The 115,343-nt window shown below is 61.1% G+C and carries 102 protein-coding genes and 2 pseudogenes (1 of these 104 running past the window's edge); 41 read left to right on the top strand and 63 right to left on the bottom strand.

Annotated elements, in window-relative coordinates:
* Window positions 1-756, top strand: the end of a protein-coding gene (locus tag PQQ52_RS13990; protein WP_408211897.1) for a SulP family inorganic anion transporter. Its footprint begins 768 nt before the window's first position; 756 of the gene's 1,524 nt are visible here — the last part of the coding sequence; the start codon falls outside the window, past its left edge; the stop codon is at window positions 754-756.
* Between the two features lie 31 nt (window positions 757-787).
* Here PQQ52_RS13990 and PQQ52_RS13985 read toward each other — a convergent pair whose 3' ends face one another.
* Complete coding sequence (locus PQQ52_RS13985) at window positions 788-1,327, bottom strand: YbaK/EbsC family protein (RefSeq protein ID WP_408211894.1); 540 nt, start codon at window positions 1,325-1,327, stop codon at window positions 788-790.
* 201 nt (window positions 1,328-1,528) lie between these two features.
* On the opposite strand from PQQ52_RS13985, the gene PQQ52_RS13980 reads away from it, so the two are divergent.
* Both PQQ52_RS13980 and PQQ52_RS13975 read left to right on the top strand, forming a co-directional pair.
* Window positions 1,529-2,854, top strand: a complete 1,326-nt coding sequence (locus PQQ52_RS13980; protein WP_408211892.1) for a YihY/virulence factor BrkB family protein — start codon at window positions 1,529-1,531, stop codon at window positions 2,852-2,854.
* A 483-nt stretch (window positions 2,855-3,337) separates the two neighbouring features.
* Window positions 3,338-4,519 (top strand): porin, encoded by a 1,182-nt coding sequence (locus tag PQQ52_RS13975; RefSeq protein ID WP_408211889.1) that lies wholly within the window; start codon window positions 3,338-3,340, stop codon window positions 4,517-4,519.
* A gap of 171 nt (window positions 4,520-4,690) precedes the next feature.
* Here PQQ52_RS13975 and PQQ52_RS13970 read toward each other — a convergent pair whose 3' ends face one another.
* From PQQ52_RS13970 to pdxR, 8 genes are all read right to left on the bottom strand, one after another.
* The gene (locus tag PQQ52_RS13970; protein ID WP_408211887.1) at window positions 4,691-5,563 is read right to left on the bottom strand and encodes a proteasome-type protease; all 873 of its coding nucleotides are present in this window, start codon (window positions 5,561-5,563) and stop codon (window positions 4,691-4,693) included.
* A gap of 246 nt (window positions 5,564-5,809) precedes the next feature.
* Window positions 5,810-6,610 (bottom strand): transglutaminase family protein, encoded by an 801-nt coding sequence (locus tag PQQ52_RS13965; RefSeq protein ID WP_408211884.1) that lies wholly within the window; start codon window positions 6,608-6,610, stop codon window positions 5,810-5,812.
* Window positions 6,611-6,621: 11 nt separating this feature from the next.
* Window positions 6,622-7,572, bottom strand: a complete 951-nt coding sequence (locus PQQ52_RS13960; protein ID WP_408211881.1) for an alpha-E domain-containing protein — start codon at window positions 7,570-7,572, stop codon at window positions 6,622-6,624.
* A 194-nt stretch (window positions 7,573-7,766) separates the two neighbouring features.
* Complete coding sequence (locus tag PQQ52_RS13955) at window positions 7,767-9,176, bottom strand: circularly permuted type 2 ATP-grasp protein (protein ID WP_120344999.1); 1,410 nt, start codon at window positions 9,174-9,176, stop codon at window positions 7,767-7,769.
* A 399-nt stretch (window positions 9,177-9,575) separates the two neighbouring features.
* The gene (locus tag PQQ52_RS13950; RefSeq protein ID WP_028198339.1) at window positions 9,576-10,028 is read right to left on the bottom strand and encodes an HU family DNA-binding protein; all 453 of its coding nucleotides are present in this window, start codon (window positions 10,026-10,028) and stop codon (window positions 9,576-9,578) included.
* Between the two features lie 441 nt (window positions 10,029-10,469).
* Entirely contained in the window at window positions 10,470-11,240 is a 771-nt protein-coding gene (locus PQQ52_RS13945) for a tetratricopeptide repeat protein (RefSeq protein WP_408211878.1), read from the bottom strand.
* Window positions 11,237-13,285, bottom strand: a complete 2,049-nt coding sequence (locus PQQ52_RS13940) for a bifunctional 2',3'-cyclic-nucleotide 2'-phosphodiesterase/3'-nucleotidase (protein ID WP_408211876.1) — start codon at window positions 13,283-13,285, stop codon at window positions 11,237-11,239. Before PQQ52_RS13940 ends, PQQ52_RS13945 begins: the two co-directional genes overlap by 4 nt.
* A gap of 188 nt (window positions 13,286-13,473) precedes the next feature.
* Window positions 13,474-14,952, bottom strand: a complete 1,479-nt coding sequence (gene pdxR / locus PQQ52_RS13935) for a MocR-like pyridoxine biosynthesis transcription factor PdxR (RefSeq protein ID WP_408211873.1) — start codon at window positions 14,950-14,952, stop codon at window positions 13,474-13,476.
* A 113-nt stretch (window positions 14,953-15,065) separates the two neighbouring features.
* On the opposite strand from pdxR, the gene PQQ52_RS13930 reads away from it, so the two are divergent.
* Entirely contained in the window at window positions 15,066-15,503 is a 438-nt protein-coding gene (locus PQQ52_RS13930; protein WP_408211870.1) for a carboxymuconolactone decarboxylase family protein, read from the top strand.
* A 62-nt stretch (window positions 15,504-15,565) separates the two neighbouring features.
* Here PQQ52_RS13930 and PQQ52_RS13925 read toward each other — a convergent pair whose 3' ends face one another.
* Window positions 15,566-17,107: a peptide MFS transporter gene (locus tag PQQ52_RS13925; RefSeq protein ID WP_408212259.1), complete on the bottom strand. Its 1,542-nt coding sequence runs from the start codon at window positions 17,105-17,107 to the stop codon at window positions 15,566-15,568.
* Window positions 17,108-18,157: 1,050 nt separating this feature from the next.
* Between PQQ52_RS13925 and PQQ52_RS13920 the strand changes: the two genes are divergently transcribed.
* The 8 genes from PQQ52_RS13920 to PQQ52_RS13885 all read left to right on the top strand — a co-directional run bounded on the left by PQQ52_RS13920 (window position 18,158) and on the right by PQQ52_RS13885 (window position 26,861).
* Complete coding sequence (locus PQQ52_RS13920; RefSeq protein WP_408211868.1) at window positions 18,158-18,730, top strand: helix-turn-helix domain-containing protein; 573 nt, start codon at window positions 18,158-18,160, stop codon at window positions 18,728-18,730.
* 172 nt (window positions 18,731-18,902) lie between these two features.
* Window positions 18,903-20,519, top strand: a complete 1,617-nt coding sequence (locus PQQ52_RS13915) for a peptide ABC transporter substrate-binding protein (RefSeq protein ID WP_408211865.1) — start codon at window positions 18,903-18,905, stop codon at window positions 20,517-20,519.
* Window positions 20,520-20,535: 16 nt separating this feature from the next.
* Entirely contained in the window at window positions 20,536-21,474 is a 939-nt protein-coding gene (locus PQQ52_RS13910) for an ABC transporter permease subunit (protein WP_408211862.1), read from the top strand.
* A gap of 3 nt (window positions 21,475-21,477) precedes the next feature.
* Window positions 21,478-22,392, top strand: a complete 915-nt coding sequence (locus tag PQQ52_RS13905) for an ABC transporter permease (protein ID WP_408211859.1) — start codon at window positions 21,478-21,480, stop codon at window positions 22,390-22,392.
* A gap of 1 nt (window position 22,393) precedes the next feature.
* The gene (locus PQQ52_RS13900; RefSeq protein ID WP_408211856.1) at window positions 22,394-23,389 is read left to right on the top strand and encodes an ABC transporter ATP-binding protein; all 996 of its coding nucleotides are present in this window, start codon (window positions 22,394-22,396) and stop codon (window positions 23,387-23,389) included.
* Window positions 23,386-24,450 carry an ABC transporter ATP-binding protein gene (locus PQQ52_RS13895; protein ID WP_408211854.1) on the top strand — a complete coding sequence of 355 codons (1,065 nt, stop codon included), beginning with the start codon at window positions 23,386-23,388 and terminating at the stop codon, window positions 24,448-24,450. The genes PQQ52_RS13900 and PQQ52_RS13895 overlap by 4 nt, the downstream gene beginning before the upstream one ends.
* 155 nt (window positions 24,451-24,605) lie before the next feature.
* A complete protein-coding gene (locus tag PQQ52_RS13890; protein ID WP_408211851.1) occupies window positions 24,606-26,195 on the top strand; it encodes an OprD family outer membrane porin in 1,590 nt (529 codons plus the stop codon).
* Window positions 26,196-26,351: 156 nt separating this feature from the next.
* Entirely contained in the window at window positions 26,352-26,861 is a 510-nt protein-coding gene (locus PQQ52_RS13885; RefSeq protein WP_408211848.1) for a hypothetical protein, read from the top strand.
* 92 nt (window positions 26,862-26,953) lie between these two features.
* Here PQQ52_RS13885 and PQQ52_RS13880 read toward each other — a convergent pair whose 3' ends face one another.
* Window positions 26,954-27,832 (bottom strand): IclR family transcriptional regulator, encoded by an 879-nt coding sequence (locus PQQ52_RS13880; protein ID WP_408211846.1) that lies wholly within the window; start codon window positions 27,830-27,832, stop codon window positions 26,954-26,956.
* A gap of 303 nt (window positions 27,833-28,135) precedes the next feature.
* Here PQQ52_RS13880 and PQQ52_RS13875 point away from each other — a divergent pair, with 303 nt between their 5' ends.
* The 7 genes from PQQ52_RS13875 (at window position 28,136) to PQQ52_RS13845 (ending at window position 35,078) form a co-directional block, all read left to right on the top strand.
* Complete coding sequence (locus PQQ52_RS13875) at window positions 28,136-29,227, top strand: ABC transporter ATP-binding protein (RefSeq protein ID WP_408211843.1); 1,092 nt, start codon at window positions 28,136-28,138, stop codon at window positions 29,225-29,227.
* Window positions 29,220-30,134: an ABC transporter permease gene (locus tag PQQ52_RS13870; protein ID WP_408211840.1), complete on the top strand. Its 915-nt coding sequence runs from the start codon at window positions 29,220-29,222 to the stop codon at window positions 30,132-30,134. The genes PQQ52_RS13875 and PQQ52_RS13870 overlap by 8 nt, the downstream gene beginning before the upstream one ends.
* A 40-nt stretch (window positions 30,135-30,174) precedes the next feature.
* On the top strand, window positions 30,175-30,969 hold the full coding sequence (locus tag PQQ52_RS13865) for an ABC transporter permease (RefSeq protein ID WP_408211838.1): 795 nt from the start codon (window positions 30,175-30,177) through the stop codon (window positions 30,967-30,969).
* Window positions 30,970-30,992: 23 nt separating this feature from the next.
* Window positions 30,993-31,406: a (2Fe-2S)-binding protein gene (locus tag PQQ52_RS13860; protein WP_408212256.1), complete on the top strand. Its 414-nt coding sequence runs from the start codon at window positions 30,993-30,995 to the stop codon at window positions 31,404-31,406.
* Window positions 31,403-32,836, top strand: coding sequence for an FAD/NAD(P)-dependent oxidoreductase (locus tag PQQ52_RS13855; RefSeq protein ID WP_408211835.1), 1,434 nt, complete (start codon window positions 31,403-31,405; stop codon window positions 32,834-32,836). The genes PQQ52_RS13860 and PQQ52_RS13855 overlap by 4 nt, the downstream gene beginning before the upstream one ends.
* Window positions 32,829-33,956 (top strand): NAD(P)/FAD-dependent oxidoreductase, encoded by a 1,128-nt coding sequence (locus tag PQQ52_RS13850; protein WP_408211832.1) that lies wholly within the window; start codon window positions 32,829-32,831, stop codon window positions 33,954-33,956. The genes PQQ52_RS13855 and PQQ52_RS13850 overlap by 8 nt, the downstream gene beginning before the upstream one ends.
* A gap of 75 nt (window positions 33,957-34,031) precedes the next feature.
* Window positions 34,032-35,078 (top strand): ABC transporter substrate-binding protein, encoded by a 1,047-nt coding sequence (locus tag PQQ52_RS13845; RefSeq protein ID WP_408211829.1) that lies wholly within the window; start codon window positions 34,032-34,034, stop codon window positions 35,076-35,078.
* 113 nt (window positions 35,079-35,191) lie between these two features.
* On the opposite strand, the gene PQQ52_RS13840 is transcribed toward PQQ52_RS13845, so the two are convergent.
* The 5 genes from PQQ52_RS13840 to PQQ52_RS13820 all read right to left on the bottom strand — a co-directional run bounded on the left by PQQ52_RS13840 (window position 35,192) and on the right by PQQ52_RS13820 (window position 39,431).
* Window positions 35,192-35,491: a hypothetical protein gene (locus tag PQQ52_RS13840; protein WP_408211826.1), complete on the bottom strand. Its 300-nt coding sequence runs from the start codon at window positions 35,489-35,491 to the stop codon at window positions 35,192-35,194.
* 58 nt (window positions 35,492-35,549) lie between these two features.
* Entirely contained in the window at window positions 35,550-36,485 is a 936-nt protein-coding gene (panE, locus tag PQQ52_RS13835; RefSeq protein WP_408211823.1) for a 2-dehydropantoate 2-reductase, read from the bottom strand.
* Between the two features lie 289 nt (window positions 36,486-36,774).
* Window positions 36,775-37,752: a nucleoside hydrolase gene (locus PQQ52_RS13830; RefSeq protein WP_408211821.1), complete on the bottom strand. Its 978-nt coding sequence runs from the start codon at window positions 37,750-37,752 to the stop codon at window positions 36,775-36,777.
* Window positions 37,749-38,138 (bottom strand): cytidine deaminase, encoded by a 390-nt coding sequence (locus tag PQQ52_RS13825; RefSeq protein WP_408211818.1) that lies wholly within the window; start codon window positions 38,136-38,138, stop codon window positions 37,749-37,751. The genes PQQ52_RS13830 and PQQ52_RS13825 overlap by 4 nt, the downstream gene beginning before the upstream one ends.
* A gap of 15 nt (window positions 38,139-38,153) precedes the next feature.
* Window positions 38,154-39,431, bottom strand: coding sequence for a NupC/NupG family nucleoside CNT transporter (locus PQQ52_RS13820; RefSeq protein WP_408211815.1), 1,278 nt, complete (start codon window positions 39,429-39,431; stop codon window positions 38,154-38,156).
* 256 nt (window positions 39,432-39,687) lie between these two features.
* Here PQQ52_RS13820 and gltS point away from each other — a divergent pair, with 256 nt between their 5' ends.
* Entirely contained in the window at window positions 39,688-40,926 is a 1,239-nt protein-coding gene (gltS, locus tag PQQ52_RS13815) for a sodium/glutamate symporter (RefSeq protein ID WP_408211812.1), read from the top strand.
* On the opposite strand, the gene PQQ52_RS13810 is transcribed toward gltS, so the two are convergent.
* From PQQ52_RS13810 to PQQ52_RS13790, 5 genes are all read right to left on the bottom strand, one after another.
* Window positions 40,892-42,349 carry an efflux transporter outer membrane subunit gene (locus PQQ52_RS13810; RefSeq protein ID WP_408211809.1) on the bottom strand — a complete coding sequence of 486 codons (1,458 nt, stop codon included), beginning with the start codon at window positions 42,347-42,349 and terminating at the stop codon, window positions 40,892-40,894. The genes gltS and PQQ52_RS13810 overlap by 35 nt on opposite strands.
* A 10-nt stretch (window positions 42,350-42,359) precedes the next feature.
* A complete protein-coding gene (locus PQQ52_RS13805; protein WP_408211806.1) occupies window positions 42,360-43,940 on the bottom strand; it encodes a DHA2 family efflux MFS transporter permease subunit in 1,581 nt (526 codons plus the stop codon).
* Between the two features lie 7 nt (window positions 43,941-43,947).
* Window positions 43,948-45,048 (bottom strand): HlyD family secretion protein, encoded by a 1,101-nt coding sequence (locus PQQ52_RS13800; RefSeq protein ID WP_408211803.1) that lies wholly within the window; start codon window positions 45,046-45,048, stop codon window positions 43,948-43,950.
* 86 nt (window positions 45,049-45,134) lie between these two features.
* Window positions 45,135-45,557, bottom strand: a complete 423-nt coding sequence (locus PQQ52_RS13795) for a MarR family winged helix-turn-helix transcriptional regulator (RefSeq protein ID WP_408211800.1) — start codon at window positions 45,555-45,557, stop codon at window positions 45,135-45,137.
* Between the two features lie 81 nt (window positions 45,558-45,638).
* Window positions 45,639-46,061 (bottom strand): MarR family winged helix-turn-helix transcriptional regulator, encoded by a 423-nt coding sequence (locus PQQ52_RS13790; protein WP_408211797.1) that lies wholly within the window; start codon window positions 46,059-46,061, stop codon window positions 45,639-45,641.
* 662 nt (window positions 46,062-46,723) lie between these two features.
* On the opposite strand from PQQ52_RS13790, the gene PQQ52_RS13785 reads away from it, so the two are divergent.
* Window positions 46,724-48,340 (top strand): DUF2957 domain-containing protein, encoded by a 1,617-nt coding sequence (locus PQQ52_RS13785; protein WP_408211794.1) that lies wholly within the window; start codon window positions 46,724-46,726, stop codon window positions 48,338-48,340.
* A gap of 460 nt (window positions 48,341-48,800) precedes the next feature.
* Here the strand turns inward: PQQ52_RS13785 and PQQ52_RS13780 are convergent, their stop codons facing one another.
* The 8 genes and pseudogenes from PQQ52_RS13780 to PQQ52_RS13745 form a co-directional block, all read right to left on the bottom strand.
* Entirely contained in the window at window positions 48,801-49,253 is a 453-nt protein-coding gene (locus PQQ52_RS13780) for a T6SS effector amidase Tae4 family protein (protein ID WP_408211791.1), read from the bottom strand.
* Window positions 49,254-49,414: 161 nt separating this feature from the next.
* Entirely contained in the window at window positions 49,415-49,972 is a 558-nt protein-coding gene (locus tag PQQ52_RS13775; RefSeq protein ID WP_408211788.1) for a PAAR domain-containing protein, read from the bottom strand.
* Window positions 49,973-50,337: 365 nt separating this feature from the next.
* Window positions 50,338-51,324: a formimidoylglutamase gene (gene hutG / locus PQQ52_RS13770; RefSeq protein ID WP_408211785.1), complete on the bottom strand. Its 987-nt coding sequence runs from the start codon at window positions 51,322-51,324 to the stop codon at window positions 50,338-50,340.
* Window positions 51,321-52,097 (bottom strand): amino acid ABC transporter ATP-binding protein, encoded by a 777-nt coding sequence (locus PQQ52_RS13765; RefSeq protein ID WP_408211782.1) that lies wholly within the window; start codon window positions 52,095-52,097, stop codon window positions 51,321-51,323. Before PQQ52_RS13765 ends, hutG begins: the two co-directional genes overlap by 4 nt.
* Window positions 52,094-52,762, bottom strand: coding sequence for an amino acid ABC transporter permease (locus PQQ52_RS13760; RefSeq protein WP_325044041.1), 669 nt, complete (start codon window positions 52,760-52,762; stop codon window positions 52,094-52,096). Before PQQ52_RS13760 ends, PQQ52_RS13765 begins: the two co-directional genes overlap by 4 nt.
* Before the next feature lie 17 nt (window positions 52,763-52,779).
* Window positions 52,780-53,535, bottom strand: a complete 756-nt coding sequence (locus tag PQQ52_RS13755; protein WP_408211779.1) for a transporter substrate-binding domain-containing protein — start codon at window positions 53,533-53,535, stop codon at window positions 52,780-52,782.
* 83 nt (window positions 53,536-53,618) lie between these two features.
* Window positions 53,619-54,368 (bottom strand): IclR family transcriptional regulator, encoded by a 750-nt coding sequence (locus PQQ52_RS13750; protein ID WP_408211776.1) that lies wholly within the window; start codon window positions 54,366-54,368, stop codon window positions 53,619-53,621.
* Between the two features lie 238 nt (window positions 54,369-54,606).
* Window positions 54,607-54,770, bottom strand: a pseudogene (locus PQQ52_RS13745) (transglutaminase family protein); the annotation flags it as partial.
* Window positions 54,771-54,992: 222 nt separating this feature from the next.
* Between PQQ52_RS13745 and PQQ52_RS13740 the strand changes: the two are divergent.
* The 5 genes from PQQ52_RS13740 to PQQ52_RS13720 all read left to right on the top strand — a co-directional run bounded on the left by PQQ52_RS13740 (window position 54,993) and on the right by PQQ52_RS13720 (window position 62,819).
* Entirely contained in the window at window positions 54,993-55,727 is a 735-nt protein-coding gene (locus tag PQQ52_RS13740; protein WP_408211773.1) for a hypothetical protein, read from the top strand.
* 19 nt (window positions 55,728-55,746) lie between these two features.
* Window positions 55,747-57,540 (top strand): hypothetical protein, encoded by a 1,794-nt coding sequence (locus PQQ52_RS13735; RefSeq protein ID WP_408211770.1) that lies wholly within the window; start codon window positions 55,747-55,749, stop codon window positions 57,538-57,540.
* A 197-nt stretch (window positions 57,541-57,737) separates the two neighbouring features.
* Window positions 57,738-59,864, top strand: a complete 2,127-nt coding sequence (locus tag PQQ52_RS13730) for a type I secretion system permease/ATPase (protein WP_408211767.1) — start codon at window positions 57,738-57,740, stop codon at window positions 59,862-59,864.
* Window positions 59,864-61,297 carry an HlyD family type I secretion periplasmic adaptor subunit gene (locus PQQ52_RS13725; protein ID WP_408211764.1) on the top strand — a complete coding sequence of 478 codons (1,434 nt, stop codon included), beginning with the start codon at window positions 59,864-59,866 and terminating at the stop codon, window positions 61,295-61,297. Before PQQ52_RS13730 ends, PQQ52_RS13725 begins: the two co-directional genes overlap by 1 nt.
* 136 nt (window positions 61,298-61,433) lie before the next feature.
* The gene (locus tag PQQ52_RS13720) at window positions 61,434-62,819 is read left to right on the top strand and encodes a TolC family protein (protein WP_408211761.1); all 1,386 of its coding nucleotides are present in this window, start codon (window positions 61,434-61,436) and stop codon (window positions 62,817-62,819) included.
* Window positions 62,820-62,886: 67 nt separating this feature from the next.
* Here the strand turns inward: PQQ52_RS13720 and PQQ52_RS13715 are convergent, their stop codons facing one another.
* The 3 genes from PQQ52_RS13715 to PQQ52_RS13705 are packed head-to-tail and all read right to left on the bottom strand — an operon-like array spanning window position 62,887 to window position 69,967.
* The gene (locus tag PQQ52_RS13715; RefSeq protein WP_408211758.1) at window positions 62,887-63,777 is read right to left on the bottom strand and encodes a transglutaminase family protein; all 891 of its coding nucleotides are present in this window, start codon (window positions 63,775-63,777) and stop codon (window positions 62,887-62,889) included.
* Entirely contained in the window at window positions 63,774-66,446 is a 2,673-nt protein-coding gene (locus PQQ52_RS13710; protein ID WP_408211756.1) for a circularly permuted type 2 ATP-grasp protein, read from the bottom strand. Before PQQ52_RS13710 ends, PQQ52_RS13715 begins: the two co-directional genes overlap by 4 nt.
* A 47-nt stretch (window positions 66,447-66,493) precedes the next feature.
* The gene (locus tag PQQ52_RS13705; RefSeq protein WP_408211753.1) at window positions 66,494-69,967 is read right to left on the bottom strand and encodes a transglutaminase family protein; all 3,474 of its coding nucleotides are present in this window, start codon (window positions 69,965-69,967) and stop codon (window positions 66,494-66,496) included.
* Between the two features lie 383 nt (window positions 69,968-70,350).
* Between PQQ52_RS13705 and PQQ52_RS13700 the strand changes: the two are divergent.
* Window positions 70,351-71,412, top strand: a pseudogene (locus PQQ52_RS13700) (zinc-binding metallopeptidase family protein); the annotation flags it as partial.
* 406 nt (window positions 71,413-71,818) lie between these two features.
* Here PQQ52_RS13700 and PQQ52_RS13695 read toward each other — a convergent pair.
* From PQQ52_RS13695 to phaP, 3 genes are all read right to left on the bottom strand, one after another.
* Window positions 71,819-73,093 (bottom strand): DUF3443 domain-containing protein, encoded by a 1,275-nt coding sequence (locus PQQ52_RS13695; RefSeq protein WP_408211751.1) that lies wholly within the window; start codon window positions 73,091-73,093, stop codon window positions 71,819-71,821.
* Between the two features lie 11 nt (window positions 73,094-73,104).
* A complete protein-coding gene (locus PQQ52_RS13690; RefSeq protein ID WP_408212253.1) occupies window positions 73,105-73,554 on the bottom strand; it encodes a DUF2844 domain-containing protein in 450 nt (149 codons plus the stop codon).
* A 627-nt stretch (window positions 73,555-74,181) separates the two neighbouring features.
* Window positions 74,182-74,607 (bottom strand): TIGR01841 family phasin, encoded by a 426-nt coding sequence (phaP, locus tag PQQ52_RS13685; protein WP_408211748.1) that lies wholly within the window; start codon window positions 74,605-74,607, stop codon window positions 74,182-74,184.
* Between the two features lie 352 nt (window positions 74,608-74,959).
* On the opposite strand from phaP, the gene PQQ52_RS13680 reads away from it, so the two are divergent.
* Together PQQ52_RS13680 and PQQ52_RS13675 are read left to right on the top strand one after the other, a co-directional pair.
* A complete protein-coding gene (locus tag PQQ52_RS13680; RefSeq protein ID WP_408211746.1) occupies window positions 74,960-75,406 on the top strand; it encodes a hypothetical protein in 447 nt (148 codons plus the stop codon).
* A gap of 604 nt (window positions 75,407-76,010) precedes the next feature.
* Window positions 76,011-76,781: a DUF4410 domain-containing protein gene (locus PQQ52_RS13675; RefSeq protein WP_408211743.1), complete on the top strand. Its 771-nt coding sequence runs from the start codon at window positions 76,011-76,013 to the stop codon at window positions 76,779-76,781.
* 118 nt (window positions 76,782-76,899) lie between these two features.
* Here PQQ52_RS13675 and PQQ52_RS13670 read toward each other — a convergent pair whose 3' ends face one another.
* Complete coding sequence (locus tag PQQ52_RS13670) at window positions 76,900-77,997, bottom strand: NADH:flavin oxidoreductase/NADH oxidase (protein ID WP_408211740.1); 1,098 nt, start codon at window positions 77,995-77,997, stop codon at window positions 76,900-76,902.
* An 87-nt stretch (window positions 77,998-78,084) separates the two neighbouring features.
* Between PQQ52_RS13670 and PQQ52_RS13665 the strand changes: the two genes are divergently transcribed.
* Complete coding sequence (locus PQQ52_RS13665) at window positions 78,085-78,414, top strand: ArsR/SmtB family transcription factor (protein WP_408212250.1); 330 nt, start codon at window positions 78,085-78,087, stop codon at window positions 78,412-78,414.
* A 169-nt stretch (window positions 78,415-78,583) separates the two neighbouring features.
* On the opposite strand, the gene PQQ52_RS13660 is transcribed toward PQQ52_RS13665, so the two are convergent.
* From PQQ52_RS13660 to PQQ52_RS13645, 4 genes are all read right to left on the bottom strand, one after another.
* Entirely contained in the window at window positions 78,584-79,195 is a 612-nt protein-coding gene (locus PQQ52_RS13660) for a glutathione S-transferase family protein (RefSeq protein ID WP_408211737.1), read from the bottom strand.
* A gap of 178 nt (window positions 79,196-79,373) precedes the next feature.
* Window positions 79,374-80,351 (bottom strand): zinc-binding dehydrogenase, encoded by a 978-nt coding sequence (locus PQQ52_RS13655; RefSeq protein ID WP_408211735.1) that lies wholly within the window; start codon window positions 80,349-80,351, stop codon window positions 79,374-79,376.
* A 217-nt stretch (window positions 80,352-80,568) separates the two neighbouring features.
* Complete coding sequence (locus PQQ52_RS13650; protein ID WP_408211732.1) at window positions 80,569-81,159, bottom strand: TetR/AcrR family transcriptional regulator; 591 nt, start codon at window positions 81,157-81,159, stop codon at window positions 80,569-80,571.
* Between the two features lie 320 nt (window positions 81,160-81,479).
* Window positions 81,480-82,736 carry a flavin-dependent oxidoreductase gene (locus PQQ52_RS13645; protein ID WP_408211729.1) on the bottom strand — a complete coding sequence of 419 codons (1,257 nt, stop codon included), beginning with the start codon at window positions 82,734-82,736 and terminating at the stop codon, window positions 81,480-81,482.
* A 298-nt stretch (window positions 82,737-83,034) separates the two neighbouring features.
* Between PQQ52_RS13645 and gtdA the strand changes: the two genes are divergently transcribed.
* The 4 genes from gtdA to PQQ52_RS13625 all read left to right on the top strand — a co-directional run bounded on the left by gtdA (window position 83,035) and on the right by PQQ52_RS13625 (window position 86,160).
* Entirely contained in the window at window positions 83,035-84,087 is a 1,053-nt protein-coding gene (gene gtdA, locus PQQ52_RS13640; RefSeq protein ID WP_408211727.1) for a gentisate 1,2-dioxygenase, read from the top strand.
* Window positions 84,088-84,147: 60 nt separating this feature from the next.
* Window positions 84,148-84,846: a fumarylacetoacetate hydrolase family protein gene (locus PQQ52_RS13635; protein WP_408211724.1), complete on the top strand. Its 699-nt coding sequence runs from the start codon at window positions 84,148-84,150 to the stop codon at window positions 84,844-84,846.
* Window positions 84,847-84,905: 59 nt separating this feature from the next.
* Complete coding sequence (gene maiA, locus PQQ52_RS13630) at window positions 84,906-85,550, top strand: maleylacetoacetate isomerase (RefSeq protein WP_408211721.1); 645 nt, start codon at window positions 84,906-84,908, stop codon at window positions 85,548-85,550.
* A 121-nt stretch (window positions 85,551-85,671) separates the two neighbouring features.
* Window positions 85,672-86,160: a MarR family winged helix-turn-helix transcriptional regulator gene (locus PQQ52_RS13625; protein WP_408211719.1), complete on the top strand. Its 489-nt coding sequence runs from the start codon at window positions 85,672-85,674 to the stop codon at window positions 86,158-86,160.
* A gap of 80 nt (window positions 86,161-86,240) precedes the next feature.
* On the opposite strand, the gene PQQ52_RS13620 is transcribed toward PQQ52_RS13625, so the two are convergent.
* Window positions 86,241-87,830 (bottom strand): ABC transporter substrate-binding protein, encoded by a 1,590-nt coding sequence (locus PQQ52_RS13620; protein WP_408211716.1) that lies wholly within the window; start codon window positions 87,828-87,830, stop codon window positions 86,241-86,243.
* 390 nt (window positions 87,831-88,220) lie between these two features.
* Here PQQ52_RS13620 and PQQ52_RS13615 point away from each other — a divergent pair, with 390 nt between their 5' ends.
* On the top strand, window positions 88,221-89,297 hold the full coding sequence (locus PQQ52_RS13615; RefSeq protein WP_408211713.1) for a porin: 1,077 nt from the start codon (window positions 88,221-88,223) through the stop codon (window positions 89,295-89,297).
* Between the two features lie 211 nt (window positions 89,298-89,508).
* On the opposite strand, the gene PQQ52_RS13610 is transcribed toward PQQ52_RS13615, so the two are convergent.
* The 14 genes from PQQ52_RS13610 to PQQ52_RS13545 form a co-directional block, all read right to left on the bottom strand.
* Window positions 89,509-90,498 (bottom strand): ABC transporter ATP-binding protein, encoded by a 990-nt coding sequence (locus PQQ52_RS13610; protein WP_408211710.1) that lies wholly within the window; start codon window positions 90,496-90,498, stop codon window positions 89,509-89,511.
* Complete coding sequence (locus PQQ52_RS13605; RefSeq protein ID WP_408211707.1) at window positions 90,495-91,481, bottom strand: ABC transporter ATP-binding protein; 987 nt, start codon at window positions 91,479-91,481, stop codon at window positions 90,495-90,497. The genes PQQ52_RS13610 and PQQ52_RS13605 overlap by 4 nt, the downstream gene beginning before the upstream one ends.
* Window positions 91,478-92,467 carry an ABC transporter permease gene (locus tag PQQ52_RS13600; RefSeq protein ID WP_408211704.1) on the bottom strand — a complete coding sequence of 330 codons (990 nt, stop codon included), beginning with the start codon at window positions 92,465-92,467 and terminating at the stop codon, window positions 91,478-91,480. The genes PQQ52_RS13605 and PQQ52_RS13600 overlap by 4 nt, the downstream gene beginning before the upstream one ends.
* A gap of 1 nt (window position 92,468) precedes the next feature.
* Entirely contained in the window at window positions 92,469-93,446 is a 978-nt protein-coding gene (locus tag PQQ52_RS13595) for an ABC transporter permease (RefSeq protein WP_408211702.1), read from the bottom strand.
* 142 nt (window positions 93,447-93,588) lie between these two features.
* Entirely contained in the window at window positions 93,589-94,716 is a 1,128-nt protein-coding gene (hisC, locus tag PQQ52_RS13590) for a histidinol-phosphate transaminase (protein WP_408211699.1), read from the bottom strand.
* Between the two features lie 80 nt (window positions 94,717-94,796).
* Window positions 94,797-95,561, bottom strand: a complete 765-nt coding sequence (locus PQQ52_RS13585; RefSeq protein WP_408211696.1) for an HD domain-containing protein — start codon at window positions 95,559-95,561, stop codon at window positions 94,797-94,799.
* Between the two features lie 49 nt (window positions 95,562-95,610).
* Window positions 95,611-96,279: a 4-carboxy-4-hydroxy-2-oxoadipate aldolase/oxaloacetate decarboxylase gene (locus PQQ52_RS13580; RefSeq protein WP_408211693.1), complete on the bottom strand. Its 669-nt coding sequence runs from the start codon at window positions 96,277-96,279 to the stop codon at window positions 95,611-95,613.
* Between the two features lie 64 nt (window positions 96,280-96,343).
* A complete protein-coding gene (locus PQQ52_RS13575) occupies window positions 96,344-97,018 on the bottom strand; it encodes an RraA family protein (protein ID WP_408211690.1) in 675 nt (224 codons plus the stop codon).
* Window positions 97,019-97,020: 2 nt separating this feature from the next.
* Window positions 97,021-97,704, bottom strand: a complete 684-nt coding sequence (locus PQQ52_RS13570; RefSeq protein WP_408211688.1) for an RraA family protein — start codon at window positions 97,702-97,704, stop codon at window positions 97,021-97,023.
* A gap of 65 nt (window positions 97,705-97,769) precedes the next feature.
* Window positions 97,770-98,777, bottom strand: a complete 1,008-nt coding sequence (locus tag PQQ52_RS13565) for a DODA-type extradiol aromatic ring-opening family dioxygenase (protein ID WP_408211686.1) — start codon at window positions 98,775-98,777, stop codon at window positions 97,770-97,772.
* Window positions 98,778-98,817: 40 nt separating this feature from the next.
* The gene (locus tag PQQ52_RS13560; protein ID WP_408211683.1) at window positions 98,818-99,855 is read right to left on the bottom strand and encodes an amidohydrolase family protein; all 1,038 of its coding nucleotides are present in this window, start codon (window positions 99,853-99,855) and stop codon (window positions 98,818-98,820) included.
* A gap of 26 nt (window positions 99,856-99,881) precedes the next feature.
* The gene (locus PQQ52_RS13555) at window positions 99,882-100,577 is read right to left on the bottom strand and encodes a FadR/GntR family transcriptional regulator (protein ID WP_408211681.1); all 696 of its coding nucleotides are present in this window, start codon (window positions 100,575-100,577) and stop codon (window positions 99,882-99,884) included.
* Window positions 100,578-100,821: 244 nt separating this feature from the next.
* On the bottom strand, window positions 100,822-102,270 hold the full coding sequence (locus tag PQQ52_RS13550) for an NAD-dependent succinate-semialdehyde dehydrogenase (protein ID WP_408211679.1): 1,449 nt from the start codon (window positions 102,268-102,270) through the stop codon (window positions 100,822-100,824).
* An 80-nt stretch (window positions 102,271-102,350) separates the two neighbouring features.
* Entirely contained in the window at window positions 102,351-103,610 is a 1,260-nt protein-coding gene (locus PQQ52_RS13545) for a Rieske 2Fe-2S domain-containing protein (RefSeq protein ID WP_408211676.1), read from the bottom strand.
* A 257-nt stretch (window positions 103,611-103,867) separates the two neighbouring features.
* Here PQQ52_RS13545 and PQQ52_RS13540 point away from each other — a divergent pair, with 257 nt between their 5' ends.
* Together PQQ52_RS13540 and PQQ52_RS13535 are read left to right on the top strand one after the other, a co-directional pair.
* A complete protein-coding gene (locus tag PQQ52_RS13540; protein ID WP_408211673.1) occupies window positions 103,868-104,827 on the top strand; it encodes a PDR/VanB family oxidoreductase in 960 nt (319 codons plus the stop codon).
* Between the two features lie 155 nt (window positions 104,828-104,982).
* Window positions 104,983-105,732: a FadR/GntR family transcriptional regulator gene (locus PQQ52_RS13535; protein WP_408211670.1), complete on the top strand. Its 750-nt coding sequence runs from the start codon at window positions 104,983-104,985 to the stop codon at window positions 105,730-105,732.
* Window positions 105,733-105,889: 157 nt separating this feature from the next.
* On the opposite strand, the gene PQQ52_RS13530 is transcribed toward PQQ52_RS13535, so the two are convergent.
* The 3 genes from PQQ52_RS13530 to PQQ52_RS13520 all read right to left on the bottom strand — a co-directional run bounded on the left by PQQ52_RS13530 (window position 105,890) and on the right by PQQ52_RS13520 (window position 107,886).
* Window positions 105,890-106,501, bottom strand: a complete 612-nt coding sequence (locus PQQ52_RS13530) for a hypothetical protein (protein ID WP_408211667.1) — start codon at window positions 106,499-106,501, stop codon at window positions 105,890-105,892.
* An 82-nt stretch (window positions 106,502-106,583) separates the two neighbouring features.
* Complete coding sequence (locus PQQ52_RS13525) at window positions 106,584-106,961, bottom strand: cupin domain-containing protein (protein WP_408211664.1); 378 nt, start codon at window positions 106,959-106,961, stop codon at window positions 106,584-106,586.
* Window positions 106,962-107,043: 82 nt separating this feature from the next.
* Entirely contained in the window at window positions 107,044-107,886 is an 843-nt protein-coding gene (locus tag PQQ52_RS13520) for a helix-turn-helix domain-containing protein (protein ID WP_408211662.1), read from the bottom strand.
* Between PQQ52_RS13520 and PQQ52_RS13515 the strand changes: the two genes are divergently transcribed.
* The gene (locus tag PQQ52_RS13515; RefSeq protein ID WP_408211659.1) at window positions 107,885-108,511 is read left to right on the top strand and encodes a DUF5990 family protein; all 627 of its coding nucleotides are present in this window, start codon (window positions 107,885-107,887) and stop codon (window positions 108,509-108,511) included. The genes PQQ52_RS13520 and PQQ52_RS13515 overlap by 2 nt on opposite strands.
* Window positions 108,512-108,567: 56 nt before the next feature.
* On the opposite strand, the gene PQQ52_RS13510 is transcribed toward PQQ52_RS13515, so the two are convergent.
* From PQQ52_RS13510 to PQQ52_RS13500, 3 genes are all read right to left on the bottom strand, one after another.
* The gene (locus PQQ52_RS13510) at window positions 108,568-109,452 is read right to left on the bottom strand and encodes a S41 family peptidase (RefSeq protein WP_408211656.1); all 885 of its coding nucleotides are present in this window, start codon (window positions 109,450-109,452) and stop codon (window positions 108,568-108,570) included.
* 74 nt (window positions 109,453-109,526) lie between these two features.
* Window positions 109,527-110,042 carry a pyridoxal-phosphate dependent enzyme gene (locus PQQ52_RS13505; RefSeq protein ID WP_408211653.1) on the bottom strand — a complete coding sequence of 172 codons (516 nt, stop codon included), beginning with the start codon at window positions 110,040-110,042 and terminating at the stop codon, window positions 109,527-109,529.
* Window positions 109,967-110,197, bottom strand: coding sequence for a pyridoxal-phosphate dependent enzyme (locus PQQ52_RS13500; RefSeq protein WP_408211650.1), 231 nt, complete (start codon window positions 110,195-110,197; stop codon window positions 109,967-109,969). The genes PQQ52_RS13505 and PQQ52_RS13500 overlap by 76 nt, the downstream gene beginning before the upstream one ends.
* A 183-nt stretch (window positions 110,198-110,380) precedes the next feature.
* On the opposite strand from PQQ52_RS13500, the gene PQQ52_RS13495 reads away from it, so the two are divergent.
* A complete protein-coding gene (locus PQQ52_RS13495; protein WP_408211647.1) occupies window positions 110,381-111,004 on the top strand; it encodes a LysE family translocator in 624 nt (207 codons plus the stop codon).
* A 15-nt stretch (window positions 111,005-111,019) separates the two neighbouring features.
* Here the strand turns inward: PQQ52_RS13495 and PQQ52_RS13490 are convergent, their stop codons facing one another.
* Window positions 111,020-112,435, bottom strand: a complete 1,416-nt coding sequence (locus PQQ52_RS13490; protein ID WP_408211644.1) for an aminotransferase-like domain-containing protein — start codon at window positions 112,433-112,435, stop codon at window positions 111,020-111,022.
* Window positions 112,436-112,679: 244 nt separating this feature from the next.
* Here PQQ52_RS13490 and aptA point away from each other — a divergent pair, with 244 nt between their 5' ends.
* The gene (aptA, locus tag PQQ52_RS13485; RefSeq protein ID WP_408211641.1) at window positions 112,680-114,008 is read left to right on the top strand and encodes an omega-aminotransferase AptA; all 1,329 of its coding nucleotides are present in this window, start codon (window positions 112,680-112,682) and stop codon (window positions 114,006-114,008) included.
* Between the two features lie 72 nt (window positions 114,009-114,080).
* On the opposite strand, the gene PQQ52_RS13480 is transcribed toward aptA, so the two are convergent.
* Window positions 114,081-114,605: a DUF6496 domain-containing protein gene (locus PQQ52_RS13480; protein ID WP_408211639.1), complete on the bottom strand. Its 525-nt coding sequence runs from the start codon at window positions 114,603-114,605 to the stop codon at window positions 114,081-114,083.
* A 294-nt stretch (window positions 114,606-114,899) separates the two neighbouring features.
* On the opposite strand from PQQ52_RS13480, the gene PQQ52_RS13475 reads away from it, so the two are divergent.
* Window positions 114,900-115,151, top strand: a complete 252-nt coding sequence (locus tag PQQ52_RS13475; protein ID WP_115776711.1) for a hypothetical protein — start codon at window positions 114,900-114,902, stop codon at window positions 115,149-115,151.
* Window positions 115,152-115,343: the final 192 nt, after the last annotated feature.

Raw genomic sequence — 115,343 nt, 5'->3', positions numbered from 1 at the left:
ACCGACGAGATCACCGAAACCCGCGGTCAGCCGAATCGCGAATGCCTGGCGCTGGGCGCGGCGAATATCGTCTCGGGCCTTTTCGGCGGCATGGGCGGCTGCGCGATGATCGGCCAGACCATGATCAATCTGAATTCGGGTGGCCGCTCGCGGCTCTCGGGCATCGTCAGCGGCATGATGATTCTGATGTTCATCCTGTTTCTGTCGCCGCTGATCGAACGCATTCCGTTAGCGGCGCTGGTCGGCGTGATGTTCGTGGTGGCGCAGCAGACCTTCGCATGGGGTTCGCTGCGCGTACTGGGCAAGGTGCCACGCAACGACGCGCTGGTCATCGTTGCAGTCACCGTCATCACCGTGTTCTCCGATCTCGCGATCGCCGTGTTGTGCGGCATCGTGATCGCCGCGCTCAATTTCGCCTGGCAGCATGCCCGCGAAATTCACGCGCATATCGAAGACCACGGCGGCGACAAAATCTACGTTCCGCGCGGCACGCTGTTTTTTGCATCGACCACCCGCTTTCACGAGCTGTTCGACCCGGTCAAAGATCCGGGCGATATCACGGTCGATTGCAGCCATCTGATGCTCGCGGACCATTCCGCATTGGCGGCATTGCAGGGACTGGTCGAACGCTACCGGAAAGCCGGCAAGCAATTACGCGTGAAAAATCTGTCGGAGCGCAGCCTGTGCCTGCTGACTCAGGCAGGCGTTGAGATATCGGGAAGCGGCGACCTTCTTCATCGGCACGCGTCGCTTTAACGGCCGTGCTCAAGGCCGCGTCAACGACAACTCACTCGGCCGGCAGCGCAAGCGGGGCAACTTCACAACGCGGCCACTGCTGCAGCACCTCGGGCGCCAACAAAAGCTTGGCCGCCCGCACCCCTGCCCCCATCACGATCTGCGCACGCTCCATGACCGCGGCGTCGACGAGAATGCGCCAGTCGTCCGGCAAGCCGAAGGCAGTAATTCCGCCGAACTCCATCCCACTATGCTCCACGGCGGCCTCCCGCTTGGCGAACGAAAGACGCTGCGCGCCTAGCGCCGCCTTCACCGCGCCATTGATGTCAAGGCGCAGCGAACCCAGCGAGACCAGCGCCGCGTAGTGCTCGGCGCCCTCCTTCCTGTAGCGGATCACGATCGTATTGGCGCAGTCCTCAAGGCCGAAGCCGTAGCGCGCGCTGAATTCAGCGGTGTCAGAAGCGTCATCGCTAACGGCAAATACGGTCACGCCCTGAGCCGGCAAATTTTCGACGACATGCGCCGGCAAATGCGCGCTCAATTGTTCCGCGGGAATAACGTCGAGTTGCTTTACGGATTCGTGCGAGTGCATAGCGTGATCAAAGTGTGAAGGTCCATCGGTATTCTAACGGCACACCTGCTCGCGGCACATCACGCCCATGCGCATGCAGCGCTTGTTATAGTGACAGGCACAAGGTTTGCGAAAGGTATCGATGCGAAGACTGCGTCGATGCCACCTCAACGGCACGCACACGGCGCATCCGGCGCCAGTATCCCATTGAGAAAAACGACCATGGACATCGACACGCTTTCTGCCGAGAACCTTCAACTGGTGGCGCGCAAGCAGGCCAACTGGGCAATCGGCGCATTCAAACAGTTTGCCGACGACCGTTGCGCGGCCATGGCCGCCAGCATTGCTTTCTATGCGGCATTCTCGCTCGCGCCCACGCTGGTCATGGTGATCGCCGTGGCCGGCTGGTTCTTCGGCGCCGAAGCCGCGCGTGGCGAACTTTTCAACCACATTCATGGCCTGCTCGGCGACCAGGCCGCCGCGGGCGTGCAGACTATCGTCGAGAACGCCCATCACAGCGGCAGCGCAGGTGGCATTGCGGCCATCATTTCATTCACGATGCTGGCAATCGGCGCCTCGGCGACCTTCTCATCGCTCAATAGCGCACTCAATATGGTGTGGCCGTACACGGGGCCGCGCTCGTCGAGTGTGATTGCGCTCGTGCGCGTGCGTCTGATTTCGTTTGGCCTCGTGCTCGGTGTCGCGTTCCTGCTGATCGTCTCGCTGGTACTCGATACGGTCATCACATTCATCGGCAAATGGCTCTGGGGGAACTCGCCGTATGTGGTGATCGGCAACCTGTTGCAACTCGGGGTCGGCCTCCTCGTGCTGGCGTTCGCCTTTGCCGGCCTACTGAAGTTTTTGCCGGACGCCAAGGTGCGGTGGCGCGATGCGTTTGTCGGCGGCATCGTCGCGGCCGTGCTGTTCTCGGCGGGCAAGAAACTGTTCGCGCTGTATATCGCGCACGCCGGGATGGCGAGTTCGTTCGGTGCGGCCGGCTCGCTGGCCGTGCTGCTGATGTGGCTGTACTTCTCGGCCGCCGTGCTCCTGCTCGGCGCGGAGTTTTCGGCGGCGCGCGGGCGCATGCACGATCCGCGCGGCGGATGGGGCATGCAGGAAGACGCGCCGCCCGGCAGCCGCGCCAAGCTTGCTTCGGTATTGGCGGCATCGACGGTTTCGGCCGATGCGGTTCCGCGCGTGCAGGGCCGTGAATCAGGCGCCGCGGGCGCCGCGCCGGCAACGGGCCGGGTAGGCACCGCGGCGCTTGCCGCCACCGCGCCGGCGTCGGCCTTGCCGCGAGCGGAATCGCAAAAGAAGGCGTCGGCGCGCGCAACCGCGGTCAAGGTCGGCCGCACCGTCGTTCGTGCCGAAGCGCAGGCGACACGCGTCGCCGCCGTCGCGCTGGTCGAAGCCTGTCGCACGGCCGTCGCGGCCGATCGCTATGTCAAACGATATCCGTGGACCTCGGTGCTGCTTGCCGCGGCGGCCGGGCTGGCAGCCGCGGCCGTGGCGCGCCGCAACGGGAACGATAGCGGCCGACGCGGGTAACCACCCCGCACCGCGCGGGCGCGCCTCGCGCTAATACCGCCGGATCGGACTGCGTCGAGACGAAGACCATCACGTCGGACCGCAACGACAAGTCTCCCCCCAAGGGTGCAACTGCAGCGGTTGCACCTGCTCACAGCCCACAAAATCTGTCCAGCGCGCACGTCAAGCGAAAACGTGCCTCATTTTTATATGGGCGCTACAAAGCGGCCGGACCAGTTAGACGACTAGATTACAAAGGCCATTCAAACAAGCGTCTAAATTGAGGGTACTGATCCCTTCACTATCAACGAAACAACAATAATGAGCAGTCAATGAATCAATATTGCGAAAACAGCAATAATCGTTAACGGGCTTTAAATACAAGGCTTTGCGTCGTTTGTCACTTTTTAGAGACAGTCTTTTTTTTCCTGTTCTTACCGGTTGAGGCAGTGAGCTATTCTCCTTTCCGCAACAAAGAAACTAATCATCTGCGTGGAGAAATGGATGAAACGAATCGCACTGTCTACCCTCTCGCTGGCGCTTCTGGGCGTCACCGGCGTGGCACATGCTCAAAGCAGCGTTACGCTCTACGGCCTGATCGATGAATCGATCCAGTTCGCGCACAACACGGTTGATGCTGCTGGCAAGAACTCGAATCAAACCGGCCTGGTCGGCGGCAACCTGCAAGGTGACCGTTTTGGCCTGAAGGGCACGGAAGACCTCGGCGGTGGCCTGAAGGCAATCTTCCAGTTGGAAAACGGCTTCGACGTCAACACCGGTAAGCTGGGTCAAGGCGGCAAGATGTTCGGTCGTCAAGCCTTCGTCGGCCTGTCGGGCGATCAGTGGGGCACGGTCACGCTGGGTCGTCAATACGATCCGGTGGTCGACCTGGTTCAACCGCTGACGGGTGACAACTACTTCGGTTCGACCTTCGCAACGCCGGGTGACGTTGACAACAACGACAACAGCTCGCGTACGAGTAGCGCCGTCAAGTACACCTCGCCGGTGTGGGGCGGCTTCCAGTTCGAAGGCATGTACGCATTCGGCGGTGTGGCTGGCGCGACGGGTTCGGGTCAAACGTGGTCGGGCGCAGCAACGTACTCGACGGGTCCGTTCAGCGTGGCAGCAGGTTACTTCCGCGCCGACAACCCGAGCTCGACGGCTCTGCGTTCCACTTGGGGCGGCACGTCGGACGGCACGTTCGACAACCAGGTCAGCACCATCTACACCACGGCGAAGTCGATCGGCATCGCTCAGGTGGCAGTGCAGTACGTGGCAGGCCCGTTCACGGCCAACCTGCGTTACAGCAACGCTCAGTACAAGCCGGACGCACAATCGGGCTTCGGCTCGGCTGAGAAGTTCAATGTCGGTGGCGCTTACCTGGGTTACCAGGCAACGCCGGCAATGCTGGTGGGCGTAGGCTACGTCTACACGAAGGCTAGCGGCGACACGAGCGCAACGTATCACCAGGTTTCCCTGGGCGGCGACTACAACCTGTCGAAGCGCACGGACATCTACCTGGTCGGCGCATATCAGCACGCAAGCGGCAACCAACGCGTTTCGCTCCCGGGCAGCACCACGGGCACGGCGATCGTCGACGCTGGCGCAGCTATCGGTTCGTACGGCTACAACTCGGCTACCAGCTCGCAAGAACTGGTCAGCCTGGGCATCCGCCACAAGTTCTAATCGGGCTTGACGGACTGCTGAAGCAACACGCAGTTGAAAACCAGCCACGGGCGCAAGCCTGTGGCTGGTTTTTTTTCGTCTGCTGGTTTGCGGGTCCGGTGCACGCGTCGAACCCTGGCACGCGCGAATCACGCCGCGAATGGATGGCTAGCCACCCACGCACCGCCTGGCCTAGCGTCGCTGGGCCTTTCCCTTCTCTGCCTGCGCCAACGTCTGTGCCGGCTTCGCATCGAGCTCATGCTCCACGCCGTCCACACCCACCGGCGCACGATGCAGCACGAGCGCCCGCTCGCGCTGCAGCAGCGGCACATTGGGCGAATCCTGCCAGTCCGGATCGGGAATTTCACCGAACACCTGACGCAGCCGTTCGCCCCACGTGCGATGAATCATCTCGAAGTACGCATTGTCGTGATCGATCGAGACGAAGCGCGTGACGTGCAGCGCGTCCTTCTCGTAGACCAGCAGATCGAGCGGCAATCCGACCGACAGATTCGAGCGCAGCGTCGAATCCATCGAAATCAGCGCGCACTTGGCGGCTTCGTCGAGCGGCGTGGAGGGGGTGAGCACGCGGTCGATGATCGGCTTGCCGTACTTGGCCTCGCCGATCTGGAAATACGGGTTCACGGCCGACGCTTCGATGAAATTTCCCGCCGCGTAGATCATGAACAAACGCGGCCGGTTGCCCGCGATCTGGCCGCCGAGAATGAAGCTGCAATTGAACTCGACACCGAATTCCTGCAACGCCTCGGCTTCGCGTTGATGCACGCTACGCACCGCACGGCCGATCACGCGGGCCGCGTCAGCCATAGTGGGCGCGTTCCAGAGCGTGGGCAACGAGGGATCGGCAGGCTCGGACAGTTCGTGGAGCACGGCTTGGGTGAGCGACAGATTGCCGGCGCCCAGCAGCACGAGCATGCGTTCGCCCGGCTGCTCGAACACCGACATCTTGCGTGCGGTGCTGATGTGATCGACGCCCGCATTGGTGCGCGTGTCCGACAGGAACACGAGCCCGTCGTCGACGGACATCGCTACACAGTAAGTCATAAGGAAAGGTACCCGCGAAAAACGACAGAACGGCGCTATTGTAATGCGGCGCGCATGCACCTTACCCCTATTACGGCGCGCGTGGGCCTAATCTGAAGTGCTATGCGGGCTGACGCTCATCCAGGCCCCTCGCCAGATCACGCCGGCAAGTGCCGCCCTGCGATGACCGCCAGGGCCGCCCTCTGGGCCTGTCAGGGGACTGCCAGCGGCCTGGCGTCCCGTTGGCCCCATCAACCCCTTGGCACGCTATTGCGACAGCTGCGTGCTGACCGTGACGGACACCTTCAGCTGCTCCTCCAGCCCGCCGATACGCCGGCCGCGCACCGGCGCGGCGGCTTCGTAGTCGCGCGCCACGGCGAGCCGGCAATAGATCTCGCTGGCAAATGCGGCGTGCGTGACGTCGATGGAAATCCAGCCCTTGCCATCCAGCCACACGTCGACCCATGCGTGACTCGCGCCGTGCTCGACCTCACCGGGTTCGATGTAGCCACTCACGTAACGCGCCGGAATGCCGCGCGCGCGACAGCAGGCCAGCATCAGATGCGCATGGTCCTGGCATACGCCGTTGCCGAGCGCGAGCGCCTGGGCGGCCGTGCTGGTGACTTCGGTGATGCCCGGGTTGTACTTCACGCGCTGCAGAATCTGTTCGGACAACGCGATCAGATTGCTCGAGCTCGCAAGGCTCGGCACCGATTCGGCCAGCTCGCGGATCGCCGCGTCGGCCTCCGTGAGACGCGTCGAGCAGGTGAAATGCTCGAGCGGAATCGGGCCGACTGCGTCGGGCAACTGCCCGTCGATCAGCGGGATCGTGTCCACTTCGCCCGCTACATGCAGACGAATTTCGCCGTGCGGCTTGTTGATGACGAGCGTATGCAGCACGTTGCCATAAGCATCGAAGGTGGCGTCGAGCTTGCCGGGCGCATCGATGCTCCAGCGCCGCACCACTTGCGAGGCGCCGCTCGACGGCGTCAGCCGCAGTTGCTGGATCGAATAATGGACAGTCGCTTCGTAACGATAGGACGTGTCGTGGCGGATCGTCAGGTACATATAAAACTCCGTCAGGCGACTGGCAGCATCAGATAGGTACGCGCAACCAGATTACCGAGCTCGAACACGCGAGCAAGGAACTGCGTCAGATAGGCGTGCAGGCCGGCTTCGAAAATCTGCCGGATGTCGGAGTACACCAGCTCGGCGCGCAGCTTGCCGGCAAAGCGCTCGCACTGGTTCGAGCCCGGTGTGCGCAGCATCGCCAGATTCGCGCAGACGCCTTCGAGCGAAGCGAGCAGCGAGCGCGGCATCTGCTGGTTCAGGATCATCAGTTCGACCACCCGCGCCGGCGTGACGACATCGCGATATACCTTGCGATAAATCTCCAGCGCCGACACCGAACTGAGAATCGAGGTCCAGTAGTAGAAGTCTTCGAGCTGGCGCGCGGCATCGCGTGAATTCGGCTCGACGTCGGCAAAGCGCACGTCGAGAATCCGTGCGGTGTTGTCGGCGCGTTCGAGGAAGGTACCGAGCTGCGTGAAGAAGAATGCGTCGTCCTGCAACGCCGTGCCGATCGTCACGCCGCGTGACAGATGCGAGCGGAACTTCACCCACTCGAATAGCGCGCCCGGATTGCTCGACGCCTGGCCGGACGAGGCGCGTTCGTTGAACTCGAGCCAGGTGTCGTTGATGGTTTCCCACCATTCCGTCGTCAAGGTGCCACGCACGGCGCGAGCGTTTTCGCGCGCGGCCTGCAAACACGAGTGAATGCTCGACGGATTGGTCGCATCGGCCACCATGAAATCGAGCACATGTTCGCGGGTCGGTTCGTCGTAGCGTTGCGCGAAAGCAGATTCGAGTTCGGAGATGCGCAGCACCGAGCGTTGCGCGCGCGCCTCCTGTTCAGGTGTTTGCGGCAACAGCAACGCCTTCAGGTTGATGTCGAGCATGCGAGCGGTGTTCTCCGCGCGCTCCATGTAGCGGGCCATCCAGAAGAGGTGATCGGCGGTTCGGCTTAGCATGACGGCGTTCCGTATCTGATGACGCGAGACCTTTGCACACGTAAAAAGGTCCGCGCTGGTTATCCGTGTGCGCCGGCGACAGTTTGATTCGTCTGCCGGTGCGTTAGGTTGCGGGCACGGTTGCCTGCATCGCTACAGGCATTGCTCAATGAGCTGTTACCTGAGCAAGCGCACCAACCGCATTGGCAACCGCGTCAGTCGACCATCCACGTATCTTTGGTCCCGCCTCCCTGCGACGAATTGACGACGAGCGAGCCCTCCTGCAAGGCCACGCGCGTGAGCCCCCCCGCGCACATCGTCACGCCCTTGCCGGACAGCACGAAGGGGCGCAAGTCGATATGGCGCGGCGCGATGCCTGCTTCGACAAAGGTCGGACACGCTGAGAGCGCCAGCGTGGGCTGCGCGATATAACCGGCGGGCCGCGCAATCAGACGTTCGCGGAACGATTCGATTTCGGCTTTCGTCGACGCAGGTCCCACCAGCATCCCGTAACCGCCCGCGCCGTGCACTTCCTTCACGACCAGCTCGGGCAGATGCGCGAGCGTGTAGGCGAGGTCGTCGGGCTTGCGGCACTGGAACGTGGGCACGTTGTTGAGAATCGGCTTCTCGCCAAGGTAAAACTCGATCATTTCCGGCACGTACGGATAGATCGATTTGTCGTCGGCGATGCCGGTGCCCATGGCGTTCGCGAGCGCGACACGTCCGGCGCGATATGCGGTCAACAGCCCGGGCACGCCCAGCGCCGAATCGTTGCGGAAGGCGAGCGGATCGAGAAAATCGTCGTCGACCCGGCGGTAGATCACGTCGACGCGCTTCGGCCCCTGCGTGGTGCGCATGAACACATAGTTGTCGTCGACGAACAGATCCTTGCCTTCCACCAGCTCGACGCCCATTTGCTGCGCGAGGAAGGTGTGCTCGAAATAGGCGGAGTTGTACATGCCCGGCGTGAGCACCACCACGACCGGATCGTCGACGCCTTCGGGCGCAACCGAGCGCAATGTGTCGAGCAGCAGATCGGGATAATGCGCGACCGGCGCAATGCGGTTCTGCACGAACAGTTCGGGGAAAAGCCGCATCATCATCTTGCGGTTTTCCAACATGTAAGACACGCCCGACGGTACCCGCAGGTTGTCTTCGAGCACGTAGAACTCGCCCTCGTCGCCCGCGCGCACCACGTCGACCCCGGCGATATGCGCGTAAACACCGAGCGGCACATTGACGCCCTGCATTTCAGGCCGGTATTGCGCGTTGGTATAGACCTGTTCGGCGGGCACGATACCGGCGCGCACGATGTTGCGATCGTGATAGACGTCGTGGATAAACAGATTGAGCGCCTGCACCCGCTGGCGCAAACCAGCTTCCAGCGTCTGCCATTCGCTGCGCGGAATGATGCGCGGAATCAGATCGAAGGGAATCAGCCGCTCGGTGCCGGACAAATCGCCGTTCACCGCGAAGGTGATGCCGACCCGGCGGAACAGCAGGTCGGCTTCCGCACGTTTGCGTGCGATCGCCTCATTGCCCTGCTTCACCAGCCACCGTTCAAAGCGCGCGTAGTGTGGCCGCACGGCATCGTCATGATGACGCATCTCGTCATAGCATCGCATGTCACGCCCCGCTCTTGTTGTCGGATAGAAGGCGAATGCGCTGCGCATTCGGTGTTCGACAATCGTTGAAGCAAGCGCTATGCCATTGAGCTTTTTACGTGCTAAACACGGTGCATGCACGCTAACAGCGCATCCCGGCCGGCATGGCTTCGTTGCCATCGTACTGCGGCGGCCCATGATGCGCTAGTACGGTGCATAGGGAGCACCGTGGCGGGCGGCGGCGAGTGCGCGGTACCACAGCGGACGCGCATAAAAAAATCCCCGGGGATTTGCATCCACGGGGATTCGGACAACTCGCACTGCGGGTCGGCTCAAACGTTAACCTGGGTTAAAAGCGCACGGCTAAAAACGCACCGTTAAAAAACCACGCTCAAAACCGCGGTAACGCATGAAGCACGATCAGCCTGCTGCTGCGTCTTTCAGCTTCTTCAGCGGACGTGCCTTGATGCGCACGCTAGCCGGCTTGGCCGGGAACCAACGCTCTTCGCCCGAGAACGGGTCTTTGCCGAAGCGCTTCTTCTTCGCCGGCACAGCTTGCACGACGATCTTCAGAAGACCCGACAGCGTGAATTCGCCAGCGCCCTTCTTGTGCACTGCGCCGAGGATCGTGTCTTCGAGCGCGGCCAGCACAGCCTTGGCAGCCTTCGGTTCAACAGCAGCGCGTTCAGCGACGTGAGCAGCCAGCGAGGCCTTCGTGAAGGTGTCCTTGATCGGCGACGGAGCGCTGGACGCCTTCACGGCGACCTTCTTAGCTGCGACGGCTTTCTTCGCAGGAACTTTCTTTGCAGCAACCTTCTTGGTCGGTACCGGGGCAGCAGCCTTCTTGGCCACCTTTTTTGCGGAAGTCGGCATGTTTCTCCTACCTGTAGTGGTCAGTGAATTGCACGAAGCGCATACGGTATGTGCGCGCTTCAACGCCGGATTCTACAAGCGCTAATACGATTTGCGCGACTCTTTTGTGTATAACAGCGAAGGTTTGTTGCGCGGCGCAGACTGCGCAACACATTTTGATCCTTGTTTTAGCGGGTAAACGTGCGTCGACGAGGTCCGCAACACGAACACGTAACGCGCGTTACAAGTCGTTTCGATGCATGAATAGAGGCACTTTCGGCGCCGGGCGATGCCCGGCGGATCGCGATTCGAAGCGACTCGATCGCCAGACTGCAGCTCTGCGGCTCGCTCGCGACGTCGATTCATACGGCGGAAAAAACACGCCCCCTGCAGCGAAAGTCTCTGCAGGGGGCGGCTAACGTTGCTCTGCGACAGAAAATCGCAGGCCGTTTCAACGCGCGATCAGGGCCGGCTGACGTGCTTCAGATCGTGCTCGCTCTCTTTCACGTGGGCCCAGTAGGCGTCTTCGTCGCGCGCCATGCCGAGTTCGCCGTTGCGATACGCGATCGCCAGCGCCAGATTGGCCTCGGGTAACTCCGCATTGGCCGCGCGCGTCAGCCATTGCAACGCCAGGGCGTCGTCGTGCGGCAGCGTCGTGCCGAAACGGTACGCGTTGGCGAGCTGGAATTGCGCGAGGGGCACGCCCCCTTGCGCCGCCTGTTCCAGCCAGCGAATCGCGAGCCGCGGATCACGCGCGACACCGTAGCCGTTGCGATAAAGCGTCGACAGATCGTAAGCAGCTTGCGGATCGCGCGACGCGGCTCCGCTCAACCAGCGGCGGCTTTCCACGTAATCCGGCGTAATGCCTGGCAGTCCGCGCAACAACAGATGCCCGAGCGTGGCTCGCGCGCCCGGCACGCTGTCGAGCGCAAGTTGACGATACAACTCGACGCCGTCGCGCCGTTCGTCGAGTTGCACCGAGCTCACCAGCACGTCGGCGAGCGCCTCACGCGCCGCCGCGTTACCGAACGCCGCGGCGAGGCGCAGCCGCCACACCGGCCACGCCGCGTGCGTGGCCGTGCCCTGCATCCGCCAATCGTCGATCTGCACATTGGAAACGAGCGTCGTCACACGCGTGCCCGCGACCGTGGCGACCGTACCGGCGGCAATCGCGACGGCCACCGCGAGGGTCGCCACCACGGCCGCCGGCGGCAAGGAAAAGCGCGCGGTCATTGGTTGAGGTTCACGGAATAGACCGCGAGACCCTTGCCGGTGCCGTCGTCGGTCTGGAGCTGGGTGACGTTGGTAATGCCGTAGGTCTGCGCGAGCGCCGCCAGGTTCGGCGCCGCCTTGAAGGTCACCTGCCCGGCCGTCGCCACCTTCGTGAAGCGCCAGCTACGGTCGCTGCCGTTGCTCGCCGCCTTGATGGCTCGCACTTTCTTGATGTAGGCGATCAGGACGTCGCGGCTCGCATCCGGCGAGGCGTAAATCGTCTTGCTGCCATCCAGACCCGGGAAATTGCCGCCGCCGCTCGCGCGATAGTTGTTGGTCGCGACAATAAACGACTGCGACTCCAAGATCGCCGCGCCCTGATATTTCAGGTTGCGGATCCGGCTGCCGACTGCCTGCGTGACGTCGATTTCGTAGCTGAAATCCTTCGATGTGATCATGTCGAAGTTATAGCCCGGATAGGTGCTGACCAGCGCCTGCGCCGCCGTATTGGCCGGATCGATCTTGTTGAAGCGCTTCGCCGCGGTTTCGAGCCACGCTTTCAGATCGGCGCCCGTTACCTTCACCGCGTAGATCGTGTTCGGGTAGAGGTAAAGGTCGGCGGCGTTGTTGATCGCGACGTTGCCTTGCGAGACGTCGGTGAAATCGTTGCCGCCGCCAAACCCGCTCTTGAACGGCGCGCTCACCGACAGCACCGGAATACCCGCATATTGCGGCAGATTCGCGGAAATGTAGTCCTGCACGTATGCGGCCTGTGCCTGATTGACGATCTCGATGGCCGACACGTCGCCCACATCCGCGAAATACGTGCTCATGCGGAAATCGGTCGTGCCGATCGGTGTTTTCACATAGTTGATGGTGGCGCTGTGTTCGGCTGCGATCGCCTGCGAGATCGCCGGATCGACCGCCACGTAGCTGTTATCCGCGTTCTGGATCGAGCGCGCTTCGGCCGTGCTCGAATTGCGGTCCACCGTCCACGTACCGTTCGTGTAGTTCAGCGCGAGTTTGATCACACCGAGGTGCTTGCCCCAGAAATTTGCCATCACGGTCGGCACGCCGTTGACGGTGCCCTTCACCTTGTCGACGCCTGGCAGGTTGAATTGCGTGACCGTGCTGTTCTTGTCGGGGAATACCTGATGCGAGTGGCCGATTAGCATCGCGTCGATGCCGGGCACCTTCGAAAGATAGTAGCTGCCGTTTTCCATCGACGGCGAATAGGTCGAATTGTCGAGCCCGCCATGCGACATCGCGACGATGATCTGCGCGCCCTTCGCCTTCATTTCCGGCACGTACTTCGACGCACTTTCCACCAGCCCCTGCGTGTAGACGTTACCGTCGAGCCAGCGTTTATCCCACGCCATGATCGCGGGCGGCGTAAAGCCGATCACACCTATTTTCACCGGTGCGCTGATGGTCTTGCCGTCGGGCGTCGTGGCCGTCAACGTACGCTCAAGGATGGTGTACGGCTTGAAAATCGGCTGCTGCGATTTCGCGCCGAGCACGTTCGAGAGCACCAGCGGAAAGTTTGGCCCCGCGCACGCCGGTTGCGACGCGACCGGGCTCATGTTCGGCACGTCGAACGCGCTACCGGTCACCTGTGCGAGGAACGGCAGGCCGTAATTGAATTCGTGATTGCCGATGGTGCCCGCGTCGTACTTCAGCAGGTTCATCACCTTGTAGACGCTAAGCGTCGTCTTGCAATCGATCGGCGCGACCTGCGCCTGGTAGTCGGCGAGCGCCGTGCCCTGGATCGTGTCGCCGTCGTCGAGCAACATCGTGTTCGGGAATTCCTTGCGCGCCGCCGCGATCAGCGTCGCCGTGCGCTCCAGACCGAGCGATTTGTCTTCCGCCAGCTTGTAGTAATCGTAGCTGAGGAGATTGGTGTGGATGTCGGTGGTTTCCAGCAACGCGAGCGTCGCCTTCGTACCGTTCGCCACCTGCGGCTGCGACTGCGGCGTGTCGATGTCGCTGCTGCTGCATGCCGTGATGCCAATCGCGCTCAGTGCGCCTAGCGCACCGAGCGCGCCGGCCGCGCGAAGCGTGCGCATCCTCGTTCCTGCCATAAACGTTACTCGCATCCCTACCATCCTCCGGTTTGTTGTGTTGTCGCGCCGGTCCGTCCGGGCCGGCACTGCCTTACAAACAATTACAGAGGCGCAAGGTTACGGTTGCTTTGTGACAATGATTTGTATGGCGACAGATAGGCTTAAGTAATGTTAGTGCGCGTTCCAGGCCGTCAGCGCGTGAGGCCCGGCAGGATACCGGCGAGCTTCGTGAGCGCCGCATCGATATGTTCGACGGCGATGCTGCCGTAGCCGAACATCAAGCTGGGCTGCGGCTTCACGCGCTGATGAAACGGTGCGAGTCCATACAAACCGATCGACGCTTCACGCGCGGCGCTCACCAGCGCCTCCTCGGTCAGCGGCGCCTTCACCCGCGTGGCCATATGAATGCCGGCGACCGGCACGATCGGTTCGAACCACGGCGCGAGATCGCCCCGCAGATGCTTCAGCAGCATCGCACGACGGCCCGCATAAATCTTATGCATGCGCCGCAGATGCTTGGCGAAGTCGCCGTTGAGCATGAAGGTCGCGAGCGCGGTTTGCGTGAGCGTGCAGCCGTGCCAGTCGGCGATCTGCCGGGCCGTGAAGAGCGGACCATAGAGGGAAGCCGGCGGCACGACGTAGCCGACCCGCAGCTCCGGGAAAATCGTCTTCGAAAACGTGCCCACGTACGCGACGAGACCGGCGCGGTCGAGACTTTTCAGCGGCTCCATCGGCCGGCCTTCGAAGCGGTACTCGCAGTCGTAATCGTCTTCAATGATCACGGCACCGCGTTTCTGCGCCCATTCGAGCAACTCGACGCGCCGCTCCAGACTCATCGGCATACCGAGCGGAAATTGATGCGAGGGCGTCACGTAGACGAGCCGTGCCTTGTCCGGGAGCTTGCTCACGATCAGGCCTTCAGCGTCCACTGGCACGGGCACCACGCGTGCGCCCGTGGCCATGAAGCATGCCCGCGCCGGCGGATAGCCGGGATCTTCGATCGCCGCGATTTCGCCGGGTCGCAACGTGATGCGCGCGATCAGGTCGAGCGCGTGCTGCGCGCCTTGTGTGACGATCACCTCCTCCCAGTTGCTCACGACCGCGCGATTGAACGCCAGGTAGCGCGAAATCGCGAGGCGCAACTCCTGCTCGCCGGCCGCGTCTCGATAAGTGCCCCGGCCGCGCGCTTGCACACGCAATGCGTGGTTCACGCAGCGGCGCCAGACGTCGAAGGGAAACAGCGATTTGTCGGTCGCGCCGCCGATGAAATCGTGCGGCGAGGCCACCGTGGGCAGGGGCAACGGCAGGGGCTCGGACATCTGCTCCCACAGCGGCTGGGCGCGTGCCGCGGATTTCGGTTTCGCCTTCGCCCGTTCGCGCGCCGTCTCGGCGGCCCGGGCATGCGGCGAGCGCTCCACCGGCAGACGCTCCAGACCGTCAGCCACGAAGGTGCCCGAACCGGCGCGAGCACTCAGATAGCCCTCAGAAAGCAGCCGTTCGAATGCCTCGAGCGTGGTCTTGCGCGACACGCCCAGTTGCGTGGCGAGATCGCGCGTGGACGGCAAGCGCGTACCGCCGCCGAGGCGCCCTTCGACTATGCCGGCACGCAACTGCCGATAGATCTGCCCCGACAGATCGTGACGCCCTTCTACCGCGATATGGATCTCCATCCGAGTGGTTACCTCAAATATCCGAGAAATGGTTATTCCGAAAGACCAATACCAATCGTAAGCTTACCTCCATCGCCGCCATCGGCGCGGAAACTTACGATAAGGATCAGTTCATGCAAGCCCGTCTCGACTTCTACAAAGCCAGCCCAAACGGCACCCGCGCGATGCTCGCGCTCGAAGAAACCATCGGCAAAAGCACGATCGACAAACCGCTCGCGGAATTGGTGCGGATTCGCGCGTCGCAGCTGAACGGCTGCGCGTTCTGCCTCGATATGCACGTGACGGACGCGCGCAAGCACGGCGAAACCGAGCGGCGTCTGGCAACAGTGGCAGCGTGGCGCGAAGCGCCGTTCTTCACCGATCGCGAACGCGCGGCACTCGAATGGACCGAATCGGTCACCCTGGTCGCGCAAACTCGCGTACCGGATGCAGTGTGGGAAGCGGTGAAGCCGCATTTCACCGAGCAGGAGATTAGCGACCTGACCTTGCTGATCATTGCGATCAACGGCTGGAACCGGATTGCGGTTTCGTTCCGGAAAATGCCGGAGTAAATGGGCAGACCAGGCGTGCGGCGCAAACCAGCGCCCTGCCGCCCTTTACCAGTCGCAGTAGATTACTCCGCCACCGCTCCATTCAATGAAGCGGTTTGCCGCGCATTCTCACGCGCTTCGTCGCTGCAACGCTGATGTTCACGCGACAGCTTGCGCATCAGCGGCAACAGCAGCACGGCAACCAGTGCGCCCACTGCCGCGAGCCAGCCCAGGCCCGTAAACAGCTTGACGTACAACGGCAACGATTCGAGCGGGTCCATATCGCCCGCCGGCATCTGCGCGAAGTTCGCGACCACGCTGCCCAGATACTGCGACACGCCGGTTGCCACGAAGTAAGCACCCATCATGAAGCCGCTCATCCGCGCCGGCACGTAGCGTGCGATCATTGCAAGACCCAGCCCGCTCACCAGCAGTTCGCCGAGCGAATACAAGCCGTAGCCGCCTACCATGAACCATGAGGACACGCGCCCGTTTACCGCGTAGTTGCCGCTCGCCGCATAGACGAAGAAGCCGGCTGCCACCACCGCGAAGCCGAATGCATATTTGACCGCCACCGGCACGTCCTTGCCGCTCTTCGCGAGCTTCGTATAGAGCAGCGCGAGCACCGGGCTCAGCAACATGATCCAGATCGGATTGAGCGCCTGGAACTGCGCGGCGCTCCACGTGAACAGCGTCTCGCCGAAAAGTGTGAAACGCGGATCGACGTTGCGCAGCGCGAACAGCGTGAGCGACGTCGACATCTGCACGTAGAACACGAAGAACAGGATCACCTGCGCGGTCAGGATCAGCGCGGCAACCAGACCCGAGCGCTCCGAGCGTTCGCATTTCATCAGCATGTAGCCGAAGATCGCCAGAATCGCGACACCCGCCGCGTACACGCAAGCCACTGCAATCGCCTTGTGCTGCAGAACGAACATGGTTGCCGTGCCGAGCACGATACCGCCCAGCGCGACCGCGCCAACGCGCTTCCAGCGGATCGGTTCAGCGTCTGGAGCGGAGCCGATGTGCGCGAGCGTGCGGAACATGATGGAGTAGTTCAGCACCGACAGCAGCATGCCCGCGCAACAGACCGCGAATGCCGTGTGCCAGCCCCAATGGTCCTTGATCCACGGCGTCGCGAGCATCGACGCTGTCGAGCCGATATTGACCGCCATGTAATAGATTGTGAATGCGCTGTCGATGCGCGCGTCGTCGCCTTCATAGATGCGGCGCACGAGGTTCGCGGCATTCGCCTTGAAAAGCCCGTTGCCCACCACGATCACGCCGAGCGACGCGTACATGTAGCTCAATTGGTCGTTGGGCAGCGCCAGCATGAAATAGCCGGCCGCCAGCACGCCGGCGCCGAAGATCATCGTGCGGCGCGCGCCGAGAATCTTGTCGCCGATCCAGCCGCCGATCGACGGCGATGCGTACACCAGCGCCGTGAACGCGCCCCACGTGAGGGTGGCGTGGCTGTCGGTGAAGTTCAGCTTGTCGATCATGAACAGGACCAGCAGCGCGGCCATCCCGTAGTAACCAAAGCGCTCCCACATCTCGATCAGAAAGACCGTCGAGAACGAACGGGTCTGCGAGACGCGTGCGCCTGGGGGATTGGACGAATTCATCATGTACCTCGTGTTCTTACGGTTACGGCGGCGCGTGGGCTGGCCACGCGCCGCGAAAAACTGGATCTGGAAAAACGGTCGATGGACCATGCGCGACGCGGCGCACACATGTGCCTATGCGTGTGCGTAGTCGGTGGCGCGCTCATCTACGTATTCATCTGGGAACTGAGCTGCGCGCGCATTTGAAAACTGAACTGCAAACTGACGCGCCGATACCAGCAGAAAAACCAGGGGATGGGATAGAGGCCCGCCACGCGGCGCGTCCCAAAGGAAATTTCCTTGGGGAGCGCCCCGAAGGAAATCTCCTCAGGGGCCGCAACGCCACATCGGGCTCGGGCTCCGGCAAGCGGAACGGGCTCAATGATAAAGCATCGCGGGAAACGGGATCTGGCGGCCGGCGATCCGGGGGCCGGCGGCCGGCGATCTGGAGGCCGGGTAGCGAACCGGCGGCAGATGGCGGCCGCGCCGGGCGGCGGACGTCAAGCCCGCGGCGGGAAAAATCGGCAGTGATAGTCATGTCCTCATGCCGGCCAGCGTTCGGATGGAACGTGCCGGACAACGCTCCGCCGTGCAGGATCGCTGCGCGCGGAATGAAAAACAGCGGCCGGCGCGGCGTCTGATACAAACACGTGCGCCCAACCGCCAAGCGGGGCTGATTCTCCAAATAGAAGCACGGTTCGTCACTCAGGGAATTCACTGATGTCACGGCAATTACCTGTTATTACACGTGATAGGCGCTTCGCTGAAAAAACGCATGTGACCGAAAATAGTCTTTGATGTCATGGCTTTAACCTCTTCGGATAGTCAATCCGCATAAATGCCGACACCCTTATATATGCAGCATTCTTTACCGCATCCGCCTTCAGCTTCTGGTCGAGCCCGGTCAAAACGGCGGGGGCGAATTTCGGTTCTGGCAACATAGAGCGTTGTCTCGAAAATGCGGCCCCTTGCACGACCGGGCGCTGAACGGCCCGCCACCCCGGCCTGGACCGCAATCAAACCATATTTACTTATATCAAACAAATTTTGACGGGCTAATTTCCTCCTGCTATGGTCACGACAATTCAAAAGAAGAATCCGGCACTCGAACTCGGCAGCAAGATCCGCGCGCTGCGCCAACGTCTCAAGCGCACGCTGGATGACACGGCAACAGCGGCGGGTATTTCCAAACCGTTTTTGTCGCAAGTCGAACGCGGGCTGGCATCGCCGTCCATCACTTCGTTGGCCGGGATTGCCCACGCACTCGGGGTGACGGTGCAGTATTTCGTCGACACGCCAAGCGAAGAACGCTCGATGTGCCGCGGCGATCAGTTGAAGTTTTTCGGTTTTGCGGACTCGGCCAATCTGTTTGCACGGCTGACCAATCTGACGGGCGGCCGTCAGCTCGAAGCGATCCTCGTGAGGATGCCGCCCGGGCAAAATCGCTCGGAAGTCACTACGCACGCAGGTGAAGAGTTTATGTATGTGATCAACGGCGAAGTGTCGTTGACGCTGGAAGGCAAGACGTTCGTGTTGCACGCGGGAGACAGCGCGCATTACGAATCGACGGTGCCGCATAGCTGGGCGAATACCGCTCGTATCGAGTCGGTGGTCGTCTGGGTGGGCACACCGAGACTGTTCTAGAAAGCAGGCACCTTTTCCGGTTGATCCGGCCAGGGTTTGCCTGCATTACGTAATGTAAGGAATCCTGCATGTCGGGCAAGCAACAAGGGCCTCCCCGGCCCGAGCACCGCAGATAACCGGGCGCCCTGGCGCCAGCGCGTTCTTCTCTCGACCTTTCCTGCGATCTCAACCGATGAAAACCCCGTTCGTCTACGCGACGGCGCTGACCGCGCTCGTCCTTACGTTTCAGCCCTCCGCCTTCGCCGTCACGGTGCCCGCGGGTGTCACGCTCGCTGCCAGCCAGGAGATGACCCGCCAGGTGCCGGCCGAAACCGAATCGCTCGACCCCGCGCATATCGAATCCTGGACGGGCGACACGATCGCGCTCGACATGTTCGAAGGTCTGACGCGCATCGACGCCGCCGGCGCGATCGTGCCAGGCGTCGCGCAATCATGGACTCGCACCGGGCCGACTACGTGGGTTTTCAAGCTGCGCCACGACGCGCGCTGGAGCAATGGCCAGCCGGTCGCGGCCGCCGACTTCATCTATGCATGGCAACGCGTGCTCGATCCGAAGACGGGTTCGAAATACACGGTGCTGGTCGAATTCGTGAAGAACGCCAAGGCGATTCTCGCCGGCAAGGCGCCGCTCTCGAGTCTCGCCGCGCGCGCCGTCGATCCGTACACGCTCGAAGTCACCACCGAAGTGCCCGCCGCCTTCTTCCCGCAGCTGACCGCCATGCCGGCCATGGCCCCGGTCAATCGCGCGACCGTCGCCAAATTCGGCGGCGACTGGACCCGGCCGGGCAACTTCGTCGGTAACGGCCCGTATGTGCTGACCGACTGGCAGCCGAGCAACCGGCTGGTGGCGTCCAAAAGCAGCACGTACTGGAACGCCAGCAAGGTCGTGATCACGAAAGTGACCTATCTGCCGATCGAAAACGACGAAACGGCGATGCGCATGTATCAGGCCGGCCAGTTCGACTACACGTATTCGATTCCGTCGGGCATCTACACGCAGGTCAGCAAGCAGTTCGGCCCCGAACTCAAAACCGGCCTGCAGATCGCGACCTACTATTACAGCCTGAACAACGAGGACCCGGCGTTCAAGGACAAGCGCGTGCGCCAGGCGCTAGCGATGGTGCTGGACCGCGACCTGCTGACCAAGCGTCTAACGGCTGACGGCGAGGTGCCGATGTACGGTCTGATCGCCAAGGGCACGGAAGGCGCGAACGTCTTCACGCCTGACTGGGCAAGCTGGCCGATGGCCAAGCGTGTCGACTACGCGCGCAACCTGCTGAAGGCCGCAGGCTATTCGGACGCGAAGCCGCTGACGTTCACCCTCACCTACAACACCAACGACCTGCACAAGAAGGTCGCCCTGTTTGCCACGTCGGAATGGCGCACCAAGCTCGGCGTGACCGCCAAGCTCGAAAACGTCGAATACAAGGTGCTGCTCAAGCAACGCCACGACGGCAAGGTGCAGGCCTCGCGCGACGGCTGGTTTGTCGACTACAACGACGCCAACTCGTTTTTCGATCTGATACGCTGCAACAGCGTGCAGAACGATCAGCACTACTGCAACCCGCAAGTCGACAAGCTGGTCGATGAAGGCAACCAGCAGCTCGACGACGCGAAGCGCACCGCCCTGCTCACGCAGGCGCACGATCTGGCGATGAACGACTATCCGCTGGTATCGCTCTTTCAGTACTCGGCGGACCGACTGGTCAAGTCGTATGTGGGCGGCTACACGTCGACCAATTACGTCGACCAGCGCGCCACGCAAGACATGTATCTGATCAAGCACTAACTGCGGGAGCACCGTCATGCTGGCCTATACGCTGCGCCGCACGCTCTGGGCGATCCCGACGATTCTCGCCGTGATCACCGCGTGCTATCTGCTGCTGCACCTCACCCCCGGCGGCCCGTTCGACACGGAGAAACACCTGTCGGCGGCCGTGCTCGCGAATCTCAATGCCAAGTATCACCTCGACGAGCCGCTGCGGCTGCAGTACCTCCACTACCTCGGCTCGCTGCTGCACGGCGATCTCGGTCCTTCATTCCGCTACGCCGACTGGTCGGTCAACGATCTGGTGTGGAAGGCTTTGCCGGTGAGTCTCGGCGTAGGCGGCGTATCGGTGCCGATCGCGCTCGTGATCGGCGTCACGCTCGGCACGCTGGCCGCCGTGCGGCGCGACCGTTTTGTCGATCACCTGGTGATGGTGCTCGGCAATATCGGCAACGTCGTGCCGCCGTTCGTGCTCGGTCCGGTGCTGGTGTGGATCTTCGCGATCCTGCTCAAGACGTCCGCAGGCAATGGCTGGCTGCCGGCCGGCGGCTGGGGCGATGGCGAGTGGCGCTATCGTGTGCTGCCGATCGTGCTGCTCACGATCATCAACGTCGCCGGCATTGCCCGCGTGATGCGCGGCAGCATGATCGAGGTGCTGTCGGGCAACTTCATCCGCACCGCACGCGCCAAGGGTCTGCCGGGCCGCACGATCGTATTGCGCCACGCGATGAAGCCGGCGCTGATGCCGGTGGTGTCGCTGCTCGGCTCGATCTGCATCTCGTCGATCACCGCCGCGGTGGTCACCGAGTCGGTGTTCGCCCTGCCCGGTCTCGGTCAACTGGTCGTCAATGGCGCGATCAACCGCGACTACACCCTCGTGCTCGGCCTCGTCGTGCTGACCACCGCGGTCGCCGTCCTGTTCAATCTGCTGGTCGATCTGGCGTACGCCTGGCTCGATCCGCGCATCCGGTACTGATCCATGCCCCGCTCAATTCAATCGACCGTCGCGGCGCTCGATCCGCTCGCGGCCATCGCGAAGGCGCCGCGTTCGCGCGGACCGCTCGCCACCGCCGCGATGCGCTTCGTGCGCAATCGCGCGGCGTTCGCCAGCTTCGTCGTCTTGCTGCTGATCGTGATTGCCTGCGTGGCCGGTCCGTGGTTCCTGCCGAACAACCCGATCGACAGCGACTGGAGCGCGATCAGCCTCGCGCCGACGCTCTCGAACATGCACTGGTTCGGCACCGACGAGCTCGGCCGCGATCTGCTCGCGCGCACGCTGCAGGGCGGCCGCGTGTCGCTGGAAGTCGGTCTGCTCGGCACGCTGGTGTCCGGCCTGATCGGCGTGGCGTATGGTGCCACGGCAGGCTATCTGGGCGGCCGCGTCGACGCGGTGATGATGCGCATCGTCGACATGATGTACGCGATCCCCTACATGCTGATCGCGATCCTGATGATGACGATGTTCGGCCGCGCGTTCTATCTCGTCGTGCTGACAATCAGCGCATTCTCGTGGCTCGACATGGCGCGCGTAGTGCGCGGCCAGACGCTGTCGCTGCGCTCGCGTGAATTTATCGACGCCGCGCGCGCAATCGGCGTGAATTCGCGTTCGATCATCGCGCGTCACATCGTGCCGAATCTGCTCGGCGTGGTGGTGGTGTACGCCAGCGTGACCGTGCCCAACATCGTGCTGACCGAATCCGTGCTGTCGTTCCTCGGCCTCGGCGTGCAGGAACCCATGACAAGCTGGGGCGTCCTGATTCAGGACGGTGCGCAGAAGCTCGAATCGATGCCGTGGTTGCTGCTGTGCCCCGCGGTGATGCTGTGCGTCACCTTGTATTGCGTGAATTTCGTCGGCGACGGTCTGCGCGACGCATTCGATCCGAAGGACCGCTGACATGCCGCTACTCGAAGTTAAAGACCTGAGCGTGCGCTTTACGCGCCGCGAAGGCGCACCCGTCGACGCGGTGCAGCGCGTGTCGTTTTCGCTCGAAGCGGGCCGCACGCTCGGCATCGTCGGCGAATCGGGCTCGGGGAAAAGTCAGACCGTGATGGCGCTGCTCGGCCTGCTGGCCGGCAATGGCAAGGTATCCGGTGAAGCAAAGTATCGCGGCGAGAACCTGCTGACGATGAACGAAGCCGAGCTGAACAGGATTCGCGGCGACCGCATCGGCATGATCTTTCAGGACCCGATGACCTCGCTCAATCCGTTCCTGACGATCGAACGGCAGATGACCGAGACGCTGCAACTGCATCGCAAGCTGTCGCGCCGTGAAGCCCGCCGCCGCGCAATCGAAACACTGGAAACGGTGCGCATTCCCGATGCCGCGCGCCGCATCAACATGTATCCGCACGAGTTCTCCGGCGGCATGCGGCAACGCGTAATGATCGCGATGGCGCTGCTCTCCGAGCCGGAAATCCTGATCGCCGACGAACCGACTACCGCCCTCGACGTGACCGTGCAGGCGCAGATCATCGAGTTGCTGCGCGAACTGAACCGCGAACGCGGCACCGCAATCATTCTGATCACGCACGACATGGGCGTCGTGGCCGGCCTGTGCGACGACGTGATGGTGATGTATGCCGGCCAGACCGTCGAGCAAGCGAACGCCGCCACGCTTTTTGCCGCGCCGACGCACCCGTACACGATCGGCCTCCTGAACGCGCTGCCGCGCCTGACCGACGACGATGACCGTCCGCTGCAAACCATTCCGGGCAACCCGCCGTTGCCCGGCGAAGTCGGTGAGGGCTGCGCATTCGCGCCGCGCTGCGCGTATTGCTCCGATCGGTGCCGCGAGTCGCGGCCTGCGCTCACGGTGTCGCCGACGGCTGCCGACGCGTTGCGCGCATGCCATCGGCCAGTGCGGGAAATCATGGAGGTACAACACGTATGAACACCGCTTCCATTGCAAGTCAGAGCCAAGACCATCACCAGGATCCGGCAACGCTTCTGTCGGTCGACAATCTCAAGGTGCAATTCGACGTGCCGCGCGGCGGCTTTCCATGGTCCGGCAAAGCGACACTGCGCGCCGTCGACGGCGTGTCGTTCAGCGTGCGGCGCGGCGAAACCGTTGGCCTCGTCGGCGAATCGGGTTGCGGCAAGTCCACCCTGGCACGCGCGATCATCGGCCTTGCGCCGGTGGCAAGCGGCGGCGTGCGCTGGCTCGACAAGGAAACCGTACTGACGGGCGCGCGCCGCGATACCTCGCGCTTGCGCCGCGACGTGCAGATGATCTTCCAGGACCCGCTCGCCTCACTCGATCCGCGCATGACGATCGAACAGATCGTCGCCGAGCCCTTAACCACTTACGGCCAGGACATTGCCCGCACCGACGTGCAACGGCGCGTTCTGACGATGCTCGAACGCGTCGGTCTCAATGCGCAGCATCTGCGCCGTTATCCGCACGAGTTTTCCGGTGGCCAGTGTCAGCGCGTCGGGATTGCGCGCGCGTTGATCGGCGAACCGCAACTGGTGATCTGCGACGAGCCGGTGTCGGCACTCGACGTGTCGATCCAGGCGCAGATCGTCAACCTGTTGCGCGATCTGCAACGCGAGTTGTCGTTGTCGCTGCTGTTCGTCGCGCATGATCTCGCGGTCGTCAAGGCGATCAGCCACCGCGTGCTGGTGATGTATCTGGGACGTGTGATGGAATTCGGCGACAAGCGCGACGTGTATGGCACGCCGCGTCATCCGTACACGCGTGCGTTGCTGTCTGCCGTGCCGGTGCCCGACCCGGTGGTTGAACGCGCACGCCGTCATCTGCTGTTGCGCGGCGAGATTGCATCGCCGCTCAGTCCGCCCTCCGGCTGCGCGTTTCGCACGCGCTGCCCGGATGCGATCGAGGCCTGCGCGAACGAGATTCCGCAGGCCGTCACGCATGGTGCGAGCGCGACACGCATCGCATGCATTCGCGTGAGCGACGCCCCGAAGGAAGTGCCCTTGGCGGGTCGCTAGAGAAACCCGGCTGAAAATTTAAAACCGTATTCCCCCGGCGCGACGGACCGTCGCGCCGTTGGATTCGTTCGTCCTGTCATCACGCAGGATGAACGATAAGCGCGGACTGGCTAACCGCCAGCCAAAGATTCACCAAAATAACAGAGACGTACACCATGAAAGATAGCCGAACAAAAAACCGGTCAAAAAAAACTAGTGCAGCCACCTTCTTTTACTGCGCATTCACCCTGCCCGCGCTGACCATCGCCGCGAGTGCCTATGCCGACGACGCCGTATTGGAGCCCACCTCCGATACGACGAAAACTCAAACGCTCGCGCAAACGTTTTCTTCTTCTACGCAACGCTCGCAAGCGACGCCCACCTCGCAAACTTCGCAAGCCAACACGTCCGGAAAGCGCAGAGCGGACCAGGGCGGCCAGGTGCGCAACGATCAGCCCGACACCACCAACGCTGTTGTCAACGCAGAAGCCAACCAGACCATCACGCCGCCCGCGCCGCTGTCGAGCCAGGCGGCAAGCAAGGGCTTTATCGCCGATAGCCATCTGAACCTGCAGTTCCGCAACTACTCCGACTACTTCCAGGCCCCCACTTCGATTTATCGGCACGCGTGGATTCAGGGCGCGCAAGCCAACTATGAATCAGGCTTCACGCAAGGCCCGGTCGGTTTCGGCGTCGACGCGTCATTGTTCGCCGCGCTCAAACTCGACGGTGGCAACGGCGCGAGCAATATGGTGCACGTAGGCAAGGGCGGCGGCGGCTCGCAACAGCTCGCTTGGGCGTACCCCGGCATGTACGACATCAAGGGACGCATTTCGGAAACGGTCGTGAAATACGGTTTGCAGATCGTCACCAACCCCTTCCTCGAACCGCACGACAATCGCGCGCTGCCGCCGACTTTCCTCGGTGTCTCGATGGTCAGCAACGATCTGGTTCATACGACGCTTGAGGCCGGCAGTTTCACCAAAGTCGACGCACGTGGTCACACGAATCTGAGCAATTTGACCACCTCGTACGGCGGCACGCGTATCGATCGCCTGACCTACATGGGCGGTACGTGGCACTACGCGAAGAACGGCGAAATGGCGCTGTATGTCGATCAGGCGGACGACGTCTGGCGTCAGTACTACGGCTCGGTGGCGCAGTCGTTCGGCGATCCGACCACGATCAAGTGGAGCGGTCTCGCGAACATCTATTCGACGCACGATACCGGCGCATCGCGCCAGGGGCATATCAACAGCAACGCGTACAGTTTGTCGGTCTCAGCACAGCACGGCCCGCACGCGCTGCTGCTCGGTTATCAGCAAGTGCTTGGCGACCAGTTCTTCGACTACGTCAACGAGACCAACGGTATCTATCTGACCAACTCGATGGACGTCGACTACAACGCACCGCATGAGCAGTCGCTGCAATTGCGCTACACGTTCGACGGCAAATACGCCGGCGTGCCGGGGCTCAAGGCGATGTTCTGGGGCGAGTATGGCTGGGGCGCGGACGCGTCGGCCGGTGCCGCGGACAACGCTTCGGCGTCGGCGCCACTGCATAACCTGTACTGGAAGAACGGTGAACCGGTGCACGGCCACCATCACGAGTTCGGCTTCATTCCGAGCTATACGCTGCAAAGCGGCCGCTTCAAGGATACGAAGGTCACGTTCATTGCGATGTGGCACAACGCGTCGCGCTATTACTCCGATGGCAACAATATGGAGTACAGGTTGGTGGTGAATGTGCCGGTGAAGGTGTTCTAGGCTGGGCGGGGCTTCCGCTGCCAGGATGCCTTTCCAGGTAGTTTCTGAAGATCCCGCAGAGCCTGGCTTTACATGGCTTCGCGGGCGTGTTGCCGACTTTGTCGTCTATTCGGATTGTCGTTTCGTGCCGAATTACCCACCCATGACGGTCTGCCTATGATGGGAATGCAAGGATATAGCGAAGGCATGCTGATGTTTTGCACCTTCGCCATAGTCGCCACAGTCGCCACAGTCGCGTCGGTCGGCTTTGTTCGGTCACTCATGTTCATCTTTTCGAGCCGTGACGGCAGGACAATGCGGACTCGCCAGATTGCCCTGCTCACAGCCAAGCGCTTCGCTATTCTGGTCGCGTTGGGCTATACGGGCAATTACTTGTTGGATGTGCGACAGCGGTCGCACGCTGCGACTTGGCACAACGTGCCACCCGGTGCGGATGCCCGCTACACGGCCAGCTACAGTTATCTGTGGAATGACAAGATTCTTCTACGCCTATACGACGCACAGTCCAGAAAGCTGTTAGCGGAAAGGACTTATTTCAATCTTGATACAGCGAACCTTGTTTGGACAGACCACTCGCTTATCTACGATACGTCAGCGAACGGCGATGCCGGTGAAATCAGTCTGCCGCCGTCACTCCTGGACAATCTACGCGCCAAGCTGCCCTAGCGCTGTGGCTTCCACTTAGCATTGCTCTCCGCCTTGGAAAACGAAGAGCGTCACGTTGTTCACCACGACGCGACGCCTCACTCCGATCACACCTACCCCGCGATCCGCTCAGTCGTCATCGCCCGCGACAAACCATGCATCGGCCGCCGCAACGCGACGTCAAAGGGATTGGTTTGCGGGCCGATTGCATCCGCCTGGCGCCGCAGCAATTCGACCACCATTAGCAAACGATCGTCGCCGAGTCGCGCCGCCAGCGTGCCGACGCTCAATGCCGCCACCGCGACGCCGGTGCGATCCAGAATCGGCACCGCCACGCCCGCCATGCCGTCGAGCACGCCACTATTGCGGCCCGCGTAACCGAGTTGGCGCACGCGTTCGATCTCGGTGCGCAAATACACTTCGTCGAGCACGCCATAGCCGCGAATTCGCGGCACATTAAAACGGATGATCTCCTCACGCTCCGCTTCCGGCAGAAACGCGAGAATCGCCAGGCTCCCCTGACCGACACCCAAGGCCACACGCCCGCCGATATCGCCGGTGAACGAACGAATCGGAAACGGCCCTTCGCAGATGTCGAGACACACCGCGTCGAAGCTGCTTTTCACCAGCAGGAAAATCGTATCGCCAAGACTCGCGCACAAGCGCAGCAGCGCGGGACGACACAGCGTGCGCATGCCGCTCGGGTTGCCGGCCTGCGCGGCAAGCGCAAAGAAATCCACGCTCAGCCGATACAGCTTCGAGCTCTCGTCCTGTTCGACGATACCTTCCGCAATCAGCGCGTGAAGAATGCGGTGCACCGTGCCTTGCGTCAGACCCACCGCTTTCGCAAGACGCGTGACGCGGCCGCCGTCGGGCTGCGCCTCGGATAGCGCGCGGATCACAGCGAAGGCGCGCTCCAGCATCCCAGGGCCGGGCGCACCGCGCGTTTCGACCAGCGCGGAATCGGCATCTCGTTTGGCGGCAGCATTCATCTCTGGCGTTCCGAATTATTTCGTTGATCGGAACACTATAGAGTGTTTTATCCGTGAATGGAATATTACCCGCACACCCGTTTCATTTGCATCTGATTCTGCCTCATAGGGATTTTCCGGACTTCATGCAACGGAACAGTTCGCATCCATTCCATTCAACATCTTCCACCCGATGGAATTTTTTTAAATCTTATACCGCCAAACGGAATTTGAAATTGACGCGATGTAATTTGGCTGGATAGAGTCGGCTTCATCGAGGCAGTAGCCGATTGACCCGGTGTCGAACCATCCAAAGGCCAGCTCATGTCGTTCCTCACACTCACGGACGTAGCGAAATCGTTCGGCGATCTGCAGGCAGTCGCCGACGTGAACCTGTCGGTTGAAAAAGGCGAGTTCGTTTCGCTGCTTGGCCCGTCCGGCTGCGGCAAGACCACCACGTTGCAGATGATCGCGGGCTTCGTGGAAACGACACGCGGGCGCATCACGCTCGACGGCCACGACATCACGCACATGAAGCCGAACAAGCGCGGCCTCGGCATCGTATTCCAGAGCTACGCGCTATTTCCGCATATGAGCGTCGCGGACAACGTCGGCTTCGGGCTCGAGATGCGCAACATCGACAAGGCCGAGCGCAAGGAGCGTGTGCGCGAAGCACTGGCGCTGGTGCGGCTCGATACGCTCGCGCACCGCTTTCCGCGCGAGTTGTCCGGCGGTCAGCGGCAGCGCGTGGCACTTGCCCGCGCGATCGTGATCGCGCCGCCCGTGTTGCTGCTCGACGAACCCATGTCGAACCTCGACGCCAAGCTGCGCGAAGACATGCAATTCGAACTGCGCACCATTCAACGCAAGATCGGCACGACCACCATCATGGTCACGCACGACCAGTCGGAGGCGCTGTCGATCAGCGATCGCGTGGTGGTGATGGAAGCGGGCCGTATTACCCAGATCGATACGCCGTACGAAGCTTACGAGCGGCCTGAAAACAGATTCGTCTCCCAGTTCATCGGCAAGGCGAACATGCTGGCCGGCACGGTGATAGCACGCGACGGCGACGCGATCCGCATCGACCTCGGACACGATCTCGCCGAGACCGGCCACACTGCGCAATTGCCGATGCGCGAACGTGTGATCGGCGTCGGCGATGCGGTGACGTTGTGCATTCGCCCGGAGAAACTGCGCCTGTGCGCGCCGAATACGGGACGTCTCGCGGCCACGGTGACAAGCCGCTTCTTTCTCGGCAGCCAATGGCTGTACCGCATGGACAGCCGGCTCGGCGAAGTGCTGGTGTGCTGCCAGAACGAAGGCACCGCGCCACTGCCGGAAGGCGCGGCAGTCGGCGTCGACTGGAACAGCGAGGCGGTCCGCTTCATTCAACGGGATGCGTATCATGGCTAGTACGCTGCCCGCTTCGGACAACAACAGCATGAAGACCGGCGATGCGCGCCGCGCGCCGTGGCAGGCGTTTTTGCCCTTGTGGCTGATGTGCGCACCGGCTTTTCTGCTGTTTGCCACGCTCGTGCTGGTGCCGCTCGTGATGACGCTGGTACTGACCTTCTATCGCTTCGATCCGTCGAGTGGACCGCTCGCCGCATTCCAGTTCGGCAACTATGCGGAAGTGCTGAAATCGTCGTATTTCCATACGATCTTCCTGCGCACCTTCGGCATCGCCTTTCTCACCACGCTGCTGTGCATCGTGATCGGCACGCCCGAAGCCTACGTGCTGTCGCGCATGCGCGATCCGTATCGCTCGATGTTCCTGCTGATCATTCTCGCGCCGCTGCTGGTCTCGGTGGTAGTGCGCGCATTCGGCTGGAGCATGCTGCTTAACAGCAACGGTCTCGTGAATCAGGCGTTCGGCCTCGTCGGGCTCGGGCCGTACAAGCTCGAGTACACCACCTTCGCCATTGTCATTGCGCTGGTGCACGTGATGCTGCCGTTCATGGTGATTCCGGTGTGGACCGCGTTGCAGAAGCTCGACCCGCAAACGGAAAACGCCGCGCTTTCACTGATGGCATCGCCGGCCACGACCTTGCGCCGCATCGTGTTGCCGCAACTCACGCCGGGCATTCTGTCGGGCAGCCTGATGGTGTTCGGCCTGTCGGCGAGCGCGTTTGCGATTCCCGGCCTGCTCGGCGGACGGCGCCTGAAAGTTGCCGCCACCGCTGTCTACGACGAATTCCTCGGCTCGCTGAACTGGCCGCTCGGCGCGACCATCGCGCTCCTCCTGCTGGCCGCGAATCTGATCGTGATGCTCACTTATTACGGGGTTCTGGAACGCAGATACACCAGAATCCTCGGGTAATGCATCGGCTCATTCGTCGGCTTCATTGAGTAAGATCATCATGAGAAAAAACGGCCCTATTGCGCTGATTTTCCACACACTCGTCATTGCGTTCGTGCTCGCGCCGCTCGTGATCGTGGTGCTGGTCGCTTTCACGCCCGACGAAACGCTCACACTGCCCACGCACGGCGTATCGCTGCGCTGGTTCCGCGCGATCCTCGACTACCCGGACTTCATCTCGGCGTTCTTCAACAGCCTGAAGCTGGCGTTCGCCTCTGCAACGCTGTCTTTGGTCGTCGCTTTGCCTGCCGCTCTGGCCATCGGTCGTGCGCGCTTTCCGGGCCGTGGCTTCCTCAACGGCCTACTGCTGTCCCCGTTGGTGATTCCCGGCCTCGTGCTCGGCATCGCATTGCTGCGCTTCTTCGCGCTGATCGGCGCAACCGGCTCGTTCGCGTGGCTCGTGCTCGCGCACATGATCATCATCACGCCGTTCGTCATGCGGCTCGTGCTGGCCTCGGTCAGCGGGCTCGATCGCAGCGTTGAACATGCGGCGCACTCGCTCGGTGCGGATGCGTGGACGACGTTTCGCCGCATCACCTTCCCGATGATTCTGCCGGGTATCACCGGCGGCTGGCTGCTCGCGTTTATCAACAGCTTCGACGAGCTGACGATGTCGGTCTTCATCACCTCGCCGCAAACCGTCACGCTGCCGGTGCGCATGTACATGTATGCGACTGAATCGATCGATCCGATGATGGCGTCCGTGTCCGCGCTGGTGATCTTCATTACCGCAGGCGCGATGCTGCTGCTCGATCGCGTATATGGGCTCAACCGGATTCTGATCGGCCAGCACTGATGTCTTCTACTGCCCTCTCTCACATGCCGTCGAATTTGCCGTCTTCCGAACCCGTCACGCCGAAGCGTGATGCGCAATTCGTTCGCGTCGCGGAAACGCAGCGTGAGCCGCTCAGCTTTTTTATCGACGGTCAGGAAGTCTCTGCCTTGCAAGGCGATACGTTACTGACCGCCGTGTTGATGCAGCAACGGCGCGTGCGCGAAAGCGAATTCAGCGGCGCGCCGCGTGCCGGCTTCTGCCTGATCGGTGCCTGCCAGGACTGCTGGATGCGTACCGAAGGCGGGTTGCGTTTGCGCGCATGCTCAACGCTGGTCACGCAGGGTATGCGCGTGATCACGCGGCTCGTCAAAGTGACTCCGGTCGCTGTCGCCGTGGTTGCCTCTGACTCTGACTCTGCTGCGGCCTCAACTTCGGCTGCAAACAGAGACACACAATGAGCAACGAACACCGCGTGGTGATCGTCGGCGCGGGGCCGGCAGGCGTGCGCGCCGCCGAGACACTCGTTGCGGCAGGCGTCAGGCCGATCGTGCTGGATGAAAACGCCCGCTGGGGCGGACAGATTTATCGTCAACCGCCCGCGAGCGGCGCATTCCAGCGCTCGAAGAAAACGCTCTACGGTTTCGAAGCGCGCAAAGCCGACGCCTTGCATACGACGATGGCCGCGCTTCTTCCGCATCTCGACTATCGCCCCGACACGCTGGCCTGGGCGTGCGAACCGGGACGGCTCGATACGCTGCACGCGGGACGCGAAATCAGCGTGCCGTTTTCGCATCTGATCATCGCGAGCGGCGCCACCGATCGCGTGTTGCCGGTGCCGGGCTGGACGCTGCCCGGCGTCTACACGCTGGGCGGCGCGCAGGTCGCTTTGAAGGCACAGGGCTGTGCAATCGGTCAGCGCGTGGTACTGGCGGGCACAGGGCCGCTGCTCTATCTCGTGGCCTATCAGTACGTGAAAGCCGGTGCCCAGGTGGCGGCCGTGCTGGACACGAGTCCGCTATCGCAGCAGATTGCCGCAGCGCCGAAACTCGCGCGCCAACCGGCTACGTTCGCCAAAGGGCTCTATTACGTCGGCTGGCTGACATTGCGTGGCGTGCGGATCGAACGCGATGTGAGCCTGATCGGCATTCGTGGCGAACAAGGCGTCAGTGCCATTGAATGGCGCTCTTCAGCAGACGGCTCAAAGACCGCAACCATCGCGTGCGACGCTGTCGGCATCAGTTTCGGCCTGAAGCCTGAAACCCAACTCGCCGATCTCGCCGGGTGCCGTTTCCGTTTCGATACGCACAATCGTTGCTGGCTACCCGAACTCGACGCCGCGGGCCGCAGCTCGGTGCGCGGCATCTACCTGGCCGGCGACGGTGCAGGCGTAGCCGGCGCCGACGCCGCCGAACTCGCCGGCCGTCGCACGGCGTTGGCGCTGCTCGACGACCTCGGTATCGCGCATCCACATGGCCCCGGCATGCGCGATGCGGCCTCCCTCGACCGCAGCCTGCAGCGTATTGCCGTATTTCGCCAGGGTATCGAAGCAGCATTCGCGCCGCCAGCAAAATGCGCGGCGCAATGGCCCGACGACATGACCGTGTGCCGCTGTGAAGAGATCGACGCAGGCACCTTGCGACGCTGCATCCGCGGTGGCGAAGCGAACGAGATCAACCGCCTGAAAGCGCTGACTCGCGTCGGCATGGGACGTTGCCAAGGCCGCATGTGTGGCGAGGCAGCATTGACGCTGCTTGCGGAGGAAACCGGCAAACGCCTCGACGCCGTAGGGCGCTTGCGCAGTCAGCCGCCTGTCAAACCGATTCCGCTCTCGCCGGCGATGTATGCCGATGGCGTCGCCGACATTCCCGCGGAGGCGCGCGATGAGTGACACCCTGCACTACGACGTCGCGATTGCGGGCGGTGGGTTGGTCGGCTCGTCGGCGGCGCTGGCATTGGCCCGGCGCGGCTTGCGCGTAAGCCTGTTCGAGCGGCGCTATTGCGGTGCGCAGGCAAGCGGCGTGAATTACGGCGGCGTGCGTGTCCAGGGACGGCCGGCCGAGCAGATGCCGCTCGCCATGCGTGCCCGGCGCATCTGGGATAGTTTGCCGGCGCTGATCGGCATCGACGGCGAATTTATCGTGTCGGGACATTTGCGGCTCGCTCGCAGCGAAGCCGATATTGCTGCGCTCGAAGCATGGGCGGACATGGCGCGCGGCCACGGACTGCAAGCGCAGGTGATCAGCGGTGCGACGTTCCGGCAACGCTATCCGTGGCTGGGCGCCGCAGCGGTCGGCGGCTCACTGAGTGCGACCGACGGTCATGCGAATCCCCGTCTGGTCTCACCCGCATTCGCGCGTGCCGCGCGAGCCGCAGGCGCGGACGTCCACGAGCAAACCGAACTGACCGAAATCCATCACGACGGCACGCACTTCCAGCTACGAGCGGGTGAGATGCGCATCAGCGCGGACTGGTTGATCAATTCCGCGGGCGCATGGGCGAATACGATTGCCGGTTACTTCGGCGAAACCGCGCCGATGAAACCGATCTACCCGAACATGTGGGTCACCGAGCCGCTGCCGCCTTTCATCACGCACAACCTCGGCGTGTACGGCGGTGGCATCTACGCACGGCAAGTGGCGCGCGGCAATTGCGTGATCGGCGGCGGACGCGGGCACGGCGACGGTGAATACGGTCAACCATCGACCGAAACCACCCGCACTGTGATGCGCGATGCGTGCGCCCTGCTGCCCGCATTGCGCGAGGCATTGCTGATCCGCACGTGGAGCGGCGTGGAAGGCGAAACCCCGGACAGCAATCCGATCATCGGTGCGAGCCGCACGACGCCGCGTCTGCTGCATGCGTTTGGCTTTTCGGGCGGCGGCTTTCTGCTCGCGCCAGGTGTCGGCGAAATACTCGCGGATCTTGTGATCGACGGCGCGACGGCCACACCGCTCGATGCTTTTTCGATCAATCGCTTCGCTGCCGTTGCTGCCCCGTCCGTCGCCTAATTATCAGCTCGTCATCGCTTGGTCATCACTTAGTCATCGCCTCGTTATCGTTTAGTGAAACTCAGGAGCCTCTCAATGAAACTGTTCAAAACGATCGCGGCGCTGGCCGCATTGTGCGCATTCAGTGCCGCCGCACCGGCATGGTCGGAGACCAAAACCATCTACATCGGCATGAACGGCGGTCCGATGGAAAAGGCCTATACGAGCCAGGTCTTGCCCGATTTCGAAAAAGCCAACAATGTAAAAGTAGTCGTGGTGCCCGGCACCTCGTCGGACATTCTCGCCAAGCTACTCGCCAACAAGGCCAATCCGCAAATTCACGTGGTGTTTCTCGACGACGGCGTGATGGCGCGCGCGGTCAGCATGGGCGTATGCAAGAAGCTCGACGACTCGCCGGTGCTCAAGGAGCTCTACCCGTTCGCGCGCATGAAGGACGATATGGGCGCGGGCGTGCAACTCGGCATGACCGGCATCGCGTACAACAAGAAACTGTTCGCTGAAAAAGGCTGGGCGCCGCCGACCTCGTGGATGGACTTTGCCGATCCGAAGTACAAGGGCAAGGTGGTGTTCCAGTCTGCTTCGAGCAGCACCTTCGGCCTGCACGGCTTTCTGGCGATCAACCGTTTGATGGGCGGCAGCGAGCAGAACGTCGAACCGGGCTTCACGAAATGGGCGAGCACGGTCGGGCCGAACGTGGTGGAGTACGTGCCAAATTCGGCGAAAATTTCCGAAATGGTCCAAACCGGCGAAGCGGGCCTGTTCCCGTTGACGCCGACTGCTGTGAGCGATCTGCAGGACAAGGGCATTCCGGTCGGCTATGTGAACCCGAAGGAAGGGCCGGTATTGCTGCTGGTCGATCTGTGCGTGATCAACAACAACCCCGATCCGCAATTGGCGCAGAAACTCGCGCAGTTCCTGCTCTCGGCACCGGCTCAGACAAAAGCCGCCGAGGCCGGCAAGCAGATTCCGACCAATCGTCTCGCGAAGATGACGCCGCCGATGCAGCAGAGCCTCGGCAACGTCGACGATCTGGTGAAGAAGGTCACCGTGGTGGACTGGGACACAATCAATGCGCACCGCGCGCAGTGGGATACGCGCTGGAACAGGCAGATCGAGCGTTAAGCCCGCTTGCGCATTTCGGCGCGTCGGAACTCGGCACAACCGCGCTGCGCTACTCCGCATCAATAAAAACGCGCCCCTTGTTCGAGGCGCGTATTTTTATTTGGCGCAGTGCCTCAGAAGATCACCGAAATCGCCACCCCAAGCCAGATCGACAGGACGCCGACAAGAAACATATGCCGCGCAATACGGACGCGGCTGTCGTTGGTTTCCGGCTCGACCGGGCTGGTCGCCATCCACGGCACGAGGCCGAGGCAACCGAAGCCGATCATTGCAAACACGAAGACAAAGACGTCAGAGACGCGCCATTTCGTCTGATCGTACAAGCCCCAGTAACCGAGAAAGACGATACCAATCGAGAAGATGGTTGCCGAGGCCGCGCTGAGCGCGGGTACGGATCCGGTTGGACTCGGCATACTGCACCTCCGATCTTTGGACTGCTATGGTCATCCGCGTCGCCGGACGCTCCGTCATTCAGGACGTACGGGTCTGCCTCGCTTCATACGTCTTCAGATGACTATAGGCGATACGCAGTAGCGACAAGCCGTGCTCGCCCTTCTGCGCATCGCCGCCACGCGAAATCAGATCGCCGAGAATGTGATCCGCCTCGGTATGCGAGTGATTTTCGACGTCGCGCAGCATCGAAGCCGTAAGCGGCGAAGGCGTAAATAAAGTTTGGGTAGCGCGAGCGTCGAAGTCCGGGCCCATGGTGAAGCCGTTGTGCTCAGCGACCCCACGGCACTCGCCGAGCAGGTTTTCGATGATGCGTTTGCCATCCGGCGCAGCCAGAATATCGCCGACCGAACCGCGCATCAAGCACGTACCGGCCGCCAATGTGGCCAGGAACACCCATTTTTCCCACATGCGCAGCAGGATGTTGTCGCTGATCACCGCATCGAAATTGGCGTCTGCCATCGCGTCCGCGATTGCCTGAACGCGCTCCGACGTACCGCCGTCCAGTTCACCGAAAGTGATCGCATGCGTTTCGTTCAGATGCATGATGTGCTGCTCGGGGCTGAGCGTCGCGGCAATCACGCATTGACCGCCCAGTACGCGTGACGCACCGAACTTTTCCTTCAGCACGTCGATATGGCGCATGCCGTTGAGCATCGGCAGAATCAGCGTCGATTCGCCGACCAGCGGTGCGAATGAATCGATCGCGTCGTCGAGACTGTAGGCTTTGCAACTCAGCAACACCAGATCAAACGGCTCCGCGCCGACCCCGGCGAGAATCGTCTTGACGTCGCGCAACGTGAGATTGCCGCGTGCGCTGTTGATGATGAGACCGTCGCGTGCGAGTTTTTCCGCACGGCCGGCGCGCACCAGGAAGGTCACGTCCTGGCCCGCCGCTGCGAGACGTCCACCGAAATAGCCGCCCACGGCGCCCGCCCCCACTACTAGAATTCGCATCTTTGGCCTCTTGATAGATTTGGGTCACATACGCCGGGTCGATAAGCCTGGGCTTCGAGGACCGCGTACGCAGCACGTCTGCAGAAATGTAGCAAAGATTGACGATGCGCATCGGCCACAATGCCGGGCCGGTTTGCTGCAACGCACCGCGAGCGTATTGTTTCCGCGTTGTTCTTACATCAGATCAATCCGCGCGCCGCCCGCCGTCCACTACGCGCCTAAGCCTGCATAGCAGGCGACGCGGCGCCGAGGATGGTTGAACAAGCCGCGGTGACGTTGCAAGATCGCCCTACAGCGTGCCGCAGATTGTGTGCTCATAGAGCGCGAGCATGCCGGGCACATCCACGTCGATGCAGACTTGGCACGCGGGCCGGTTGTCCCAGTCCGGCGCGGGCACCGGCATGGCAGAAGGCTTCTGGATGGCCTGGCCCACCGCGATACCGTCCGTCAGCACACGCACGGGGCCACTGCGAGTCGTATAAAGATGCGGCGCCAACACATACGTGACCGCCGATGAGTCGTGCACGTAAATGCCCTTGAGTTGCGCGCTTTGCTCGTGAAAGGCTTCGTAGTGGCGCGACACGTCCCACACGAACTGCCCTGCTGCACCGCCGCGATCGCGAAGCGACGCCAGATAATCCCGGCTCATGATGGTGCGCTGCGTGACGTCGAGCCCGACGATCGCAACCGGCCACGGCGCGCCGAGCACGATGTCGGCGGCGTCGGGGTCGCCGAGAATATTCGCCTCCGCGGCAGGGGTCACGTTGCCGAGCACGCCGGCCGTACCGAACGCGCCACCCATGATGACCACCTGCTTGACGAGCGAGGCGATCTGCGGATCGTCGGCGAGCGCCAATGCCAGGTTCGTGAGCGGGCCCACGGCGATCAGCGTCACTTCGCCCGGATGCGCACGCACTGTGTCGATGATGAAACGGTGCGCGGGACGCGCGTCGAGCGCTGCCTCAAGACCGGCTTCAGGCCCGGCTTCTATCGCGATGTTGCCAAGCCCGTTGTCGCCGTGAATCCAGGCGAGCGGCTCAGGCGCTGCGCGCTTGAGCGGTGCGGCGGCGCCCTGCGCGACCGGCACGCCCGGCGCGAACCGCCCCGCCAGAAAACGCGCATTGCGCGTGGTGGTTCCGATCGTGGCATTACCGAATACGCTCGTCAAACCGAGCAATTCAATATCCGGATGCAGCGCCTGAAAAACGAGCGCCATTGCATCGTCCACACCGGGATCGGTGTCGTAGATAACCTTGTGCTTGCTCATAGATAGAACGCGTCCGGCAATTGTTCCCCCGCAGTGGTGTCGCGCGTAGCGCCATGCAGATTGCCGAGGCGGATCGGCAATTCCGGGCCGCCCAGTTCGATGATCACCTGACGACACGCGCCGCACGGTGCGATCGGTCCATCCGTGTCGCCGATCACGGCAAGCGCGGCGAACTGGTCGCGCTGATAGCCCGCGGCAATCGCGCTGAAAAACGCAGTGCGCTCAGCGCAATTGCACAATCCATACGATGCATTCTCGACATTGCAGCCGTCGAATACTGTGCCGTCTTTGGTCAGCAGCGCGGCGCCAACCTTGAACTTCGAATAAGGCGCATAAGCCTTTTCTCGCGCGACACCCGCGCGTTCCAGCAGTTGTTCCAAGTTCATGCAACGATCCTCAATTCAATTCAGCGTCAGGAAGATGCCCGCAATCGTGGCGCTCATCAGGTTCGAGAGCGTCGCGGCGAGCACGACACGCAGGCCGTAGCGCGCGACTTCGGCGCGGCGTTCCGGCGCGACCGCGCTAAAGCCGCCCGTCAGCACCGCGATCGACGCGAAGTTCGCAAAGCCGCACAACGCAAACGACAGAATAGCAATGGTACGCGGATCGAGTGCCTGCAGGCCGGCCGCGCTCACGCTTGCGGCGTCTTTCAGATACGGCGACAGCGACGCATAAGCGACGAACTCGTTGAGAATGATCTTCTGCCCGAGAAAATTGCCGGCGATGGCGGCCTCGTTCCACGGCACACCGATCAGATAGGCGAGCGGTGCGAAGACCGTGCCGAGCACCGATTGCATCGACAGTTGCGGATGGCCGAACCAACCGCCTATGCCGCCCACAATGCCGTTGAGCAACGCGATCAGGCCGACGAACGCGATCAGCATCGCGCCGACCATCACGGCGATTTTCAGACCTACTGTCGCGCCGGAACTCGCGGCTTCAATCACATTCGCGGGACGCTTTTCGTCGAAGCTGAGATTCTCGAGATGCACACGGCTCGGTTCGGTACTTGGGTGAATGATCTTGGCGAACAGCAAGCCGCCTGGCACCGCCATAAACGACGCGGCCAGCAGATAGTCAACCCGCACGCCGAGGCCCGCATAACCGGCCAGCACCGAACCGGCAATCGCCGCCATGCCGCTCGACATCACCGCAAACAGCTCGGCGCCGGTCATGTCGCGCACAAACGGCTTGACCACGGCCGGCATTTCGCTTTGGCCGAGGAAAATCGTGGTGACGGCCGAGAAAGATTCCAGCTTCGAAACACCGAGCAGTTTCTGGAACAGCGTGCCGAGCACGATCACAATCCAGCGCATCACGCCGATGTAGTACATCACTGAAATCAGCGCGGTAACGAAGATGATGGCCGGCAGCACCCGCACGGCGAAAACGAAACCACCGTCACCGAAGATCTGGAACATCTTCGATTGCACGAGGCCACCGAACAGGAACTCGATGCCCGCGTTGCCATAGCCGAGTACGTGATTGACGCCGGACGCAGCGGCCGAGAGAACCGTCTTGCCGAACGGCACGAAGAGAATGAACGCCCCGATACCGATCTGCGCAAGGAGTGCCGCAATTACAGTCCGTAAGCGGATGGCGCGCCGGTTGGTCGAAAAAATGAAAGCGATAAGCAGCAGTACGGCAATACCGAGGAAGTTTCGTGCGATCAGTGCCATGTCTCTTGGTGTTCTTGTGAAAGTGGCAATGATGCTAATCGAAACCGATGCTGGAGAAAACTTTAAATATGGCCTTGCTCCGATACTGACAGCCAAACGTTCCGCGACAATCTCGCCTTGCGGCGGTCGTTGTTGGATCAACTCCGTTCAGGTACCCTCACGCCATAGGCGTTTCTCGCTCGCTCCCTAGCCGCTCCACACGCCGTCAGACGCCTCGTAACGCTGTGACCATCACTCATGCTCAACGAGGTGGCCTATGAACGTCGGTATCTATGGAACACTCGTCACGGCTTCACTGGTTCTGCTGCTGGGGAACAGGCTGGTCGGGTGGATCCCTCTGCTGCGCGGCTATACGATTCCCGAACCCGTTGCCGGCGGACTCCTGGTGGCAATCGTCCTGTTGATCCTGCGCATGACGAGCCAGATCGAATTACGCTTCGACACAGCGCTGCAAACGCCGCTGATGCTCGCGTTCTTCGCGACCATCGGCCTCAACGCCAACCTCGCCAGCCTCAAGTCAGGCGGGCCGCTCCTGCTGCGTTTTCTCGGCCTCGTGATCGGCCTGCTGATACTGCAAAATGCAGTAGGCATCGCCCTCACTTATGTACTGGGCATCGATCCGCTATACGGTTTGCTGGTCGGTTCGATCACATTGTCCGGCGGTCATGGCACCGGTGCCGCATGGAGCAAGGTGTTCGCCGAACACCACGGGCTTCAGTCCGCCACGGAGGCAGCGATCGCCTGCGCGACGTTCGGCCTCGTGATGGGCGGCATTCTCGGCGGCCCGGTAGCGCGCGTGCTGATGCGGCAAGTCGCCAGGAAAGACGTCGCACCGGCCGGGCGCCCCGCAGGGAGCAACGGCGAAAGCCACGACAAAAGCCCCGCCGAACCGCCGCTCGCCTTCGAAGAACCGAAGGCGGAGCAAGCCACCACACCCGCCGCCTTCATCGAGACGCTGGCGCTGATTGCGATCAGCCTCGCGGCCGGCGACGCGCTCTCAAAGGTATTGGCCGGCACGGCGATCGAGTTGCCGACTTTTGTCTGCGTGCTATTCGTCGGCGTGGTGCTAAGCAATGCACTCGGGCTCGCGGGCAAGCCCGTTATCGATCACGCGGTCGCGCTGCTCGGCAACGTGAGCCTTGCGCTGTTCCTTGCCATGGCGCTGATGACGCTCAAACTCTGGGACCTCGCCTCGCTCGCATTGCCCGTCGTTTCGATTCTCGTCGCGCAGACCATTTTGATGGCGCTCTATGCGATCTTCGTCACGTTCCGCGTAATGGGCCGCAACTACGACGCTGTCGTGCTCGCCTCCGGTCATTGCGGCTTCGGACTCGGCGCCACGCCCACCGCGATTGCGAATATGCAAGCTGTCACGGCACGTTTCGGGCATTCTCATCTTGCCTTTCTGGTGGTGCCGATGGTGGGCGCGTTCTTTATCGACATTGCCAATGCGATCGTCATCAAGGGGTTTCTGGCTTTGCCGATCTTTCATTAGCCGAAACTGTCGCGACCGTTTCGGGAACATCCCAGCCGCCGCCGAGCGCGCGGTACAGCGCGACCGCTGCGAGCGCATGCTCGCGTTTGGCCTGATTCAACGATTCCGCGTCACGCAGGTACGCCTCCTGCGCGGCGAGCACATCGAGAAAATCCGTCGCACCGCCTTTGTAGAGCTCACTCGACAGATGCAGCGCATGGTTCGACGCATCGAGTGCGCCGCCCAGACGTCGCACCTGCACCGCGCCATTCACCAGATCGCTGCGGTTATCCTCGATTTCTTTGAGCGCTTGCAGCATGGTCTGCTGCAGGCCGAGTTGCGATTCGCGCATCCGGCTTTCGCTCGCGTCGATGTTCGCGGTGATGCGGCCGGCATTGAAGATCGGACTCGTTGCATTTAATGCGGCGCTGAAGAGGTTATCGGTCAGCGTCGGCAAGCCGAGATAGGACGAGGCCAGCAAGCCGTCCGCGAGATTGAGCCTGAATTGCGGATAACGCTGCGCCTTTGACACGCCCACTTCTGCCGCGCGCTGTTCGACCGTCGCGTAAGCATTGCGCACGTCGGGCCGCTGCAACAGCGCATCGGACGGCAGTGTCTGCGGCACGCTTTGCGCGGGCACCGGAATGTCGCGTGCCTTGATCAACAGCAAGCTGTCGACGCTCTCCGGCGTGCGTCCCGAATACACCGCGATCAGACTCAATTGATGCTGTACTGCCGACTGCATGCGCGGGATCTGCGCCTGCAAATCCTCTAACTGGTTCTGCGCACGCGCCACGTCGAGTTGCGTCGACAGCCCGTAATGCAAACGTTCCTGCGTAAGTTTCAGGGCGCGGGCGCGGATCTGTTCGTTGTCGCTGAGAATCTGCAATTGCGATTGCGCCCAGCGCAGGTCGATATACGCCGCAGCCGTGTTCGCCGCGAGTGCCAGACGCAGTTGATTCAAGGCCGCCCGCCGACCCGACACTTGTGCTTGCGCTGCCAGAACAGCGAGACGTTCACCGCCGAAAACGTCCGGCGTCCAGCTCGCCGTCACGCCGACGCCGGCCTGACGCACATAGCCGAGTGGCGGCGGTGTGTTCTGCCGGGAATCGGATGCGGTCGCGCTGGCGTTCAACTCCGGCAGCAATGCCGCGCGATCTTGCGTGGCGAGATCCTGCGCCTGCTTGACGCGTTCCGCCGCGGCCTGCACGTCGAGGTTGCCAGTCAGCACCGACTCGACCAATTGATGCATGACGGGATCGCCGAATTGTGCCCACCATATGTCGGCACTCACGCTGTCTTGAGGGGCATCGACACTCCATGCGCTCGGCGCGACTGTCTGAACCGACTGCTGCAGATCCGCATGCGTTTCAGGTTGCACGGCGCATGCCGCGAGCGTCAGCAGCGCCGCGCTCGCCAGTACGTTGATAACGATTGGTTTCATGCTGAATTCCTCAATGAGCATCGGGCGGCGGCGCGGTATTGCCGAATGGGCGCGAGAACAGCACGCTCAGCAAGCCGACGACAAAACAGAGCGACAACACAAAGAACGTGTCGGAGAACGTGAGCACGAGCGCTTCACGCAACAGCAGCGCATGCAATTCGCCGAGGCCCGCATTGGCCGCATTCAGCGCATCGCCGCCCACCGCGGCGAAGTGCGCGCTTTGCTGCTGCAAAATCGATTCAACCACCGGGCGCCCTGCACTCAGGTGTTCATCGAGCCGCTCGTAATGGAGGTTCAAACGATCGTTGAGCATCGTACTGCTCACCGCAATACCGATGGCGCCGCCGAGATTGCGCATCAGATTGAACAGGCCACTCGCCGAGCGGAGCCTCGAAGGTGGCAAGGAGCCGAGCGCCATGGTGACGATTGGCGGAATGCAGAATTGCTGGCCGATGCCGCGCAACGCCTGCGGTATCAGGAGTTCTTTCCAGCCCCACTGACTGGTCAACGGCACGTAGAGGTAGCACCCGACACCGAATAGAACGAGTCCGAACACCATCAGCCAGCGCATATCGATGATTCGAGCCAGCGTCGAGTACGCCGCCAGCGCGAGCAACTGGAAGCAGCCGACCGACAGCAACGCCAAACCGATCTGCAGCGAATCGAAGCCCCGCACGCGCGACAGAAACACCGGCGTCAAAAACACCGTGCAGAAAATCCCAATCCCTGTGACGAACGACAGCAAACTGCCGATGCCGAAGTTGCGAATCGCCAGCGCGCGCAAATCGACGATCGGCTCTTTCGCCGTGAATGCATGCACGAAGAACAGGAAACCGCAGATCGCCGATACCCACGTGCACAGCACGATCACGTCGTCGCCGAACCAGTTCTTGCGCGGGCCCTCTTCCAGTACATATTCGAGGCAGCCGAGAAAACCGGACATCAGCAGAATGCCGAGGTAGTCGCCTTTTTTCAGCAAGGAAAGATCGGCTTTGTCGATGTGGACGTATTTCGGCACCATCAGCGTAACGGCGATGCCCGGCACGAGGTTCAGATAAAACAACCAATGCCACGACCATTGCGAGGTGATCCAGCCGCCTATCACCGGCCCGATGGTCGGCGCCAGCGTGGCCAGCGCGCCGATGGTGGTGGACGCAATCAACCGTTGTTTGCCGGGGAACAGCACGAACGCCGTGGTGAAAACGGTCGGAATCATCGCCGCGCCGAGCGCACCCTGCAAACCGCGAAACAGGATCATCGAGTTGATGTCCCATGCAAGGCCGCACAGCATGCTCGTGATCGTGAAGCCGAGCGCGGAGAACGCGAACAGCCAGCGCGTGGAAAACACACGCGTGAGCCAGCCTGACATCGGAATCACAAGAATTTCGGCGATCAGATAGGAAGTCTGTACCCACGAGAGTTCGTCCTGGCTCGCTGACAAACCACCGCCGATGTCTCTGAGTGATGACGCAACGATCTGGATATCGAGCGTCGCCATGAAAAAACCGAGGCACATCAGTGCGAACGCGAGGAATTTGGTGCGCGTCGGCTGATCGGCGGGATTAGCGAAGTGGGCAGGAGCTTGAGTCATGATCGGTTTATCCGTTGACCGGCGCATTGGCGGTGTCGACATGCACTTTCACCGTCGCCGAGAGCCCAGGACGCAGCACGCCTTGCATGTCCTTCGGCACATCGAGGCGCACACGCACCGGCACGCGCTGCACGATCTTCGTGAAGTTGCCGGTGGCATTCTCAGCCGGCAGCACGCTGAAGGTCGCGCCGGTCGCGGGTGCGAGACTCTCAACCACACCGTGAATCCGTTTGCTCGATGCATCGAGATCGACGTCGACACCGTCGCCGATGTGCATCTTCTTCAACTGATCTTCCTTGAAGTTGGCGTCGATCCACAATCCGCTCGACGGCACCACAGTCAGCAGCGACCCACCTGTGTTCGCCAGCAAGCCGACCCGCGCGGTGCGATTGCCGACGTAACCGTCGATCGGCGAGCGGATCGTGGTGTACTCCACGTTCAGTGCCGCGACACGTTGCGCCGCCTGCGCGGTAGCGATGCGTGCCTCGGCATCGCCGATTTGCGCGTCGAGTACGGCAACCTGCCGTTGCGCGGCAATCAACGCCGCGCCGCTGCGGTCGACCGCGGCATGCGCCTTGGTCAGATCGGCGTCCGCACGTTCGACGACCTGGCTCGATACCGCATCGTCCTTGACCAGTTCGCGATACCGCGTCTGATCAGCGGCGCTGCGCGTCAGCTCGGCGCCGGACGCGCGCACCTCGGCGGCCTGCTCGTTGATGGTGGCAAGCTGCAAGGACTTCTTCGCCTGCAACTCGGTGACGGCGGCTTGTGCGCTCTGCACTTCCGCGCTGGCTTGCGCGAGGCGCGCGTCGTAATCGCGCGCGTCGAGCCGGATCAGCACCTGATTCGCGTGGACGAACTGGTTGTCGCGCACCAGCACGTCCGTGACGAAACCGTTCACCTTCGGCGACATCACGGTCACATCGCCGCCCACGTAGGCATCATCCGTCGATTCGACAAAGCGGCCGACAAAGAACCAGTACGACGCCGCTAGCGCCAATACGGCGAGCACCGTGATGATCGCGAGCAGCATCCACGGAATGCGCCGGGCCGATTTGGCCGCGTTTGGCACGCTGGGCGGTGCAATAGTCGAGGGTGTAGTGGACATGATGGTCGAATGTGCGTATGCACTTTTTGAGCTTGAAAAAACGGCGCGTTACGCTGCGCCGGCCATGTCTCGCATGATGCGAGGCCTCAAAGGGAATCTCGCGTGATTGCAAACAACTCGCTGCGTAACGCTGCCGCACGCTGCTCGCCAAAACGATGCTCGAATTCGGCCTGTGCGGCATGCCAGCGCTCACGCCCGGCTTCCAGACGGCCCTCACCCGCGGCCGTCAACGCAATCGACAGTGCTCGTGCATCCGAGCCAGGCGCTGCACTCGACACCAGCCCGTTGCGCCGCAGCGGCTGGATCGTGCGGACCAGCGTGGTGCGCTGCATGCGCATGGCTTCGGCCAATTGCTTCATGGTCATTGGACCCATGCGCTTCAGACACCCCATCAGCGAAAACTGCGTGATGGTGAGCCCAACGTTCTCCAGGTGGCGGTCGTAAAGTTGTGACACGTAGCGTGCGGCCTGGCGGATTGCAAAGCAGTCGTCGTCGAAGAGCCCTTCCATCGTTGCGCTTCCTTTTTCGTGAGTGCGTATGCACATAATCGGGCGTACCAATGCTCGTCGAAGCGAGCTCATACGCCTTGTCTATCCCGTGATGCTGAAGAGTTCCGAGCGCAGTGACCTGGCACGTGCATGGCCAAACTTTTCCTCGAACTCATCTTGTGCGGCGCGCCAGGCGATGGCCGCCTGATCGAAGATCGCTTCGCCCTTCCCGGTGAGACTGAACAGAAACGTGCGGCCGTCATGCTCCGCCGATTCGGCGACCACCAGCCCGTCCCGCTGCAACGGCTTCATGGCGCGAACCAGCGTGGTGCGCTCCATGACCATGGTCTCCGCGAGTTCCACCATCGGCAGGTTCGGCGTGCGTGCGAGCTTGGCGAGAATCGTGAACTGCGCAGCCGTCAGCCCTACCTGGCCAAGATGGCGCTCGTAGATCTGCGTGACGTGCCGGGCCGCCTGGCGCAGCGCGAAACAGTTGCATTCGTCGTAAGAGAGAGGGCGGTTCATATTCGGCAGTCTATATGTGCATACGCACAGAGTCAAGCTTACGCCCGCTCAAGATGAGGCAGGCAGAAGCCGCAATCCTTCCTGTCGAAGCGAACATCCATACATACGTCTGTTTGAAATGTCGATGTAAGCCCCATGGCACGGCGAGAAAACGCATGGATCGAGTTTGGATTAATGCCACTATATACAAGTCCGCAGTAGCGGCTTAATGTTCAGCCGCAAACATTAAATCTAATAACAGGCCAAGGAGACGTTAATGTCATCCAAAACAACTCAGGCGAAATCCGCAATCCGGAATGCATACGCCACATCGATTATTTTCATTAACGCCGTTTCCGCTGTACATCATCCGCGCTGTTTTACTTAATAAACCGGCTGCCCGTCGCGCTTACTGGCGCATGCCGCCGTCAGGAATGCTCCGAGAGCCTGTTTAAGCCTGTCTGAATCGATCTGAGGCGGCTATCCCGCTTTGGCATCCGATATTGAGCGGGCCTGCTTCGGCTGCTTACAGCACTCAGTTCGCCGATAACCGCGCGCCAATACGGACACGGCCTTTCTGGCAACAGGCAGAGAAAGGATCAGCGACGCTGCGCGGAGTCCGCGTGGTCGGTCGATTAATCGTGCCAATTAATAACGAACAACAAATCATGAGGAGACAAACAATGGCATTCAAACTGCCCGGTGGCACATCCGCCGCGACACTCATAGGCGCACTTGCGCTGCCTGTACTGCTTGCCGCCTGCGGTGGCGGCAAAGCCGACGATCCGGCTGCCGTAGGCGTACCGCAATGCTCAGGAAGCACCTGTCCCGCACAGGGTCAGCCGACCGGCACACCGGTTACCGCGGCCAAACTGTGCCCCGACACCCTCGACTATTCGACCACCTACACCGGCGGTTCGGGTAGCGGCGAATACGTCAAAATGAAATTCGATTCGACGAAGAAGCAATACCAGATGACCTTCATCGAATCGTCCGTACCGACCTCGGCGGGCCAGGTGAACAACACGCGTGCCGGCATGACGATCACCGGCGACTACGACAACCCGAGCGGCGCGCTTGCATTGCCGACCGCCGAACAGAACCGCTGCGCGATCATGCTGAAGAACGGCACGACTGCCGATGGCAGCTACAGCGTCACGATCAATCCGCAGGATCCGCCGATGCTGTTCGTCGGTCAGGGGATCATCGGCGGCGGGATTCCAGGGGCGACGATCCAGTTCGACGGACTCGAACCCTTCCCCGGATTTCTGATTGGTGTCGTGCCATCGCGCACGTTCGACTCGTATCCGTTCCTCGGCTTCAGCGAGACCGTCAGCGACTTCACGCAGGTGGCCGGCACATATAACGAACTGGGATTCCGCGTGAACCCGGAAGGCAGCTTCGCACAGAGCGCCGACGGCCAATCGATGACCGGCTGGTCGCCGACCGCGATTCAGGCCAGCGAGACACTCAACGCAGACGGTTCCTGTACACCCGATTCGTCGCTGTACTCGTGCGCGATGACCGGCACGCCGTGGACTCTGCGCACCAATGCCGATGGCACGGCGGACAACGTATTCGTCAGCTCGAGTTCGGCGAGCACCCTGAGTTATCCCGCAGTCGGCGTAAGCGTGCTGCAACTGCTCTTCTCGCAGAGCCAGGCGCACGGCATCATGATCGTCGGCAAGGTGAACAACCAGCTCGTGCCGGTTGTGATTCGCGTCGGTTATGCCCATACCGATGCGAACCCGCTCAATATCACGAACAACGCCCTCGACGATCAGCTCGGCATCTCGCTGCTGGCGCCCGCCACGAAGATCGCCCAAACGGCCTTGAGCGGCGGATACATCGGCGCCAACAGCGCTTCGGCGTGCGGCGTGGTGACCAGCATCGGTCAAGGTCCCACTGCGATCTACTTCAACGGGCAGTTGGTCTATGCCGCCGTGGGCACGTGCGGAGACGGCAGCGCCTCGTTCAATGCAGGCGTGAACTACGGCGCAACCTTGTTCCAGAGCCCGTCGGCCGCGTTGCTGAATCCGTTCACCTCGTCGTTGTCGAGCAACTTCTCGCTCGACTTCACGCAGACACAGCCCGGCCTCGTCAATGTGACCGCAACCAAGGACCTGATGTCCGGTAGCTCGGCCATCTACAAAGCGGGCGATACGGGTGTGATGGTCAGGGTGGGTCCGGTGTATGGTCTGCTGATGAACGGAGTCAATCAACCCAGCTTGACCTACGATCCGGCGAACTATGCCGGCAAGGTGAATCCGTTCCTGTCGATTGGGGCGTTTGTGCAGTAAGTAGTGCTGCGCTGGAGATGAAAAACGGCTCGCCGGAGCAATCCGGTGAGCCGTTTTGTTTTGTGACCGGCGTCGTGCGGTTGGTGTGAGTTCGAGGCGACAAGGGGAGAACGCTGCACTCAATAGCGCCGCCCCATTCAGAGACGGACAAGCAATTCCATCACGGGCACAACGATATCGCCTGCAAGGTAACGAAACTTAACCTTCTGACCTGGAAAACAAAGCACCGAACAACAGAACTAACGTGTCCGGCTGAGAAGACGAGCTTTCACCATGATTCGGCCAGCGACAGCAAGCGCGACACCACCAGCGAATGCACAGCGAAGGGAAAAAGCTAAAGCTCTCACGCCGCATTCGTCGCCACATTCAACCGCCGAAGGCGGCAGAGCGAAGAACAGCCCGATCAAGCCACCGACGATAGCGCCGCCGACAAATAGTGCGAGTAAGAGCATCGCTGTCTTCATGCTACTTCCCAAAATAGGCTCTGATTCGCGTCCGCGAGGTTGGAGAACAGATTCTCTGGACCCACGCCGATAAGGGACAAGGGATTCCAGAGCTTTGGAATGCCGACATCGAACCTTAAGGTAGTTTGGGTACTCGGCGTCAACCGTTCGCCATTCCATAAGTCGATATGATCGCCCGACGGGTCTTTCTCTTTGAGCGAGCGACGCCAGTAGCTTCCAAAGAAGATAATACCGGTCCTGCCCTCCACATGCGTCTGCCAGTCTTTTCCTGTTACCGTCTCCGGCGGAGGACAGCCAGCAAACGGGCGTCGGCGAAACCATTCTGCCACTTCCTTCGTCCGAAGCATGTGACAGGACGGATGCCCATGGAACCAGCACTTTTCGCCTTTGAACGACCTATTGGTGATTCCCACGTTCGCGAGGGGCAAGTGCCAAGACGGATCGCGCATTCGTCTTCGAATGCCGGCCTATCCGTCGACGGGTCAATGCATGGCTCGTTCTTAGGATAGGCTGCCCATAGCTCGGAAAACGTGACCACTTTCAACTCCACGACCTTGACGGAGCCCGGCGTTGAGTTCGTTCTAACTATTGTTTTCTTGTTGGGCATTCCTTATACCCCCTCCTGTCTTGCAAGGGCGTCATCGCCCCAAAATATGGTGTAGTTGTCAGGGGTCGCGGTATAAACGCGCTGTAGGCGGTGGCCGGATTCGAGCCGCCCCGAGAACACGCGCCCATCTTGGGTTTCGATGAAGTAGGGGTACCCTTCAATCAGCGTTCCGCGGCTCGGTTCGACCTGTTCGTCATAGGCGCTCGTCACCATAGACGTCACACCGCCGCTCACAGTCCTGGCAGACGCCACCACACCCATCGTCTCGGCAAGGTCATCGAACCTGGCATTGCGTTGCATTGATGCAATCATGCGAGGCGGTTGTGCACAGCCACACAGCAAGATATCGCCGTCGAGCACGATTTCGCTGCCGTGGTGTTTGCGGCGGCGCGGCCCGCCCGCCTTGGCGATAACGCCAGTACTTTTGCAGGCGTTACAGTAAACGCCTGCGCCAATCATCGCCGCCTGATGTCCGTAAAACGTTGTGCGCGGCCCCACGTATGGCTCGATCTGGCCCCCCGTCTCTGGCTGATCGCCGATGCAGATATATAAACGGAGCATGTGCAATCACTCCGATTTTGCCGAACCGGCGGTTGTGAGGCCGCCCGTAGCAGTCGAGACGCGTCCGCCTCTTTCGGCCATTGATCCCATTGTGGCAAACGGATAGGTCGTTTCTTTGCGTGCGTTATATTTCATGCGCCAGTCTCCTACGGGGTTGAAAAAATCTTATTCCGAGAGACTGGCGCTTCCTGTCTGCGAGCGGTACTGGACAATGCTGCAAAATGCACACGAAAATTCCGACCGTGTGTAAGGGAAAATAAAAAAACCGCTCACCGGAGGAATCCGGTGAGCGGTTTTGTTTTGTGACCGGCGTCGCCCCGCGCTTTGCTGCACGGTGCTGTGTTGCGCGCTGCAGTTAGCGTGCGTTAAAGCAACCGATACGCCAACCGCACTGCTGCCCTCGCCGTGCGCTTATCCTGATCGAGAGACGGGTTGTACTCCGCAATATCCGCCGCGCGCAGCTTGCCGGATGCACGCACGCGCTGCACCAACGCTTCGACCACCGACAACGGCACGCCCAACGCGGCAGGCGCCGACACGCCTGGCGCAGTGGCGGCCGGGAGCACATCGAGATCGATGGTCAGGTACACGTCGTCCGCTGCATCGAGCAACTGCTGGAGATCGTCCAGACGCTGCGGCAATTGCGGCTCCTGCATGTCGATGTCGAGCACGTAGCGCACACCGAGTCGCTCTGCATGCGCGAACAGCGAAGCGGTGTTGCCCAGATCGCTAATGCCGAAACAGGCGTAGTTGAACGGCACGCCTCGTTCGGCGCAGTCGCTCGCAATCTGATCGAACGGCGTGCCCGAATTAGCGGGCCGCTTCTGACGCAGATCGAAGTGGGCGTCGAAGTTGATGATGAGTAGCTTGCGCGCCGCCTCATCCGCATGATCCTGATGCAAGCGCAATCCGCTATACGTCCCCCACGCAACCTCATGACCGCCGCCAAACACCAATGGCCGGCCGCCGCTCGCCAACACGTCGCTCACCACGTTCGCGAGTTCCGCCTGCGCGCCTTCGAGGTCACCGTCGTCGCACACCACATCGCCTGCGTCGGCGAGCGCCACCATCGATGTCTTCGCCGGCAAGCCCGCCAGCGCCCGACGCAACTCCTTCGGCGCATGTGCCGCGCCGATGCGCCCCTGATTGCGGCGCACACCTTCATCGGAACCAAAGCCGACGATCACCGGTGCATCGCTGTCAATGCGGGGCGCCGCGCGGAAAGCATCCTCATGCGGAAAAGCACGGTCGAACGCAAACGGCACCACCTGATTGAAAATACGCCGGGTGTCGCCGGGCTCATCGTCGTCGGAACGGCCGCTCCACACCTTGTCATCGAATGGGACTCTCATGCGCGCGACAACACCGCCTGCAGGAAGGCCCGCGTGCGCGGTTGTGAAGGCGCCGAGAAAATCTCGGCAGGCGGCCCCGCCTCGACGATCACACCGCCGTCCATCACCACCACGACATCGGCGACTTCCTTCGCGAAACCCATTTCGTGCGTGACAACGACCATCGTCATGCCTTCGCTCGCGAGCAGCTTCATCACTTGCAGCACTTCGCCAACCAGTTCGGGATCGAGCGCGGAGGTGGGTTCGTCGAACAACATCACGCGCGGCTGCATCGCCAACGCGCGAGCAATCGCAACGCGCTGCTTCTGACCACCCGACAAACTCGCCGGCATCACATGTGCCTTGTGGGCAAGGCCCACTTTTTCCAGCAACGCGGTTGCAGTCGCTTCGGCTTCAGCCTTGCTGGCGCCACGCAACATTCGCGGACCGACGGTGATGTTATGCAGCACCGACAGATGCGGAAACAGATTGAACGACTGAAACACCATACCCACTTCGGTGCGAAGCACATTCAGCGAACGCTCCTTGAGCATCGCGCCGTGATCCACCAACCGATGCCCGCAGATATCGATGGTGCCGCCTTCAGCCTGTTCAAGCCCGTTGCAGCAACGCAGGAATGTACTTTTGCCGGAGCCGCTCGGCCCGATTACGACCACCACTTGCTGCGGCTGAATATCGAAGTCGATACCGTTGAGCACGGTATGCGAGCCGAACGATTTGGTCAGTCCGCGAATGCTGACGATAGGTTCATCCACTTTGGCTACGGTATTCATTGCACCATCCCTCCTGCACGCAAGCGGCGCTCCACACGATGCAGCGCGTAATTGGTCACCTGCGTCAACACCAGATACACCAGCGCGATGGCCAGATAGACTTCAAGCGAACGGTACGACACGCTGATGATCTTCTGCCCTTCGTGCATCAGATCGTCGATCGTCAGCAGCGACACCAGCGCCGAGTTCTTGATCAACGCGATGAATTCGTTGCCGAGCGGCGGAATCATGCGCACGATCGCCTGCGGCAGAATGATCGCGCGCATCGATTGTCCCGACGACATGCCGATCGAACGCGCCGCTTCCATCTGCCCGCGATCCACCGATTGAATCGCACCGCGCACGATCTCCGACACATAGGCCGCCGAATACAGGCCGAGCCCCAGCATCCCGCATACGAACGCCGGCAACAGAATGCCAAATTGCGGCAAGCCGAAGAACAGCAGGAAAAGTTGTACGAGCAACGGCGTGCCGCGGAAAAACGTGAGGTACGCCGTACACAAGCCGTACACGATGCGCCGCTTCGGCGTAAGCCGGCCGATACCGATCAGCAGGCCCAGCACACAGCTCAGCGCAAGCGCGGCGGCGGTCACTTCGACCGTCACCAACGCGCCATGCATGATGTCCGGCAAGCCGGCAATCACCGGCGAAAAATCGAGTTCCATTTTGTCTGCTCAGCCGGTTATTGCGCGGTGGCGCCGAACCACTTCTTGACGATCGCTGCGTACGTGCCGTCGGCCTTGATCTTCGCCAGCGCCGTGTTGAATGCCGCCTTCAGTTGCGGTTCGTCCTTGCGCACAGCGATGCCGTAGGCTTCAGTGGTCAGCGGTTTGTCGAGCACGCGGAAACCGCTGCGCGTCTTCACGAATTGATAGGCAGCCGGCTTGCCGGTCACGGCAGCATCGGCACGGCCGATGCCGACCAGGTCGAACATTTCCTGATTCTTCTCGACTTCGACGCGGGTGATCTGCGGGAAGTTGTCGCGCAGGAAGTTGACCGACTTCGTGCCGACCTGGACCGAGACTTTTTTGCCGTTCAGGTCGGCCACCGATTTGACCGGCGAGCCGTCTTTAACCAGTGCGACGAGGCCGCCCGCGTAGTACGAATCGGTGAAGTCGACGACTTTCGCGCGCTCGTCGGTGATATAGATGCCGGAAATCGCCGCGTCGAAACGATGCGCGATCAGGCCCGGAACCAGGCCCTTGAAGTCGATGTCGGTCCATTGCACGCGTTTGCCCATCGCTTTCGCGAGCGCATTCATCATGTCGACGTCGAAGCCGGTGCGCGCGCCGTTCTCGGTGAATTCCATCGGCGGGAAGGTCGCGTCGGTGGCGACGTTCAGCACGTCCGGCGTTTGTGCGGAGGCGGCGCCGGAAAATCCGGCGAACGTCACCGCAAACGTGACGCATGCGAGGGACAGCAGTCGATTCAGTTTCATGGGAGGGCTCCTTGTGGTTCGCTCAGTTCGTTCAGTTCGTTCGGTATCCAGATCGAATTCTGGCCGAAAACGGCCTTGCCCGATCAATCGGTTTGCATATGCTCGGAAATGGCGCGGGCCGTGCGTAGCGTCCCGTCGATGAATTGGCTTTCGCGGCCGATGGCGCGGGTGGACGGCGCCATCAGCGTGATCGACGCGCTGCTGCCTGCGCTGCGTCCGCTGCGATGAAATATCGGGGCACTCACGCCCCACACACCCGGGTCGACTTCGCTGTCGCTGACGGCATAGCCTTGGGCCCGAATCTGTTCGAGTTCGGCTTCCATCGCAGCGCGGCCAGCAGGGTCGCTGTCGAACACGCTATCGAGGACTTCAGTGCGCGCCTTGTCGGCCATGAACGCCAGTAGCGATTTCGCGGAGGCGCCTGCTTTCAGCGGCACGGCGCGGCCTTTTTCGAACGAGCAGCGCAACGAGTGCTGGCTGTCGACCATTTCCAGGCACATCACCTGATGCTTGACCGCGACCACCAGCCCGATGCTTTCCTGCGACGCGCGCGCCAGTTGCTGCATCTCCGCACGGCTCGCTTCGACGAGCAGCGAATTCACATCGAAACCCAGTGCGAGTTGCAGGCTGATCGGACCCGGCGCGTAATAGCCCGCGTTTTCGGCGACGAAACCCCAACGCTTGAGCAAGGCGATCTGGCGATACAGCGTGCTTTGCGCGAGACCGGTGACAGCGAGCAGATCTTTGACCGACATGGCCTTGCCATGACTGGCGAGTGCCGCCAGCACCAGCAATACTCGTTCAGCCCCTGTTACACCCTGTTCCGCGTTCACGATGAATCTATCCACAATGAATAATGGAATCAGAATGCCAGAGTATTCTCAGGTTTCAAAAATCGAATTCCCGTTGAATGGGAATGCATGGAGAGGGTTTTCCCCAAAAACGGGATAAAAGAGCGTGTCGTGGCGGATACGCGGCACGTTGATGGAAATCGTCTGACCACGAAGTGGCTTGTTGAAGGGTGACAGTGGCAGAAAGCGGCGGGTTAAAGCTGGGGGCAAAAGCGACGGCTCAAAGCGCGAGCACCGTCACCCCCACCTCCGCCCGATGCGCCCCCCCCAGGATCATCCCGCGCAGCAGAGACACTTCGCTGTAATCCCGCCCGATCGCGAGCGTCACATGGTCCGTATCGGCGAGCACGTCATTGGTGGGTCGAGATCGATCCAGCCACTGCCGGACCGATAGTCTTAACTCTTTCGTAAGACGCGTTCCTGCTGCGCGCAAACAGAAGGATGAATCCACCAGAGCCTTAGTCCTGCTCAATTTGATTGGGAGAAATCTTAGAAATTAATCTTCCACGTAAGATTTTATCGGAATTCTGGAAGCCATCCCGAAATCTTTGCAAAAAATGACACTGCGATTCTGATTTTTATAATATTTTATTCATAAAACTACGGTTGATTGAGAAAGACAGGCACGCGGCATCGACTCGCGGAGCTGCATTTCACGATCATGCTTCACATGACATGATTCGAATATTTATTCTCGCTTCTACGTTTAAGTTTTTTGTATATTTGATCGCCATTTTTTCAAACTTAAATAAATATATGCCCACCGTGAGTTTACCCAAGGCTTTCTTGATTCTGCTAAACGGAACAGACTATCAGATTGGAGAGGGTCATAGATGGAAAAGAGGTATCCTGAGTGTGGCTGTCGCTCTAGCGGTGACATTCCCGCTCTTTAATTTATTACATAGTCAATTTTACACGGGGGCGGTCCCACCGGAAGCGCCTGTTGTTCGAAGCGTCGGAAATTTTACAAGTGGAATTTATAATCGACGATCGATTAATAGACAATATTCCATCGATTTTCATTCTAACGATGGGAAAATTTACAATTTAATAGATAGTGATTTGGATGTTGAGAGAATTGGACAGGCTAATTCAGGACTAAATTTTTACGTGGAAGGTTTTCTACTCCAAGACGGTCGCGGTTTTTTTTGGCCCACGCTCATAAGTGAACGAGACGGACATGTACTGCTTAGCCGGGATAAGTCCAATCAAAGCCTTAATAAAAACAGGGATCCATTCGGTAAAATATTGCTGTGGGAATATGGATTGATTCTCCCCTTATTGCTTATCTCCCTTTCGAACGCAATCAAGATCAGAAATAAACTTTCTAGAGGTAGTTAAATGAAAACGCAAAGCTTTATTGAATCCATTGGCGATTGAATCCATTGGCGATGTCGTCGCCTATATTACCGGCTCGTCTGTCAGCGCGGCCGATGCGACTAATTCCGCTCAGCAAGCGGTCGCCGAGCAGGCTACGTCAAAAAAAGTCATCGCTACCGCTGGAGCCGCGAATGATCTGCTCGGTGTAGTCGCGGGAGGAATGGAGCAAACCTTGCAGCAGTTCTCGCCGACCTCCGAGGAGGCCGCCAAATTGTTAGGTAAAGCCGGGGCCACAACCTCGGTGTTCGGCCTCAGCCTGGCAGCGCTTCCCATTGTCAATAAGGTGTTGGGCGGTGAGGGTGGGAAAATTACTTCCGGTGAGTTAGATGCGCTTTCTGGCGCCGCTCTATTGGCGGGTGCAGTGATGTTGCCGGAAGTAGCCGTGACTCTTACAGTCATCGGGTCGCTCATGGTCGCGGCATCGATATTTGATACAAACCCGAACAATACGTTGTCGAACGCTATAACCCAGATAAAGAACCTAATTCAGCCTTACTACAGTCAACTCGCCCCATCCGATCAGGCCGCTTTCACAAGTGCAATGTCGGATGCAATGCAGTCCACGCTATCCGGCGGCATGCTTGTGCCACAAGTGAACGACGCAGGCTGGATCACCGGATACACGGCTGAAAAACCAACGAGCGTCAACTCGGATGGCAACGGGACCCAATACACGTTCGCGTCTGGCGTTACTTATATCGCAGGAACAGTAACAGACGACGATCCGTTGACGAACTCGTCGAGCGGCGCGACCAAGGACGTTTGGACGATTCCTGAAACGGGCAAGAATAGCCCGCTGACGCTCGACATCCATCAGGACGGCAGTTACTCAAATAGCTTTACAGATTCTGACGGAAATCGCGTCACCGAAATCTACATCACCGGTTCCTCTACAACCTACTCGGTAGCCGCGATGACTGGCGACTATCAGTTCATCTATGTTGGCGGAACCGACGATCAGGTCACCATCCACGGCGATAACAACCTGGTGTCTCTCGCCGACGGTAACCACGCCATCTTCGATGGCGCTAACAACATTGTCCACGCTGGCGCTGGTACCACTGTTCAGTTCGGCTCAGCCGACGGCAACACAATTTACAACGACGTCACCGGCGAAACGCTCACCGTTTCCGGCGGAAGTATCAACGTCACCGGCGCTCTAAACGGTGGCTGCGGTGGCGAGGAAGTCACGCTTGGTACATCCAATCACATTGCGATCAACACCGACGGCTCGAAGACGCTAACGCTGAGATATGATGGAAATGACCGCGTCTACCACCGAACCTATAACGCCGCCGGCGTGCAAACGGAGGTGCTCGTCATCAGCCCGGACGGTTCATATGCAGACAATCTTTACGATCCGGTAACAGGTCTCCAGACAAGGATGACGACAGCAGCTAGCGACGGGACCGGTCTGGTCATGAAATTTAACGCCGCCCAGCAACTCATCGAGCAGGACTACATTCGATCAGGCGGCGTGGGTACCCAATTTATAAAAGACCCAGCTACGGGGCAAACCACGGCAATCAATTCGCTCAGTGGTGCTCTGCTAGACGCGCTGCATTACGATCCAGCCACAGACGCTGTCACCTGGACTTCGCGCACCTTCGCTTCGGTGCGCTCGACAGCCCCTGCTTATGCCGAGGCTGATCATCAGGCGGTGCAACTGGTTCAGGCGATGGCCGCATACGCGCCGGAGCCGTCGGCGTCGACAAGCCTTACTGCCGTCCCGCCCGAGAATTCGCAGCTCTTGCTGGCTGCTTCTACGCACTAACTATCCGACATAACGATTCAGGCGCTGCTGCTTCCGAAAGCCATGAGGAAGCGGCGGCCTTGGGCATGCATCGATCGGCCATGAGGCAGGAGCATTCGAAAGCGGAACGAGAGATCGGTTAGCCGCCGGCCGCGTTCACACGTTTCAGATAGCCACCGCATCACTGCACGTTCATCCGCGCTTTATAAAGTTAAACGATGGGATTCGAAGAGCAATCTGCTCACCTGGAAGACGCCGGTCTGGCGGCACTGGTCGTCATTGCACGCCTTCACGGTATTGCCACCGACGCTTCGCAACTAAAGCATGCAGCCGCGACGGACGGACGCGCATTTTCCGAAGCGCAGTTGGTGCTGTCCGCACGCGCAATCGGTTTGAAAGCCAGCGCCGTGAAGCTTGCAGCGGAACGGCTGGCAAAAACACCGTTTCCCGCGCTCGCGTTGGACCGCACTGGCCGCCACTTCATTCTCGCGGGCTCAGACGGAGAGACGGCGCTGGTGTTGGAACCCGGCATGCAGGCGCCGCGCACAAAGCCTGTGAGCGAAGTCATGGAGCGCGCCACGGGCCGCATGCTGCTGTTCACTTCCCGTGCATCTCTTGCCGGCAACCTGGCCCGCTTCGACTTCTCGTGGTTCATTCCTGCCGTTGTAAAGTACCGCCGACTGCTTCTCGAAGTCTTACTTGTTTCGGTGGTACTACAGATATTCGGGTTGGTCTCGCCGCTGATGTTCCAGGTGGTGATGGACAAAGTACTCGTCAACAGAGCGTACAGCACGCTAAATGTGGTTTGCGTGGCGCTGCTTGTCAGCTCTGTATTCGAAGTGCTGCTCACGGGCTCACGAAACTACGTCTTCTCGCACACGACCAATCGAATCGATGTTGAACTCGGCGCACGACTCTTCCGCCATCTGCTGGCATTGCCACTTGCGTACTTCGAAGCGAGGCGCGTGGGTGACACCGTCGCACGCGTGCGCGAGCTTGAAAGCATCCGCAGCTTTCTCACGGGCCAGGCATTAACGGCTTTCATCGACCTGATCTTCTCGGTGATCTTCCTCGGCGTGATGTGTATCTACAGCGTCTGGCTGACACTGATTGTCGCGATCTCGCTCCCCGTTTATGCCGCTATCTCCATGACACTGAATCCGCTTCTACGGGAGCGGCTGAATCACAAATTTGCGCGTGGCGCCGACAACCAGTCGTTTCTGGTCGAAGCCGTGTCCGGTGTGCAGACGGTCAAGGCAATGGCGATCGAGCCGCAGTTCACCCGCCGCTGGGACAATCAGCTCGCGACCTATGTCACAGCGAGCTTTCGAGTCAATTCTCTCGGCAACATAGGACAGCAACTCATCCAATTGGTGGGAAAGCTCGTCACGCTAGCGACGTTGTTCTTTGGTGCGAAGCTAGTAATCGACGGCAAGCTGACCGTTGGCCAATTGATCGCCTTCAACATGATGTCCCAACGCGTCAGTGCGCCGGTATTGAGGCTGGCCCAAGTCTGGCAGGATTTTCAACAGATCGGCATTTCGATGCAACGCCTGGGCGACATCCTCAACACGCGCACGGAACTGCCGCAAAACCGTCAGGCGCTGCTTGCAGTGAAAGGAGACGTTAGCTTCGAGAACGTGCGCTTCCGTTACCGAGCGGACAGTCAGCCGGCTCTCAATGGAGTCGGCCTGACGATTCCGGCGGGAGAAATTGTCGGCATCGTCGGCCGGTCTGGATCGGGGAAAAGCACGCTGACCAAACTGCTACAGCGTCTGTATGTTCCCGAGAGCGGACGCGTGCGCATCGACGGAATCGATCTCGCGCTGGCCGATCCGGCGTGGTTACGGCGGCAGATCGGTGTGGTGCTGCAGGAGAACCTGCTTTTCAATCGCTCGATTCGCGAGAACATCGCCGTGACCGATCCGGGCGCATCGTTCGACGTGGTGATCCATGCCGCAACGCTAGCTGGCGCGCACGACTTCATTTCGGAGCTGCCTGAGGGCTACGACACGGTAGTAGGCGAACATGGCTCCTCGCTGTCGGGCGGACAGCGACAGCGTATCGCTATCGCGCGTGCGCTCGTGACGAACCCGCGCATCCTGATTTTTGACGAAGCAACCAGCGCGCTCGACTTCGAGACCGAACGGGTGATCCAGAACAACATGCGTGCGATGTGTCACGGTCGCACGGTCATCATCATTGCGCACCGATTGAGCGCAGTGCGTCATGCTCACCAGATCATCGCGATGGACAAAGGCGGGATTGTCGAGCGCGGCAGCCACGGCCAGTTGCTGGAGAAGAACGGCTACTACGCGCACCTCGTCTCTTTGCAAAACACCTGATGACCACGCATTTCCTGAAATTGCGCGCCATTGCTGATCTATGCAGGCGCTACGGCGCGACGTTCCGTTCGGTATGGGCGATCCGCGATCAACTCGATACGCCGGAGCGTACGGCACAGGAACTGCAATTCCTGCCCGCGAATCTCGAACTGATCGAAACGCCATCGCACCCTGCGCCACGGTGGACGATGCGTGTCATTGTCGCCCTTGGCGTCCTTATCTTGCTGATTGTTGTATTCGGCAAGCTGGATATTGTTGCAACCGCAAAAGGCAAACTGATTCCTGGCGAACGCGTGAAAACTGTTCAGCCGGCTATCACGGGAGTCGTGCGACAGATTCTGATTCGTGACGGTGGGCGTGTGACGCAAGGACAGGCGCTGCTGGTTCTCGACACGACCCAGGCCGCTGCCGATGCACATAAGGCGCGCTCAGCACGAATTGACGCCGCTCTGTCAGCCGAACGTGCGCGGGCGCTTCTGGCGGCGCTAAAAACGGGGCGAGCCCCGGCGCTCTCGATAGTGGATGACGCTTCGCATACGCAGCAGGATGAAGCACAACGCTTTGCTGAAGGACTGTATCGGGAATACGCCGACAGGATCACCGTATCGCGGGCGGAGCTTCTGAAGCGCGAAGCCGAGCTGGCAACCACCCAGCAGCAAGTGGCAAAGTTGCGCGCAACCGCACCGCTTGCACGTAGTGAAGCCAACGACTACAAGACACTTGCGCGTGACAAGTACGTGGCACAACACGATTATTTTGGCAAGGAGCAGACCGCGCTTGAGCAGGAGCATGAACTCGCCGCCCAGCAAAGCCATGTACGCGAACTCACTGCGGGCATAGCCGAACAACGTGCGACGATCGAACAGACAACCTCTCAATTCTCGCGCGAACAACTCGACGCACTGAATAAGTCGACCGAGCAATTCGCGCAGAACAGCGACGACGAGACCAAGGCGACGACGCGTCAAGGTTTGCTGACACTCTACGCACCCGTCGCCGGTACGGTCCAGCAGTTGTCCGTCCATACGCTTGGCGGAGTAGTCACCACGGCTCAGGTGCTGATGGAAGTGGTGCCCGACGACGCGGTGGAGGTCGAAGCCAACGTCGAGAACAAGGATGTGGGTTTCGTCAACGTCGGGCAGGACGCCATCGTCAAGATCGACGCTTTCCCGTACACCCGTTACGGCTATCTGACAGGCAAAGTGATTTCCGTCTCGAACAATGCTGCGCCGGCAAAAGACAGAAAGCAGGGGTTGACCTTTACGACGAGAGTAAGCCTTCCGACCAACCAGATACGAGTCAACGACAAGTCGATCAATCTGACACCCGGCATGGAAGTGACCGCCGAAATCAGAACCGGTCGACGCAGTGTCGCCAGCTATTTTCTCGATCCGCTGATGGAGACCGTCGGGGAGAGCATGCGTGAGCGTTGATCGCCGGGTTGGTAAACCTTTCCGAATGCAACTGCGGCCGCGCTGGCTTCCGGGTTTCGTGAATAGTGGCACATCACACCTCGTTCGTGCCGTACGGCTGTTGCCATTGCTGTTGGTGGGAGCGCCGAGCGTAGCGATGGCTCTGGATGTGTTCAGAACTGGCAATGCCGTTTCCGATACGCCAGCCGCAGCGTTTGTCGCTTCGAATGCCGGTTCACCCTGTGCGTTCGGTGCGCCGGGAGAGCCACTGCGCCTTGACGAGGCTGTGAATCGCGCGTTGTGCAATAACCCTAAAACACGCGAAGCGTGGGCGAATGTCAAGGTACAGGCCGCTGGCGTCGGCGCGGCAAAGGCCGCGTATTTGCCCAACGTTTCCGCCACATGGCAGGAAGTGCGCGACGACTCGGCCACCGATGTTACGGGTTACCCGCGCCTCAGTTCAGCGAACCGCTCAACGGTTCACTCCGGGTCGATCTCACTCAACTGGGTGTTGTACGATTTCGGTGGCAGAAAGGCTGCGCTACGTAATGCGCAGGCGCTGTTTGTCGCCGCTCGCGCTAGCCAGGATGCTACGCTGCAAGCCGCGTTTTCCACGGTGGCGTCAGATTACTATTCGGCACAAGCAGCCGCAGGCAAGCTGACGGCAGCGCAGGAAACGGAACGCATTGCGCGCGACAGCTTTGTGGCCGCGTCCGCGCGCGTAGGTCATGGCGTCGCGGCAATTTCCGACCAGTTGCAGGCTCAGACCTCATACGCGCAGGCAACTTTCAACAGGGCAAAGGCCGCGGGCGATCTGCAAACAGCGCTCGGCACACTCGCGTCCGATATGGGCATGAATCCCGCTCAATCCATTGTCGTGCCTACGGTAGACGATGGCGTTGTACCTGACAGGGATTTCACCGAATCGGTCGCAGAGATGATCGTCAATGCGCAACGCTCGCATCCAGAGGTCGCGGCTGCAAAGGCCAAACTGGAAGCAGCGATGGCGAAGGAACAGCAGACGCGATCTCAAGGTCTGCCGAACTTCAGCTTTGTTACGAAGTACAGCCAGAACAACCAGCCGGCCAGCCTGGGCCTCGGTGAGCCGCAATTTCCCGCGACCGGACATGACTGGTACTTCGGTGTTCAGGTGCAGATTCCATTGTTCGAAGGTTTCGGCAGGACGTATCAGGTCCGGCAGGCGCATGCTCAGGTCGAGGTGCAGCAATACGTGCTCGACGAAGCGCGGCAGCAGGTTGGGCTCGATGTCTGGAAAAGCTATCAGGCGCTGCAAACTGACGTCGAGAACGTGGGGAATACTGCGGCGCTGCTGCAGATCGCCCAGCGTTCCTTCGATGCCGCGAAGCACCGATATGCTGCTGGCGTCGGTAATATTCTCGAATTGCTCAACGCCCAGTCGTCGTTGTCGGACGCCACCCGTCAGCGTATCCAGGCCTTGACGGATTGGCGGGCGGCGAGGCTCGATCTCGCCGCGAAGTTGGGACGTCTGAACACCGGGAAAATCCAAATGGGAAGCCGCTAAATTGCAGATAGTCGCGAGGAAATCTGCAACTTTCCGAGGGCAGTTCAGAGCAGAACAGGCCAAAAACTCAAAGCGCCAACACCGTCACGCCCACCTCCACCCGATGCGCCCCGCCCCCGAGGATCATTCCGCGCAGCAAGGACACATCGCTGTAATCACGCCCGATCGCGAGCGTCACGTGGTCCATATCGGCGAGCACGTCATTGGTGGGATCGAGATCGATCCAGCCAGTGCCCGGGCAATACACCGACACCCACGCATGCGAGGCGTCCGCACCGATCAAACGCGGCTGCCCAGGTGGCGGGTCGTTGCGCAGATAACCGCTCACGTAGCGCGCCGGCAAACCCAGCGAACGCAAACAGCCGATCATCACCTGCGCGAAGTCCTGGCATACCCCGCTCTTCAGTTCGAAAGCGCGCTCGGCGGGGGTGTCGAACATGGTCGCCGAGGGTTTATATGCGAAGTCTTCGTGAATCCGGTGCATCAGATCGATCGCTCCCGCCACGATCGGCGTGCCAGGAGGAAAGCTCGGTAGCGCATAAGCGCGCAATGAAGGCCGCGGCACGATGTTCGGCGACGCAAAGCAGAATTCCACCTCAGGCCGGAACTCGCCGCCGACCCAGAAACGCAGCGCGTCCGCCACCTCTTCCCATTCGGGCGTTTCATCGGGGTCGAGGTCGGTCCAGCGCGGCGTCAACGCCACCGTGGTTTCGCTGACGAGTTGCAGGCGCTCGTGCGGGGTGTCGAGAGCGAAGTACAGGACGTCGTTGCCGAATGCATCGATACGGCTATTCAGATACGAAGGCTTCGGTTCGATCTTTTCGCTGTGCGAGACCACACGCTGCCACGAACAGGCGATCGGCCGGATCGTCGCGAGATGCTGCGCGGTCTCCACATACGTGGAGTAGTGGTAGGTCGTTCGATGCGAGACGGACAACACGGTCGGCATGGTCTTCATGACCACACCTGCGATGCCACCGTACTGGCATGACTGAAATAGCGCGCGCTGATCTCATGTGCCGCCGCGCCGACATAACCGCCAATCTGATCGCACACCGCAATCAGGTCGGCGTAGGAATCGTTTTCGTCGATTGCGCACAACGATTCGAGCGCCGGCAACGCATCGGCCGGCGGCATCAATTCCGCAAACGGACGATGTCGCATGCTGCCCGCGGCTGCGGAGATCTCGTCGATCTTTTTGCGCAGGCGCTCATAGACACCATAGACGCCGCGCGGATTAGTAGGCTCGATCACCAGCAGGTCGAGCAAAGCCGGCACTTCGAAACGGCCCGGATACAGTGAGCGATACGTCAGCGTGCTGTCGAACAATTGCAGCAGCAGATCGAACCCGGCCGGCGTCGCGAGCTGGCCTTTATCGGCGACCACGCGCAGGAGCGACGTCATCGCCGACACCCGCTCGATGTGCCGCCCGACGAATAGCAGACGCCATGCTTCGTCGCGCGTCATGCGGTCGCCCTGTGCGCCGCTGATAGCCGACAACTGCACCGACAGACGTTCGAGCGCGGTCGTCAGCGTCACACGGTCATAACGGTCGTAGCGTTCACTGCGCCCGGCGCGGCCGTTGCCATTCGCGCCGCCCTGCGATGAACCGCTACCACTACCATTGCCACCGCCATTACCGTTAGGACTCGCAGCCGGCATCAACGTCTGCAAAGCATCGCGGAAGTCGTTGCGCGCCGCGAGAATCGTGCGCCAGTGATCGTTTGACAGACGCCCACGCACTTCACCGTTCGCACGCGCCTGATAGTTGAGATTCTGGCCGATGCTCGCGGCGCCGGTGCTCTCGCTCAGATTCGCGACCAGCGCGCGCTCGAATGCTTGCGGCGAATGGGGCGAGAACATATCGCCGGATTGTACGAGACCACAATGCATGGCGAGCTCGACCAGCGTGGGGAACATCACGTCGGCGTCGTTGCCTTCGAGCGAGCCGAGAATCAGGCGCAACAGCCGCACGTTGTTTTCGGCGCGTTCGCCGTAACGTCCGGCCCAGAACAGATTTTCCGCCGCCCGGCTCGACACGGTGCGATGCTTGCGCGCGAGGTCGGCGGGTTGCATCGGCGAAGGCAGCAGCGTAAAGGTCGACGTCGGCTGACTCGACAGCACCCACGTATCGACGCTGCTGCCGCCGTATTGCATCGACACTGTCGCCTGACGCTCGGCGGCCATCCGCGTGAAGCCGCCGGGCATCACATGCCAGCCGCCGTTGAAGTCGGCAATCGCGTAGACACGCAGTACCGACGGACGGCGGCCAATCGTGCCGTCTTCGTAACGCGGCGTGCAGGAAAAGCGCTGCGGCTGCTGGATCGTATAGGTGTCGGGCATCGCTTCGATGCGTTCGCGCCATGTCGACAACCGCTGTCTGCCCTGTTCGATCCCGGGCGGCGCATCGCGTGGCGCGACCGGCCAGGTCGGCACGATGAACGCTTCGTCCAGACGCCCGAACGCGTGGACGCGCGCCGCCTTTTCGCCGCACCACCAGGTCGCCACGCTCGGCAGCACGAGGTCTTCGTCGAGCAGAACTTCGGCGATACCCGGCAGGAAGCCATGCAAGGCCGGCGATTCGACAAAGCCCGAACCCGGCACGTTCGACACGATCACATTGCCCGCGCGCATCACCTGCAATAGGCCCGGCACGCCGATGCTCGAATCCGCGCGCAGTTCGACCGGATCGCAGAAGGCATCATCCAGACGGCGCAGCACGACGTGTACGCGCTCGAGACCGGCGAGCGTCTTCAGATAGAGCATGTCGTCACGCACGGTCAGGTCCTTGCCTTCGACCAGCGTGACGCCGAGATAGCGCGCGAGAAACACGTGCTCGAAGTAAGTCTCGCTAAACGGCCCGGGCGTGAGCAACGCGATATGCGGCGAACCGTCGGCCCCCGAACTGTCGTGCTGCATCGTGGCCTGTGCGGCCTGCACGAGCGTCGCGATGAGTTGCGAATAAGTCGGCGCGAGGCGGCTCACGCGCATTGCGCGAAACGGTTCGGCGAATAGCGTCGACACAATCAGCCGGTTTTCCAGTGCATAACCCAGCCCGGATGGCGCCTCGGTGCGGTGCGCCATGACGGTCCAGTTGCCACTGGGCGTACGCGCCAGATCGACGGCAACCACCTGCAGATATTGCCCGCCAGGCGGCGTGAAGCCCTTCACGGAGCGCAGATAACCCGGATGCCCGAACACCAGCGCAGGCGGCAACTGCCCGCGCTCGAGCAAGGTTTGCGGTCCATAAATATCGGCGACGATCGCATTGAGCAGATGCGCGCGCTGCGTCACGCCACGCTCGATATGCGCCCACTCGGCCTCGCTGATCAGGAACGGCAGCAGGTCGAGTGCCCACGGCCGCGGCTCGCCGTTATCCGCGTAGACGTTGTAGCTGATGTCGTTGTCGCGGATCTGCTGCGCGATCGACGCGTAGTGATCCTCCAATCGCGCGATGCCGTCTTCGCCGAGCCGCTCGAAGAATTGCCGCCACGGCTCGCGTAACGCGCCTGAGGCGTCGCGTAACTCGTCCCAATGTCCTTCGTAGGCCGGCAACAGCCGCAATAAGGACGAAGCGTCCGCGCGCGCGGCGGACGTTTCGAAGGGAAAAGTCGATTGAAAGGCCAAGGTCGTGTCGTTCTTAAAAGTGTGCCGCCGCTTTTCAGTCTACCAGGTTACCAGTAGCGCAGGTCCAACGTAAACGGAAACTCGAGGCTGCGCCGCGGCATGTCGACCGTGAGCGGCCCCGGCGTATGACCGGATGCGAAGAAGCGTGCGCGCCGCCGGCTTTCTGCCTCGTAGGCGTTGACCGGGAAGGTCTGATAGTTGCGCCCGCCCGGATGTGCGACATGATACTGGCATCCGCCGACCGAGCGGCCCGTCCACGTGTCCACCAGGTCGAAGGTGAGCGGCGCATCCACGCCGATGGTCGGGTGCAGTGCCGATGGTTGCGACCACGCGCGAAAGCGCACGCCGGCCACATATTCGCTGACGCGGCCAGTCGGTTGCAACGGCACCGGCACGCCATTCACGGTCAGCACATGACGGTTGTCGTTCAAACCGAGCGCGCGCACTTCAAGCCTTTCCACCGACGAATCCACATACCGCACCGTGCCGCCCGGCGAGCCCTCCTCGCCCATCACGTGCCAGGGTTCGAGCGCGCTGCGAATGGTCAGCGAGACGCCGTTCACCGTGGTCTCGCCGACCAGCGGGAAGCGGAATTCGAAGTGCGGCGCGAACCAGCTACTCTCGAAGGCGAAGCCCGCCTGATTGAGTTCGCCGAGCACGTCGTCGAAATCCATTTTCGCGAAGGTGCCGAGCAGGAAGCGGTCATGCAGTTCCGTGCCCCAACGCGTGAGCCGCTGCGTGTACGGCGTATGCCAGAAGCGCGCCACCAGCGCGCGCAGCAACAACTGCTGCACGAGGCTCATGCGCGCATGCGGCGGCATTTCGAAGCCGCGCAATTCGAGCAGGCCGAGGCGGCCCGTCGGACCATCCGGCGAATAGAGTTTGTCGATGCAAAATTCGGCGCGGTGCGTGTTGCCCGTCACATCGATCAGGATGTTGCGTAACGAGCGGTCGATCATCCACGCCGGCAGATTCGCGCTTTCGCGGCCGCCGAGCAGATCGATCTGCCGCTGCAATTCGCGGAACGCCACTTCGAGTTCATACACCTGGTCGTTGCGTGCTTCATCGACACGCGGCGCCTGGCTCGTCGGCCCGATAAACAGCCCGGAAAACAGATACGACAGCGACGGATGGTTGTGCCAATACGCGATCAGACTCGCCAGCAGATCGGGACGGCGCAGGAAAGGACTATCGGCAGGCGTCGCGCCGCCGAGCACGAAGTGATTGCCGCCGCCGGTCCCCGTATGCCGGCCGTCGGTCATGAACTTCTCGCTGCTCAGATAGCTTTCCGCCGCGGACCGATACAGATACTCCGTGTTGTCGACCAGTTGCTCCCAGCTCGAAGCCGGATGAATGTTCACCTCGATCACACCCGGGTCCGGCGTCACCTGCAGGATTTTCAGGCGGGCATCGCGCGGCGGCGGATAGCCTTCGAGCACCACCTTCATCTGCAACTCGGCCGCCGTCGCTTCGATCGCCGCGAGCAGATCGAGGTAGTCGTCGAGTTCGGTGAGCGGCGGCATGAACACATGCAGCAGCGAGCGGCCACTGCCGAACGCTTCGGTTTCCGCCTTCGGACCGGCGGCACGTTTCGGGTCGCGCGCTTCGACGCAGATTGCCGTACGCAACGTCTCTTTCGACGACTGCCCGCGCGCCGGCGCCTGCTGATCGCCCGGCTGAAGCGCCAGATCCAGCACTCCGCTGCCCGGCATGCCGCTCAACAAATCCGCCGCTGACGACGACAACGCTGCCGCACGCCGCGCGTCGGCGGCGGTCAAGGTGCGCTGTTCGCCGTCGTATTGCATGCGCAATTGCGCGGCCGTGCGCAACGCCACCGGCGGCGCAAACGGATCGTGCGCGTGCTGATACGGATAGTCGGTCTTCGACACCCACGGCAGCGAATCGAGCGGCAAGCGATAACCCATCGGCGAGTCGCCGGGAATCAGGAACATGCGTTCGTCACGGAAGAACCAGCGGCCGCTGACCCACTTCGGCGCCTCGTTCGGCACGTCGCGTTCTCGCGCGAGCGGCAAGACAAAACCGGTCGCGCCGCCCAGGCCCGCATCGAACACGCGCCGCAGACGCACGCGCTCCAGCTCGTCGTCCAGACGCGCATCGAGCGGATCGACGTTGACCGGCAGACGGCGCTCGCGCCACAGGTAGTACCAGACATCCTCGAAGCCGGGCTGGATGCAGTCGGTATCGAGCGCCAGCCTGGTCGCCAGATGCGAGAGGAAACGTTGGGCGTCGTCGGCCGTGTAGGTGCCCGGCTCGCGCTCGTCGGCGAAGAGCGTGGGGTCTTGCCAGCACGGCTCGCCATCGGCGCGCCAGTAGAGCGACATGGCCCAGCGGGGCAACTGTTCGCCCGGATACCACTTGCCCTGGCCGATGTGCAGAAAGCCGTTTGCGCCGTAGCGCGAGCGCAGCTTGTCCATCAGCGCGACCGCATAGCCGCGTTTGGTGGGGCCGAGCGCGTCGGTGTTCCATTCGGCGGCGTCGCGATCGCGCACCGACACGAAGGTCGGCTCGCCGCCCATCGTCAGGCGCACGTCCATCTCGGTGAGGCGCTGGTCCACCTGCTCGCCCATTTTAACGACGTCGTTCCACACTTCTTCGGTGAAGGGCTTGGTGACGCGCGGCGTCTCCAGTACCCGCTCGATCGACATGGTGTGCTCGAACTCGACTTCGGATTCGTCGACTGCACCGGAGATCGGGGCCGCACTGCCGGGTTCCGGCGTGCAGGCAACCGGGATGTGACCCTCCCCGGCGAGCAGGCCGGAGGTCGGATCGAAGCCGATCCAGCCCGCGCCCGGCAGGTACACCTCACACCAGGCATGCAGGTCGGTGAAGTCGACCTCAGTGCCGCTCGGGCCGTCGATCGATTTGACGTCGGGCGCGAGTTGCAGCAGGTAGCCGGACACAAAGCGCGCCGCCAGCCCCAGTTGCCGGAGCGTCTCGACCAGCAGCCAGCCCGAATCGCGGCACGAGCCCGCGGCGCTCACCAGCGTTTCCTCGGGCGTCTGCACGCCGGGCTCCATGCGGATCAGGTAGCGGATCTCGCGTTGCAGCCGCTGATTCAATGCGACGAGGAAGTCGGCGGTGACCATCGGCGTGCGGTCGATACTCGCGACGAACTCGGCAAAGCGCGGCGTCATCGCCCGCTTGACGAGGTACGGCGCGAGTTCGAGCGCGAGGCCAGGCGCATAGTCGAACGGAAACTTCTCCGCAGACGGTTCGAGAAAGAAGTCGAACGGGTTGTAGACCGCCATCTCGGCGACCAGATCCACGGTCACCTTGAATTCGCGTGTCTTCTCGGGGAATACGAGACGCGCCTGATAGTTGGCAAACGCGTCCTGCTGCCAGTTGATGAAGTGTTCGACCGGTTCGACCCGCATCGAATAAGACAGAATGGGGGTCCGGCAATGCGGCGCAGGCCTGAGACGCACGACCTGGGGCGACAGCGCAACCAGCCTGTCGTAGCGGTAATGTGTGACATGATTCAACGCGACGCGTATGGACACACCGGACTCCTGGACAAAGGATGGCAGCCCGCCAAAAAGCAAGCTTCATGCCGTTAATCGAAAAACCGCGGGAACTGCCCGCCCCGCCCGGATTGCCGCCTGCTGCGAAGTTTGCCGCGTCTGCCGACCGTCCGGTCGATCGAACCGCGCGCCGTTCCACTGCCTTTTCGGATGCCGCGCACCAAAGCGGCGCAGCGCCGATGCACGATCATGCACGTAATGTGCGTTAAACCAGTGACGTCTGGCAAATGCGGCATGAAGATTGCGCGTGGTCTCCTTCTTTCCTGCGGGCGCTTGAGGATGCCCGGCGGCCGGCCACGGCCTGCTGACAACGTGCCCCGCCTGTTGCTCCATGACCGCCACCCACTACCCGGGCCCGATCGATGAAAACCTTCCACTGCAATCGCTGCTCGCACCTTGTGTTCTATGAAAACGTTCGTTGCGAACGGTGCGAGGCATTGCTCGGATATGTGCCTGAACTGGCCGAAATCAGTGCCTTCGAAGCAGCCGAAGAAGGACGCTGGCGCAGTCTGCATCCGCGCGCCGAGGGCGCGCTGTTCCGGCAGTGCCACAATTACGCGGTCGAAAATGTCTGCAACTGGATGATCCCCGCTGACTCGCCCGACACGCTGTGCCGCGCCTGCCAGCTCACCCGCACGATTCCGAATCTGAGCGCGCCGGACAACCGGCTCTACTGGTACCGGCTTGAGATGGCGAAGCGGCGCCTGCTTTACACACTCGCCGCGCTCGGCGTCGACGTACCGTCGCGACAGGCCGATCCCGAACAAGGTCTGGCATTCGAATTCCTCGAGGACGGCGACGATGGGGAGCGGGTCATGACCGGCCACGACAACGGTCTCATCACGCTGAACATCGCCGAAGCCGACGACGCCTACCGCGAAAAAGTACGCAGCGCGATGGGCGAGCCCTACCGCACGCTGCTCGGTCACTTCCGCCACGAGACAGGTCACTACTACTTCAGCCAGCTGGTCGCGAACGATCCGCATTGGCTCGAGCCCTACCGAAAGCTGTTCGGCGACGAGCGCGCCGACTACGGAGAGGCACTGACGTCGTATTACCGCGACGGTGCGCCGGCAGACTGGCAGGCCTCGTACATCAGCGCCTATGCGACGATGCATCCCTGGGAAGATTGGGCCGAGACGTGGGCTCATTACATGCTCATCGTCGACGTGCTGGATACGTCGACCTCGTACGGTCTCGCCTTGCTGCCCGACGACCCGAGCGAGCCGACGCTGACCGACCGCACGCCCGTGGAAGATGCGAGCTTCGAGAATCTGATGAAGCGCTGGTTTCCGCTCACATACGCGTTGAACAGTCTGAACCGCAGCCTCGGCATGCCCGACGGTTATCCGTTCACGCTGGCCTCGCCGGTGGTGGATAAGTTGCGGTTCGTGCATCGGGTGATTGCGGCAGCCGGTGACAAAATGAAAACTCGCGAAGCGGCGAAGCCGGCGAGCGAAGCCGGGGCAGTGCAAACGCCGTTGCATACGACACATACGGCGCATACGGCGCGGGCGCGCGCGTTACGCGCGCTACAGGCGGTGGCGGCACAACCAGCCGCACAACCCGTCGTGCCGCAAGAACCCGCGCAGGCGCCCGTCATGGAGGCAGCCGCGCCGTTAGCACCGTCAACGCCGTCAGTGCCGTCAGTGCCGCCCTTGCAAGCCGGGCCCAACGCCGCCAAAGCAGCCCCCGCCAAGCGGGCCGCACGCCGACGCTAGTCCTGTGTCACGCCCGCCCATGGCGCGCTTCCAGCCCCCAACAAAAAAGCCCGCTGCCGGTTCATTCTGCAGCGGGCCTTATCCCATCAGAGCCAAACCTCGCTATCGGTCAATACGCGACATAAGGCCCCGTACCACCAGGCGTCGTCTGTTGCTCGACAGCGGCATACACGTTACGACCGTAGAAGAACGGCAGGCCCCAGTCGAAAATCGACGACGTCACAAAGGCCGGTCCCGCCAGCAACGGCAACGCCGAATCGCCGCTGTACGTCTGCGAAATCGTATTGGCATTGCCGACGCTGAAGTTCACCGTGCTCGTCGTGCCGTTCGCCCCCTGGATCATCGCACTCAACGACTGGGTCGACACCGGGCAGTAGTACGCGCTATTGGGGCTCGCGCATGCCGGCAAAGTACTGGTCTGGAAGAACAGGCCCGTCGAGCCGCTATCCAGGATACTGCTCGAATACGTTGAGCCGTTCTGCACCGTTGTAAACGTGCCGTTCGATGGACTCACACCAATCACCTGCGCGCTGCCCAGTGCATTGTTGCTCTGCGTGCCGATGCCGAACACCAGTTGCCCGGTGACGGACTGCGCTCCGCCCGACACCATCGGCAGGCTCAGCATGGAACCGTTGTTGTCCGTCGCGAAGTACGGAACCGGATTGGCGACCTGCAGCGCTTCAGCAAGCGGAATCGATTTGCACGCCGTGCCGTTGCAGCCGTAATACGTGCCGGTCACGGCCTGCTGCTCACAGTTCGCGCCGCAGTCGTGCTTGAACACACCGATGCCCAGAATGCCATTGGCCTGCAACGCACCCGGCGTGTTGCGCGACGCGCCGAAGCTCGCGCAATCAGACGGCAGCGAAGCGTAGTTCGGGTCGATCACCTGAATCGGCAGCGAGGCCGCTTTTTCACCGGCGATCTGCAGGTCGGCGAGCTTCACCGAACCCCACGTGTAGCCGTCGAAGAACTGCATGCATTCGGCGATCAGATTGCCCGAACCATCTTTCTCTTGCGGCAGCGTCATCGAAGCGGGCAACTGCGAGGCGAACACGCGCACGCCCCACGAACCGGTATCCACCAGGATGTGATCAATGGTTTGGCACTGGCTGGTCCCAGGCGCGCAAATCGTGATACTCACGAACGGCATGTTCGGCACGTTGCTCACGCCCGAATCGACCGTCACGCGCACCGCGTTGGCGGCCACCACTTGCGGCGAAGGCGAGGTATTGGTGACGGTGGGACCGGCCGCGCTCGTCGTGCTGCTGGAATTCGCCGAGGAGCCGGAACCGCTGGAGCCACCGCCCCCGCCGCCGCAGGCACTGACGAGCAAGGCGAGCAACGCCGCGCAAAACAAGGTAAGCAACGAAGACTGATGACGCATGATCCGCTCCGTTATTGAATGACGCCGACATCGACGCCCGCAGGCACCGCTTGCGGCAGATAGGCATAACCGGCAAACGCGCGCAGATGGCCGCCGGAGTAGACAACCAGATCGCTGTTGGACACCGCGAGCGGCGTACCACGGCGCGTCGCGGTCGCGGCGACGTATTGCTCGAACGAGGTGCCCAGCATGGATCTCAGGTCCGGCAGTGTCGGACCTTGCCACGCGACACCGAAGACGATGCCGTTGGACGCCACGTACTCGCGCACCAGCGTGCCGGACGGCATCGTCATCAGGTGCACCGAATACGCGCTTTGCGTAGTGGCCGTATGAGCCACTGCGTGCAAGCGTGTCTGATCGCTGTCGACAGTGCTGACGTTCTGGCCGAGCGTGGCGTGCGCGGCAAACGACAGCGCGCAGCTTGCCCCGAGCATTGCGCGAGCAATGCTTGTAGAAAGCATCGGTTTCAAGAGATTTCCTTCGAGGTGAAACGTTCGTGGCCAGCGAGCGGGCCGATCACGAACGGGAATTCAGGGGCGCACTCCTGACCGGCGGTGCCGGTATTGCATTCAGACCGGTTGGGTTGCGTGAATGCGTCTACGGAGTGGCAGCGCGAAACTTTAGGCATCGCGAGGGGGTGAAGCAATCGTTTGCGAGACGATTTAAACCTTCGGCAAGCACTGCGCCGTTCGATACCGTTTGATGTTTGCGGATCGGATCACCGAGGGACGGTGCTTAAGCGCACATTTTTCCGATTCGTTCCGTTTAAAGCGAACATACGCATCAAATAACGGGGCCGCAGCAGAAAAATATCGATGCGTGCGGCATGCGTCGAGCGATGTAAGCGAACACTGAATAATCCGGGAGAATTAGCTCATTCATCTGACGATTGCCGCGTGTGCAGGCCGCTTTAGGGTGAAGATAAAAATCGCGGAGCAAGCGCGCGATTCGAGGCAAAAAAAATGCCGCGGATAACTTGATCGTACTCCGCGGCACCGGGTACCTCATTACGTCTTTCCTACTCATTCATTGCGACTTCCGCGAGCCGCGCCGGATCTGGGTCACACAATTCGACGCGGCCGCCTTCGTTACTTTTTCTGCTGCTGCAAGAGCGACTTGAGCTCCTGCACATTTTCTTCGACGCGTTTTGCGATCACCGCATATGACTCAGCCTGCGTCTGATAGGCGGCTTGCGCCAGCTGCTGCATATCGGCGAGCGACTTATGCAGGCTTTGCTGGATCAGTTCGGCGGCTTTCGCCGGAGGCGCGGCGGCGCCGGCCGACAACTGCCCTGTGAGCGACTGCAATTCGCCCAGCGTGGTACGCAGCATCTCGGTCTGTTTCTGCGCGAGCGACTGCATGCCCTGGAATGCTGTCTGATTCGCTTGAACCAGTGCTTCCATGTCCTTGCGTCGCGCTTCCATGATGGCGGGTACGTCGAAGCCGGGAAGCTTGAACTGCTCCAGCATTTTGGTGAAATCGCCAAACGGATTGGCGGCGTCAGGTTGGCTCATGCGAAATCCTCCTTAACGATTGAATACTCGCCCGCGGTGCATCGCCGCGATGCTTCTCCGGCCTATGCACCCGTGGCGTCGCGTGCGCCGCGCCTCCCGCAGCGGCTTGCTGCATCTGGGGTCGGACGGCACATTGCTGCAATCATGCGCTATCCGGCAACATTGCGCCAGCGGGCACACCCTGGCGTCGGCTGTCTTCCTGCCGGACTGTTTTACCGGTTCGGCTACGAAGAATGCAAGGCTTGGTAAGTTACAAAAGAGCTTCAGTAACCCGATAAAACGGCATGTCGACTATCGTTGCCTATGTGCTGGCGTACTGTTGCGCCGGCGCTGTCTCAATGGGAGCGACATCATGAAAAAAGGATTGCTGAGCGCGGCACTGGCCGCCGTTTTAACCGTGGCCGCGGCTGGCGTGCTGGCACAGGAAGCGGCACCACCGCCGCCCGCCGACACTCACGCGCATGACGAGCCGCATCACGGCGACAGGCCGTTTGGGCCACACGGACCGATGGGCCCGGGATTCGCGGTGGTCAACGATCTGGAACAGTTGCGCCGCCTGTATGCAATGAGCGGGCGTGAAGGCGAGATCGTCGCGGTGTATCACGAGGTGTTGAACAAGACACAAGATCCGATGCTGCGCCACTACGTGTACGACTCGCTGGCCCGCGAACAGTTGAAGCCAGCCAATACTGACCAGGCCATTGCCACGCTGCGCACCAGCCTGTCGGAAGACCTCGGCGCGGCGAACAAGTCGCCGCACGGCATGCCGGCGGGGATGCAGCCGCCTGTGCCGCAATAAAGCGCGGCCGACTACGCCACTGGGTCACCCCACGTTCGAACGTCGCACGGGAGAGCGGACATGCCGCGACCCGTGCAATTCATTCCGACGCAAGATCAATTGGAAGCGCTCCCGCCAGCGGGCAGCGCAGCCGTTCGGCGCGCTACGTTAGCTTTCGCACATAGCCGCCTCTCTGCCTACTTTTCATCTTCCCTCAGGTGATTAGGATAAGAGCACTGCAACGCTAGTGCCTGGTGAACAATGCGCTACCCGCTGAATATGGCCGTCGCCGCCGCCCTTCTCGTCTTCGTTCTTTGCTGCATCATCAAGCTCGCCTTGAATTGATGCCCCGTCGCCGTGCTTTCACCCTAAGTCAAACCCGCCTCGCCACTGCATGTTTCGCCGTGACATAGCGCGAAATAATTGCCGAATGGAGTTTGGGAAGTGACTCACCCATACTTCGTTTCGCTGCCGGTGCGTACGAAAAAAGACGCATGAGATCAAGGGTGTTTTTTGTGCAAATGCGCGTGCGAATGCGTTCCCGATGATTAACGATCCACGGTTGCCCGATCATCGGAAGATGCGTTCGAACCTAATGGCACCGCGTGCCGACGACAGGATGAACATGTTCACTTCAGTGAGTTTCCTCAAAAAGAATGCCGCCCGTTTTGCATGCATCGCCATGGTCTGTGGCAGCGCGCTCCTGACCGGCTGCGCCGGCGGCAGCATCAACAACGCGACCCAGACCAGCGCACAACCGCAAGTGCGTCCGGACACCATTTATGTCTACACCTTCGACAGCAATCCGGATCAAGTAAAACTGGACAACGGCGGCATGCTGCAGAAATTGAAGTCGCAACTCGACGGCTCATCGGCCGCAGAAAAACAATCCGCCGACGCAGTCGCCGTGCGTGAGCAGGTCGCCAACGAAATCGTGCATCAATTGCAGTCGATGGGGCTGCGCGCGATTCGCTCGGACATCCCCGCCCCCGCCGAGCAGAACGTTCTGCTCGTGCAAGGCAGCTTCGACACAATCGACTCGGGTAATCGCCGCCGCCGCGTGCTGATCGGTCTGGGCGCAGGTAAGAGCGAGGTGAGCAGTTCCGTGCAGATTCTGTACAAACCGGCGGGCGGCACAGCGCGGCTGGTGCAAAGCTTCAATGCCACCGGCGACAGCGGCAAAGCGCCCGGCATGGCAGAAACAGCCGGCGTGGGCGCCGCAGCCGGGAGCATCGCGACCTCCGCGGCCGTGCGCGGCGGCTTGCATGGTGTATCCGAAACAAAGAAGGCCGGCGTTTCGGCGGACGCAAAGCGTCTGGCCGACGCGGTGGCAAAACAGGTGGCGCAGATCGGCGTAAGCGGGGGCTGGCTCTCGACGGAGCACGTCAAAGGATAAGGAATCCGCAGCAGGTTCGGACTGTTGTAGATGGCGCATGGCAGCGTGAATGGAATTCACACCCTGCCACGCGCTATTTTTTATGCCTTCATAGACTTCACCTGGCGTAGTGCCGCACTCAGGCAACGGCGTAACGTTCGAGCCAATGCGCGTACGGTGCCGGCAACGTCCACGACGGACGTTCGATACCCAGCTTGCGGGCGGCGTGGTACGGCCAATGCGGATCGGCCAGATGCGCACGGCCGACCATCACCAGATCCAACTGCTCGTTCTGGACGGAGCGGTCGGCCAGTTCCGGCGTATCGATACCCCATGCCGACGAAACGGCGATCCCTGCCTCGCGGCGCACCCGCTCAGCGATCGGTGCGAGAAACGCCGGCGCCCATGGAATACGCGCCGCAGGCGTGGAGAAGCCCACACTAACGCTCAGCATATCGAGCCCCTCGCGCTTGAAATTCTTCGCCAGTTCGATCGATTCGGCGAGCGTTTCCTCGTCGCGTCCGTCGTATTCGATCACGCCGAAACGTGCCGTCAACGGCAGATGCTCAGGCCACACCTTGCGTACCGCGGCCAAGGTTTCCAGCAGGAAGCGGCTGCGGTTTTCGAGGCTGCCACCGTACGCGTCATCACGTTGATTGGAGTGTGTCGAGAAAAAGCTTTGACCGAGGTAGCCGTGTGCGAAGTGCAATTCGAGCCATTCGAAGCCGGCGTCGAGCGCGCGTTTGGCTGCGGCGACGAAATCTTCACGCACGCGTGCGATGTCGTCGAGCGTCATCGCTTTCGGCACTTTCGGCAAGCCACCGCCGAAGGCAATCGCCGACGGCGCAATGGTCGGCCAGCCACGGGGATCGGTCTCGGTGATGTGATCGTCGCCTTCCCACGGCCGGTTGGCGCTGGCTTTGCGGCCCGCGTGGCCGATCTGAATGCCCGGCACGGCGCCCGCTGCCTTGATCGACGCCACCACCGGCGCAAAAGCCTGCGCCTGCTCGTCGGTCCAGATGCCCGCGCAGCCAGGCGTGATACGCCCCTCCGGCGACACGGCCGTCGCCTCGACGATCACCAGCCCCGCGCCCCCACGCGCCAGGCCGGCGAGGTGCACGCGATGCCAGTCGTTGATCAGGCCGTCTTCGGCCGTGTACTGGCACATCGGCGGGATGGCGATGCGATTGCGCAAGGAAACGCCCTTGAGCGTGTAGGGCTGAAATAATGCGGACATCAGGTTAAACTCCTGCGAATAGGCTTGTACGGTAGTTCGATAAACATCGAACTATGGAGTATGGCAGAAACCTTTATCATCCGCAGAATGCGCACATATACCCATCCTGCCGCTGAGGACTTCACGCTCGGGCGGCTCTTCCATGCACTTAGCGACCCGGTGCGCCTCGAGATCGTGCGCCGCCTTTCAAGTGTCGACGAGGCCGCCTGCGGCGACCTCGACGGCGGCCGCCCCAAGTCGAGCGTTTCCCATCATTTTCGGATCCTGCGTGAAGCGGGGCTGGTGCGCACGCGCGTGGCCGGCACGGTGCATCAGAATTCACTGCGGCGCACCGAACTGGACGAACGGTTTCCGGGTTTGATGGCGGCGATCGTTGAGCAGATCGTCAATGAACCGGCGTTGAGCGAACCGGCCTGACGCCTGATCGTCGATTGAAAATCGACTGAGGATCTGTTCGAGGGCGACGGCGGGGTACGGCACTTAAGGGAGCTAGCGACGCTTCTTCTGGGCCGGGCAACATGCAGCACCAGACAGGTACCTCAACCGCGCACCAGCCTGCCAACGTCACGTAGCAGCGCTCAACCGCTTACGCGCCGCCTTTTTCCATCGCGCGTTGGTACGCGGGGCGCGCCTCGATGCGATCGACAAACGCTGTGATATTCGGGAACGCGTCGCGTCCGCAAAACTTCAGGCACGTCTGGGCAACGAACGAAAGCTGGATATCGACGCCCGTCAGTTCATCGCCCATGAAGTATTCGCGGCCTGCCAGTTCCTGATTCAGAAAACCCAGGTGGTTCCGCAACTCACTTTCGATTCTCGGTTGCAATGGGGCCGCACCGTCGCCAAGACGCGCGGTGTACACCTTCAACATAAGCGGCAGCATGGCGGAGCCTTCCGCGTAGTGCAGAAACTGTGCGTAACGGTCGTACTCGTCGGTTCCATACGCCGGCGCGAGGCGCCCATTGCCATGGCGGCGAATCAGATAATCCACGATCGCGCCCGATTCGAAAACCACCTTCTCGCCGTCGCGAATCACGGGGGCCTTGCCCAGCGGATGAATCGCCGTCAGTTCCGGTGGAGCGAGACGGGTCTCCGGATTTCGCTGGTATTGGACGAGCGTGTATTCGAGGCCGAGTTCTTCCAGCAACCAGGTAATGCGGCGCGAACGGGACTCGTTGAGATGATGGACTTCGATCATGGGTTGGGCTTTTGAGTCGGTGAGAGAAAGTGCGGCCAACATCTGCCCTGAAACCATTCGACGATTCGCGTAGTTTCAGGGCAGGCATTGGAAGGATCTTGCGAACTTGCATTGGCAGGATACTGCACGGCACGAGCTTGCGCGCCGATGCAGGGAAACGCCGTTGCCCGTTGGAACGTTAGAACCGCAGCAGCACCTTGCCTTTGCGCGCGCTCTTCTCGCTCGCCGCGGCCGCTTGCGCCACGTTCCCGACATCGAAGACAGCTTCGACCGGCAGCTTCAGTTCACCCGATGCAGCGAGCCTCAGCAGTTCGCCGATCATGCGCGCTTTATCCGCGCCCGAGGTGACCTCGAAAATCTTGCTCGCCCAGAAACCCTTGACGGTCGCCTGCTTGAAAATTGCATCGCCGGAACTGATCCGCATCAACTCACCGGACATGGCGCCGAACGAAACCAGGGTGCCATTTTCACCAAGCAGACCGAAGAGGTCGCCGCTGGCATCGCCGCCCACCGAATCGACACCGGCTACGAGCGGCGCGTCGCCGACAATGCCACGAACCCGCGCCTTCCAGCCTTCGCTTTCGGTTGACACTGCGTTGCCGATGCCCACCTCGGCCAATTCCGCAATGCCTGCCTCGCGCCGGACCAGATTGACCACGTTGATGCCGCGGGCGTTGGCCAGCATCGCCAGCGTCTTACCGACCGCACCGTTCGCTGTGTTCTGGATGAACCACTGACCGGGTTCCAGATGCAGGTATTCCAGCAACATGACCGCGCTCAACGGCATGGCAATCAGCTGACAGCCTGTTTCGTCGCTGATCGCGTCGGGCAACGGGACCACCGTTGCAGCCGGCGCCAGAACGTAATCGGCCCAGCCTTCGTAAATACCAGCCACTACCACGCGCTGACCGGGCTTCAGGTGCCCGACACCTTCACCGATCGCGTCAATCACGCCGGCAACTTCAGTGCCGCCCACGGCCGGCAGTTTCGGCTTGTAGCCATACTGACCGCGGATCGTCCACAAGTCGTGATTGTGGATCGGCGACAAGGTCGATTTGATGCGCACCTGCCCCGCACCGGGATTCGGCGTGGAACGTTCCGCGACCTGCAGCACGTCAGCGGGATTGCCGAAAGAGGAATAGATAACGCTACGCACAGTCGATCTCCTGGAATGTCCAACGATGAGGGCTCCGTTCTGCGCGGAGCCAGCGGTTCTGCGAGTACGTCTGTGAATGCTTCTGCAAGAGCTTTTGTGAATGCTTCGGCTGGTGATTTTGTGAATGCTTCGGCAAGACCTTCTGTGAATGCTTCGGCTGCCGCTTCTGTTCAAAAAACTTCGACTGCGTCACGGCCTCGGTCTCGAACCTGCACGTTCAAGGCGCGCGCAGTACGCTGGCGGTGACCGCCATGGCTTGCGCCATCGCACTGCCATCCTGTCGCAGCTTGGTGACAAGCGCCGCGCCGAGCCACATCTGATATAGCAGTTCGGCTGCCTCCCTGGCTCTGATCTCCGGCGAAAGCGAGCCGTCTGCTTTACCCTCTTCAATCACGGACGCGAGGCGCTTCATCAAGCGGTCGACGCCGTCGCGCAGCACGACACGCATCTCATCCGACAGATCGCCGACTTCCGCGCTCAGCTTCACCACCAGACACTTTTCGTCGCCGTCCTGGTCGAGTTGTTCCTGCTGCCACGCGGCCCAATAGCTCAGCAGCTTGTCACGACCGCTGACGCCCGGCTGGCCGAACAGCTCATCAAGCCGCACCGCGTAGTCGGCGACGTACTGTTGCAGCAACTCGCTGCCGAACGATTCCTTCGAACCGAAGTAGTGATAGAACGACCCCTTCGGAATCTCGGCAGTCGTCAGAATCTCGTTCAGCCCGACCGCGACAAAGCCTTTGCGCGCGATCAGGGCGCGCCCGGCGTCGAGGATGTGCCTGCGAATGTGGGGATGGCTAGCTCTCATAGGAACCGGATTATGGTCTCAATTAGACCAGTCGTCTAGAAATTCCGTGAGGGAGAGAATGACCGGCTATTTGTTAACACGCTAACCCGCGGGTAGATCACAACGCCAGGCCACAATCTGGAACTGCACCGCAATCTTGCCGGTTTCAGCCCTGTTCTGGTCACCCGGTTCATCTCAACGCGCGTGGTCGGTCTGCTGACGATCTACGCGGTCAGCGCCGGCCTGATCGTGATCTTGCTCGCGGCGGGATTGCTGAAGCGGCCGATCCAGAAGATGGCCGCCTCCTGACCTGCGACGTCCCGCTCACCCCACCCCACGCATCACCCTACCCGCTGCTTCGCCTTCAGATCGTCGAGATGAAAACCGGCGACCGTCTTGTACTGATTCGCGATCTGGCTGAGTTCTTCCGCGCTGACCACATCTTCGATCCGCTCAAAGCGCTGCCCCTGCGTGCGCTCGTAGACCACCTGCAAAATCCGGTCCGGCGGCGCCTTGCGGTTCATCAGCACGACATCACCGGTCGCCTTGACGCGCGCCTTGTCGTAGGCAAGCAACGCTTCCTCGCAGACGCCCAGTTCCGCGCAACGGTCCGCCAGAAAGCGTGCGTCCAGAATCGCCTGCCCGGCACCGTTCGAGCCACGTGGCACCATCGGATGCGCCGCGTCCCCCAATAGCGTGATGCGGCCGAATGTCCAGCGCGGCAGCGGATCCTGATCGACCATCGGATATTCCAGAATCGTCTCCGTCGCTTCAATCATCGCAGCGACGTCCAGCCAGTCGAAATGCCAGTCCGCGAATGCAGGGAAGAAATCAGCGAGGCGCCCTTTTCCGTTCCAGTCGCGGCGTGCGGGTTGCGGCGCCTCGATTTCGGCGACCCAGTTCACCAACTGATTGCCCGCGGCATCCACGTTATCGCGGATCGGATAGATGACCATCTTGCCGTGCGTCAACCAGCCGGCACGCACCATGCTGCCACCGGTAAGGAACGGCGGCGCTACGATCGTTCCGCGCCACATGTTGAAACCGGAATAGCGCGGCGCGCCTTCGTTCGGATAGAACTGTTTGCGAATCGCCGAGTGAATGCCGTCGCACGCCACGATCGCCGCGCCGCTAACGAAATGATCGTTGCCGGCGCTATCGGCAAAGCGCGCGATTGCGCCTGTTTCGTCCTGGGTTGCGCTGATACAGCGACGGTCTGTCACGACGCTGTCCGGCCCCAGACGTTCAAGCACCGCCTTGAGCAATACGCTCTGCAAGTCCCCGCGATGAATCGAGAACTGCGGATGATCGTAACCGGCGAAACGTCCAGCCGGCTCGCGATAGATCAGTTGCCCATGGCGATTGAAAAACACCGATTCCTGTGTCGTCACACCCGCCGCAGCCAACTCGGCGAGCAGATCGAGTTCCGCCAGTTCACGGGTTGCATGCGGCAGCAGGTTGATCCCGACGCCGAGCGGCCTGATTTCAGGCGCTGCTTCGAAAATTCGACTCGCAATGCCAGCCTTGTGCAACGTCAGCGCCAGCGTCAACCCGCCAATCCCCGCACCAACGATGACGACCTCACTATCCTTTTTCATCTGTCTCCTCTTTCGTGATGAGCGCGGAGCAGCGCGCCATTGAATCCGTCTCCGGCGCTGCATGGTTATTTGCCATTTACGCAGACGTCTGCCGAAATATAGTGAGCCATTCCCGCTTCGTCAAGCAGTTCATCCGGACAACGGAATTCATTTGACACGGTGGTCGAGATTCAATATCTTTTGACATACGTCTGCCGATTATTCGTCAGAACACCGTCACACATTCTCACGTATCGCCGGACATACCTATGCCGTTCGACGAGACACGGTGGTTCCAGAAAAGGACAGGAGACAAGCAATGAACACCGGCCTTCCCACGTCAGACAGGAAAGCTTTCTACGAGCAGATCCGCGAACTCAACATGATTCCCCTGTGGGAATCGCTTAGCACGCTGGTGCCGCATCAACCCAATGGGCCCTGTGTGCCCGCGCTGTGGAAATGGCGCGATGTGCTGCCCTACATCGAGCAGGCCGGCACGTTGATCACCGCTGAGGAAGCCGTGCGCCGCGTGCTCGTGCTCGAGAACCCCGCGCTGCCCGGCCATGCCAGCGTGACGCAATCGCTCTATGCCGGATTGCAGCTGATTCTGCCGGGCGAGGTAGCGCCGGCCCATCGGCACGTGCAATCGGCGTTGCGCTTCATCGTTCATGGCCAAGGCGCTTATACGGCGGTCGACGGCGAACGCACGACCATGATGCCGGGCGACTTCATCATTACGCCGAGCTGGACCTGGCACGATCATGGCAACGACGGCATTGACGGCCACAGCGAACCGGTCGTTTGGCTCGACGGCCTGGATATTCCGATGATTCGCTTCTTCGACGCGGGCTTTGAGGAAAAAAGCACGGCCATGTCGCAACGTGTTACCCGTCCTGAAGGTAATGCGCTCGCGCGCTACGGACACAACCTGCTGCCGGTCGACTATCAGCCCTCATCGCCGACCTCGCCCATTTTCAGCTATCCGTACGACCGCACGCGCGAAGTACTCGAGCGCCTTTATCGCGATGGTGACGTCGACGCATGGCATGGCGTCAAGCTGCGCTACGTCAATCCGGCAACCGGCGGCTGGCCGATGCCGACGTTGGCCACGTTCATGCAGTATCTGCCGGCCGGCTTCTCAGGCAAACCGTTCCGCAGTACCGACGGTGCCGTGTATTCGGTCGTCGAGGGAACCGGGCGTGCGGTCATCGACGGGAAAAGCTTCGAATTTGGCCCGAAGGACCACTTCGTCGTGCCGTCGTGGAAAACGTTCACGCTGCACGCAAACGACGATGCGGTGCTATTCAGCTTTTCGGACCGCCCGGTGCAAACCGCGCTCAGCATTCTGCGCGAAGAAAAGCTCGACGCGTGAGCGCGGCACTCGCGATCGCAGCGATCAGCACACAACACAATCACACATGGAGAATATTCAATGAATCTGGTCTTTGAGTCCGCGCCCGCGGTAACGGTCCCGGTTGCCGGTTCGAACGACGCGTTTCCCGTCCGGCGCATCTACTGTGTCGGGCGCAACTACGCCGCCCACGCGCGCGAGATGGGCTTCGATCCGGACCGCGAGCCGCCATTTTTCTTCTGCAAGCCGGCTGACGCGATCGTCCATGTCGCGCCGGGAACGGTGGGCGAATTTCCGTACCCGTCCGAAACGGACAACTGCCACTACGAGATGGAACTGGTCGCTGCAATCGGCAAAGGGGGGAAAGATATCTCCGTCGACAGCGCGCTCGATCACGTGTTTGGCTACGCGCTCGGACTCGATATGACGCGCCGCGATCTGCAAATGGAGATGCGAAAAATGGGGCGCCCATGGGATATCGGCAAGGCGTTCGATCACTCCGCGCCGATCGGTCCACTGCATCGCGCTGAACAGACGGGGCATCTGAAAGACGGTGCAATCTGGTTGAACGTCAACGGCACGTCGAAGCAACGCGCGGACGTCTCGCAACTGATCTGGTCGGTCGCGGAAACGATCGCGTATCTGTCACGCTTCTTCGAACTGGTACCGGGCGATCTGATCTATACCGGCACACCGGAAGGCGTCGGCGCAGTGGTCAAGGGCGATACGATGCATGGCGGCATCGACGGTCTCGGCGAACTCCAGGTCAAAGTGGTCTGAACGACTCATGTCACAACGGAGCACAACGCTCGTCATGCTCCGTTCATCGAGGATATCCCGTGCAGCTTCACAATTTTTTCCGCAGCTCCGCCTCGTATCGGGTGCGGATTGCGCTAGGTCTGAAAGGCCTGCCTTTCGACTACCTGCCCGTGCATCTGTCGCGCGACGGCGGCGAGCAATTCGCGCCCGTCTATCGCTCGCTCAGCCCGGAGGCGCTCGTCCCGGTGCTCAGGGACGGTGAGGTGTCGCTCCATCAGTCGCTTGCGATCATCGAGTACCTGGACGAAGTTCATCCCGAGCCGCCGCTCCTGCCGAGCGATCCGCCCGGCCGCGCCACCGTGCGTGCCATGGCGCTGGACATCGCGTGCGACATCCATCCGCTCAACAACCTGCGCGTGCTCAAATACCTTGGCGATACGGCCGGGCTGACAAAAGAAGCGCGAGACGCGTGGTATCACCACTGGGTCCACACGGGTTTTTCCGCGCTGGAAACAAGGCTTGCACAAAGTCATGCAACCGGTGAATTCTGCTACGGCGATCAACCGACGCTAGCCGATCTCGCGCTCGTGCCACAGGTTTTCAACGCACAACGTTTTAACGTCGATCTGAGCGCCTATCCAGTGCTCAGCCGCATCGCACGGCGCTGCCTGCAGTTGCCCGCGTTCGCAGCGGCTGCCCCTGAGCAGCAGCCTGACGCACAGTAACCTGCGCGGATGACGCCCGTCATCCGCCCCACTTCGCAACCAGCCGTCCACACTGCGCGATAATATCGGCCAGTCACGCTTGCCGCCCGAACGCGGGCGGCCCACTTCCAGATACGAGTCCATGGCAAAGAACCCCGTGGCGCGCGAACCGCGTCAGACTCCGCTCGACCGTCTGTACGCCCGCCCCGGCTTCATGATCCGGCGTGCCCACCAGATATCGACCGACCTCTTCATCGAAGCCTGTGCTGCGCTCGACATGACGCCCAGCCAATACGGCGTGCTGTATATCCTCTTCCACAGCGGCCCGCTCGAACAGATTGGCATCGCCCGTCTGATCGGCCTCGACCGTTCGACCACTGCCCTCGTCGTCAAGATTCTGAGCGAACGCGGGCTGCTCGAAAAAGCAAAAAGCGAAGCAGACCAGCGCAAAGTGGAAATCTCGCTGACCGAAGCCGGCCGGGAATGCTTCCGCCAATGCGAGCGCTACGCGCAGAAATCGGTCGAAGCGTTGCTCGCGCCGTTCGAACCGGCCGAGCGCACGCAATTTCTCGCGTTGCTCGACAAGTTCGTTTCGCATTTCAACGACAACACACGCGTGACATTGGGGTAAAACGGATCGGCGAACCCATGCTCGCCGATCCGTTCGCCGCTCTTGCAGCTTCGCTAGAGACACACAGCGGCACTCACCGATTACTTCGCCGGTGCGGCGTCGAACCCGTACATTTGCGAATCGACGCGCGGCACGATATGAATCCCGTTACGCGCGGCGAAAGTGGAAACCTGCAGATGCGTCGGGATGATACCCACCTCATCGTGCAACACCTTCGACGTTTCCTGGTAAAGCGCCTCACGTTTCGCATCGTCGACCGTTGCCAGCCCCGCATTCAACGGCTTCCAGAAGTTCGGTGAATCGTACGTCTGGATGTTGATCTTGCGGAACGGATTGTTGGTCGGATTCGAGAACAGCGATTCGAGCTGCACGCCCATGTCGCCCGCATCCGCGCCCCAGCCGATCATGAAAAAGCCCAACTGCAACTGGTTCACACGCGAGATGAACGTTCCCATCGGTTGCGTCTCGACCTTCGTCTTGCAACCGATGCGCGTCAGCATTTGCGCGACGCCCTGTGCCAGTTGCGAATCGTTGACGTAGCGGTCGTTCGGGGCAAAGAGCGTCAGCGAAAAGCACTCGGGATAGCCCGCTTCGGCCAGCAGCTTTTTCGCTTCATCGGGCTTGTACGGATCGGGCGGCAACGCCGGGTTGTAGCCGAACATCGTGCTCGGCACGCTGTTCTGCGTCGCCACGCCCAAGCCTTGCAAAACGCGGTCGACCAGCACTTGACGGTTGATCGCGAGCGAGAACGCACGGCGCACGCGCACATCCTTGAACGGATTCTTGCCCAACGGTTTGCCGTTGTTGTCCGTCACATACGGCGCGTTGTCGTTTAGCTGATTCATCACCCAAAAGACCATCAGCGTGCTGGGCTTCGTGTAGACGGCAAGCTTTTTGTCAGCCTTGATGCGCGTGACATCCGCGCTTGGCACGTCGATCACCGCATCGACGTCGCCCGACAGGATGGCCGCCACGCGAGCCGCCGCATTCGGCAGGATACGCACCGTCACCTTGTCATAGGCCGGCTTGTCACCCCAATAAGCATCGTTGCGGACAAGTTCGACGCGGTCGCCCCGCAAAAAACGGGAAAACTTGTAAGGCCCGGTGCCGACGAGGCCTTTGCCAGTTTCGAAGTCTTCACTCTTGAGTCCCTGCGTGTCTTTCTTCGACAGCATGAAAATCATCGACAGATAGTTTGGCAGCACAGCCAGCGGTCGGGCCGTCGTCAGCTTGACCGTGTATGGATCGATCACCTGCACCTTGGTGATGTCTTTCGTGAAGACGCCGAACGTAGCCGGCGAATTGGTCAGCGTATCGGGACGTGCGAGCGAATAGACCACATCGTCTGCTGTGAACGACGAGCCGTCCTGAAATTTGACGTTCTTGCGCAGCTTGATTTCCCACGTCTTGTCGTCGAGCGGCTTCCACGACTCGGCGAGTCCGGGCTGCAACCGGCCGTCTGGCGACATGTCGATCAACGGCTCGAACACGTTGCGCGCCACGTTGCGGTTGCCCGGCAAGTTGGCGAACTGCGGATCAAGCGACGTTACGTCTGCGCTCACCCCATACCTGAATTCCGCTGCACCTGCATTCTGCTGCACGAACACGCTCGCGGCCAACGCACCGGCCAAAACTGCCAGCCGACCCCAGCCCCGCAATGTTGTTCCCATCTCCGTCTCCTATTTGTGCAGAACCCGCAAGGGTACCTGCTTTATTGAGGGAACCGTCAACGGCTCCCATCTGAAAACAGCGCATCGAACTGAGCACCCGCGCAGTAACGGCAAGTGTGCGGCCGCGTCACTTCGTGTTTACGAGCATCTGGGTCGCGCCAAAATGCCTTCTGTATAACTATATTATCGTTATACACTTCCATCGAAGTCAAGCACTGCTCAAGTTGATGACGGGCGATGCAGGACCGCCGTGCGGCCCTTCGTTCACACAACGAAATGGTTGCGCGTGCAACACGATGCGAGGCCGGAAAAACTGCGAACGAAGCCTCGTAAAACATGCGGCATCTTCAACAAAACTGGCGCAGACTATTCATGGAAAGGAGACAAACAATGAGAAAGACCCTCGCCGTACCACTTGCTGCCGTGTCACTTTGTGCTTTTGCAGCAGGCGCACAGGCGCAGAGCAGTGTGACGATTTACGGGATCGTCGACTCGGGCATCAGCTACGTTAGCAACAGCAACGGTCATTCCGCGTGGGTCTTCGACACGGGTGTCCCACAAGGCAACCGGCTCGGCTTCCAGGGTACGGAAGATCTCGGTGGCGGCATGAAAGCGCTGTTTCGCCTCGAGAACGGCTTCAACCTGAACAACGGCACGCTCGGACAAGGCGGCATCTTTGGGCGCCAGGCTTACGTCGGCCTGTCGAATCAGATCGGTACGCTGACGATGGGGCATCAGTACGACTTCATGGGCGACATCATCGGCAACTATTCGATCGCCTACGTCGCCGGCGTATATGCGTTCCATCCGGGTGACTATGACCGCGTGTCGGGCGACCGACTCGATAACACGGTCAAATTCGTCAGCAACAACTTTGGCGGTTTTACCGCTGGCGCGATGTATGGCTTCGGTAATACGGCGGGAAACTTCCATCAGAACAGCTCGATGAGTTTCGGCCTGACCTACGACCATGGCCCGCTCAGTCTCGGTGCAGCCTATACGGATATCAATAACTTCCGCATCGATCCGATCAACGATCTGGGCGTCAACACGTTGTTCGGCCAGCCGCTGACCGGCCCGATCGTGGCGGACAGCATGAAGACATGGGGTCTCGGCGGCAGCTATTCGATCGGCAAGTTCGGCATCATGGCAAATTACACCGGCACGCGGATCTCATACATGGGCAATGCGTCGACGCTGAGCACCCTGGAAGGCAGCTTGCTGTACCACTTCACGCCAGCGTTGGTGGGTGGCGCGGGGTACACATGGTCGAAGCTCGAGAATTCGCACTGGGGCCAGACGTCGGTCGGGCTCGACTACTTCCTGTCCAAACGCACCGATCTGTATGCTCAGGTGAACTATCAACAGGCGAGCGGTGACGGTACGCGTGCGGTTATTCTGACGCTGCCAACGTCGAGCACCAACAAGCAGGTCGTCGCAGGCATTGGCATACGCCACAAGTTTTAACCGATTGATCGCGAGACGCACCGTTCGATGGCGAGAATCGAACGGTGCAATTTTATGCCGGCGAAAGCCGGCTTTTTTGTGCCACCCGATTGGGGTCTCACGCGGATTCAGTGACTCCCGCTTGCGCCGCCCATAAAAAAGCCCGGTGCGAACCGCCAGCATCGCTGCTGTACGATCCACACCGGGCTATGCTTCAAGCGTGCCGGTGACGTCAGTCGATCAGATGACATGCCGCGAATTGCCCATCGGCAGCGCGCTTCAGTTCGGGCGCGATCTCTTTGCAAACGGGCAATGCGTGTGGGCAGCGCGGATGAAAATGACAACCCGAAGGCGGATTCATCGGCGACGGAATCTCACCCTTGATGGCATAGAAAGTCTTCTTGCGCTTGTCGAGTGAAGGCACTTCCGCCAGCAATGCCTGCGTGTACGGATGCCGCGGATTCTGATAGACCTGCTCGGTGGGTCCCGATTCGACAATCTTGCCGAGATACATCACGACAATGCGATCCGCGACATGGCGCACCACGCCCAGATCGTGGCTGATGAACAGATACGTCAAACCGAGCTCTTCGCGCAGTTTGATAAACAGATTCAGCACCTGTGCCTGAATTGACACGTCGAGTGCCGCCACCGATTCATCGCAAACGAGAAACTTCGGATTCACCGATAGCGCACGCGCGATACCGATACGTGCACGCTGGCCGCCCGAGAACTGATGAGCGAAGCGATCCATCGAATCCGGATCGAGGCCCACCCGTTCAAATAGCGCGCCGACAAAATCGCGCGTATCCGCCTTACGGATGAAACCATGCACGTGCGCCCCCTCCGCAACGATATCAGCGGCCCGCATACGCGGATTCAGCGAGGCATACGGATCCTGGAAGATCATCTGGATATCGAGTTCGGCGCGATTGCGCTCGCGCCGTCCGAGCGCCGCCATATCCGTGTCCTGCCAGTAGCGTTTGCCGCTTGTCGGCCAGTAGACGCCGGCCGCCAGGCGGCCGACTGTCGATTTGCCACAGCCCGATTCGCCAACCAGCCCGACCACCTCGCCGGCGCTCACACTCAGGCTCAGATCGGTGACCGCATGTACGCCCTTCGGCGGCTGCCGTCCTGTGACTGCCCGGACGAAGCGCCCGGTTGCATCCTGTCTGGGTGCGAACGTCTTCGTGACGTTACGCAATTCGAGCAGCGGGGTCATGCAATCTCCTCGTGTTCATTGACGACGGGCCGGATACAGCGAACCATGTGGCCGTCGTGGTCAATCGATTCGGCAATCTCATGCGCGCATTCGGGCACCGCGGATGAACAGCGGGTGCGGAACGCACAGCCGCCGCCTAACGCGAGCAGCGAGGGCGGCGCACCGGGAATTTGCCGCAGCATCACGCCTTTGGGATTGCGGCTCGGAATTGAGTTCATCAAGCCGCGCGTGTACGGATGACGCGGCGTATCGAGCACCTGATCGACACTGCCGTATTCGGCGATCCTGCCGCCGTACATCACGCACACGCGATCCGCGAGCCCGGCGACCACCGACAGATCGTGCGTGATCCAGATCAGCGCCGTGCCCGAGTTGCGGCAAAGCTGCTGGATTTCACCGAGAATCTGCGCCTGAATGGTGACGTCGAGCGCGGTAGTCGGTTCGTCCGCGATCACCACCTCGGGCTTGTTGATCAACGCAATCGCAATCGCAACGCGCTGGCGCATGCCGCCGGAGAATTGATGCGGATAACACTTCAGACGCTCGTCCGGTGCCGGTATGCCGACCTGCGCAAGCGCCGCGCGCGCTTCGTCGAGCGCCGCGCGACGGCTCATCGGCCGGTGCGCGAGCACCGCCTCGACCATCTGTGTATCGATACGCAGCACGGGATTGAGCGTCATCATCGGATCCTGGAAAATCATCGAGATCCGGTTGCCGCGAATCCTGCGCCATTGCGCTTCGGTGCATGCGGCCAGCTCCTCACCCGCGAGCTTGATGCTGCCGCTCACCACCTTGCCCGGGGGATCGATCAAACCCATGATCGAATAACCGGTCTGCGATTTACCGGAACCGGATTCGCCCACCACACCCAGAATTTCGCCGCGTGCGACGCTGAAACTCACACCGTTCACCGCTTTCACGATGCCGCGCGGTGTCGTGAAATGGGTGCACAGATTGTCCACCTGCAATGCGGGCTGAGTCATTTCTTCAACCTCGGGTTGAGCACATCGCGCAGGCGATCCGCCATCAGATTCAGGCACAGCATCAGCAACAGCAGCGCGACGCCGGGGAAAACGCTGATCCAGTAGGAACCGGACAGCAGGTAGTTATAGCCGTTCGAAATCAGCAAACCGAGCGACGGCTCCGTGATAGGCAGCCCAAGACCCAGAAACGACAGCGTCGCCTCAAGCGAGATCGTGGTCGCCATCTGCACAGTTGCGACGACCAGCAGCGGCGGCACGCAATTGGGCAGCACGTGGCGAAAGATAATCCGCGCGTCGCTCAGTTTCAGGCAGCGCGCCGCCTCCACATACTCCTTGCGCAGCTCGACGAGTGCGGAGCCGCGCGCGGTACGCGCATACACCGCCCATTGAACCAGCACGAGTGCGTAAATGATCTTGTCGACGCCTTTGCCGAATGCAGCGATGAACACCAGTGCAATCAGAATCGAAGGAAATGAAAGCTGAATGTCGGCGATGCGCATGATCAGCGCATCGACCTTGCGTCCATAGAATGCGCCGACGAGACCCAACGCAACGCCGATGAACAATGCGAGTACGGTACAGGCGAGGCTCACATAGAGGCTCGTGCGCATACCGTAGAGAATCGCGGACAGCATGTCGCGCCCCTGGTCGTCAGTGCCGAGCCAGTAGATATGCGTGCCCATCGACGCATGCGCCAGCGGCGGCAGCTGCGAGTCGCCAAGATCGAGTTGGGCAAGGTCATAAGGATTCTGCGGCGCAATCCACGGCGCGAATACTGCCAGCGCGGCAATCGCGACAAAAAGCACGAGCCCAATGAGCGCGAGTCGGCTCTGACGGAATTCGCTCCATAGCGCGCTCAGTTGGCCACCCATGCGTGCAAAGCGATGCGGACGTTTCACCGGATTAGCGGCGGAAACGGTGGAAGCGGCGGACGCCGCAGTTTGGGCGCGCGGTTCAGCCACGGTCGTTCCTGTGGTAGGTCCCATGTCAATTCACCTCCGCCGTCACCGAGATGCGCGGATCGAGCAGCGAATACAGAATGTCGACGACCAGATTGATCAGCATATAGATCGCCCCGACGGTCAGCAGATAGGCAATGACGACCGGACGATCGAGCGCATTGATCGAATCGATCAGCAGCTTGCCCATGCCCGGCCACGCGAACACGGTTTCCGTGACGATCGAAAAAGCGATCAATCCGCCCAGGTTGATACCAATCACCGTCACGAGCGGAATCATGATGTTCTTCAGGATATGCACACCGACGATGCGTGATGAACTCAGCCCTTTGGCCCGCGCGAATTTTACGTAGTCGGTCAACGCGGTTTCCCGCGTCGACGAATACGCGAGCCGGATGATCAGCGCGATATTGAAGAGTGCGAGATTGAACGCCGGCAACAGCAGGTGCTTCCAGCCGTCGAGCGTCAGAAAGCTCACCTGCATGCCGAGCCATGACGTCGTGGTACCGCGTCCGCCTGAAGGCAACCAGCCAAGCAGCACCGAGCAGACGAGAATCAGGATCAGGCCGACCCAGAATGTCGGCAGACTGAAACCTATCGTCGACGACGCGGTAATGATGCGCGAGGAGAGTTTTTCAGGGCGCAATCCTGCATACATGCCAAGCGGAATACCAATGACGATTGCCATCAGCATGGCGATCATCGACAACTCGAGCGTTGCGGGCATCCGCGAGACGATCATCTGCGCAACCGGTGCGCCCGTCAGAAACGACGTGCCGAAGTCACCGCGCAACGAGTGTGTGAGGAAATGCCAGTACTGGAGCCACCACGGCTGATCCAGTCCGAGCGAGGCAATGATGCGTGTGCGCATCTCGGGTGTGGCGCTGTCGGGGACCATTAGCGCAATCGGATCGCCCACTACGTAGACGCCGGCAAACACGAGCAGCGACATCGCCCAAAGCGCAAGGACGCTCTGGAACAGTCTCCGCAGAATAAACTCAAGCATGGATTGTCTCGCTCCAACGGGGGAATGACTTCAAGCGACAGGACTTGTGTTTGCCTGCTTGTGGCCACGGATGCTGCGGGCAGTCCGTGGCCGGGCTTTGTCTCGAAAGTATAATATAGTTTAATTTAGGTGAGTTTCTATCTCACGCGCTGACCACCACCAGTTCACGTAACGCCGTAAAGAACCTTTCGTTTTCCTGCGGCAATCCGACCGTGATGCGCAGCCACTCGCCAAGCCCGTAGTCCACGACCTTGCGGACGATGATGCCGCGCCTGAGCAGCGCATCGAACAGTTCGACCGAATTACCTACCTTGATAACGACGAAATTACCCTGGCTTTTCACATACGGGAGCCGGAGCGCGTCGCAGACTTCGTAGAACCGCTCGATTCCTTCACGATTCAGCCGATACGATTCGTTCAGATAGTCGTCGTCGTTCAGCGCGGCGATAGCGGCTGCCTGCGCCAGCGAATTGACATTGAACGTCTGCCGCACACGATTCAGAAGATCGGTGACGTAAGGCGTAGCGATTGCAAAACCGACCCGCAGACCGGCCAGCCCGAACGCCTTCGAGAAGGTTCGCGATACAACAAGATTCGGATAGCGCCGTACGAGTTCGGTACTGTCGTAACGATGGTGCGGTTCAAGATACTCGTTATAGGCCTCGTCGAGCAGCACAACGACATTAGCCGGGATGCGGTCGAGAAACGAAGTTAGTTCGTCGACGCTGAAGAACGTTCCGGTCGGGTTGTTCGGATTCGCGAGGTACACCACGCGCGTCGCAGCGTTGACCGCTAGCGCCATGGCGTCGAGATCGTGGCCGTAGTCTTTGGCGGGCACGGCGACCATCCGCGCGCCTGTTGCCTTGACCGCGTTCTGCCACGCCATAAATGCATATTGCGACGACACGGCATTGCAATCGCTATCCGGTTGCGCGGCCTGCAGGAATGCACGTGCAACGAGTTCGAGAATATCGCTCGAGCCGTTGCCAAGGGTGATCCAGTTGCGCTCGACGTTGTACTTCTGACCCAGCGCCACTTTCAGCGCATGGCCGTTCGGATCGGGATAGCGCGCACCGCTGTTGACGATCGCGTCGATTGCCGCGCGTGCCTTCGGCGGCATGCCGAGCGGATTTTCATTCGATGCGAGCTTGATGATGCTGGCTTCCGGCAGCCCGTACTCGCGCGCCGTTTCTTCGATGGGTTTGCCTGCCTGATAGGGCTTCAACGAGCCGATGTAGGCCGGAGCGACAGGACGCAATTCGTTTGTCATGGGAACACCTTTGCTGAGTTCGATAGTGGAATGAGGATGAGTGGCGCGCCGCCGGCGCACCATTCGCAGCCGCTGGGCTATTACAGGAACTTCGTCGGCCAGATCATCGCGCGCCAGATATGCGCTGACGGACTGCCGTCGAAACCGAGTCCTTCCTTCGGCTGCCGGAAATTGCGTCCGATGATGTCGACGAAATCGTCGAGGCTCACTACCGCATTCGGATCGAACGAATAGATGTCGTGCAGCGTGATCGAGCGGCTCGACATGTACCACTTGTGATTACGCGCGTACTCGTAGTCACGCTGGATATACGGCTCCGGCTCGTAGTCCTTGCCGAAATAGCGCAGATACGCGTCCGGATACCCGTAACCCACCGACTCATCCGCAAAAAACCGCAGTGCCTGGTGATACTGGATGGCCCAGCTAACCTCTTCGTCCACGTACGGCGCGATCATCTGCGCGCCCCAGTAGCCATGATCGCCACGAATGAAACCGGCCACGCTGATGTCATGCAACAGGCAGGCCAGCACGATCTTCTCGTTCTGCCCGGCCTTCAGTGCGTGCGTCGCGCTTTGCAGTACGTGATTGGCCGGCCCGAAGCGGTACTTGAAGAAGTCGATCAAGGTGGGCTTCGACGGCATCTTCTGCAGACGCGGATCGTCGCCCATCATGAAGTGTCCCGTGCCTGGCGGCGGTGGAATGGCCTGCGTGGGGTCGCGGTCGCCTGACGTGTAGATCACCGATTTCACCACGCGCCGGTCCAGCTCCGCGATCATCTTGTGTTCAAGCGCATCGGCGCGCTCGGAAAGCGTAGGCTCGTGGCCGCCCGCGGTTTGATTGCTCATTACGATTGCTCCTCTGTCTCTTCTGTCTCTTCGGTGTCGAATCGCGCGTCTAGCGATTCCATCCGTAAATATCGAGCGTCAATTCGCCTGCGGCGATGCGCGCAAGTATTTCCGCTTCCTTGTCCTCGCGTTCGCGCGCGGCAAGCAACGTCGTGCGGACCGATTCCTGGGCGAGCACCACCACGCCGTCCGCGTCGCCCACCACCAGGTCGCCCGGCCGCACGGCGACATCGCCGATACGCAGCGGATGATTGATCCAGCCGCGCGCCGCGAAATCCTTGGTCGTGCCGCGAATGCACAAGCCGCGCGAAAACACCGGGAAGCCGATACGCGCGAGCAGTTCGGCATCACGAACGCAACCGTCGATGACGAGGCCCGCCACACCGCGCTCTTTGGCTGCCGTCGACATGACTTCACCCCAGTAGCCGGCTTCGTAGTAGTCGCTCGTGTACACCACCAGCACGTCACCCGGCTGCGCGACGACCAGCGCGCGATGCAACCAGAGATTGTCGCCAGGCGGCGAATGCACGGTAACCGCCGGGCCGCAGACACGGAATGCCGGACTGACCGGCTTGATCGCCGACGGCAGCGCGCCCAGTTTGTTGGCCGCCTCGAGCAGGGTCGCGGCCGGAAAGGCGCGGGCCGCCTCGATCACTTCAGCGGCCGGCCGCTCGATCGAAGCGGTGACCAGCGGCGAATCGATGAAAGGGTACGACATGGTGTCTCCTGATGGATATTCTGATGGCTCGCGTGGCGTAGCGTGGCGCCGTGAGAGCCGGCGCTCAGGCGCTTACTTTGCTCTGCAGCGCGTGATAGCGATGCTGCTGGCGCGCCTCGTCGAGTCGCATGCCTTGCCGCGCCGCCTCGCGAATCGCGTGCTCCGCTGCGTGGATCTCTTCGGCTGCGGCCAGCACGCGGTCTTCGTGAGCGCGCGGAATCACGATTACGCCATCCGCGTCGCCGACCAGCAGGTCGCCCGGCAACACACGCGCGTTGCCGATATTGACCGGCACCTGCGTACTTTCGACTTGCACACGGTCTTTGCCGGTCCGCATCCAGTGTCCCTTGCTGAACACAGGGTAACCCAGCGACAGGCACAGGCTCACATCGCGGCAGATACCATCAATGACGGTGCCGGCGATTTTCCGCCGATGCGCGATTTCCGTGAGAATGTCGCCCCACACCGTGCAGTCTTCACGCCCTGCGTTATCCAGCACGATCACGCCGCCTTCCGGGACGTCGTCGATATAGTCGCCGACGGTGCCGGGCGGTGTTGTCGGCGGTCCGTAGAGAATCGTGAACGCACGGCCGCACAGCCGGAAACTCGCATCACGCGGCTTGATCCCGGTACATTGACCGACAATGCCGAGGCGATCCAGCGCATCGCTCAATGTCGCGGTATCGAGGCGCTGTGCGCGCTGCGCATTCGTGTCGTTCGCCTTGTTCGTGTCGCTCATTTTTATCCCCTGTCCTGCAGCATATATTCGTAGTCCGCACCCATCACTTGCGCAATGGGCACACCATTCAGCAGTTTTTTCGCCATCGCCGCTTCCTTGCCGGCGATCTGCTCGGCAGCGGCCAGCACGCGCTCGATGTCCGCGGCGGCAATGAAGATCACCGCGCTGTTGTCGGCGATCACGTAGTCGCCCGGATTGACGCGAACCTGTGCAACCGTGATCGGCACATTGGTGCCGGCTTCGGCGACGCGATTGCGCGCGGTGAACGCCGTCAATGCCCGCGCGAAAACCGGAAAATCGTATTGCCGCGCTTCATCGATATCGCGCACGGGGCCGTCCGCAATCACGCCCTCAATTCCGCGCAATGACGCGCCGAGCGAGAGAATGCCGCCCCAACTGCCCGCGTCGAGCCCCGTGTGCTGTTCGACCACGATGACATCGCCGGTGCCGGCGGATTCGACGGCCGTCGTGCCGAGATGACGCGGCACACCGGTATGAGCGGCGGCGCTCACCTGCGCGGCCTCCACCAGCTTCACGGTCACGACCTTGCCGGCAATGCGGCGCGAGGTCGAACGTTGTGGCAAGCCGGTAACGGTGCCGGTCAGACCGAGCTTGTCGAGTGCATCCGATACTGCGCAACAGTCGAGCCGCTGCAGGCGTCGAGTGGTGTCATCTGCTTTTTTCATGCGTGTCTGCTCCGTTCCTCATATTCGTTTTTTGCCGCTATCGCCACCGTTGCTGCTGTTGCAGCTCATTCCCAGCAGGCAAACGCCATCCCTGAACCCGTCCCGGCTTCCGAGCGATAACAGGCGATGTAGTCGATCAGCTTCATCTTCAGCGACGCACTCGCGGCAAGGCCGACAAGCGGCAGCCAGCTCTTGATCTCCGACGTATTGCCGTTGAAATACGACTCCGGAATATCGCGCAGCGTGGCCTCGTCGCGTTCGGCAAGCGCAGTCAGCACGCGCTCGTCGAGCGCTTCGTCAACCACGAAGTGACTCATGCCGCCAGAGGCGACCACCACCACGCGCAGCTCGGCTGGCAAGCGCCGGATCGCCGCGCCGAGCGCGTGACCGAGCGCCAGGCAGCGCGCCACGCGCGGCTGATTCGGCGCCACGCCGACGTTCAGAAACACCGGCACCGACGGCGGCGGCGCATCGCGCATTACGCGTCGATAGACGAAACCGAACGCGTGCGGAATGCCGTGCTGGCGATCCTCACCCTTGGGCAAGCGGTTCGAAACGGCGATATCGAAATCGTCATCGACTAGCGACTGCACCAGCTTCAGCGCGTGATCCGGCGCACCAGGATAAACCGCCCCTTCCGGCGGACAGTGCCCGTCCTCAGCCTCGGCGACTCCCGGCGGCAGACGCCGGCGCTGTTCGTCAGACAGCGGCAGATTCTCGATCTGTTCACCACCGAATATCGTGATTGCCGGCGTCAGATCGTCCTTGAACACCTCGCGCTGATCGTTGCCGAGCACGATGACGAGATCGGGTTTCATCGCGTGGAAGCGTTCGGCAAGCGTATCGAGTGCTCGCTGGCAAGCTGCATAGCGTTCCTGCTTTGATGCATCGGTGACCGCCGCTGCAAAGCCCGGTGCGCGCGCTTCCAGCAGCGCCGCGTAGTCGTACGAGCGCCCCTGAAACCAGTGTGATGGATTTTTCAGGTCCGCGCCGGCCCGCAAGTGCCAGAGATCAGGCGGCATCGACAGCAAGGGACCGTGCGATGTGGCGATTGCGCCGATCATCGTTGCCATGCCATGCTCCCGTTGAATGTGTTTTTCATGGCCGATGGGTTCAACGTGCTGCGGCTGTGCCAGCTGGCTGGTCGAGCCGGAACACCTTGCGCGCATTGCCTTCGAAAATCATCCGTTTCTCCTCACCGCTGAGCCATTCGAAGCTTTCAATGACCGGGCGAATGTCATCCAGCCAACGGCCCGTCTGCGGGTCCTTCACCGTGCCGACACCCGGCCGCTCCGCACCGAAGATGCAGCGATCCGCGCCGACCGTCTTGATGAGCAAACGCAGCGCCTCTTCCGAATACAGCACCGTGTCGTAGTAGAGACGGCGCAAGCTGTCGAGAAACGGTTCGCTTGCGCGTCCCGGCCGCAGCGACGGCGCCTGGAAGCGGCCGAACTGATACGGCACCGCGCCGCCGCCATGCGAGACGACGATCTTCAACTGCGGAAAATCCTTGAACACGCGCGAACGGGCGAGCGCCATTACCGCAATCGTCTCTTCGTTGATGAAGTGCAGCGAATAGTTGTGCCGTTCCGAACGGCATCCCGCCGAATGCAGGTACGCGGGCACATCGAGTTCGACGAGCTTCTCATACAGTGGATACCAGTATTCGTTGCCGAGGTCGGGCACCTCATTGGTTGCCAGCCCTTCGCTCGGATCGGTATTCAGCAGTACGCCGACGAGACCGAGTTCCTTGATGCAACGTTCCAGTTCCGGCAGACATCCGCTGACCGGCTCGCCCCACGCCTGCGGCAACCCACCGACACCACGAAACGTCTGCGGCATGAGCCGCGCCTGTTGCGCGATCATGTCGTTGGTTTCCTCGGTGAACCAGTGGACGATCTTCGTGGGCTTTTCGCTATGCATCATCTGATACGGACGCGGCGAGATCAATTGCAGGTCCGTGCCGATGTCACGCAACTGCTCGACGTGCGATTTGGTGCCGAATGTCGGTGCATTGAGCACCGCAAGCATTTCGTCGTCACTGATCTGCGCAGTGCCACGGCCATGCGCGCCGCGATGGGAAACAAGACCGGACTTCCAGACGTAGAGAGAATCCGGCGCGGTAACGTGCGCGTGCGCATCGATGATCATGAATGTCTCCATTAAATAGTGTGAGTTCAGGCCCGGATCGCTTCCGGATCGGGCTGGATGTATACCGCTGGCGTCTTCGGAATGAAGCTCGTGCGAACGATCTGGATCCGCTCCTGCATCAGGCGGCGAGCCAATTCCACTTCGCCGCGGCACACTGCGTCGAATAAACGTCGATGCGAAGCGATCACGCGATTCGCTATGTCCGCACTCGTATAGGTGGCGAGCAAAGGCGTCAGCACAAAACGCAGCGCCTTGAATTGGGCGAGCAGGACCCGATTGCCTGAAGCTTCAACGAGTGCTTCATGAAAGCGCAACGACGCATCAGTGAACGTATCGAGATGCTTGCGTGCGTCTTCCACGCCATGCAACGCGTCACGCAGCGACGTACGGTGCGCCACCGTCAGGTTCTCTGCCGCTTTCTCCGCTGCCAGCACCTCGATCGCCATTTGCGCATCGAACACTTCGCGCGCTCCAGCGCCAATGAGGCTCAGCTGTATCGACAACGCGTCGGCAAAGCGCTCCAGGTTCGCACCGGCAATCCACACGCCGCCTTTCGCACCCATGCGGATTTCGACGATGCCGACCGCTTCCAGCGTTCTCAGCGCATCACGGGCGGCAGTACGGCTAACGTTGAATTGCTGCGCAAGCGACGCCTCACTACCGAGAAAGTCACCCGCCCTCACCTGCTTCGAAAACAGCGCGGCGCGCACTTGAGACGCCACGCGCCATGAAAGCTTTTCCGTTTGCACGGACTCCCAGACTGTCGAAGTCCGAGCGTGTCTGGCACCGTGCGGGATATTTTCTTTCATTAGTTATACGAATCGTATTGGCTAGTCCATAAGCAGACTTCGAACGGCACTCAAAGGCTTCACTGCTTCTGGGGATCTCTGTTAACTATAATATATATAACTTATCTGAGATTAGCCAGCGGCGATCGACGTTTCAATCGCCGCTTCCGCAGGACGCTCAGGACACGGCTTGTTGAACGAACTTCGTGACCAGGTACGCCTGCAAGCCCTCAATGCCGTTTTCAGAGCCAATGCCGCTCTCCTTGACGCCGCCGAAAGGCACTTCAGGCCCTGACACCAGCATGCTATTGATGCCGATCATGCCGGCCTCGAGGCCATTAGACAGTTGCAACGCGCGCCGGTCCGAGCCGGTGAACGCATAGGCCGCAAGTCCATATTTCAATCGATTGGCACGCTCGAGCACTTCTTCGACGGTCTTGAATGAACTGAAAGGCACCACTGGACCGAACGGTTCTTCATTCATGATCCGCGCCGCTTCGGGCACATCGGCCAGCACGGTCGGCGCGTAGAAGAAGCCGGGGCGATTCAGGCGCTGCCCGCCGAGCAACAAGCGCGCGCCGTGCGACACCGCGTCCTTGACGAACTCGTCTGCCGCGGCGAGCCGGCGTGCGTTGGCAACCGGACTCGCCTGTGTGTCGGGCTCGAAGGCCCCGCCGACCTTCAGCTTCGCGGCCACTTCGACGAACCTGTCAATGAAGGCGCCATACACGCCCTCCTGAATGTAGAAGCGCGTCGGCGAAATGCAGGCTTGCCCGGCCTGGCGAAACTTGGCACTGGCGGTCATCGTGGCAATACGCGCCACGTCGACGTCGTCACAGACGATCATTGGGGCATGACCACCCAGTTCCATCACCAGCTTCTTCAGACCGTGCGTTGCAGCCAGGCCCGCGAGATGCTTGCCGACGGGAATCGACCCGGTGAATGCAACTGCCTTGATGACGTCCGACGCGATCAGATATTCCGATACCTTTGCCGGCACGCCGAACACCAGATTCAGCACACCGGGCGGCAAACCCGCATCCTGAAAGCATTGCACCATCGCTGTGGTGGATCCGGGCGTTTCTTCGGCGGCCTTCAGAATCACCGAGCAACCTGCGGCGAGCGCGGCCGCCACGGTGCGCGCGGGAATCCGCACGGGAAAATTCCACGGTGTGAACGCCGCTACCGGTCCAACCGGCACTTTCAGCACGAGCTGACGCGAATTCGGCAGTGGACCAGGCACCACGCGCCCGTAGGCTCGACGCCCCTCTTCCGCAAACCATTTGACGATATCGGCTGAACTGTGTGCTTCCTGCAGGCCGTCGGCCAGCATCTTGCCGTGCTCGAAACTCATCAGCGTGCCGATTTCGTCGGCGCGTTCGTGCATCAGCGAAGCGGCTTTGTCGATGATGGCAGCCCGCTCGGACGCGCTCATGCGTGACCATGTCGCGAATCCGGTCGCAGCCGCGGCGAGTGCGTCGTCAAGGTCGGATTGCGTGGCAAGCGGCAAGTGCGCGAGCACCGTTTCGTCAGCAGGATTGATGACGGGCCGGGTGTCGCGCCCCCCGGTACGCCACTCCCCGTTGATGAACAGGCCGAGTTGAATGTCGTAACTTCTGGTATGCATCTACGTCTCCGATATCTGATATCCGGTCGGCGCGCAGCGCCGCCGTGTGCTGTTTTCGCACCGTTACTGTAGCGCGGACGTCAGGGCTCCATGCCCATTGCATCGAGAAAAGCCTTCCTGACATGCTCCGGCTGCCCCGCCTGAAAGCGGAAATCCTGCAGATGGTGCTTCCACAAAGGATGATTCGCGATCTCCGCGCGTGTCATGCCCTCAACGAACGTAGCGCGTGCGGCAATCGGCAATTGCACGCATTCATTGAGCTTCGGATCGCGGATGATGCCTTTCGGTTCACCGCCGTTCGCAACCACTTCCAGTTCCTCGAAGAAGCGCCGGCGCAGCATGACGATGCCGCGATCGCTGCTGCCCAGATTCTCCTTCGTGCGATCAGCCACCACGCCCTGCCCCGCCCACGCGACAAAATCCTGGTTCATTACATGGCTCGTGATCCAACGGCCGGTCTGCGGATCGGTCACCGGCCCGTGCCACGTCGGCACGCTCTTTTGTTCGTACGGCTCGCTTTCCTTCGGCACGCGGGTGAAAGCCCACGTCACGCTCAATGTGCGCGAATCGTCGACCGGCACGCGCCACTCGAAATGTTCGCCGAGAAAGAACGCATTCGGCCACAGGCACACACGGCCGATCGACCAGAGCGGATCGTTTTCGTCCGCATCGCCGCGCAGGCGCTTGTAGATGAAACCGTAGTCGAATTCGTCGAAATCGAGCTGTTTATGAGCGGGTGAGTACGGGCCCGTCTGTCCATTCAGGCGTGCGGTCCAGTTGTTGTGCATCCATTCGAAGTGGATGGGATCGATCGAGTTCTCCTGGCATTGCAGCCAGTTGCACGGCACCTCGGAGATCACGATTTGCACGAAGCCGTTCTTCCAGGAGAACGGCTCCCAGTTCGGTACGAGCGGCGCAGGTTGCGGCCCAAGGTATGCCCACAGAAGACCCGCCCTCTCCTCTACCGGATACGCCTTGATCTTCACGCGCTCTTTCAGCTTCAACTGCGGATTCGCAACGTCTTCATAGGGCTGCTCCGTGCATTTTCCGCCCTGATCATAGAGCCAGCCATGATAGTTGCAGCGCAGTCCGCACTTTTCGACGAAACCATAGGCGAGATCGGCGCGGCGATGCGGACACTGGCGATCGATCAGTCCGAAATTGCCGCTCAGGTCCTTGTACAACACGAGATCTTCACCGAGCAAACGCACCGGTTTGACGGCTACTTCGTCGAATTCGCTCACACCGGCAATCGGCATCCAGTAACGGCGCAGTAGTTCGCCCATCGGCTCGCCCGGCCCAACCTTCGTCAAGAGTTCGTTCTTTGCTTGGGACAGCATTCTTCAAGTCTCCATTGTTATCGCTCGGCCGATGCGTCGGACACACAAACGCTTCGGCAGCCTCGGCCGGCTGTCATTCCTGACGCCTTCTTCATCGGTCTAATGATAATACACATTAGATATTATAGACGTATTCATCCGCTCGATCGACTTCCGCCTCATGCTTGTCGATGTTGTTTCGATAATATATATTACACATCGAAGCGTGCGCAACAGAATTTGCGTCTGCGCGGTGAGACAACTCTGAACGAGTCAACATGAAGAAGACTATGGATACGCTACAGGTGCAACTTCGCGCGATCAGATACGAGGCGCCCACCATCAATACGTATGAGTTTCACGCACCTGATGGCTCGCCGCTGCCGGGCTTCACGGCCGGCGCTCACATCGATCTCCATTTGCCCAACGGCATGATCCGTAGCTATTCGCTTTGCAATTCCCCGAAGGACACGCACCGCTATGTGATCGGCGTGAATCGCGATCCGTCGAGTCGGGGCGGCTCATCCTGGATGCACGAGACGCTGCGCGTCGGCGCCGTGCTGACGATCGGCGCGCCCGCCAATAATTTCCCGCTGGTCGAGGAGGCTGCGCATACGGTGCTCATCGCGGGGGGAATCGGCATCACGCCGCTCATGGGCATGATCCATCGTCTGGAAGCGCTGGAGCGGTCGTGGGAGCTGCACTATTGCACGCGAACCCGCGAGGCCACCGCATTCGCCGATGCGTTGCGTCAATACGGATCGCGTGTACAGTTTCATCACGACGGCGAACCAGGCGGAAAGCGGCTCGAATTCGCCACGGTATTAACGCAGCAAGACGACCGCACGCATTTCTATTGCTGCGGCCCGACGGCCATGCTGAATGCGTTCGAAGCAACGGCTGCGAGCTGTGGCAGCGGCACACGTTGTCATGTCGAGTACTTCGCCGCGGGCGAGGCGCCCGCAACGTCCGGCGGCTTTAACGTGCAACTCGCACGCTCAGGCCGCCTGATTCAGGTAAGCGCCGGCAAGACGATTCTCGATACGCTGATCGACGAAGGGATCGATGTCAGTTACTCATGCTCACAGGGTGTGTGCGGCACTTGCGAAACGCGTGTGCTCGCAGGCGTGCCGGACCATCGCGACATGGTGCTGACAAAGGGCGAACAGGAGGCAAACCAGTCAATGATGATTTGCTGCTCGGGCAGCAAAAGCGAGTGTCTGGTGCTCGATTTGTGATCGTCGGATAGTCCGAGCACACATGCGAATTGTATAACCGTATGATTATTCAACGGCTATGCTAACATCGCGATCAGTCTTTCGGGGTCGCACCACGCTTGTCGTGCGGGCGGCCTCGGCTCACCCGTTGCAACGCTCAGGTCCGGAGATCCGAATTGAAAAAAGGTACTGTCGAAACTATGCCGCTGTGGGAACCGGTGCAGACGGAAACCTTATCCTGGCGCATCGTTTCACAAGTGCGCGCCGCCGTCTTTTCCGGTCAGATCAAGACGGGGGATTTCCTCGGCAGTGAAACGTCGCTGTCCGCCCAATTCAATGTGAGCCGCATGGCCGCTCGCGACGCATTGCGCACGCTCGAAGCAGTCGGCATCGTGGAGATCCGCATGGGCGCAAAAGGTGGCGCATGGATTGCGGAGGGCAATCCGGAGCGCTTCGCGGACGCGCTGGCCATTCAATTGCATCTGATCGGTGTCACCGGCGAGGAAATCTTCGACGCGCAAATGGCGATTGAAGTCACGTCAGCAGAACTTGCGGCGCAAAACGCCACCGAGGAAGACCTCAAGAAGCTGAGCGGAATCCTGGCCGAACTCGACAAACTGCGCGACGACCCGCTTGCGTTCACGGATGCCTCGCTACGCTTTCATGAAGCGATTGTGGAGTCGTCGCACAACCGGGTTCTGCTCGCGCAATTCCGTGCGCTGCGTTTTGTGTTGCAGCCACTACTCGCGCCGAACACCACGCACGCAATCGCCGCACGCGTGATCCGCTCGCACAAGTCGGTGCTGAATGCGATCGAAGCGCGAGACGGCGTCAAGGCACGCGAAATCATGCAGCAACGGGTGAAAGTGATCCGTGCGCGTGTATTGTCAGGCACCGCCGCTCAACACGCTGCAGACGACGAATAAGTTCCGTCCGTCACCTGCCAGCAATATGGCGATGTCATGATGCTGCTTCGTCCCCGCCCTTGCGGCTCGAGAAATTGCAGCCGGATGCGCTGCAGTCCGACACCATCCGGGCGGGTACGACTTCGGTCAAACCTTGCATCGAATCACGATGCCGGGTTTAGCCCTTCGCGGGGCGCCCCGTCTTCACCGTCTCGAGCGACGACACGGCAGCAAGCAGGCGCTGCGGCGCTGCTGATTCCAGCATCAGCAACCCGGCTCGCAGCAACTCGCTCTTCTTGACCGACACGCCGGCTTCGAGGCACTTCTGCTTGAGCGACGCAATCCTGTCGTAATCCGATTTCGGCATCGTGAAGCTGTCGCGCACAACTTTCTCTTTTTTCGGCTGCCTGGCTTTCCTGGCTTCAGGAGCGCTGACAGGCGCGGCTTCGGCAGTGGCCGAACGCTTCGGTTTAGCCGCCTTCCTGGCGGCGGGCGGCGCGTCCGCTGCTGCCGAACTCTTTGCTTTGGCCGTTTTCTTAACAACAGGCGCAGCTTCCACCGGTGCCGCACGCTTGGCTTTGACGGCCTTCTTGACCGCAGACGCGGCTTCGGCGGTTGCCGGGCGCTTCGCTTTGGCTACTTTCTTGACGGCCGGCGCCGCTTCTGCCGCCGCTTCTGCCGTCGGTTCCGGCGCGGCTACCGGCTCTGCGCCATCCGCCGCGTGCTTGCCCGAACTCTTGGGGACATTGAATGCTTTCTTGGCGTGCTCTGTGGTGACGGGTGCCGACATGGTTACCTCCGTAGTTATAATGGTATAAACAGTATATACCGTTTATTCGCATATCGGAGCGGACGGCTCAACGCCTTTCCAGTCACGCATTACCGGTTGGAACGATGCCCGCTTCCTCGACCATCAGGATCACCGTCTTCTCCGGCGCACGAGGGCGATGCAGCAAACCTTTACGCACCACAAACGCTTGTCCCGGCCGCAGATCGACGACCCGGTCCTCAAGGTCGATCAGGAAGTGTCCGCTGACGACGTAGAAGAACTCGTCCTCGGCATCATGCTTGTGCCAATGATATTCACCTTGCACAACGCCCAGGCGGACCACCGACTGGTTCACCTGGCACAGGGTCTGGTTATACCAGGGGTGGCTGTTTGCCTCGACGAGGGCTGGAACGTCGATGACTTCGCCGACGGCGTGCAGAATATCGAGGCATGTCAAATACGGAAAGGCTTCAGTGCTCACAGTGATCTCCAGAGGGTCACGAGGGTTGGAACGTGTGAGCAACTCTAGGCCGTAGCAGCGCCACCGGTCTTGCACCGAAGCGTCAATCTTTGGAACAGGAACGATCTTCACGCAACTGCGCGCGGTATGCGGCCGGCGTCAATCCCATCTTGCGCCGAAAGACGCGCGTGAAGTGGCTTTGGTCCGCAAAACCGGCTTCCTCCGCGATGGCTGCCAGCGACTTGCGTCCGCTAGCCAGCTGCGCGCACGCCGAATTGATCCGCAGCTGGCGCACATACTCCCCGACCGTAACGCCGAAATGCTTGCGGAATTCACGTGCGAGGTGGTCCGCGGAAACGTGGCTGTCGGCAGCGATTTCATCCAGCGTCAGCGCCTCGTTAAAGCGCTCAAGCAGTAATGCTTCCACGCGAGCCAGCCAGCGGCGCGAACCTGCCAGCGTGGCAGCGCCCCCGACCGAGCGCTCGCAGGCTGCGAGAAGCTCGAGTATCAGTCCTTCGACCGCCAATGGCGTAGCCGAATCCTGCTCACGGCATTCACGGACCAGACGCTGCATGAACGACACCGGCGCACCGCCGGCAAAGTCGTCCGGATTATCGAGAACCCGGGCCCGGCCACCCAGCCTTTGCAGCCATAGCGACGAAAATTCGACGTGGAGTGCCCTGCCGTCAGCCCCATACCAGCAATTGGCATGCGGCATGCCGGCGGGGAAAAGTGTCAGCTGCATGGGTCCTTCGTTGCCACGGCGAGTAGCCCAGGAACGCGTACCGCGGCCTTCCAGCACGAAACAAAAAAAGGGATTGATGTGTTCGTGCTGGGGAATGATCAGATCGGTCGCGAAATGGGTTTCCGCGATCTGTATGCCGTCGCCACCGTATAGCTGGGTGGTAGCGCCAAAATAGTCGCCCGGTTCAAGTACCCTCAGCATGGGACTGCTCCCGATAAAACGTTGTGGTCGTCCTTACTCGTGCTTGCTCGTTCTTATGTTACCCGTGTTACCCGCTCACCTTGAGAACGACACAACCAGTGAGATTCCTCGACATGCCATTAGCGGCATGTCGCCCCCTGAGCGGCCTTTCGATCGGAGGGGCGTGTTAAGGTCGCAGGCAGGCGTCACAACATCGAGGAACACGATGGCAGCAGATCAACAAATCACACTACGGCTTACGATTGGAGAACCTGTGCCTGGGGTGGCGTATTCATTGCAAAACAAGAAGGGCGAGCCCGTAGGCGCGGTCATAGCAGAAGACCAGCCGCTGTCGTTCGATGTGCGAGTGGATGTCGCGCCCGGCCCTCGCTTTCTGGACGACCTGGTGCGCCGCGAGGGGCCCACGCGGCGCTTCGTCTACATTGCCATCGGCGAACAAGCCGGCGACTCCTCTTCCCCGTGGAATCGGCGCGCCAAGATCGATATCCACGATCTCCCGGCCGAGCTGCTGGAGAAAGCGCTTGCTGGCAGTGTGCTGGAGGCCCTCCTCCCGGCCAGGGCCGCGGACGGTGGCCCCGCCTGTGCGAGCGTACGTCCGCTGGCGCCCTGGAAGGTGGCCGAATAGCCGAACAGCAGCCACAGGGACGCAAACGACAGGCGAGAGAGGACGCTCGACAGCGGCTACCTCGACGCGCCTGCTGTCGTAGCCGAAGCAGCTTTCTTGCGATCCGTATTTAAGCCGTCATCCGTCAAGGCCTGCACCCCCGTCTCCAGAGCCGGATCGCGTCCCCGCTCGATATCACCGCGCGCGAACACCGGAATCCTGACATCGGGCGGCACCCCGACGAGGTCATAGGCCTGATCGTCCTCGGTCAGATAGATTTCGTTCGGTACACCGAACGTCCAGCCGTTCGGCAGAATACGAGTCAGGACATCGGAAAACACGCCCTGAGTGTTCTCGCCGACGAAAACGGTTCTGCGGTAACGTCCCTGCAACGCCATAGCGAACGTTTCCGCCGCGCTGACGCTCTCGTGGCCGATCAGCAGTGCCACCGGGCCGTAAAAGCCCGGACGCCGCGACGCCTTGACCATGATTCGTTGCGGACGACTGAACCGCGACGGCCGTTTGGGATCGATGCGATAGATCTTCGAGTAGGCCAGATACGGAAGCCGCGTCAAGCGCCCGGCGAGGATCGTGCCGAATTCGTCTGCCCCGCCACCGTTCAGGCGAACGTCGATGACCAACCCTTTCATATCCCGCGTCTGCCTGAAAATAGTATCCAGCGCAGTTTTCAGCACGTCGATCTGCTTGTCGAAGCTGGCATCGTCCGCATAGCCCTCGAACGAGCGGACGCGCAGATAGCCCACCTTGTCCGGCAACACCCCGAAACCGATCTGTTCATTGCAATACCAGGCACGCGGCGTGACGAGGTAACGCTGGTCGATGATCGCATGCGCCCGCAGCCGCGCATCCTTGCTGATCGCCGCGGGCGGCCGCCAGCCGTCGAACGACTTGCCCAACGCAGTCGTGAAGATGCTCGAATAGTTCGGGATCCTTTGTGTCATCGCGGATTGCAGCGCGATGCCTCGCCACGACAGCGTCCGAGTCCATGTGGCGCAGCTTGAAGAATGCGTACTGCTCACGGAACGTATTCGCAAAGATGTCGAAGTTGGCGAGCGGGGTACTGGCAGGCTTGCCGGCACACCCGGCGGGTAGCCTGCCGTGCTTCAGACCTAAGTCGGCGGCCCACAGAAACCAGTAGGTCCATCCTGTGATGAAACCGGCCAGCGGTCCCAGATAGAAAGGACACTTCCCGGCAGGCGAGTCCGGCCATGATGGTGTCGAGTGCACCGCGCGCCGCGACGGGATGTCCGGCCCGGGCACTGAGTTGCAGACAGTTCGCGTGCTCGGGTTCGCAGACGATCAGCTTCGGCACAGCGGCGCCGAACCGCTCCCAGAAGAACGAACAGAGCGCTGCGGCGAGACCGCCGACGCCGCCCTGCACGAAGACGTGAGTCGGCAACACACCCGGCGGCAGTTGCTCGCACACTTCGTCCGCGATGAGCGCATAGCCTTGCATCACCTGCCGTGGTGCGTCGCGGCTGGCATCGCTCGACGTATCGGCCACGACATGCCAGCCGAGCCGTCCGGCCACTTCCGATGTGCGGTCCGCACAGCGTCGTCGTAGTTGCCTTCGACCACGCGCACTTCCGCGCCGTATGCCGCGATGGCCTCGCGGCGAGCTTCGCTTACGCCGGCGTGGACGAAGATCACGCAGCGACAGCCGAACGTCTGAGCGCCCCAGGCCACCGATTTCCCGTGGTTGCCGTCCGTCGCGCAGCTCACCGTGACGCGCGACACCACCCGTTCGCACCCATGCGAACCTCATACCTCACCTGTACCGGACACCATCCCAAAAACCGTACAGGTACTGTACCGGCATGCTTCGTTAGAATGCTCTTACGGTTTTACTGATCGCCACCGGAGCCACCCATGTCTTACCTCAGCCTCAGCGCGCTGCCCGCCGGCATCCTGTTCGCGCTCGTCACCACCATCACGCCCGGTCCGAACAACACCATGTTGCTGGCCTCGGGCGTCAACTTCGGCTTTCGCCGCACGCTGCCGCATCTTTCCGGCATCAGTGCCGGGGTCGTGTTGTTGATGCTGTCGGTCGGAATTGGTCTGGGCGAAGCCTTCGTGCACTTTCCCGTGCTGTACACGGTGCTCGAAGTCGCGAGCGTCGCGTACCTGCTGTATCTCGCGTGGAAAATCGGCACGTCGGGCGAACTGAAGGTCAAGAAAGGCAATCGCCGGCCCATGAAGTTTCATGAAGCGATCGCCTTCCAGTGGGTCAATCCGAAAGCGTGGATGATGGTGCTGACCGCCGCCACGACGATCCACCTGAGCGAGAGCAGCAGCATGAACGCCATCGCGATGGCGGTGATCTTCTACGTGATCGGGTTTCCGTGCATCTGCCTGTGGGCCGGATTCGGCACCGCGATGCGGCGTGTGCTGTCGGACCCGAAACGGCTGCGCATTTTTAATGTGGGGATGGCGCTGCTGCTGGTGCTCTCGCTGTATCCGATCGCGCTGAAGCTGATCGGCCAGGCTGCTTAAGATTGAGCGCAGCCGCTAGATCGCACCCTGCCCGACTCGCTCGATAAAGCGCCACAGCGCGTCGTCAGTCGAGTACGGCGCGTTGAAACGGAACCAGGCACTCGGCGCATCGTCGGGACGGAAATAGGAGCCAGGCGCGAGCCAGATGCCGTGCGTGAGCGCCGCTGTCGCCACTTCACCGGCGCGCTCCGCTTCGATCGGCAGCCGCGCCCACAGAAACAGGCCGGCTCGCGGCCGGTGAAACAGTTCGAGGCCGAGCGAGTCGAGCCGCTCTTCGACGGTCGCATGCGCGAGCTTGAGCCGCTCGTTGACGGCTTCCACGTGACGCGCATAGCGCCCTTCGAGCAACACCTTGTCGACGATCCGCTCGATCGCTTCCGACGACGTCAAGCCCACCGCCATCTTCGTGCGCGCCAGTTCGCGCAACACCGCCCGCTCGGCGACCACATAGCCGCAGCGCAGGCCCGGCGTTACCGTCTTCGAAAAACCGCCCACGTAGAGCACGCGCTGCAAGCCTTCCATGGCGGCGAACAAAGGTGCACCAGGCGGCGCCAGTTCCCGGCTGACATCGTCTTCGATCACCCACATGCGCTGACGCTCGGCGATCTGCAACAGACGAAAGGCCGCCGACATGCCGAAGGTCGCGCCGGTCGGATTCTGCAGCGTGGTGTTGACGAAAATCGCCTTCGGCTTGTGCTGCGCGACCAGCGCTTCGAGCACGTCGGTATCGACACCGGCCGGCGTGCGCGGCACGCCATGCACCACCAGCCCCGCCAGCTTGAGAATCTGCAGCAGATTGCAATAGCCGGGATCTTCGACGATCACGGCGTCGCCCGCGCGCAGCAGCGTGCGGACGATCAGATCCAGCCCTTGGGTCGCGCCCTGCGTGAGCAGCACGTTGGAGACGTCGACCGGCAAACCGCGCCGGTCGAGTTGCTCGGCGATCCGCTCACGCAGCGGCGCGAAGCCGTACGGATGCCCGTAGTCGCCGAGACGCGCGGCTGGCACCCGGCTCATCGCACGCAGCGCGTGCTGCAAACCCGTCTCGTTGATCCACTCATTCGGCAGCCAGCCGCCACCCGCCTTGATCGGCACCGAATGGTCGGCGAACACGTCGGACAACAGCCAGGTCGCGGTCAGGCTCGGCGGTTGCCAGTCGGTCGGGGCGACCCGCGCGGACTGCGCGCGCACCGCCACGCGATAGCCGGATCCGCGTCGCGCCACCACGAGACCCATCGAAACAAGACGGTTGTACGCCTCGGTGACCGTGAAGGTGCTCAGTTCGTGGCTTTGCGCTAGCGCCCGCACCGACGGCAGTAGCGCGCCGGCGCGCAGCGACTGCGCCTCGATGGCGCGCTCGAAGCCTTGCACGACCTGCTCGACGAGCGTCGGTGCGGCGCGTCGGTCGCGCTCAAGTTGTAGTTCGATCATGGTCTGCGCTGAAAGGCCGATCGGGCCGGCCGGCTAAATTGCCAAATGGACGGAGAGACGGCGAGGCAGGCGCCAGGCAAAGTGCCGAATTGCATCACCCCGCGATCGACACAGTTATCGCCATTCCACCAACACAGTTAGCGCCACACTGCGTCAACTGTTTATGCCGCCATTAAACCGCGGGCGCTACAGTTTCGCAACGCCCCGAAGGAAGCCCTTGGGGGACCACTTCGAGGAGAAAACCATGACTTCGCGCCCCGTCATCGACGACCTGTCGTCTTTCTGGATGCCCTTCACCGCCAACCGCCAGTTCAAGGCCGCGCCGCGCCTGCTGGAATCGGCCAAGGGTATGTACTACCGCACGACGGACGGGCGTGAAGTGCTCGACGGCTGCGCGGGCCTCTGGTGCGTGAACGCCGGCCACGGCCGCGACGAAATCGTTGCCGCGATCACCCAGCAACTCTCGACGCTCGATTTCGCGCCGACCTTCCAGATGGGCCATCCGTTGGCATTCGAAGCGGCGACGAAAGTCGCCGAACTGATGCCGGACGGCCTGGACCGTATCTTCTTCACGAATTCGGGCTCGGAATCGGTCGATACCGCCCTGAAAATCGCGCTGGCGTACCACCGTTCGCGCGGCGAAGGCCAGCGCACGCGTCTGATCGGCCGCGAGCGCGGTTATCACGGCGTGGGCTTCGGCGGCATTTCGGTCGGCGGCATTGCACCTAACCGCAAGACATTTTCCGGCGCACTGCTGCCGGCGGTCGATCACCTGCCGCACACGCATAATCTCGAACACAACGCGTTTTCGAAAGGCCAGCCCGCCTGGGGCGCACATCTCGCCGACGAACTCGAGCGCATCGTCACGCTGCACGATGCCTCGACGATCGCGGCGGTAATCGTCGAACCGGTGGCCGGTTCGACGGGCGTGCTGATTCCGCCGCAAGGCTACCTGCAAAAGCTGCGCGAGATTTGCACGAAGCACGGCATCCTGCTGATTTTCGACGAAGTGATTACCGCTTTCGGCCGCATCGGCAAGGCGACGGCGAGCGAATACTTCGGCGTGACGCCGGACCTCATCACGATGGCCAAGGCGATCAACAACGCCTCGATCCCGATGGGCGCGGTGGCCGCGAGCCGCACGATCCACGACACGATCGTCAACGGCGGCGCACAGGGCGCGATCGAACTGTTCCACGGTTATACGTATTCGGCCCACCCGGCCGCAGCGGCTGCCGCGGTCGCGACGCTCGACCTGTATCGCCGCGAAGGCCTGTTCGAGCGCGCGGCGACGATGGCGCCGAAGTTCGAAGCCGCCGCTCACTCGCTGCGCGGTGCGAAGCACGTGAAGGACGTTCGCAACCTTGGCATGATTGCGGGCGTCGAGCTCGAGTCGCGCGACGGCGCGCCGGGCGCGCGTGCTTACGAAGCGTTCGTGAAGTGCTTCGAGGCAGGCGTGCTGGTGCGCTTTACCGGCGACATCCTCGCGTTCTCGCCGCCGCTCATCATCGACGAAGAGCAGATCGCCCACATCTTCAAGACGGTTGGCGACGTGCTGGCGACGGTGCAGTAAGACTGCTGGCGAGATGCGGCGCGCATGGGTCGCGCGCCGCATTGCCGGCGGTGCGCCTCGCGAACGCTAGCGTTAGTGATGCGCACGCGAAGCTCTTGTATGCGCGGCCTTCTTCGCTGCGGCCGAGCGGCCTGCCGCACCCTTCGTCGCGGCGGCTTTTTTCGCGGCTGCGGAGCGGCTAGCTGCCGGACGTTTGGCTGCTGCCGACTTGGTCTGCTTCGACAAAGCCTTGTGCGACGCACCGGCACTGCCTTCACGCTTCAATGCGCTGGTTGCGGCACGTGAGCGTCTGGCAGTCGACTCGCTGCTTGCACTTTTCTTCGCTGTGCTCTTGTGCTGGCCTGCGGCATTGTCCTTGTCCGCTTTCTTCCGGGTGGCCTCGCTCGTCGCCCCCTTCTTCGGCGACTTTACGGCGACCCCTGCGCGACGCGCTTCCGACAGGCCGATTGCAATCGCCTGCTTGGCCGACCTCACGCCATGTTTGCCGGCGCGCACCTTATCGACCTGTTCCTTGACGAATTCCCCGGCCTGAGTGCTCGACGACTTGCCGGCACGTTTGTCGGCTTGGGCACGCTTGATGGTTTTCTGTTCGGGCATGACGGTCCTCCAGTTAGCTGTTAGCTTTATGAATGCAGCAACGCGTGTGCCGGGGTTGTTCGCGGCGCGGGCGGATGCGGCTGGAAAGGCCGTCTGATGGGGATGTTGGCGCTTTTGGTGCGGCGTGGGTGTTTGCGAAGGGCACTGCCGGTGGTGTGGCGAAACTTCAGGGCAGCTCCACGCGGCGCACCGAAAGCTCAGGAAAATTGGCTGACAAGGCTCGCGCCCGGCAGCTGGACGGCGTATGGTGACAGTTAGGGTTGGCGCCGTGGTCCGACCTGACGGGAGACGTCCATGAAGATACCTACCGTTCGCGCAGGTGCGCATATCGAAGGCGTGCATTGGATTGCCGAGTACGCCGAAGACGTTCACGAGATTCGTGTGTTCCGCGAAGGCCAGGAAGTGGATGTGCATAATGCGCCGTCCACGTTGTTTGGCGATGAGGAAAATTCAGGATCGAAGAGTACGGCTGACCATCGGGCGGTTGAAGCCGCCGTGCTGGCTTATTTGAGGCGGTTTGTGATTGAGCATGATGCGGAGGAGTAGGGGGTTTTTGCCTGTGCGGCGGTTTTTTCTGTATTTTTTTCTGTATGACTGTGGCGGTGGGGTTTGATTGATTGGGTTTGCCTGCGCGGCGCTTGGTCGACTGTATGCCTGCGGCGTTGGGCTTTCCTTGATCTGGCTTTTTGGTCCTTCCTTGATCTGGCTTTTTGGCCTTTTCTTGAATTGCTATTGGTC

This window comes from Paraburkholderia sediminicola (assembly GCF_046030555.1).
Taxonomy (GTDB): Bacteria; Pseudomonadota; Gammaproteobacteria; order Burkholderiales; family Burkholderiaceae; genus Paraburkholderia; species Paraburkholderia sediminicola_E.
The sequence above is the reverse complement of the archived record's forward strand: the minus strand, read 5'-3'. Positions and strand labels throughout refer to the sequence as shown.

Excerpts from the sequence above, each read along its gene's own strand:
- PQQ52_RS13985 (WP_408211894.1), bottom strand. The coding sequence starts at position 1,327 with ATGCACTCGCACGAATCCGTAAAGCAACTCGACGTTATTCCCGCGGAA.
- PQQ52_RS13980 (WP_408211892.1), top strand. The coding sequence starts at position 1,529 with ATGGACATCGACACGCTTTCTGCCGAGAACCTTCAACTGGTGGCGCGC.
- PQQ52_RS13975 (WP_408211889.1), top strand. The coding sequence starts at position 3,338 with ATGAAACGAATCGCACTGTCTACCCTCTCGCTGGCGCTTCTGGGCGTC.
- PQQ52_RS13970 (WP_408211887.1), bottom strand. The coding sequence starts at position 5,563 with ATGACTTACTGTGTAGCGATGTCCGTCGACGACGGGCTCGTGTTCCTG.
- PQQ52_RS13965 (WP_408211884.1), bottom strand. The coding sequence starts at position 6,610 with ATGTACCTGACGATCCGCCACGACACGTCCTATCGTTACGAAGCGACT.
- PQQ52_RS13960 (WP_408211881.1), bottom strand. The coding sequence starts at position 7,572 with ATGCTAAGCCGAACCGCCGATCACCTCTTCTGGATGGCCCGCTACATG.
- PQQ52_RS13955 (WP_120344999.1), bottom strand. The coding sequence starts at position 9,176 with ATGCGATGCTATGACGAGATGCGTCATCATGACGATGCCGTGCGGCCA.
- PQQ52_RS13950 (WP_028198339.1), bottom strand. The coding sequence starts at position 10,028 with ATGCCGACTTCCGCAAAAAAGGTGGCCAAGAAGGCTGCTGCCCCGGTA.
- PQQ52_RS13945 (WP_408211878.1), bottom strand. The coding sequence starts at position 11,240 with ATGACCGCGCGCTTTTCCTTGCCGCCGGCGGCCGTGGTGGCGACCCTC.
- PQQ52_RS13940 (WP_408211876.1), bottom strand. The coding sequence starts at position 13,285 with ATGCGCACGCTTCGCGCGGCCGGCGCGCTCGGTGCGCTAGGCGCACTG.
- pdxR (WP_408211873.1), bottom strand. The coding sequence starts at position 14,952 with ATGGAGATCCATATCGCGGTAGAAGGGCGTCACGATCTGTCGGGGCAG.
- PQQ52_RS13930 (WP_408211870.1), top strand. The coding sequence starts at position 15,066 with ATGCAAGCCCGTCTCGACTTCTACAAAGCCAGCCCAAACGGCACCCGC.
- PQQ52_RS13925 (WP_408212259.1), bottom strand. The coding sequence starts at position 17,107 with ATGAATTCGTCCAATCCCCCAGGCGCACGCGTCTCGCAGACCCGTTCG.
- PQQ52_RS13920 (WP_408211868.1), top strand. The coding sequence starts at position 18,158 with ATGGTCACGACAATTCAAAAGAAGAATCCGGCACTCGAACTCGGCAGC.
- PQQ52_RS13915 (WP_408211865.1), top strand. The coding sequence starts at position 18,903 with ATGAAAACCCCGTTCGTCTACGCGACGGCGCTGACCGCGCTCGTCCTT.
- PQQ52_RS13910 (WP_408211862.1), top strand. The coding sequence starts at position 20,536 with ATGCTGGCCTATACGCTGCGCCGCACGCTCTGGGCGATCCCGACGATT.
- PQQ52_RS13905 (WP_408211859.1), top strand. The coding sequence starts at position 21,478 with ATGCCCCGCTCAATTCAATCGACCGTCGCGGCGCTCGATCCGCTCGCG.
- PQQ52_RS13900 (WP_408211856.1), top strand. The coding sequence starts at position 22,394 with ATGCCGCTACTCGAAGTTAAAGACCTGAGCGTGCGCTTTACGCGCCGC.
- PQQ52_RS13895 (WP_408211854.1), top strand. The coding sequence starts at position 23,386 with ATGAACACCGCTTCCATTGCAAGTCAGAGCCAAGACCATCACCAGGAT.
- PQQ52_RS13890 (WP_408211851.1), top strand. The coding sequence starts at position 24,606 with ATGAAAGATAGCCGAACAAAAAACCGGTCAAAAAAAACTAGTGCAGCC.
- PQQ52_RS13885 (WP_408211848.1), top strand. The coding sequence starts at position 26,352 with ATGATGGGAATGCAAGGATATAGCGAAGGCATGCTGATGTTTTGCACC.
- PQQ52_RS13880 (WP_408211846.1), bottom strand. The coding sequence starts at position 27,832 with ATGAATGCTGCCGCCAAACGAGATGCCGATTCCGCGCTGGTCGAAACG.
- PQQ52_RS13875 (WP_408211843.1), top strand. The coding sequence starts at position 28,136 with ATGTCGTTCCTCACACTCACGGACGTAGCGAAATCGTTCGGCGATCTG.
- PQQ52_RS13870 (WP_408211840.1), top strand. The coding sequence starts at position 29,220 with ATGGCTAGTACGCTGCCCGCTTCGGACAACAACAGCATGAAGACCGGC.
- PQQ52_RS13865 (WP_408211838.1), top strand. The coding sequence starts at position 30,175 with ATGAGAAAAAACGGCCCTATTGCGCTGATTTTCCACACACTCGTCATT.
- PQQ52_RS13860 (WP_408212256.1), top strand. The coding sequence starts at position 30,993 with ATGCCGTCGAATTTGCCGTCTTCCGAACCCGTCACGCCGAAGCGTGAT.
- PQQ52_RS13855 (WP_408211835.1), top strand. The coding sequence starts at position 31,403 with ATGAGCAACGAACACCGCGTGGTGATCGTCGGCGCGGGGCCGGCAGGC.
- PQQ52_RS13850 (WP_408211832.1), top strand. The coding sequence starts at position 32,829 with ATGAGTGACACCCTGCACTACGACGTCGCGATTGCGGGCGGTGGGTTG.
- PQQ52_RS13845 (WP_408211829.1), top strand. The coding sequence starts at position 34,032 with ATGAAACTGTTCAAAACGATCGCGGCGCTGGCCGCATTGTGCGCATTC.
- PQQ52_RS13840 (WP_408211826.1), bottom strand. The coding sequence starts at position 35,491 with ATGCCGAGTCCAACCGGATCCGTACCCGCGCTCAGCGCGGCCTCGGCA.
- panE (WP_408211823.1), bottom strand. The coding sequence starts at position 36,485 with ATGCGAATTCTAGTAGTGGGGGCGGGCGCCGTGGGCGGCTATTTCGGT.
- PQQ52_RS13830 (WP_408211821.1), bottom strand. The coding sequence starts at position 37,752 with ATGAGCAAGCACAAGGTTATCTACGACACCGATCCCGGTGTGGACGAT.
- PQQ52_RS13825 (WP_408211818.1), bottom strand. The coding sequence starts at position 38,138 with ATGAACTTGGAACAACTGCTGGAACGCGCGGGTGTCGCGCGAGAAAAG.
- PQQ52_RS13820 (WP_408211815.1), bottom strand. The coding sequence starts at position 39,431 with ATGGCACTGATCGCACGAAACTTCCTCGGTATTGCCGTACTGCTGCTT.
- gltS (WP_408211812.1), top strand. The coding sequence starts at position 39,688 with ATGAACGTCGGTATCTATGGAACACTCGTCACGGCTTCACTGGTTCTG.
- PQQ52_RS13810 (WP_408211809.1), bottom strand. The coding sequence starts at position 42,349 with ATGAAACCAATCGTTATCAACGTACTGGCGAGCGCGGCGCTGCTGACG.
- PQQ52_RS13805 (WP_408211806.1), bottom strand. The coding sequence starts at position 43,940 with ATGACTCAAGCTCCTGCCCACTTCGCTAATCCCGCCGATCAGCCGACG.
- PQQ52_RS13800 (WP_408211803.1), bottom strand. The coding sequence starts at position 45,048 with ATGTCCACTACACCCTCGACTATTGCACCGCCCAGCGTGCCAAACGCG.
- PQQ52_RS13795 (WP_408211800.1), bottom strand. The coding sequence starts at position 45,557 with ATGGAAGGGCTCTTCGACGACGACTGCTTTGCAATCCGCCAGGCCGCA.
- PQQ52_RS13790 (WP_408211797.1), bottom strand. The coding sequence starts at position 46,061 with ATGAACCGCCCTCTCTCTTACGACGAATGCAACTGTTTCGCGCTGCGC.
- PQQ52_RS13785 (WP_408211794.1), top strand. The coding sequence starts at position 46,724 with ATGGCATTCAAACTGCCCGGTGGCACATCCGCCGCGACACTCATAGGC.
- PQQ52_RS13780 (WP_408211791.1), bottom strand. The coding sequence starts at position 49,253 with ATGCGCGATCCGTCTTGGCACTTGCCCCTCGCGAACGTGGGAATCACC.
- PQQ52_RS13775 (WP_408211788.1), bottom strand. The coding sequence starts at position 49,972 with ATGCTCCGTTTATATATCTGCATCGGCGATCAGCCAGAGACGGGGGGC.
- hutG (WP_408211785.1), bottom strand. The coding sequence starts at position 51,324 with ATGAGAGTCCCATTCGATGACAAGGTGTGGAGCGGCCGTTCCGACGAC.
- PQQ52_RS13765 (WP_408211782.1), bottom strand. The coding sequence starts at position 52,097 with ATGAATACCGTAGCCAAAGTGGATGAACCTATCGTCAGCATTCGCGGA.
- PQQ52_RS13760 (WP_325044041.1), bottom strand. The coding sequence starts at position 52,762 with ATGGAACTCGATTTTTCGCCGGTGATTGCCGGCTTGCCGGACATCATG.
- PQQ52_RS13755 (WP_408211779.1), bottom strand. The coding sequence starts at position 53,535 with ATGAAACTGAATCGACTGCTGTCCCTCGCATGCGTCACGTTTGCGGTG.
- PQQ52_RS13730 (WP_408211767.1), top strand. The coding sequence starts at position 57,738 with ATGGGATTCGAAGAGCAATCTGCTCACCTGGAAGACGCCGGTCTGGCG.
- PQQ52_RS13725 (WP_408211764.1), top strand. The coding sequence starts at position 59,864 with ATGACCACGCATTTCCTGAAATTGCGCGCCATTGCTGATCTATGCAGG.
- PQQ52_RS13720 (WP_408211761.1), top strand. The coding sequence starts at position 61,434 with ATGGCTCTGGATGTGTTCAGAACTGGCAATGCCGTTTCCGATACGCCA.
- PQQ52_RS13715 (WP_408211758.1), bottom strand. The coding sequence starts at position 63,777 with ATGAAGACCATGCCGACCGTGTTGTCCGTCTCGCATCGAACGACCTAC.
- PQQ52_RS13695 (WP_408211751.1), bottom strand. The coding sequence starts at position 73,093 with ATGCGTCATCAGTCTTCGTTGCTTACCTTGTTTTGCGCGGCGTTGCTC.
- PQQ52_RS13690 (WP_408212253.1), bottom strand. The coding sequence starts at position 73,554 with ATGCTTTCTACAAGCATTGCTCGCGCAATGCTCGGGGCAAGCTGCGCG.
- phaP (WP_408211748.1), bottom strand. The coding sequence starts at position 74,607 with ATGAGCCAACCTGACGCCGCCAATCCGTTTGGCGATTTCACCAAAATG.
- PQQ52_RS13680 (WP_408211746.1), top strand. The coding sequence starts at position 74,960 with ATGAAAAAAGGATTGCTGAGCGCGGCACTGGCCGCCGTTTTAACCGTG.
- PQQ52_RS13675 (WP_408211743.1), top strand. The coding sequence starts at position 76,011 with ATGTTCACTTCAGTGAGTTTCCTCAAAAAGAATGCCGCCCGTTTTGCA.
- PQQ52_RS13670 (WP_408211740.1), bottom strand. The coding sequence starts at position 77,997 with ATGTCCGCATTATTTCAGCCCTACACGCTCAAGGGCGTTTCCTTGCGC.
- PQQ52_RS13665 (WP_408212250.1), top strand. The coding sequence starts at position 78,085 with ATGCGCACATATACCCATCCTGCCGCTGAGGACTTCACGCTCGGGCGG.
- PQQ52_RS13660 (WP_408211737.1), bottom strand. The coding sequence starts at position 79,195 with ATGATCGAAGTCCATCATCTCAACGAGTCCCGTTCGCGCCGCATTACC.
- PQQ52_RS13650 (WP_408211732.1), bottom strand. The coding sequence starts at position 81,159 with ATGAGAGCTAGCCATCCCCACATTCGCAGGCACATCCTCGACGCCGGG.
- PQQ52_RS13645 (WP_408211729.1), bottom strand. The coding sequence starts at position 82,736 with ATGAAAAAGGATAGTGAGGTCGTCATCGTTGGTGCGGGGATTGGCGGG.
- gtdA (WP_408211727.1), top strand. The coding sequence starts at position 83,035 with ATGAACACCGGCCTTCCCACGTCAGACAGGAAAGCTTTCTACGAGCAG.
- PQQ52_RS13635 (WP_408211724.1), top strand. The coding sequence starts at position 84,148 with ATGAATCTGGTCTTTGAGTCCGCGCCCGCGGTAACGGTCCCGGTTGCC.
- PQQ52_RS13625 (WP_408211719.1), top strand. The coding sequence starts at position 85,672 with ATGGCAAAGAACCCCGTGGCGCGCGAACCGCGTCAGACTCCGCTCGAC.
- PQQ52_RS13620 (WP_408211716.1), bottom strand. The coding sequence starts at position 87,830 with ATGGGAACAACATTGCGGGGCTGGGGTCGGCTGGCAGTTTTGGCCGGT.
- PQQ52_RS13615 (WP_408211713.1), top strand. The coding sequence starts at position 88,221 with ATGAGAAAGACCCTCGCCGTACCACTTGCTGCCGTGTCACTTTGTGCT.
- PQQ52_RS13610 (WP_408211710.1), bottom strand. The coding sequence starts at position 90,498 with ATGACCCCGCTGCTCGAATTGCGTAACGTCACGAAGACGTTCGCACCC.
- PQQ52_RS13605 (WP_408211707.1), bottom strand. The coding sequence starts at position 91,481 with ATGACTCAGCCCGCATTGCAGGTGGACAATCTGTGCACCCATTTCACG.
- PQQ52_RS13600 (WP_408211704.1), bottom strand. The coding sequence starts at position 92,467 with ATGGGACCTACCACAGGAACGACCGTGGCTGAACCGCGCGCCCAAACT.
- PQQ52_RS13595 (WP_408211702.1), bottom strand. The coding sequence starts at position 93,446 with ATGCTTGAGTTTATTCTGCGGAGACTGTTCCAGAGCGTCCTTGCGCTT.
- hisC (WP_408211699.1), bottom strand. The coding sequence starts at position 94,716 with ATGACAAACGAATTGCGTCCTGTCGCTCCGGCCTACATCGGCTCGTTG.
- PQQ52_RS13585 (WP_408211696.1), bottom strand. The coding sequence starts at position 95,561 with ATGAGCAATCAAACCGCGGGCGGCCACGAGCCTACGCTTTCCGAGCGC.
- PQQ52_RS13580 (WP_408211693.1), bottom strand. The coding sequence starts at position 96,279 with ATGTCGTACCCTTTCATCGATTCGCCGCTGGTCACCGCTTCGATCGAG.
- PQQ52_RS13575 (WP_408211690.1), bottom strand. The coding sequence starts at position 97,018 with ATGAGCGACACGAACAAGGCGAACGACACGAATGCGCAGCGCGCACAG.
- PQQ52_RS13570 (WP_408211688.1), bottom strand. The coding sequence starts at position 97,704 with ATGAAAAAAGCAGATGACACCACTCGACGCCTGCAGCGGCTCGACTGT.
- PQQ52_RS13565 (WP_408211686.1), bottom strand. The coding sequence starts at position 98,777 with ATGGCAACGATGATCGGCGCAATCGCCACATCGCACGGTCCCTTGCTG.
- PQQ52_RS13560 (WP_408211683.1), bottom strand. The coding sequence starts at position 99,855 with ATGATCATCGATGCGCACGCGCACGTTACCGCGCCGGATTCTCTCTAC.
- PQQ52_RS13550 (WP_408211679.1), bottom strand. The coding sequence starts at position 102,270 with ATGCATACCAGAAGTTACGACATTCAACTCGGCCTGTTCATCAACGGG.
- PQQ52_RS13545 (WP_408211676.1), bottom strand. The coding sequence starts at position 103,610 with ATGCTGTCCCAAGCAAAGAACGAACTCTTGACGAAGGTTGGGCCGGGC.
- PQQ52_RS13540 (WP_408211673.1), top strand. The coding sequence starts at position 103,868 with ATGAAGAAGACTATGGATACGCTACAGGTGCAACTTCGCGCGATCAGA.
- PQQ52_RS13530 (WP_408211667.1), bottom strand. The coding sequence starts at position 106,501 with ATGTCGGCACCCGTCACCACAGAGCACGCCAAGAAAGCATTCAATGTC.
- PQQ52_RS13515 (WP_408211659.1), top strand. The coding sequence starts at position 107,885 with ATGGGACTGCTCCCGATAAAACGTTGTGGTCGTCCTTACTCGTGCTTG.
- PQQ52_RS13520 (WP_408211662.1), bottom strand. The coding sequence starts at position 107,886 with ATGCTGAGGGTACTTGAACCGGGCGACTATTTTGGCGCTACCACCCAG.
- PQQ52_RS13510 (WP_408211656.1), bottom strand. The coding sequence starts at position 109,452 with ATGACACAAAGGATCCCGAACTATTCGAGCATCTTCACGACTGCGTTG.
- PQQ52_RS13495 (WP_408211647.1), top strand. The coding sequence starts at position 110,381 with ATGTCTTACCTCAGCCTCAGCGCGCTGCCCGCCGGCATCCTGTTCGCG.
- PQQ52_RS13490 (WP_408211644.1), bottom strand. The coding sequence starts at position 112,435 with ATGATCGAACTACAACTTGAGCGCGACCGACGCGCCGCACCGACGCTC.
- aptA (WP_408211641.1), top strand. The coding sequence starts at position 112,680 with ATGACTTCGCGCCCCGTCATCGACGACCTGTCGTCTTTCTGGATGCCC.
- PQQ52_RS13480 (WP_408211639.1), bottom strand. The coding sequence starts at position 114,605 with ATGCCCGAACAGAAAACCATCAAGCGTGCCCAAGCCGACAAACGTGCC.
- PQQ52_RS13475 (WP_115776711.1), top strand. The coding sequence starts at position 114,900 with ATGAAGATACCTACCGTTCGCGCAGGTGCGCATATCGAAGGCGTGCAT.